The organism is Enterobacter sp. YSU, from assembly GCF_016082135.1.
Taxonomy (GTDB): domain Bacteria; phylum Pseudomonadota; class Gammaproteobacteria; order Enterobacterales; family Enterobacteriaceae; genus Enterobacter; species Enterobacter hormaechei_C.
On record NZ_CP059487.1, the window covers coordinates 57,672 to 172,674 of the forward strand.

At 55.7% G+C, this 115,003-nt stretch carries 112 protein-coding genes (2 of these 112 only partly in view); 38 read left to right on the plus strand and 74 right to left on the minus strand.

All coding sequences use genetic code 11. The features are described from left to right. The 6 genes from H2Z33_RS00240 to artJ all read left to right on the plus strand — a co-directional run. Nucleotides 1-503: the 3' portion of a lipoprotein gene (locus tag H2Z33_RS00240; RefSeq protein ID WP_015571007.1), read on the plus strand. It extends 16 nt beyond the left edge of the window; only the last 503 of its 519 coding nucleotides appear in the window; its start codon lies off the left edge, out of view; its stop codon occupies nt 501-503. 226 nt (nt 504-729) lie between these two features. After that, nucleotides 730-1,458, plus strand: coding sequence for an arginine ABC transporter ATP-binding protein ArtP (gene artP, locus H2Z33_RS00245; RefSeq protein WP_006809439.1), 729 nt, complete (start codon nt 730-732; stop codon nt 1,456-1,458). An 18-nt stretch (nt 1,459-1,476) separates the two neighbouring features. Further along, on the plus strand, nt 1,477-2,208 hold the full coding sequence (artI, locus tag H2Z33_RS00250; protein ID WP_006174322.1) for an arginine ABC transporter substrate-binding protein ArtI: 732 nt from the start codon (nt 1,477-1,479) through the stop codon (nt 2,206-2,208). 6 nt (nt 2,209-2,214) lie between these two features. Continuing rightward, complete coding sequence (artQ, locus tag H2Z33_RS00255) at nt 2,215-2,931, plus strand: arginine ABC transporter permease ArtQ (protein ID WP_063134819.1); 717 nt, start codon at nt 2,215-2,217, stop codon at nt 2,929-2,931. Further along, nucleotides 2,931-3,599, plus strand: a complete 669-nt coding sequence (artM, locus tag H2Z33_RS00260; protein WP_003858369.1) for an arginine ABC transporter permease ArtM — start codon at nt 2,931-2,933, stop codon at nt 3,597-3,599. Before artQ ends, artM begins: the two co-directional genes overlap by 1 nt. Before the next feature lie 179 nt (nt 3,600-3,778). After that, entirely contained in the window at nt 3,779-4,510 is a 732-nt protein-coding gene (artJ, locus tag H2Z33_RS00265; protein ID WP_015571008.1) for an arginine ABC transporter substrate-binding protein ArtJ, read from the plus strand. 76 nt (nt 4,511-4,586) lie between these two features. On the opposite strand, the gene H2Z33_RS00270 is transcribed toward artJ, so the two are convergent. The 11 genes from H2Z33_RS00270 to nfsA all read right to left on the minus strand — a co-directional run bounded on the left by H2Z33_RS00270 (nt 4,587) and on the right by nfsA (nt 15,351). Further along, nucleotides 4,587-6,056 (minus strand): sensor histidine kinase, encoded by a 1,470-nt coding sequence (locus tag H2Z33_RS00270; RefSeq protein WP_032671249.1) that lies wholly within the window; start codon nt 6,054-6,056, stop codon nt 4,587-4,589. Continuing rightward, nucleotides 6,040-6,747, minus strand: coding sequence for a response regulator transcription factor (locus H2Z33_RS00275; RefSeq protein WP_022650690.1), 708 nt, complete (start codon nt 6,745-6,747; stop codon nt 6,040-6,042). Before H2Z33_RS00275 ends, H2Z33_RS00270 begins: the two co-directional genes overlap by 17 nt. Nucleotides 6,748-6,859: 112 nt before the next feature. After that, entirely contained in the window at nt 6,860-7,996 is a 1,137-nt protein-coding gene (gene rlmC, locus H2Z33_RS00280; protein ID WP_063134818.1) for a 23S rRNA (uracil(747)-C(5))-methyltransferase RlmC, read from the minus strand. Nucleotides 7,997-8,036: 40 nt separating this feature from the next. Next, on the minus strand, nt 8,037-8,534 hold the full coding sequence (locus H2Z33_RS00285; RefSeq protein WP_085929694.1) for a YbjO family protein: 498 nt from the start codon (nt 8,532-8,534) through the stop codon (nt 8,037-8,039). A gap of 42 nt (nt 8,535-8,576) precedes the next feature. Continuing rightward, nucleotides 8,577-9,422: a putrescine ABC transporter permease PotI gene (potI, locus tag H2Z33_RS00290; protein WP_003858378.1), complete on the minus strand. Its 846-nt coding sequence runs from the start codon at nt 9,420-9,422 to the stop codon at nt 8,577-8,579. Continuing rightward, on the minus strand, nt 9,419-10,372 hold the full coding sequence (potH, locus tag H2Z33_RS00295) for a putrescine ABC transporter permease PotH (RefSeq protein WP_017693731.1): 954 nt from the start codon (nt 10,370-10,372) through the stop codon (nt 9,419-9,421). Before potH ends, potI begins: the two co-directional genes overlap by 4 nt. Nucleotides 10,373-10,381: 9 nt before the next feature. Further along, on the minus strand, nt 10,382-11,515 hold the full coding sequence (potG, locus tag H2Z33_RS00300; RefSeq protein ID WP_006809449.1) for a putrescine ABC transporter ATP-binding subunit PotG: 1,134 nt from the start codon (nt 11,513-11,515) through the stop codon (nt 10,382-10,384). Between the two features lie 143 nt (nt 11,516-11,658). After that, nucleotides 11,659-12,771 carry a spermidine/putrescine ABC transporter substrate-binding protein PotF gene (gene potF / locus H2Z33_RS00305; RefSeq protein ID WP_015571013.1) on the minus strand — a complete coding sequence of 371 codons (1,113 nt, stop codon included), beginning with the start codon at nt 12,769-12,771 and terminating at the stop codon, nt 11,659-11,661. Between the two features lie 350 nt (nt 12,772-13,121). Then, nucleotides 13,122-13,598 (minus strand): YbjN domain-containing protein, encoded by a 477-nt coding sequence (locus H2Z33_RS00310; protein ID WP_003858385.1) that lies wholly within the window; start codon nt 13,596-13,598, stop codon nt 13,122-13,124. Between the two features lie 63 nt (nt 13,599-13,661). After that, entirely contained in the window at nt 13,662-14,564 is a 903-nt protein-coding gene (gene rimK / locus H2Z33_RS00315; RefSeq protein WP_017693733.1) for a 30S ribosomal protein S6--L-glutamate ligase, read from the minus strand. A gap of 64 nt (nt 14,565-14,628) precedes the next feature. Further along, on the minus strand, nt 14,629-15,351 hold the full coding sequence (gene nfsA, locus H2Z33_RS00320) for a nitroreductase NfsA (RefSeq protein ID WP_063134817.1): 723 nt from the start codon (nt 15,349-15,351) through the stop codon (nt 14,629-14,631). Nucleotides 15,352-15,536: 185 nt separating this feature from the next. Here nfsA and H2Z33_RS00325 point away from each other — a divergent pair, with 185 nt between their 5' ends. Then, nucleotides 15,537-15,806 (plus strand): GrxA family glutaredoxin, encoded by a 270-nt coding sequence (locus tag H2Z33_RS00325; protein ID WP_006809455.1) that lies wholly within the window; start codon nt 15,537-15,539, stop codon nt 15,804-15,806. 30 nt (nt 15,807-15,836) lie between these two features. Here the strand turns inward: H2Z33_RS00325 and H2Z33_RS00330 are convergent, their stop codons facing one another. Next, nucleotides 15,837-16,211 (minus strand): inner membrane protein YbjM, encoded by a 375-nt coding sequence (locus H2Z33_RS00330; protein WP_017384878.1) that lies wholly within the window; start codon nt 16,209-16,211, stop codon nt 15,837-15,839. Nucleotides 16,212-16,485: 274 nt separating this feature from the next. Here H2Z33_RS00330 and H2Z33_RS00335 point away from each other — a divergent pair, with 274 nt between their 5' ends. Then, nucleotides 16,486-18,171: an aspartate:alanine antiporter gene (locus tag H2Z33_RS00335; protein WP_026080732.1), complete on the plus strand. Its 1,686-nt coding sequence runs from the start codon at nt 16,486-16,488 to the stop codon at nt 18,169-18,171. A 288-nt stretch (nt 18,172-18,459) separates the two neighbouring features. Here H2Z33_RS00335 and H2Z33_RS00340 read toward each other — a convergent pair whose 3' ends face one another. Next, on the minus strand, nt 18,460-19,017 hold the full coding sequence (locus H2Z33_RS00340) for a TetR/AcrR family transcriptional regulator (protein ID WP_032647831.1): 558 nt from the start codon (nt 19,015-19,017) through the stop codon (nt 18,460-18,462). Between the two features lie 82 nt (nt 19,018-19,099). Here H2Z33_RS00340 and H2Z33_RS00345 point away from each other — a divergent pair, with 82 nt between their 5' ends. Beyond that, nucleotides 19,100-20,314, plus strand: coding sequence for an MFS transporter (locus tag H2Z33_RS00345; RefSeq protein ID WP_017384883.1), 1,215 nt, complete (start codon nt 19,100-19,102; stop codon nt 20,312-20,314). Then, the gene (locus tag H2Z33_RS00350; RefSeq protein WP_063134816.1) at nt 20,304-21,116 is read left to right on the plus strand and encodes a Cof-type HAD-IIB family hydrolase; all 813 of its coding nucleotides are present in this window, start codon (nt 20,304-20,306) and stop codon (nt 21,114-21,116) included. The genes H2Z33_RS00345 and H2Z33_RS00350 overlap by 11 nt, the downstream gene beginning before the upstream one ends. 90 nt (nt 21,117-21,206) lie before the next feature. Here the strand turns inward: H2Z33_RS00350 and H2Z33_RS00355 are convergent, their stop codons facing one another. After that, nucleotides 21,207-22,439, minus strand: a complete 1,233-nt coding sequence (locus H2Z33_RS00355; protein WP_015571024.1) for an MFS transporter — start codon at nt 22,437-22,439, stop codon at nt 21,207-21,209. A gap of 167 nt (nt 22,440-22,606) precedes the next feature. Between H2Z33_RS00355 and H2Z33_RS00360 the strand changes: the two genes are divergently transcribed. The 3 genes from H2Z33_RS00360 (at nt 22,607) to deoR (ending at nt 24,777) form a co-directional block, all read left to right on the plus strand. Beyond that, on the plus strand, nt 22,607-23,335 hold the full coding sequence (locus tag H2Z33_RS00360; protein WP_017693740.1) for a phosphatase PAP2 family protein: 729 nt from the start codon (nt 22,607-22,609) through the stop codon (nt 23,333-23,335). Between the two features lie 7 nt (nt 23,336-23,342). Then, nucleotides 23,343-23,951 (plus strand): undecaprenyl-diphosphate phosphatase, encoded by a 609-nt coding sequence (ybjG, locus tag H2Z33_RS00365; RefSeq protein WP_062938122.1) that lies wholly within the window; start codon nt 23,343-23,345, stop codon nt 23,949-23,951. Between the two features lie 67 nt (nt 23,952-24,018). Continuing rightward, nucleotides 24,019-24,777, plus strand: a complete 759-nt coding sequence (deoR, locus tag H2Z33_RS00370) for a DNA-binding transcriptional repressor DeoR (RefSeq protein ID WP_017384886.1) — start codon at nt 24,019-24,021, stop codon at nt 24,775-24,777. A gap of 86 nt (nt 24,778-24,863) precedes the next feature. On the opposite strand, the gene dacC is transcribed toward deoR, so the two are convergent. Beyond that, nucleotides 24,864-26,069 (minus strand): serine-type D-Ala-D-Ala carboxypeptidase, encoded by a 1,206-nt coding sequence (gene dacC, locus H2Z33_RS00375; protein ID WP_023296184.1) that lies wholly within the window; start codon nt 26,067-26,069, stop codon nt 24,864-24,866. A 243-nt stretch (nt 26,070-26,312) separates the two neighbouring features. On the opposite strand from dacC, the gene H2Z33_RS00380 reads away from it, so the two are divergent. Continuing rightward, a complete protein-coding gene (locus H2Z33_RS00380; RefSeq protein ID WP_017384888.1) occupies nt 26,313-26,939 on the plus strand; it encodes a glutathione S-transferase family protein in 627 nt (208 codons plus the stop codon). Here H2Z33_RS00380 and H2Z33_RS00385 read toward each other — a convergent pair whose 3' ends face one another. Beyond that, nucleotides 26,940-28,058, minus strand: coding sequence for a PQQ-dependent sugar dehydrogenase (locus tag H2Z33_RS00385; protein ID WP_017384889.1), 1,119 nt, complete (start codon nt 28,056-28,058; stop codon nt 26,940-26,942). Nucleotides 28,059-28,164: 106 nt separating this feature from the next. Further along, complete coding sequence (bssR, locus tag H2Z33_RS00390; RefSeq protein WP_003858412.1) at nt 28,165-28,548, minus strand: biofilm formation regulator BssR; 384 nt, start codon at nt 28,546-28,548, stop codon at nt 28,165-28,167. Nucleotides 28,549-28,765: 217 nt separating this feature from the next. On the opposite strand from bssR, the gene rimO reads away from it, so the two are divergent. After that, entirely contained in the window at nt 28,766-30,091 is a 1,326-nt protein-coding gene (gene rimO, locus H2Z33_RS00395) for a 30S ribosomal protein S12 methylthiotransferase RimO (RefSeq protein ID WP_063134815.1), read from the plus strand. Between the two features lie 63 nt (nt 30,092-30,154). On the opposite strand, the gene gsiD is transcribed toward rimO, so the two are convergent. Genes gsiD through iaaA form a run of 5 tightly spaced genes read right to left on the minus strand, consistent with a single transcriptional unit; the run spans nt 30,155 to nt 36,377 of the window. Beyond that, on the minus strand, nt 30,155-31,066 hold the full coding sequence (gene gsiD, locus H2Z33_RS00400) for a glutathione ABC transporter permease GsiD (RefSeq protein ID WP_015571027.1): 912 nt from the start codon (nt 31,064-31,066) through the stop codon (nt 30,155-30,157). A 1-nt stretch (nt 31,067) separates the two neighbouring features. Continuing rightward, nucleotides 31,068-31,988: a glutathione ABC transporter permease GsiC gene (gsiC, locus tag H2Z33_RS00405; protein ID WP_198091814.1), complete on the minus strand. Its 921-nt coding sequence runs from the start codon at nt 31,986-31,988 to the stop codon at nt 31,068-31,070. Between the two features lie 5 nt (nt 31,989-31,993). Then, nucleotides 31,994-33,532, minus strand: coding sequence for a glutathione ABC transporter substrate-binding protein GsiB (gsiB, locus tag H2Z33_RS00410; protein WP_015571028.1), 1,539 nt, complete (start codon nt 33,530-33,532; stop codon nt 31,994-31,996). 23 nt (nt 33,533-33,555) lie between these two features. Further along, entirely contained in the window at nt 33,556-35,427 is a 1,872-nt protein-coding gene (gene gsiA / locus H2Z33_RS00415) for a glutathione ABC transporter ATP-binding protein GsiA (RefSeq protein WP_032668745.1), read from the minus strand. Between the two features lie 11 nt (nt 35,428-35,438). Beyond that, complete coding sequence (gene iaaA / locus H2Z33_RS00420; RefSeq protein ID WP_015571030.1) at nt 35,439-36,377, minus strand: beta-aspartyl-peptidase; 939 nt, start codon at nt 36,375-36,377, stop codon at nt 35,439-35,441. Nucleotides 36,378-36,566: 189 nt separating this feature from the next. Here iaaA and moeA point away from each other — a divergent pair, with 189 nt between their 5' ends. After that, nucleotides 36,567-37,799, plus strand: a complete 1,233-nt coding sequence (gene moeA, locus H2Z33_RS00425; RefSeq protein ID WP_045142271.1) for a molybdopterin molybdotransferase MoeA — start codon at nt 36,567-36,569, stop codon at nt 37,797-37,799. A 1-nt stretch (nt 37,800) separates the two neighbouring features. After that, nucleotides 37,801-38,553: a molybdopterin-synthase adenylyltransferase MoeB gene (gene moeB / locus H2Z33_RS00430; protein ID WP_063134814.1), complete on the plus strand. Its 753-nt coding sequence runs from the start codon at nt 37,801-37,803 to the stop codon at nt 38,551-38,553. Nucleotides 38,554-38,639: 86 nt separating this feature from the next. On the opposite strand, the gene fsa is transcribed toward moeB, so the two are convergent. After that, nucleotides 38,640-39,302, minus strand: coding sequence for a fructose-6-phosphate aldolase (gene fsa / locus H2Z33_RS00435; protein ID WP_017384896.1), 663 nt, complete (start codon nt 39,300-39,302; stop codon nt 38,640-38,642). Nucleotides 39,303-39,429: 127 nt separating this feature from the next. Between fsa and H2Z33_RS00440 the strand changes: the two genes are divergently transcribed. The 4 genes from H2Z33_RS00440 (at nt 39,430) to H2Z33_RS00455 (ending at nt 45,207) form a co-directional block, all read left to right on the plus strand. Further along, a complete protein-coding gene (locus tag H2Z33_RS00440) occupies nt 39,430-40,329 on the plus strand; it encodes a glycyl-radical enzyme activating protein (RefSeq protein ID WP_015571034.1) in 900 nt (299 codons plus the stop codon). Between the two features lie 4 nt (nt 40,330-40,333). Further along, on the plus strand, nt 40,334-42,766 hold the full coding sequence (locus H2Z33_RS00445) for a formate C-acetyltransferase/glycerol dehydratase family glycyl radical enzyme (RefSeq protein WP_063136072.1): 2,433 nt from the start codon (nt 40,334-40,336) through the stop codon (nt 42,764-42,766). Between the two features lie 218 nt (nt 42,767-42,984). Further along, complete coding sequence (locus H2Z33_RS00450; RefSeq protein ID WP_032620018.1) at nt 42,985-43,800, plus strand: Cof-type HAD-IIB family hydrolase; 816 nt, start codon at nt 42,985-42,987, stop codon at nt 43,798-43,800. Between the two features lie 150 nt (nt 43,801-43,950). Further along, the gene (locus tag H2Z33_RS00455) at nt 43,951-45,207 is read left to right on the plus strand and encodes a DUF1479 domain-containing protein (RefSeq protein ID WP_017384899.1); all 1,257 of its coding nucleotides are present in this window, start codon (nt 43,951-43,953) and stop codon (nt 45,205-45,207) included. Here H2Z33_RS00455 and H2Z33_RS00460 read toward each other — a convergent pair. After that, nucleotides 45,204-46,277, minus strand: coding sequence for a LacI family DNA-binding transcriptional regulator (locus tag H2Z33_RS00460; RefSeq protein ID WP_063134812.1), 1,074 nt, complete (start codon nt 46,275-46,277; stop codon nt 45,204-45,206). The genes H2Z33_RS00455 and H2Z33_RS00460 overlap by 4 nt on opposite strands. A gap of 286 nt (nt 46,278-46,563) precedes the next feature. Here H2Z33_RS00460 and H2Z33_RS00465 point away from each other — a divergent pair, with 286 nt between their 5' ends. Then, entirely contained in the window at nt 46,564-47,865 is a 1,302-nt protein-coding gene (locus H2Z33_RS00465; RefSeq protein ID WP_063134811.1) for an MFS transporter, read from the plus strand. Nucleotides 47,866-47,882: 17 nt separating this feature from the next. Beyond that, nucleotides 47,883-50,246, plus strand: a complete 2,364-nt coding sequence (locus tag H2Z33_RS00470; protein ID WP_063134810.1) for a TIM-barrel domain-containing protein — start codon at nt 47,883-47,885, stop codon at nt 50,244-50,246. Nucleotides 50,247-50,338: 92 nt separating this feature from the next. Here H2Z33_RS00470 and H2Z33_RS00475 read toward each other — a convergent pair whose 3' ends face one another. Next, a complete protein-coding gene (locus tag H2Z33_RS00475; protein ID WP_003858434.1) occupies nt 50,339-51,934 on the minus strand; it encodes an ABC-F family ATPase in 1,596 nt (531 codons plus the stop codon). Between the two features lie 222 nt (nt 51,935-52,156). Between H2Z33_RS00475 and ldtB the strand changes: the two genes are divergently transcribed. Then, the gene (gene ldtB, locus H2Z33_RS00480) at nt 52,157-53,077 is read left to right on the plus strand and encodes a L,D-transpeptidase (protein WP_015571042.1); all 921 of its coding nucleotides are present in this window, start codon (nt 52,157-52,159) and stop codon (nt 53,075-53,077) included. A 41-nt stretch (nt 53,078-53,118) separates the two neighbouring features. Here ldtB and H2Z33_RS00485 read toward each other — a convergent pair whose 3' ends face one another. The 6 genes from H2Z33_RS00485 to H2Z33_RS00510 form a co-directional block, all read right to left on the minus strand. After that, nucleotides 53,119-53,835, minus strand: a complete 717-nt coding sequence (locus H2Z33_RS00485) for a GntR family transcriptional regulator (protein ID WP_015571043.1) — start codon at nt 53,833-53,835, stop codon at nt 53,119-53,121. 14 nt (nt 53,836-53,849) lie between these two features. Then, nucleotides 53,850-55,172 (minus strand): PTS sugar transporter subunit IIC, encoded by a 1,323-nt coding sequence (locus H2Z33_RS00490; RefSeq protein ID WP_023296170.1) that lies wholly within the window; start codon nt 55,170-55,172, stop codon nt 53,850-53,852. 51 nt (nt 55,173-55,223) lie between these two features. Next, nucleotides 55,224-56,600, minus strand: coding sequence for a glycoside hydrolase family 1 protein (locus H2Z33_RS00495; RefSeq protein ID WP_063134809.1), 1,377 nt, complete (start codon nt 56,598-56,600; stop codon nt 55,224-55,226). A 184-nt stretch (nt 56,601-56,784) separates the two neighbouring features. After that, complete coding sequence (locus H2Z33_RS00500; protein ID WP_063134808.1) at nt 56,785-58,155, minus strand: TolC family protein; 1,371 nt, start codon at nt 58,153-58,155, stop codon at nt 56,785-56,787. Between the two features lie 3 nt (nt 58,156-58,158). Next, entirely contained in the window at nt 58,159-60,099 is a 1,941-nt protein-coding gene (locus H2Z33_RS00505) for a MacB family efflux pump subunit (protein ID WP_023296167.1), read from the minus strand. Continuing rightward, nucleotides 60,096-61,283, minus strand: coding sequence for an efflux RND transporter periplasmic adaptor subunit (locus tag H2Z33_RS00510; protein WP_023303343.1), 1,188 nt, complete (start codon nt 61,281-61,283; stop codon nt 60,096-60,098). The genes H2Z33_RS00505 and H2Z33_RS00510 overlap by 4 nt, the downstream gene beginning before the upstream one ends. Before the next feature lie 670 nt (nt 61,284-61,953). Here H2Z33_RS00510 and iroB point away from each other — a divergent pair. The 4 genes from iroB (at nt 61,954) to H2Z33_RS00530 (ending at nt 69,241) form a co-directional block, all read left to right on the plus strand. Next, nucleotides 61,954-63,069: a salmochelin biosynthesis C-glycosyltransferase IroB gene (gene iroB / locus H2Z33_RS00515; RefSeq protein WP_017384908.1), complete on the plus strand. Its 1,116-nt coding sequence runs from the start codon at nt 61,954-61,956 to the stop codon at nt 63,067-63,069. Nucleotides 63,070-63,210: 141 nt separating this feature from the next. Then, the gene (gene iroC / locus H2Z33_RS00520) at nt 63,211-66,870 is read left to right on the plus strand and encodes a salmochelin/enterobactin export ABC transporter IroC (protein ID WP_074133768.1); all 3,660 of its coding nucleotides are present in this window, start codon (nt 63,211-63,213) and stop codon (nt 66,868-66,870) included. A 101-nt stretch (nt 66,871-66,971) separates the two neighbouring features. Continuing rightward, nucleotides 66,972-68,201: an esterase family protein gene (locus H2Z33_RS00525; protein WP_040117410.1), complete on the plus strand. Its 1,230-nt coding sequence runs from the start codon at nt 66,972-66,974 to the stop codon at nt 68,199-68,201. Nucleotides 68,202-68,284: 83 nt separating this feature from the next. Beyond that, complete coding sequence (locus H2Z33_RS00530) at nt 68,285-69,241, plus strand: alpha/beta hydrolase (protein WP_040117409.1); 957 nt, start codon at nt 68,285-68,287, stop codon at nt 69,239-69,241. Nucleotides 69,242-69,285: 44 nt separating this feature from the next. On the opposite strand, the gene iroN is transcribed toward H2Z33_RS00530, so the two are convergent. From iroN to mntR, 7 genes are all read right to left on the minus strand, one after another. Then, nucleotides 69,286-71,460, minus strand: coding sequence for a siderophore salmochelin receptor IroN (gene iroN / locus H2Z33_RS00535; protein WP_023296162.1), 2,175 nt, complete (start codon nt 71,458-71,460; stop codon nt 69,286-69,288). A gap of 346 nt (nt 71,461-71,806) precedes the next feature. Further along, nucleotides 71,807-72,847: an aldo/keto reductase gene (locus H2Z33_RS00540; RefSeq protein ID WP_015571054.1), complete on the minus strand. Its 1,041-nt coding sequence runs from the start codon at nt 72,845-72,847 to the stop codon at nt 71,807-71,809. 102 nt (nt 72,848-72,949) lie between these two features. Next, nucleotides 72,950-74,473, minus strand: coding sequence for an efflux transporter outer membrane subunit (locus H2Z33_RS00545; protein ID WP_017693763.1), 1,524 nt, complete (start codon nt 74,471-74,473; stop codon nt 72,950-72,952). Further along, nucleotides 74,473-76,044, minus strand: a complete 1,572-nt coding sequence (locus H2Z33_RS00550; RefSeq protein ID WP_015571056.1) for a DHA2 family efflux MFS transporter permease subunit — start codon at nt 76,042-76,044, stop codon at nt 74,473-74,475. The genes H2Z33_RS00545 and H2Z33_RS00550 overlap by 1 nt, the downstream gene beginning before the upstream one ends. Beyond that, complete coding sequence (locus H2Z33_RS00555; RefSeq protein ID WP_032653048.1) at nt 76,041-77,135, minus strand: HlyD family secretion protein; 1,095 nt, start codon at nt 77,133-77,135, stop codon at nt 76,041-76,043. Before H2Z33_RS00555 ends, H2Z33_RS00550 begins: the two co-directional genes overlap by 4 nt. A gap of 101 nt (nt 77,136-77,236) precedes the next feature. Then, nucleotides 77,237-78,346, minus strand: coding sequence for an SLC13 family permease (locus tag H2Z33_RS00560; protein ID WP_047740613.1), 1,110 nt, complete (start codon nt 78,344-78,346; stop codon nt 77,237-77,239). Then, entirely contained in the window at nt 78,343-78,816 is a 474-nt protein-coding gene (mntR, locus tag H2Z33_RS00565; RefSeq protein WP_015571059.1) for a manganese-binding transcriptional regulator MntR, read from the minus strand. The genes H2Z33_RS00560 and mntR overlap by 4 nt, the downstream gene beginning before the upstream one ends. 362 nt (nt 78,817-79,178) lie before the next feature. Between mntR and H2Z33_RS00570 the strand changes: the two genes are divergently transcribed. Continuing rightward, nucleotides 79,179-80,753 carry an AAA family ATPase gene (locus H2Z33_RS00570; protein WP_096216794.1) on the plus strand — a complete coding sequence of 525 codons (1,575 nt, stop codon included), beginning with the start codon at nt 79,179-79,181 and terminating at the stop codon, nt 80,751-80,753. 65 nt (nt 80,754-80,818) lie between these two features. On the opposite strand, the gene H2Z33_RS00575 is transcribed toward H2Z33_RS00570, so the two are convergent. The 24 genes from H2Z33_RS00575 to H2Z33_RS00690 all read right to left on the minus strand — a co-directional run bounded on the left by H2Z33_RS00575 (nt 80,819) and on the right by H2Z33_RS00690 (nt 99,476). Then, the gene (locus H2Z33_RS00575; RefSeq protein WP_198091815.1) at nt 80,819-81,151 is read right to left on the minus strand and encodes a hypothetical protein; all 333 of its coding nucleotides are present in this window, start codon (nt 81,149-81,151) and stop codon (nt 80,819-80,821) included. A gap of 201 nt (nt 81,152-81,352) precedes the next feature. Continuing rightward, the gene (locus H2Z33_RS00580; protein WP_198091816.1) at nt 81,353-81,730 is read right to left on the minus strand and encodes a hypothetical protein; all 378 of its coding nucleotides are present in this window, start codon (nt 81,728-81,730) and stop codon (nt 81,353-81,355) included. A gap of 38 nt (nt 81,731-81,768) precedes the next feature. Continuing rightward, nucleotides 81,769-83,445 carry a hypothetical protein gene (locus tag H2Z33_RS00585; protein ID WP_198091817.1) on the minus strand — a complete coding sequence of 559 codons (1,677 nt, stop codon included), beginning with the start codon at nt 83,443-83,445 and terminating at the stop codon, nt 81,769-81,771. Between the two features lie 2 nt (nt 83,446-83,447). Continuing rightward, a complete protein-coding gene (locus H2Z33_RS00590) occupies nt 83,448-83,996 on the minus strand; it encodes a hypothetical protein (RefSeq protein ID WP_063412003.1) in 549 nt (182 codons plus the stop codon). Beyond that, nucleotides 83,968-84,693 (minus strand): hypothetical protein, encoded by a 726-nt coding sequence (locus H2Z33_RS00595; RefSeq protein ID WP_096216989.1) that lies wholly within the window; start codon nt 84,691-84,693, stop codon nt 83,968-83,970. Before H2Z33_RS00595 ends, H2Z33_RS00590 begins: the two co-directional genes overlap by 29 nt. Then, on the minus strand, nt 84,683-85,291 hold the full coding sequence (locus H2Z33_RS00600) for a tail fiber assembly protein (protein WP_096216988.1): 609 nt from the start codon (nt 85,289-85,291) through the stop codon (nt 84,683-84,685). Before H2Z33_RS00600 ends, H2Z33_RS00595 begins: the two co-directional genes overlap by 11 nt. After that, on the minus strand, nt 85,291-87,582 hold the full coding sequence (locus H2Z33_RS23340) for a tail fiber protein (protein WP_096216987.1): 2,292 nt from the start codon (nt 87,580-87,582) through the stop codon (nt 85,291-85,293). Before H2Z33_RS23340 ends, H2Z33_RS00600 begins: the two co-directional genes overlap by 1 nt. A 9-nt stretch (nt 87,583-87,591) precedes the next feature. Next, nucleotides 87,592-88,179: a hypothetical protein gene (locus H2Z33_RS00615; protein WP_096216986.1), complete on the minus strand. Its 588-nt coding sequence runs from the start codon at nt 88,177-88,179 to the stop codon at nt 87,592-87,594. Further along, nucleotides 88,172-89,356 carry a baseplate J/gp47 family protein gene (locus H2Z33_RS00620; protein ID WP_198091818.1) on the minus strand — a complete coding sequence of 395 codons (1,185 nt, stop codon included), beginning with the start codon at nt 89,354-89,356 and terminating at the stop codon, nt 88,172-88,174. Before H2Z33_RS00620 ends, H2Z33_RS00615 begins: the two co-directional genes overlap by 8 nt. Then, nucleotides 89,353-89,682: a DUF2590 family protein gene (locus H2Z33_RS00625; protein ID WP_039268773.1), complete on the minus strand. Its 330-nt coding sequence runs from the start codon at nt 89,680-89,682 to the stop codon at nt 89,353-89,355. The genes H2Z33_RS00620 and H2Z33_RS00625 overlap by 4 nt, the downstream gene beginning before the upstream one ends. Then, on the minus strand, nt 89,679-91,991 hold the full coding sequence (locus H2Z33_RS00630) for a phage tail tape measure protein (protein ID WP_198091819.1): 2,313 nt from the start codon (nt 91,989-91,991) through the stop codon (nt 89,679-89,681). The genes H2Z33_RS00625 and H2Z33_RS00630 overlap by 4 nt, the downstream gene beginning before the upstream one ends. Next, a complete protein-coding gene (locus H2Z33_RS23550) occupies nt 91,988-92,182 on the minus strand; it encodes a DUF6890 family protein (RefSeq protein ID WP_373371648.1) in 195 nt (64 codons plus the stop codon). The genes H2Z33_RS00630 and H2Z33_RS23550 overlap by 4 nt, the downstream gene beginning before the upstream one ends. After that, a complete protein-coding gene (locus tag H2Z33_RS00635) occupies nt 92,179-92,439 on the minus strand; it encodes a putative phage tail assembly chaperone (RefSeq protein ID WP_062939448.1) in 261 nt (86 codons plus the stop codon). The genes H2Z33_RS23550 and H2Z33_RS00635 overlap by 4 nt, the downstream gene beginning before the upstream one ends. A gap of 119 nt (nt 92,440-92,558) precedes the next feature. Further along, on the minus strand, nt 92,559-92,927 hold the full coding sequence (locus H2Z33_RS00640; RefSeq protein ID WP_096216982.1) for a hypothetical protein: 369 nt from the start codon (nt 92,925-92,927) through the stop codon (nt 92,559-92,561). Continuing rightward, nucleotides 92,927-93,268, minus strand: coding sequence for a M15 family metallopeptidase (locus H2Z33_RS00645; RefSeq protein ID WP_039268768.1), 342 nt, complete (start codon nt 93,266-93,268; stop codon nt 92,927-92,929). Before H2Z33_RS00645 ends, H2Z33_RS00640 begins: the two co-directional genes overlap by 1 nt. Further along, nucleotides 93,265-93,552: a phage holin family protein gene (locus H2Z33_RS00650; RefSeq protein ID WP_032657752.1), complete on the minus strand. Its 288-nt coding sequence runs from the start codon at nt 93,550-93,552 to the stop codon at nt 93,265-93,267. Before H2Z33_RS00650 ends, H2Z33_RS00645 begins: the two co-directional genes overlap by 4 nt. A 9-nt stretch (nt 93,553-93,561) precedes the next feature. Beyond that, nucleotides 93,562-94,017: a phage protein gene (locus H2Z33_RS00655; protein ID WP_032657750.1), complete on the minus strand. Its 456-nt coding sequence runs from the start codon at nt 94,015-94,017 to the stop codon at nt 93,562-93,564. Continuing rightward, nucleotides 94,014-95,141, minus strand: a complete 1,128-nt coding sequence (locus tag H2Z33_RS00660; RefSeq protein WP_096216981.1) for a DUF2586 domain-containing protein — start codon at nt 95,139-95,141, stop codon at nt 94,014-94,016. The genes H2Z33_RS00655 and H2Z33_RS00660 overlap by 4 nt, the downstream gene beginning before the upstream one ends. After that, a complete protein-coding gene (locus H2Z33_RS00665; protein ID WP_096216980.1) occupies nt 95,138-95,845 on the minus strand; it encodes a hypothetical protein in 708 nt (235 codons plus the stop codon). Before H2Z33_RS00665 ends, H2Z33_RS00660 begins: the two co-directional genes overlap by 4 nt. After that, nucleotides 95,842-96,348 (minus strand): phage tail protein, encoded by a 507-nt coding sequence (locus H2Z33_RS00670; protein WP_096216979.1) that lies wholly within the window; start codon nt 96,346-96,348, stop codon nt 95,842-95,844. The genes H2Z33_RS00665 and H2Z33_RS00670 overlap by 4 nt, the downstream gene beginning before the upstream one ends. Next, complete coding sequence (locus tag H2Z33_RS00675; RefSeq protein WP_070135118.1) at nt 96,345-96,797, minus strand: head completion/stabilization protein; 453 nt, start codon at nt 96,795-96,797, stop codon at nt 96,345-96,347. Before H2Z33_RS00675 ends, H2Z33_RS00670 begins: the two co-directional genes overlap by 4 nt. A 98-nt stretch (nt 96,798-96,895) precedes the next feature. Continuing rightward, a complete protein-coding gene (gene gpM, locus H2Z33_RS00680) occupies nt 96,896-97,597 on the minus strand; it encodes a phage terminase small subunit (protein WP_096216978.1) in 702 nt (233 codons plus the stop codon). Between the two features lie 3 nt (nt 97,598-97,600). Next, complete coding sequence (locus tag H2Z33_RS00685) at nt 97,601-98,623, minus strand: phage major capsid protein, P2 family (protein WP_039268761.1); 1,023 nt, start codon at nt 98,621-98,623, stop codon at nt 97,601-97,603. 58 nt (nt 98,624-98,681) lie between these two features. After that, complete coding sequence (locus tag H2Z33_RS00690) at nt 98,682-99,476, minus strand: GPO family capsid scaffolding protein (RefSeq protein ID WP_198091820.1); 795 nt, start codon at nt 99,474-99,476, stop codon at nt 98,682-98,684. A 172-nt stretch (nt 99,477-99,648) separates the two neighbouring features. On the opposite strand from H2Z33_RS00690, the gene H2Z33_RS00695 reads away from it, so the two are divergent. Genes H2Z33_RS00695 through H2Z33_RS00705 form a run of 3 tightly spaced genes read left to right on the plus strand, consistent with a single transcriptional unit; the run spans nt 99,649 to nt 102,793 of the window. Further along, on the plus strand, nt 99,649-101,424 hold the full coding sequence (locus tag H2Z33_RS00695; RefSeq protein WP_096216898.1) for a terminase large subunit domain-containing protein: 1,776 nt from the start codon (nt 99,649-99,651) through the stop codon (nt 101,422-101,424). Beyond that, complete coding sequence (locus H2Z33_RS00700; protein ID WP_096216899.1) at nt 101,421-102,473, plus strand: phage portal protein; 1,053 nt, start codon at nt 101,421-101,423, stop codon at nt 102,471-102,473. Before H2Z33_RS00695 ends, H2Z33_RS00700 begins: the two co-directional genes overlap by 4 nt. Then, a complete protein-coding gene (locus tag H2Z33_RS00705; protein ID WP_096216900.1) occupies nt 102,470-102,793 on the plus strand; it encodes an ogr/Delta-like zinc finger family protein in 324 nt (107 codons plus the stop codon). Before H2Z33_RS00700 ends, H2Z33_RS00705 begins: the two co-directional genes overlap by 4 nt. Here H2Z33_RS00705 and H2Z33_RS00710 read toward each other — a convergent pair. The 11 genes from H2Z33_RS00710 to H2Z33_RS00760 all read right to left on the minus strand — a co-directional run bounded on the left by H2Z33_RS00710 (nt 102,767) and on the right by H2Z33_RS00760 (nt 108,548). Further along, a complete protein-coding gene (locus H2Z33_RS00710) occupies nt 102,767-103,069 on the minus strand; it encodes a hypothetical protein (RefSeq protein WP_232350969.1) in 303 nt (100 codons plus the stop codon). The two genes, H2Z33_RS00705 and H2Z33_RS00710, sit on opposite strands and share 27 nt — an antisense overlap. Nucleotides 103,070-103,093: 24 nt before the next feature. Continuing rightward, complete coding sequence (locus H2Z33_RS00715; protein ID WP_198091821.1) at nt 103,094-105,142, minus strand: replication endonuclease; 2,049 nt, start codon at nt 105,140-105,142, stop codon at nt 103,094-103,096. Further along, the gene (locus tag H2Z33_RS00720; protein ID WP_063860661.1) at nt 105,111-105,323 is read right to left on the minus strand and encodes a hypothetical protein; all 213 of its coding nucleotides are present in this window, start codon (nt 105,321-105,323) and stop codon (nt 105,111-105,113) included. Before H2Z33_RS00720 ends, H2Z33_RS00715 begins: the two co-directional genes overlap by 32 nt. Next, nucleotides 105,320-106,186: a DNA adenine methylase gene (locus H2Z33_RS00725; RefSeq protein WP_058700457.1), complete on the minus strand. Its 867-nt coding sequence runs from the start codon at nt 106,184-106,186 to the stop codon at nt 105,320-105,322. Before H2Z33_RS00725 ends, H2Z33_RS00720 begins: the two co-directional genes overlap by 4 nt. Next, nucleotides 106,180-106,479: a DUF3850 domain-containing protein gene (locus H2Z33_RS00730; protein WP_096216622.1), complete on the minus strand. Its 300-nt coding sequence runs from the start codon at nt 106,477-106,479 to the stop codon at nt 106,180-106,182. Before H2Z33_RS00730 ends, H2Z33_RS00725 begins: the two co-directional genes overlap by 7 nt. Next, nucleotides 106,470-106,703, minus strand: a complete 234-nt coding sequence (locus H2Z33_RS00735; protein WP_096216623.1) for a DUF2732 family protein — start codon at nt 106,701-106,703, stop codon at nt 106,470-106,472. Before H2Z33_RS00735 ends, H2Z33_RS00730 begins: the two co-directional genes overlap by 10 nt. 66 nt (nt 106,704-106,769) lie before the next feature. Then, nucleotides 106,770-107,171: a hypothetical protein gene (locus H2Z33_RS00740; protein WP_096216624.1), complete on the minus strand. Its 402-nt coding sequence runs from the start codon at nt 107,169-107,171 to the stop codon at nt 106,770-106,772. Then, nucleotides 107,171-107,599 (minus strand): hypothetical protein, encoded by a 429-nt coding sequence (locus H2Z33_RS00745; protein ID WP_198091822.1) that lies wholly within the window; start codon nt 107,597-107,599, stop codon nt 107,171-107,173. Before H2Z33_RS00745 ends, H2Z33_RS00740 begins: the two co-directional genes overlap by 1 nt. Then, a complete protein-coding gene (locus H2Z33_RS00750; protein ID WP_198091823.1) occupies nt 107,589-107,783 on the minus strand; it encodes a phage filamentation protein Fil family protein in 195 nt (64 codons plus the stop codon). The genes H2Z33_RS00745 and H2Z33_RS00750 overlap by 11 nt, the downstream gene beginning before the upstream one ends. 9 nt (nt 107,784-107,792) lie before the next feature. After that, entirely contained in the window at nt 107,793-108,296 is a 504-nt protein-coding gene (locus H2Z33_RS00755; protein ID WP_198091824.1) for a phage regulatory CII family protein, read from the minus strand. 30 nt (nt 108,297-108,326) lie between these two features. Continuing rightward, nucleotides 108,327-108,548 carry a hypothetical protein gene (locus tag H2Z33_RS00760; RefSeq protein ID WP_001247709.1) on the minus strand — a complete coding sequence of 74 codons (222 nt, stop codon included), beginning with the start codon at nt 108,546-108,548 and terminating at the stop codon, nt 108,327-108,329. A 119-nt stretch (nt 108,549-108,667) separates the two neighbouring features. Between H2Z33_RS00760 and H2Z33_RS00765 the strand changes: the two genes are divergently transcribed. The 4 genes from H2Z33_RS00765 to H2Z33_RS00780 all read left to right on the plus strand — a co-directional run bounded on the left by H2Z33_RS00765 (nt 108,668) and on the right by H2Z33_RS00780 (nt 112,435). After that, entirely contained in the window at nt 108,668-109,246 is a 579-nt protein-coding gene (locus H2Z33_RS00765) for a phage repressor protein CI (protein ID WP_096216626.1), read from the plus strand. Continuing rightward, nucleotides 109,247-110,287 (plus strand): tyrosine-type recombinase/integrase, encoded by a 1,041-nt coding sequence (locus H2Z33_RS00770; protein ID WP_096216627.1) that lies wholly within the window; start codon nt 109,247-109,249, stop codon nt 110,285-110,287. 166 nt (nt 110,288-110,453) lie between these two features. Continuing rightward, nucleotides 110,454-110,582, plus strand: coding sequence for a manganase accumulation protein MntS (gene mntS / locus H2Z33_RS00775; RefSeq protein ID WP_017384915.1), 129 nt, complete (start codon nt 110,454-110,456; stop codon nt 110,580-110,582). Between the two features lie 269 nt (nt 110,583-110,851). Continuing rightward, nucleotides 110,852-112,435 (plus strand): phosphoethanolamine transferase, encoded by a 1,584-nt coding sequence (locus H2Z33_RS00780; RefSeq protein ID WP_017384916.1) that lies wholly within the window; start codon nt 110,852-110,854, stop codon nt 112,433-112,435. A gap of 114 nt (nt 112,436-112,549) precedes the next feature. On the opposite strand, the gene ompX is transcribed toward H2Z33_RS00780, so the two are convergent. Continuing rightward, on the minus strand, nt 112,550-113,068 hold the full coding sequence (gene ompX, locus H2Z33_RS00785; RefSeq protein WP_003858450.1) for an outer membrane protein OmpX: 519 nt from the start codon (nt 113,066-113,068) through the stop codon (nt 112,550-112,552). 354 nt (nt 113,069-113,422) lie between these two features. On the opposite strand from ompX, the gene rhtA reads away from it, so the two are divergent. Together rhtA and dps are read left to right on the plus strand one after the other, a co-directional pair. Beyond that, a complete protein-coding gene (gene rhtA / locus H2Z33_RS00790; protein WP_017384917.1) occupies nt 113,423-114,310 on the plus strand; it encodes a threonine/homoserine exporter RhtA in 888 nt (295 codons plus the stop codon). A gap of 298 nt (nt 114,311-114,608) precedes the next feature. Then, a protein-coding gene (gene dps / locus H2Z33_RS00795) for a DNA starvation/stationary phase protection protein Dps (RefSeq protein WP_000100801.1) crosses the window boundary here: on the plus strand, nt 114,609-115,003 show its 5' portion. It continues 109 nt past the right edge of the window; only the first 395 of its 504 coding nucleotides appear in the window; its start codon is at nt 114,609-114,611; its stop codon lies beyond the right edge, outside the window.

Sequence of the window (115,003 nt, forward strand, 5' to 3'; positions counted from 1 at the left end):
TAACGCTTTTAGTGCCATGCGCGCTGGTGCTCAGCGCCTGCACAACGCCGGTCACGCCAGCCTTTAAGGATATCGGAACCCGCAGCGGCCCTTGTATTGAGGGTGGCCCGGATGCCGTGGCGCAACAATTTTATGATTACCGTATTCAGCATCGCGGTAATGACCTGACCGCCCTGCGCCCGTACCTGAGCGATAATCTGGCGAAACTGCTCACCGACGCTTCGCGCGATCCGCAGCACAACGCCCTGCTGTCATCCGATCCGTTCTCCAGCCGCGCCACGCTGCCGGACAGCGCCGACGTCGCCAGCGCGTCCACCATACCGAATACTGACGCACGCAATATTCCCCTGCGCGTGAAGCTCACCCAGGGAACGCAAACCTGGCAGGATGAGGTGCTGATGATCCGTGAAGGCCAGTGCTGGGCAATAGACGATGTGCGCTACATTGGCGGCAGCGTTCATGCCCCGGCGGGCACCCTTCGCCAATCGATCGAGAACCGCTAACGCCTCCGTTCAATAAACGTTAACCCCGTAAAATGTCCGGCATTTCCTGCGGAATGCCGACATTTATACTCGCCCCCCTTTCCCGTCGCTATTTTGTGCTATGTTTAAGAGGAAACACGGGTTATATTTAACTTTTAACGCAGAAATATTGCATAACTATTCTGTCAACGGTACTATCTGCGGCCTCAATTGCTATAGATTGCCTGGATGAGTAAAGACTGCCCCGATGAGTATTAAACTAAACGGCATTAACTGCTTCTACGGCGCACACCAGGCGCTGTTCGACATTACGCTGAGTTGCCCGGAGGGCGAAACGCTGGTTTTGCTCGGCCCAAGCGGCGCGGGAAAAAGCTCCCTTCTGCGAGTTCTTAATCTGCTTGAAATGCCCCGTTCGGGGACGCTGGCCATCGCCGGTAACCATTTTGACTTCGCGAAAACCCCGTCTGATAAAGCGATTCGTGAACTGCGTCAAAACGTGGGCATGGTTTTCCAGCAATACAATCTCTGGCCGCATCTGACGGTGGTGCAAAACCTGATTGAAGCCCCGTGCCGCGTGCTTGGCTTAAGCAAAGACCAGGCGATGGCGCGTGCGGAAAAGCTGCTGGAACGTCTGCGTCTGAAACCGTACAGCGACCGGTATCCTTTACACCTCTCTGGTGGTCAGCAACAGCGTGTGGCGATCGCCCGTGCGCTGATGATGGAGCCGGCGGTGCTGCTGTTTGACGAGCCAACCGCGGCGCTGGACCCGGAAATTACCGCCCAGATCGTGAGCATTATTCGTGAGCTGGCGGAAACCAACATTACCCAGGTCATCGTGACCCACGAGGTGGAAGTGGCGCGCAAAACCGCCAGCCGCGTGGTCTATATGGAAAACGGGTATATCGTTGAGCAGGGTGACGCGAGCTGCTTCACTAACCCGCAAACCGATGCCTTCAAAAACTATTTATCTCACTGATGTGTTAGGGAAATTATAATGAAAAAAGTATTGATTGCCGCGCTGCTTGCTAGCGTCAGCCTTTCCGCTACCGCAGCCCAGACCATCCGTTTCGCCACTGAAGCGTCCTACCCTCCGTTTGAATCCATTGATGCGAACAACAAGATTGTTGGCTTCGACGTGGACCTGGCAAACGCCCTGTGTAAAGAGATCGACGCGACCTGTACCTTCAGCAACCAGGCGTTCGACAGCCTGATCCCAAGCCTGAAGTTCCGCCGTATCGACGCCGTAATGGCCGGAATGGACATCACTCCGGAGCGTGAAAAGCAGGTTCTGTTCACCACCCCTTACTATGACAACTCGGCCCTGTTCATCGGTCAGAAAGGTAAATACGCCTCCGTTGACCTGCTGAAAGGCAAGAAAGTCGGCGTGCAGAACGGCACCACGCACCAGAAATTCATCATGGATAAGCATCCGGAAATCACCACCGTGCCGTATGACAGCTACCAGAATGCGAAGCTGGACCTGCAAAACGGTCGTATCGATGCGGTGTTCGGGGACACGGCTGTCGTGACCGAATGGCTGAAAGCGAACGACAAGCTGGCCGCCGTGGGTGACAAGGTGACCGATAAAGACTACTTCGGTACAGGTCTGGGTATTGCCGTACGTCAGGGCAATACCGAGTTGCAGCAGAAATTCAACGCTGCGCTGGAAAAAGTGAAGAAAGACGGCACCTACGAAACCATCTACAAAAAATGGTTCCAGAAGTAATTCCTGATGAATGAAATTTTTCCTTTAGCAAGCGCCGCCGGGATGACCGTCGGCCTTGCCGTTTGTGCACTGATTATCGGCCTCGTACTGGCGATGTTCTTTGCGGTGTGGGAGTCCGTTAAGTGGCACCCTGTCGCATGGCTCGGTTCAGCGCTGGTGACTGTGCTGCGTGGACTGCCGGAAATTCTGGTGGTCCTGTTTATCTATTTCGGCTCCTCACAGCTGCTGTTAACGCTGTCGGACGGCTTCACGATTAATCTCGGCTTTGCGCAGATCCCGGTGCAGATGCAGATTGAGAACTTCGACGTCAGCCCGTTCCTGTGCGGCGTGATTGCGCTCTCCCTGCTCTATTCGGCCTATGCGTCACAAACGCTGCGCGGCGCGCTGAAAGCGGTACCGCAGGGTCAATGGGAATCCGGCCAGGCGCTGGGTCTGTCGAAAGCGGCGATCTTCTTCCGCCTGGTGATGCCGCAGATGTGGCGTCATGCCTTGCCAGGGCTGGGTAACCAGTGGCTGGTACTGCTGAAAGATACCGCGCTGGTGAGCCTGATCAGCGTGAACGATTTGATGTTGCAAACCAAAAGTATCGCCACCCGTACGCAGGAGCCGTTTACCTGGTACATCGTCGCGGCGGCTATCTACCTGGTGATCACGTTGCTGAGCCAGTACGTTCTGAAGCGTATTGATCTGCGCGCAACGCGTTTTGAACGGAGACCAGGCTGATGCTGGATTATTTACCCGAACTGATGAAAGGGCTGCACACCAGCCTGACGCTGACCGTCGCGTCTATCATCGTGGCGCTGATCCTGGCGCTGATCTTCACCATCGTCCTGACGCTGAAAACGCCGGTGCTGGTGTGGATTGTACGTGGCTACATTACGCTCTTCACCGGAACGCCGCTGCTGGTGCAGATCTTCCTGATTTACTACGGCCCGGGCCAGTTCCCGTCGTTACAGGAATATCCGGTTATCTGGCATCTGCTCTCTGAGCCATGGCTCTGCGCCCTGATTGCCCTCTCCCTGAACAGCGCGGCCTATACCACGCAGCTGTTCTACGGCGCCATTCGCGCGATCCCGGAAGGCCAGTGGCAGTCCTGCGGGGCGCTGGGCATGAGCAAGAAGGATACGCTGGCGATCCTGCTGCCCTATGCCTTTAAGCGCGCCCTCTCTTCCTATTCCAACGAAGTCGTGCTGGTGTTCAAAAGTACCTCTCTGGCCTACACCATCACCCTGATGGAAGTGATGGGCCACGGACAGCTGCTGTACGGACGCACCTACGACGTGATGGTGTTCGGTGCGGCGGGTCTTGTCTATCTGGTGGTCAACGGTCTGCTGACCCTGATGATGCGTCTTATCGAGCGTAAGGCGCTGGCGTTTGAGCGCAGAAATTAATCGACTTAATGCATAAAGCTGATTTCGTAGTGCGGGTAACCTGATGGGTTACCCGCATTTTTTTATGCATTAAATAATATTTAATCATATTTATTGCATATAAATTCATTGAGTGGCATTGTACATCCATGCCGCAGACACGGCGCATAATGACAAGATTGACAGACGGGAGCATTACAATGAAAAAGTTAGTTCTGGCCGCATTACTCGCAACCTTCGCCGCTGGCGCATCCGCCGCCGATAAAATCAATTTCGGCGTTTCTGCCACCTATCCGCCGTTTGAATCGCTGGATGCCAGCAACCAGATCGTCGGCTTCGACATCGACCTGGCGAAAGCGCTGTGCAAGCAGATGCAGGCCGACTGCACCTTTACTAACCACGCATTTGACAGCCTGATCCCGTCCCTGAAATTTAAAAAGTACGACGCGGTGATCTCCGGCATGGACATCACGCCAGAGCGCAGCAAGCAGGTCGCGTTCACCGACCCGTACTACGCGAACTCTGCGGTGGTGATTGCGAAGAAAGGGGCTTATAAATCTTTCGACGAGCTGAAAGGCAAGCGCATCGGCATGGAGAACGGCACCACGCACCAGAAATACCTCCAGGACAAGCATCCTGAAGTGAAAACCGTGGCCTACGACAGCTACCAGAACGCCATTATCGACCTGAAAAATGGCCGTATTGATGGCGTATTTGGGGACACCGCGGTCGTGAATGAGTGGCTGAAAACCAACCCGCAGCTGGGTACAGCGACGGAGAAAGTGACCGATCCGCAGTATTTCGGCACTGGCCTCGGTATTGCCGTGCGTCCGGATAACAAGGCTCTGCTTGAGAAACTGAACGGCGCGCTGAAAGCGATCAAAGCTGACGGCACATACCAGAAAATCAGCGAGCAGTGGTTCCCGCAATAACCTTTTTTGCCGGGTGACCTGGCCTACGGGGGTGGTCTGTAGGCCGGGTAAGGCGAAGCCGCCACCCGGCAATTTCTTAAAGCGGCACAAAGAACCTGAACCGTGCCCCGCTCACGGACTCCATCAGCCTGATCCCCCCGCCGTGCAGCTCCAGCATTCTTTTCACGATTAACAGCCCTAACCCGCCCCGGTGCTCCCGCGAGGCCTGTGGATTTAACGCTGACGGACGCTGGAACAGATCGTCCCGTAATGCGGCATCAACACCCGTTCCGCTGTCGGCCACTTCAACCTGTAACCGGTCGTTCTCCTGCCACACCGCCAGACGAATGTCTCCACCTGCTGGGGTATGGCGTATCGCATTATCCAGCAGATTCGTCACCACCCGTTCAATCATGGAAACATCGGCCAACACCAGCGGCAGCGGACCCGGGACGTCAATGTGCAGATTTAACTCACGCGTGCGGGCAGCGAGTTCAAACTTTTGCGCCACGTCGGAAATCAGTTCAGCCATGGCAAAACGCTCGCGCTGGGGCTTGATGCCGCCGTGCTCAAGACGCGCCAGCTCGAACAGCTGCTGCGACAGATGGCGTACCTTTTGCCCCTGACGCAGCGCGGTAGCGAGGTACTGCTGATGCTCCTGCGGCGACAGCGTTGCGGATTTCAGCGACAGCGTTTCCAGATAACCCAGCAGCGACGTCAGCGGGGTGCGTAAGTCGTGCGAAATGTTGGCGATAAACTCCCGGCGCTGGCGGTCGCTGTCGGCCAGCCGATCCCACTGAGAGGTGATTTTGCGCGCCAGCTCGATAAAGGTATTGCGCAGGATCGCCACTTCATCCTGGCCGGCAGGCTCAAGCGGCTGGGCCGCCAGCTGCTTAATCGCGCTGATGCTGTCCTGCTCCAGCCCGGCCACGTCCAGCGTGAGCTCTTTAACCGGGCGCGTCACCCAGTACCAGAGCAGCAACCCCGCCAGCAGACCAAACAGCGCCACCAGCAGCATCGACCACAGCGCCGTACTCCAGAGCGCTTTGTGCCAGGCCATCTCCGCCAGCGCGTTGGACTCCTCCCCCTGCAAAATAATGTACAGATACCCCTTCAGCTCACCGTCCTGCCGCAGCGGGGTGGCGCTGAAGACTTTCTTATTCTGGCTTCGGGGATCGTCGCCAAACACCGGCATCACCGTCCCGCTGAGGAAATTCTGTATCGGCGCAAGGTCAATTTTTTGCCGCTGAATGTGCCCCGGCGGGGCGGCATCGGCCAGGATATCGCCATCTGGCGAGACAACATACAGCTCGACGCTCGGATTAAAGGTCATCAGCCGGTCGAACAGCGGTTTTAAGGCGCTGCGATCCACCCTGCCCTGCGCATCCAGAATCGCTTCCCGCTGCACAATCTGCTGCGCCAGCCCACCGGAGAGCCGCTGCACCATCGCATTGCCGTACTGCATGCTACTGTAGAGCTGCACCGCACAGGCGACGGTGGCGCAGAGCAGCAGTAACGCCGTAAACAGCAGCGTCAGGCGCTGGCTCAGGCTAAAGCGACGCATCATGATTCTGCTCCGCAAATTTGTAGCCTTTGCCCCAGACGGTGCGAACGATCTCCGGCTCGGCGGCATCTTTCTCTATTTTAATGCGCAGGCGGTTAATGTGGGTATTGACGGTGTGTTCGTAGCCTTCGTGCTGATACCCCCATACCTGCTCCAGCAGTGCCAGCCGCGAAAAGACCTCTCCGGGATGGCGGGCAAAGAAATAGAGCAGTTCAAATTCGCGCGGGGTGAGATCGACGTGTTGACCGTTAAGGCGCACTGTGCGCGCCAGCGGATCGATAGTCAGTCCGTGCGCCTGAATAATGCCGTCCGTCTGCGCCTGGCCCATCGCCTGCTGACGGCGAAACAGCGCCTTAATGCGGGCAATCAGCTCCTGCACCGAGAAAGGTTTTGCCAGATAATCATCCGCCCCGGTTTCCAGGCCGGTAATACGGTCAGTTTCACTGCTGCGGGCGCTAATGATGATAATGGGCAGGTAGCGGGTCATCTGGCGGATACGGCGGCAAATCTCCAGACCATCGACATTCGGCAGCATCAGATCGAGGATCACCGCGTCCCACGGCTGTGTTTCAAGACGCTGTAAGGCGTTGCCCCCGTCGGGCTCGTGGGTAATGGCGTAGCCTTCATCTTCCAGATTAAGACGCAGGAGTGCCGCGATATCGTGGTCGTCTTCTACCAGCAGGATCTGCTTCATGGGTAAGCCTTCAATCATTTGTTATGACGTAAGCTTACCTGATTTCGAGCGGGGGAAGAGTTCACATTTTGTTGAACATTGTGCGGGGCTTATGCCGGGTGGCGGCTTCGCCTTACCTGGCCTTCGCTTTGGTTAACAACGTCAACACTTCATAATGGGCGGTATGGGGGAACATATCGAAAAGCTGAACGCGCGCAATGCGGTAGCCCGGCAGGCTGGCGATATCCTTCGCCATGGTCTGCGCGTTACAGCTGGAGTAGACAATGTACTCCGGCGCCATCTGGCTCAGGTAGTCGCAGAGCGCCTGGCCGATACCCCGGCGCGGCGGGTTCACCAGCACCAGCTCCGGCACGTTGCCCTGTCCGGTGGCGAACCGGGTCGAGTCTAGCGCCTGGAAGTGCAGATTCGTCAGCCCCAGCTCTGCGGCGGACTGCTTCGCGCAGGCAATCGCTTCGGCGGAGATCTCAATTCCGGTGAGCTGCATGTCTGGCGTGGCACAGTGCAGGCCAAAGCCGCCGACGCCGCAGAACAGATCCCACATGTGATGAACCTGTAACGCACGCACCCAGTCGCGCGCGGTGGCATACAGCGCGCTGGCGACGGTGGGGTTAGTCTGAAAGAAGCTTTGCGGACGGATCCACAGCGGCACGCCGTTAAAGCTCTCCGCCAGCGCATGCTGTTCGGTGAAGAAAATCTCTTTCTCCCCTTCCATGATCGCCATATGCACCGGCTGAATATTCGCGGTGATAACCTTGAGCTGCGGAAGCTGTTCCTGCAACCCCGGAAGCGCCGCGCGCAGCTGCTCCAGCTTGTTTTCCGAACGCAGCACAAAGCGCAGCATCATCCCGCCGTCGATCTGGCTTTCGGTCAGCAAAAGGTATTTCAGCTCGCCGCGCCTGCGGGCAACGTTATAGGGCGTTAACCCCGCCCGGGCGATAAACGGTTTCAGCGCGCTAAACACCGGCTCAAACGAGGCGGGATATAGCGGGCAGTCGGTTAAATCTTCCGGCGTGCCGTCGCGGTGCAGCATCCCCAGCAGCGGCTTTTCAACGCTGCCGCTGACCACCATTTTGGCTTTATTGCGAAAGCCCTGTTCCGGGCCACTGACGGGTGCGCACCACTCGCCCACCGCATGTGCTGTCAGCAGCTGTTGCAGGTCGGCCATTTTGGCGGTGAGTTGTTGAGAGACCGGCTGTTCTATCCACTGACAGGAGCGGCAGCGTCCGGCGTCATAGAGTGCGCACTGCATATGAAAACCTTAAGAAACACGAGGGCTGCGATTATACACATTATTGCAAGCGGAAAAACCGCCGACTGGAAGCCGGGAGATAAAGCAGGCAGAGCACCAGCATATCCGGCAGTTTTTGCATCACCAGTGAATGGAAAATCTCGCGTCGCGACTCACCGGGTATGCTGAACAGCTCCGGATAGCCATAGCCCAGCGAGGCGGCCCACAGGTAGCCTGCGGCGGTGATCTGCGTAAGCAGATACACCCAGCGCGCCCAGTTACGTCCTTTCACCAGCGAGAACGCACAGTAGATCTCAATAAACACCAGCATCAGGCTGCTGAGAAACACCAGCGTCAGATTCCACGTCTGCGCGCTGCGGTGAATAAATTCCCCCATTCCGCGCGGACCCAGCGTGTTCATTATCATCAGCACATCCAGGCAGCGGATCATAATAATGGCGAGCGCCGCCACCTGCACCAGTGCAGGGACGTTCGGACGAGCGTGCGAATGACGTGTTTTTTGTAAGAATCCCAATGTTTTTACTTCCCTGAAAAACAGTGCCGCGTCATACGCGGCACATCACTGGAAATAGTAATTCCTTCAGCCGCGTCTTGCACGCTGGATATCGCGCACACGCTGTTTTTCCGCGCGCGCCATCAAATACCAGGCGATAAATCCGACAATTCCGACCACGCCAAGGATGATGGACGCCAGGGCGTTGATCTCCGGATTCACCCCCATCCGCACGCTGGAGAAGACCAGCATCGGCAGCGTCGTCGCGCCCGGTCCCGACACAAAGCTGGCGATAACCAGATCGTCGAGCGAGAGCGTGAACGCCAGCAGCCAGCCGGAGATCACCGCCGGCATAATCATCGGCAGCGTGATGATGAAAAAGACCTTCAGCGGCGTTGCGCCGAGATCCATCGCCGCCTCTTCAATGGAGCGATCCAGCTCGCGCAGCCGCGAGGAGATCACCACCGCCACATACGCCGTACAGAAGGTGACATGTGCCAGCCAGATGGTGAGCATCCCGCGATCCGCTGGCCAGCCGATGGCGTGCGCCAGCGCGACAAACAGCAGCAGTAGCGACAGGCCGGTGATGACGTCCGGCATAACCAGCGGGGCGGTGATCATAAACGCGAAACCATTCGCCCCGCGGAAACGGCCAAAGCGCACCATCACCAGCGCGGCGATAGTGCCCAGCACGCAGGCCATCGTCGCCGCCAGCGCCGCAATGGTCAGGCTCAGCCCCACCGCGCTCATCATCGCATCATCGTGGAACAGCTCGCTGTACCAGCGCGTGGACCAGCCCGCCCAGACGGTGACCAGCTTAGAGCTGTTGAACGAGTAGATCACCAGCATCAGCATTGGCGCATACAGGAAGGTAAAGCCGATAATCAGGATCGCAATTCGCCACGGGGAGCGTACTACCGGTAAGTTGTTCATCCGTGGTCTCCCATCTGTTTCTGCTGATGTTTATGGAACCACATGATCGGCACGATCAGCAGCAGTAACATGACGATCGCCACCGCCGAGGCCACCGGCCAGTCGCGGTTATTGAAGAACTCCTGCCACAGTACGCGGCCAATCATGATGCTGTCCGGGCCGCCGAGCAGTTCCGGGATCACAAACTCCCCGACCGCCGGGATAAATACCAGCATCGATCCGGCGATGATCCCGCCTTTGGTGAGCGGCACAATGACGCTGAAGAAAGTCTTCAACGGGCGTGCGCCGAGGTCCAGCGAGGCTTCCACCAGCGAGTAATCGATTCGCGTCAGCGCCGTATAGATTGGCAGCACCATAAACGGCAGATAGGCATAGACAATCCCGATATACACCGCAAGGTTGGTGTGCAGGATCGTCAGCGGCTGGTCGATGACCCCAAGCCACAGCAGGAAGTTATTCAGTATGCCGTTATTCTTCAGGATCCCCATCCACGCGTACACGCGGATCAGGAACGACGTCCACGACGGTAAAATGACCAACAGCAGTAAAATATTTCGCGTCGACGGCTTGCTGTGCGCCACTGCCCACGCCAGCGGGTAGCCCATCAACAAGCAGCAAATCGTAGAAATAGCCGCAACCTGTAACGACTGCAAATAGGCTTCGAAATAGAGCGGATCGTCGGTCAGTTGCAGGAAATTACCGAGGTTTAAGGTCAGCGTCAGCTGCCCGTCGGCCCACTCCCACAGATCGGTATACGGTGGGATCGCCCGCGCCATCTCCGCCAGGCTGATCTTAAAGACGATCAGGAACGGCAGCAGAAACAGCAGGATCAGCCAGATATAGGGCATGGCGATGACCAGCTTGCGGCCATGCGCCATCTGCATGCGCGCCAGCCAGAGCGCGAAACCGCCCGGTTTTTTGACGCGGGCTGGAGGTTCAAGTGTGCTCATGACCGCTCCTTATACCGTCAGGACTACGCAACTGTCCGCATCCCAGCAGAGGCTCACTTCGTCGCCCCAGGTTGGCTGTCCCTTGCGATACCGGTGTTCGTTCTGTAACTGGGCGCTGAGCATCTGGCCGCTTTTCAGGCGCACATGGTAAATCGACAGATCGCCGAGATAGGCAATGTGCACCACTTCGCCCACGGCAAAGTTATAGCCATCGGCGGGCGGCTCATCGCAAAGCATGATTTTTTCCGGGCGCAGGGCAACGTAAACCGGCACGTTGTCCACCACGGAGTTATCAGAATCAACCTTCAGCGGGTGCACCAGCCCCGGCGATTCAATCACCAGACCGTCTTCCTGGCGTTCCTTCAGTAGCCCTTCGAAGACGTTTACCGAGCCGATGAACTCCGCGCTGTAGCGGGTTGTCGGGTGTTCATAGATCTCTTCCGGCTCGCCGATCTGCACGAACTTACCGCGATTCATGATCGCAATGCGCCCGGCCATGGTCATCGCCTCTTCCTGGTCATGAGTCACCATCACGCAGGTCACCCCCACGCGCTCGAGGATATCCACCACTTCCAGCTGCATCCGGTCGCGCAGCTTTTTATCCAGCGCGCCCATCGGCTCGTCGAGCAGTAATAATTTTGGACGCTTCGCCAGACTTCTTGCCAGCGCCACGCGCTGACGCTGGCCGCCGGAAAGCTGATGCGGCTTACGCTTCGCAAACTCCTGCATATGCACCAGGCTCAGCATCTCTGCCACGCGCGCGGTGATTTCGGCTTTCGGCAGTTTGTCCTGCTTCAGGCCGAAGGCGATGTTCTGCTCAACGGTCATGTGCGGGAACAGGGCATAGGACTGGAACATCATGTTTATGGGCCGCTGGTACGGCGGCACGCTGGAGAGGTCTACCCCATCCAGCACGATCTGCCCGGCGGTAGGCTGTTCAAAGCCTGCCAGCATACGCAGCAGTGTGGATTTGCCGCAGCCCGATGCGCCGAGCAAAGCAAAAATTTCACCTTTGTAGATCGTCAGGCTGACATCGTCCACGGCATGCTGGCCGTCGAAGGATTTGGTGAGGTTACGAATTTCAAGAAGCGGGGTCAGCGCTTTACGGACTTTCGCCTGCGGGCGGGGGATCGCGTCATTCACGGGGTGCTCTCCGGCATAGATCAACACTGGTGCAAACGCACCGTCAGGGTGCGCATCGCCGGGCGGCGCTAACGCTTGCCCGGCCTACGGGATCTGTCGGCCCGGTAAGCGACAGCGCCACCGGGCAACGATATCAAACGCCGTTACTTACCGCTTTTCACCTTGGTCCACGCGCGGGTACGCACACGGTCAATTTTCGGTTCCTGCACTTTCAGGGTGAAGAGCTTGGCAAACACATCGGCTGGCGGATAGATCGCCGGATTATTGCGGATTTCTTCGCTCACCAGCGGCACGGAGGCCTTGTTACCGTTGGCGTAGTAGACATGGTCGCTGATGTGGGCAATCACCTCCGGACGCATCAGGTAGTTGAGGAACTGATACGCTTCCTCTTTATTTTTCGCATCAGCCGGCATCGCGAAGACGTCGAAGAACGCCAGCGCCCCCTCCTTCGGAATGAAGTAGGAAACATTCACGCCGTTTTTGGCCTCTTTCGCGCGGTTCGCCGCCTGCCAGACATCGCCCGCCCAGCCGATGGCCACGCAGATATCCCCGTTAGCCAGGTCGTTGATGTACTGAGAGGAGTGGAAGTAGCGAATATTCGGACGCAGCTTCAGGAGCAGGTCGGTTGCCGGACCGGTGTAGTCGTCGGCCTTGCTGCTGTTAGGATCTTTGCCGAGATAGTTAAGCACGGTGGCGAAAATCTCTTCCGGCGCATCGAGGAAAGAGACGCCGCAGCTTTTCAGCTTCTCGAGGTTTTCCGGCTTCAGCACCACGTCCCAGCTGTCCAGCTTGACGTCCGGGCCCAGCGCCGCTTTGACTTTATCCACGTTATAGCCAATACCGGTGGTCGCCCACAGGTAAGGCATCGCGTATTTATTCTCCGGATCGTGCTTCGCCACCAGCTTCAGCACGTCCGGATCGAGGTTTTTCCAGTTCGGTAATTTGCTCTTGTCCAGCGGCTGGAAGACACCGGCGGTCAGCTGACGCTCCAGGAAGCTTGCCGACGGCACCACCAGATCGAAACCGGTGCTGCCCGCCATCAGTTTGCCTTCCAGCACTTCGTTGGAATCGAATACGTCGTAGACAACCTTAATGCCGGTCTCTTTTTCAAAATTCGCGACGGTGTCCGGCGCAATATAGTCAGACCAGTTATAGACGTGCAGCGTTTTTTGTTCCGCAGCGAGCGTGCCGGCAGAGACGGCCATCAGAGCACCCGCAACCAGACCCGATAACCATTTTTTATTCAAGGCGATCATATTGTTATTCCTTCTGAAAGTTCGTTAACAAACGAACCAAAACTGTGCAGCCTGAAGATATGCAATAATCATGCATAGTTTGTCGCTCTGCCCGAAATAAAATACCCCCCTCTTCTCGGCAGGTTCCGCTCGCTTTTTTAAGCACCGCAAGAATAACTGTAGCCCGTGTCTCCGGCTATAGCCCAGACGAAAAAACGCCTTTTATCAATTTTTTATGCAGATTATGTCTACGTGATAAGCCGAAACGGCCGGAGAGGAGGTGAAAAACTCTTTAAAGAAAGGTTAAAAGCAGCAGAAAAAATGGTGTTATGCAGCCGCTCTGGCAGCGACTGCGCAAAAGTCAGACAGGCTTAGTGGAGAAAATTGGGAGATGCATCATTATTCTCGGCATCATCTTCCGCGCTATACAGCAGGTGATGTGCGTTGGCTTCCATCATTACCATGGAAATTTGCTCTTCGCTCAGGCGCATAAACCAGGCGAACTGCTTGAAGGAGAGCCCCGCGCCGGAGAATAAAGACTGGCAAACCACCAGCTTTGGCAGATTATCATCCTGTATGTCGAGAAACGCTTTCACCGTCAAAGAACTGGCGTTGATCGCTGACAGATCAGACGCCAGCGCCAGCAGCGCAGAAGGCTTTACTTCAGCCAGCGCCGAGAACAGGATCACGTCGTTAATCAGATCGATTTTGGCATCGAAAATGCCATCGAAATTTTGCATGTGAGGCAGATGCAGCGCCTGGCAGGAGTCGCATTCGAAGAAAGTAATACCGGCATCATCGAGCCATTGACGTAACGTATCCAGTGTAGGTACGACCTGTAAATCCATCGCTGTGCAGCCTCTTAAATAAAAACGTTGTCCAGATTACGCAAAAAGTGCGCGCCGATCCATTTAACCGCCCGTTTTCAGGCAAAATCCCGGCGTCGCATGGCGTTCAATCCATGCGATCATTTTACCTGCAATATCGACGCCTGTGGTTTTTTCCACCCCTTCCAGCCCCGGCGAGGCGTTGACTTCCATCACCAGCGGCCCGCGCCCGGCACGCAGCAGATCGACCCCCGCCACGTCCAGGCCCAGCGTCTGCGCTGCTTTCACCGCAATCTCGCGCTCGCGCTCGCTAATAAGGGCCACCCGCGCGATACCGCCGCGGTGCAGGTTAGAGCGGAAGTCGCCCTCTTTTGCCTGCCGCTCTATGGCGGCCACCACCTCATCGCCCACCACAAAGCAGCGGATGTCGCACCCGTTGGCCTCTTTAATATACTCCTGCACCAGAATATGGGCATTCAGACCGCGAAACGCGTCGATTACGCTTTCCGCCGCCTGACGCGTCTCCGCCAGTACCACCCCAATACCCTGCGTACCTTCCACCAGCTTAATAACCAGCGGCGCACCGCCCACCATGTCGATTAAATCGCTGGTGTCGTCCGGGGAGTGGGCAATCCCGGTGACGGGCAGATCGATCCCCTGGCGCGCCAGCAGTTGCAGCGAGCGCAGCTTATCGCGGGCGCGGGAGATCGCCACGGACTCGTTGAGCGGATAGCTTCCCAGCATTTCAAACTGGCGCAGCGCAGCCGTGCCGTAATAGGTGATCTGGGAGCCAATGCGGGGGATCACCGCATCAAAATGCGGGAGTTTGCGGCCTTTGTAATGAATCGACGATGCCGCAGGGTCGATGTTCATATAGCAGGACATCGGATCGAGGATCTCAATCTGATGTCCGCGTTTCGCCGCCGCTTCTCGCAGGCGTTTACATGAATAGAGCGTTCCATCCCGGGACAATATGGCAATTTTCACCCTGCACCTCTCTAAAGACATGGTAAAAGCCTGCCTATCATACACGAGGCGCAGGAGGAATGGACTACCGCGTTGCCCAGCCCTGTTTGTGCAGGTAATCAAGAATGAACGGGCGGTTCTCCTTGATGATGGTGCGACGAATATGGTCGCTCCAGGTGTCGCGGCGGTTGTTGCTGTCGCGCGTCAGATAGTAGTTCGCCAGCTCTTCATCGTATTGATGCAGAACGTCCTGGTCGACCGGCTGGTAGTGGTTTTCATGCACCAGCATCGCAGCAGGAATGCGCGGCTTCAGATCCGGGTTATCCGCCGGCCAGCCGAGGCACAGACCAAACAGCGGCAGCACGTGTTTCGGCAGCTTCAGCAGTTCCGTCACGCTTTCGATGTTGTTACGCAGCCCGCCAATATAGACGCCGCCAAGCCCCAGCGATTCCGCCGCCGTGAACGCGTTTTGCGCCATCAGCGCCGTATCCACCACGCCCAGCAGCAGCTGTTCCGCCAGCCCCAGCTCGGCCTCGGGGCAGATTTGCAGATGACGGTTAAAATCGGCGCAGAACACCCAGAACTCAACCGCCTGGGCAACGTGCTTTTGTCCGCCCGTCAGCGTTACCAGCTGCTCACGCATCGCCGGATCGGTGATGCGGATAATGGAGCTGCACTGCAAAAAGCTGGAGCTGGAGGTGCCTCTTGCGCTGTCGATGATCGCTTCCCGCTGCGCCTGGGTAATCGGCTCATCGGTGAAATGGCGAATGGAACGGTGGGAACGAAGCAGGTCAATGGTTGGCGTCATTTTGTCTCTCTTTGTGTTGCGTAAAACGTATGGCAGCCAGTATAGGCAATGATCCACCTGATGTAATTGGCGAAACATAGCCTGACTGTATCAAAGTGACAGGTGAAACCTTCTTTCCATGACGGCAGGTTATCGTGCACTATAGGCGCCATTCGCCGTCAGGCTTGTTTTTTGAGGAGAGAGAAATGTTTGCAGTAATTTTTGGTCGTCCAGGATGCCCTTACTGTGTACGCGCGAAAGAGCTGGCAGAGAAACTGACTGAAGAACGTGATGATTTCAACTTCCGTTACGTGGATATCCACGCGGAAGGCATCACTAAAGCCGATCTGGAAAAAACCGTGGGTAAACCGGTTGAAACCGTGCCGCAGATCTTCCTCGATCAGAAACACATCGGCGGCTGCACCGATTTTGAGGCCTACGCCAAAGAACACCTGGGCCTGTTTGCGGCTCAGTAATGCGAAGACGCCCTCCCCCTGAGGGCGTTTTTATTTACGGTGCTTCCTCTGTTGCAGCAGGCTGCGCGTAAATAAGAAACAGAGCGCGCCCAGCGCACACCAGAAAACGCCACTCAGTAGCCACGCCACTTCCTGCCAGACGCTTCTCGACGAGAGAAACAGCACGCGCATCAGAAGCAGGCAGAGCGGGGCCGCAAGCATTGCCCCAATAAGCGGCATCACCACCTCGCCTTTACGCGAGAGAAAACCGGCGACTACCCCCGGCAGGATGAAGAACAACAGGCCCAGCTCGGGATGACCGGACGCTCTGAAGGCGCCTTTCACGTTAAAAGCGAGCGACATGCAAACGACCGTAAACAGCAAAAAACAGCTGATTACGCCAGCCCAGTTTCGTTTAAAGTTCAAACTATCCTCCTGACTTATCTCTATCAAATACAAAAATCGTCCGGTGGACGCCCAGTCAGATAAAGCAATGCGGCAATCCTTGCCAAAGCACGCACAGAAGTCGTGCGATAATAGGTAGCTGTCGGTAGCTATTACGATTAAACTAACCGACTGCTAGTGTTTAGGGTATTTATCAGGAAGCAGGGAGATGCAAAGTGATTCCCTGACTCTGAAAACAGTAGCCCAAATAGTCCTTTCATTCAACAACTTACTGGTAAACAAGAAGTTAGCCTCCGTGAATATAAACGTCGCAGACTTGTTAAATGGGAATTACATCCTGTTATTATTTGTGGTACTGGCGCTGGGCCTTTGTCTGGGTAAATTACGCCTGGGTTCAGTTCAACTTGGTAATTCCATTGGCGTTTTAGTCGTCTCCCTGTTATTAGGTCAACAACATTTCAGTATTAACACGGACGCGCTTAACTTAGGTTTCATGCTGTTTATTTTTTGCGTAGGCGTGGAAGCTGGTCCGAACTTTTTTTCCATTTTCTTCCGAGACGGCAAAAATTACCTAATGCTGGCGCTGGTGATGGTCGGCAGCGCCCTGCTGATTGCGTTAGGACTGGGCAAACTGTTTGGCTGGGACATCGGCTTAACGGCCGGTATGCTGGCAGGCTCGATGACCTCCACGCCGGTGCTTGTTGGCGCGGGGGATACGCTTCGTCATTCTGGCATGGCAGGCACGCAGCTTTCCTCCGCGCTGGACAACCTGAGTCTGGGCTATGCCCTGACCTATCTGATTGGTCTGGTGAGCCTGATTGTTGGCGCGCGCTATCTGCCAAAACTTCAGCATCAGGATCTCCAGACCAGCGCCCAGACCATCGCCCGCGAGCGCGGCCTGGACACGGACTCCAAACGTAAAGTTTACCTGCCGGTGATCCGCGCCTACCGCGTCGGGCCGGAGCTGGTTGCCTGGACCGACGGGAAAAACCTGCGCGAGCTGGGGATCTACCGTCAGACCGGCTGCTACATCGAACGTATCCGTCGTAACGGCATTCTGGCAAACCCGGACGGTGACGCGGTGCTCCAGATGGGCGATGACATCGCCCTTGTTGGCTACCCGGACGCCCACGCGCGTCTCGATCCGAGCTTCCGCAACGGGAAAGAGGTGTTTGACCGCGACCTGCTGGACATGCGTATCGTCACCGAAGAGATTGTGGTGAAAAACCACAACGCCGTGGGCCGCCGTCTGGCACAGCTGAAGCTGACCGACCACGGCTGTTTCCTCAACCGCGTGATCCGCAGCCAGATTGAAATGCCTATCGACGATAACGTGGTGCTCAATAAAGGCGATGTGTTGCAGGTCAGCGGCGATGCCCGACGGGTTAAAACCGTTGCCGACCGTATCGGCTTTATCTCGATCCACAGCCAGGTGACGGACCTGTTAGCCTTCTGCGCCTTCTTCATTGTCGGCCTGATGATCGGGATGATAACCTTCCAGTTCAGCAACTTTAGCTTCGGCATTGGTAACGCAGCCGGTCTGCTGTTCGCCGGGATCATGCTGGGCTTCCTGCGAGCGAACCATCCCACCTTCGGCTATATCCCTCAGGGGGCGCTGAACATGGTGAAAGAGTTCGGTCTGATGGTCTTTATGGCGGGTGTCGGATTAAGCGCCGGGAGCGGCATTGGCAACGGCCTGGGCGCGGTCGGCTGGCAAATGTTGGTTTCCGGACTTATCGTCAGCCTGGTACCGGTGGTGATCTGTTTCCTGTTCGGCGCCTACGTGCTGCGCATGAACCGCGCCCTGCTCTTCGGCGCGATGATGGGCGCGCGCACCTGCGCACCGGCGATGGAGATCATCAGCGACACCGCGCGCAGCAATATCCCGGCGCTGGGCTATGCAGGCACGTACGCAATCGCCAACGTGCTGCTGACGCTGGCAGGTACGCTGATCATCATTATCTGGCCTGGACTCGGATAAATCTCAAGTTTGCGTGTGGCTGAAAAAATTTTCGTTACGCGCAGAACTTTTTACGCAGGGTGCAGTCATAACTAGTGCCACTGCTTTTCTTTGATGTCCCCAATTTGTGGAGCCCATCAACCCCGCCGTTTTGGTTCAAGGTTGATGGGTTTTTTGTTGCCTGAAGAAATACAAATTTAAGATTCAGGATTGTAGGCCGTGTAAGGCGAAGTCGTCACCCGGCAAGTAAGGTAGTCGAATCGACTCCAGGCAAAAGTTCTGGGCCGGTAACATCATGGTGCCCTTCTGCTAATCGCGTGGCATCTGCTCACGGGCAATTCGCCCCACCATCACCCGGATCTCCTCCCGAGTTAACGGCGACCGATCGGTCACAAAATGCAGCGTCATCCCCTCGATAAACGCATCCAGCGCGCGGGCGGTGGCCGGATCAAACCACTGCTCCAGCGTAGCCTGGCTCATCTTCATCCAGTCCTGCATCACCGTTTTCAGCGCGGCGCTGCGGTGCATAAACGCGTACAGCTGATACATCAGCGCCATATTGTGTGGCGTGGTCACGGCTGAACTGTGGATCAGCGTGGTAATGGCCTCGCACGCCCTCTCGCGCCCCGTAACCCCCGCGAAGAAATCCCGGTACTGCTGAGACATCTGCTGCGTAAACCACGTGAATGCCTCCTCCAGAAGCGACTCCATCCCGTCGAAATAGTAGGTCATCGACCCCAGCGGCACGCCTGCGCAGGTGGCAATTTTGCGGTGCGTGACGGCATGAATACCGTGCTCAGCAATGGTGTCCAGCGTCGCCTGGAGTATCTTCTCGCGGCGGTTAGGGTCGTTCGGTGGTCTGCTCATAAAATCCTCATCCGGTTTATGTACAAATGTACACAAAGTTGCTAGTGTTGTCGCTATTGTTGTACTTCTGGTGCTGATCCCAATGACGCTAACTTCTCCTCGCAAAGCCCTGCATCTGCGCATGTGGGCGCTGTTTATGTTCTTCTTCATCCCCGGGCTGCTGATGGCTTCCTGGGCAACGCGCACCCCGGCAATCCGCGATACGCTATCCGTTTCGACGGCGGAGATGGGGATCGTGCTGTTTGGCCTGTCGATTGGCTCGATGAGCGGCATTCTCTGCTCGGCCTGGCTGGTGAAACGCTTTGGCACGCGCGCGGTGATCCGCACCACCATGTGCTGCGCCGTGGTGGGAATGCTCGGTCTGAGCGTGGCGCTGTGGTTCGCCTCGCCGCTGATGTTTGCCCTTGGCCTGATGGTATTTGGCGGCAGCTTTGGTGCGGCGGAAGTGGCCATTAACGTCGAGGGGGCCGCCGTTGAACAGGCGATGAACAAAACGGTGCTGCCGATGATGCATGGCTTTTACAGCCTCGGCACGCTGGCGGGCGCGGGCATAGGGATGGCGCTGACGGCGCTGGGCATTGCGGCCAATGTGCACATTTTACTCGCGGCGCTGGTCTGCATTATCCCGATCCTCACCGGCATCAGGGCTATTCCCGCAGGCACAGGACAAAATGCCTCGGACGAACAGAAGTCTGCGGCAAAAGGGTTGCCCTTCTATCGCGATTTCCAGCTGATGCTGATTGGCGTGGTGGTACTGGCGATGGCGTTTGCTGAAGGATCCGCCAACGACTGGCTACCGTTGCTGATGGTAGACGGGCACGGATTTAGCCCCACCTCCGGCTCGCTGATTTACGCCGGGTTTACGCTCGGCATGACCGTCGGACGCTTTACCGGGGGCTGGTTTATCGACCGTTACAGCCGCGTGGCTGTCGTCCGTGCCAGCGCCCTGCTGGGTGGGCTGGGCATCGCGATGATTATCTTTGTGGATGTGGACTGGATTGCCGGCGTGTCGGTGATCCTGTGGGGACTGGGCGCCTCCCTTGGCTTCCCGCTGACCATTTCCGCTGCCAGCGATACCGGCCCCGACGCGCCGACGCGCGTGAGCGTCGTGGCGACCACGGGCTACCTCGCTTTCCTGGTGGGCCCGCCGCTGCTTGGATTCCTCGGTGAGCACTACGGGTTACGCAGCGCGATGCTGGTGGTATTAGGGTTAGTCATTATTGCCGCCCTGGTGGCGCGAGCGGTGGCAAAACCGGAAGCAGAAACAACGTCAATGGAGAAGGGATATGAGCGTTAAACTGATTGCAGTCGACATGGATGGCTCCTTCCTGAGCGATGCGAAAACCTATAACCGCGCGCGTTTTCTGGCGCAGTACGCGCGCATGAAAGCGCAAGGCATCCGTTTTGTGGTCGCCAGCGGAAACCAGTACTACCAGCTGATCTCATTTTTCCCGGAGATCGCCCATGAAATTGCCTTCGTCGCCGAAAACGGCGGCTGGGTGGTGGATGCGGGCGAAGACGTGTTTAACGGCGAACTGTCGAAAGAGCATTTTCTGACCGTCGCCACCCTGTTAAACGACGTGCCCGGCATTGAGATAATTGCCTGCGGAAAAAACAGCGCCTACACGCTGAAAACGTATAACGACCTCTTCAAAGAGATTGCTGCGAAATACTATCACCGCCTTGAAAGCGTCAGCAGCTTTGACAACCTCAACGATATTTTCTTCAAATTCGGGCTAAACGTCTCTGACGACGAAATTCCGCGCATTCAGGCGCTGCTGCATGAGAAGCTTGGCGACATCATGGTGCCGGTGACCACGGGACACGGCAGTATCGACCTGATTATCCCCGGCGTACACAAAGCTAACGGCCTGCGGATCCTGCAAGCGCGCTGGGGCATTGAGGACAGTGAAGTGGTGGCCTTTGGCGACAGCGGTAACGACGTGGAGATGTTGCGCCAGGCTGGGTTTGGCTTCGCGATGGCCAATGCCAGACCGCATATTAAAGCGGTGGCCCGCTATGAAGCGCCGGACAATAATGACGAAGGGGTGCTGGACGTAATTGATAGGGTGCTGGATGGGAGGGCGCCGTTTAATTGATTCCGTGCGCTCTGGTGCCCTCACCCTAACCCTCTCCCACAGGGAGAGGGGACTGTCCCGAGCTCGCCCACGGGGGAGAGGGAATAAGAATTACGGTTGCAGGGCGTTTCCGACGCGTTTGTCTTTCAGGAACACCACCATCAGCCCTACCCACAGCACACCGTTTGCGAGATTGAACAGGCTGAACAGTCCGTTACCGCCGAAAGCATAGGCATGCTTGCTCACCTCAATACCGACGGTGAAAATCAGCATTTGCAGCATCCCCATCGCGGCAGACACCGTGCCTTTACTCATTTCACTGGCGAACAGCGTCAGGCGCACCAGGCCGGCATTCGCCACGCCAATACCAAACGCATAAACGCTCAGCCCCGCCGTCATCCACAGGTACGCATGGGACGAGACTACGGTCGCCACCGCCGCGATAATCAGCCCTGCCGCTATGGGCCAGCCACCCATAATAATCAGCGAACGCACGGTACGGCGCGACGTCAGACGCGCCAGCACCAGGTTACCGATAATCAGCGCGCCAAAAATCGGCACCTGTAACAGGCCATACTCATAGCTGCTAAGCTGTTCGCCGCTGATGATAATGACCGGCGACTGGGCAATCCACGCCAGCAGCGGTAGGCTGACAAAGCCCGTCGCCAGCGCGCCCGCGACAAAACGACCGTTTTTCAGCACCGCCTTATAGTCACGCCCCAGCTCTTTAAGCGAGAGCTTTTCGCCCAGGCGGGTGGCGGTCTCCGGCATCGCACGGTGCAGCCCAAAGAAAGAGATGGCCGCAAGCGCGGCAAAGAGGACGAACATCCCTTCCCACGGCGCAACGTGGACCCATGCGGCTCCCACCAGCGGCCCCAGAAGCGGCGCAATCAGCGCCACGTTCGCCATCAGCGCGGTTATTTTGATACATACCGCCTCCTCAAACGACTCCTGAATAGCGGCGTAGCCCACGGCGCCAATAAAGCACAGGCTCACGCCCTGAAGGAAACGCAGCAGCGTGAATTGCTCAATGTTCTGCGCCAGCAGCGTGGCGAGACAGGTGACGATAAACCACACCACGCCCGTCAGCATCACCGGGCGGCGGCCAATACGATCCGACAGCGGCCCTAAAAGCCACTGTAAAAACATGCCGCCCGCCAGATAGGCGGTCATGGATGTAGGTACCCACTCAATACCTGCGTTGTACTGCTCAACCACAGCCAGCATGCCTGGCTGGATCATGTCGTTGCCGATGTAGGTAGAGAATTCGTAAAGCACCAGACACAGAGGAAAAAGTAACGCCTGACGACCCAGACGATTACCGGAAGAAGAACGGTTTATCATGCAATCTCTTTAATATGAAAAAATCGCGATGAGTGTAATGAATTGCCGCTGTCTGAGATAGCATAATCACGTGAAAACACAGAAATAAGGCACTTATCGTTGTTGTTTAAGGTTTCCTTAAGTTGCCCTCCCTATGATAGTGCTATTTCACGTTATTGACCGAAACTATGACACACGCCGTCAGCCCTTCAGAATTATCTAAGTTACCGACAAATAAGACAAAACGCCTTTACCGTTTGCCTGCCCGCTTTTATGGTTATCAGCTTTTCGGGCTGATCGTCCTTGCGCTGCTTTTTACCTGGCTTTCGCGCGATGAATCGCTTGACCGATGGATAACCGGCTTCTGGTATGACGCGGCGACGCACCATTTCCCGCTACAGCAAAACCCGCTGCTGGATCTGCTGAACCATCGGCTGGCGAAATATGTGACCATTGCGCTGGCTGCCGCATCGCTGATTTACGGCGCTTACAAACGCAATGCCCGGCTGGTGACGGCCGCGCTTCTGATGGGGCTGGGGGCGCTGGTAGTTGGGGTGCTGAAAAGCATAAGCCACCACAGCTGTCCGTGGGATCTGGTGGAGTATGGCGGCAAAGCCGTCTCGTATCCCCTGTTCAGCGCCGTTCCGGCAGACAGCGGACCGGGACGCTGCTTTCCCGGCGGCCACGCCTCAAGCGGGTTTATGGTGATGGGGTTGTTTTTTGCCTTCTGGCGTGAACGTCCGCGCCTGGCATGGTCCTTTGTCGCGTTAGGCGTTGTTATGGGGCTGCTGATGGGATTCGGCCAGGTCATGCGCGGCGCGCATTTTTTCTCTCACAACCTGTGGGCCGGGTGGTGGGTCTGGTTTTCCCAGGTGCTGGTTTACGGGCTGGTTTCCACCTGGTTTGCTAAAGAGTAACGAGATTATGTTAGAAAATCTGAACTACGAACTGTTTTACCTGCTCAACGCCACGCCAGCATCACCGAAATGGATGATCGATCTCGCCACCTTCATTGCGAAAGATGTGATCAGCATTGTACCGGCGCTGGCGGTGATCCTCTGGTTATGGGGACCTCGTACACAGGTCACCGCCCAGCGCCATCTGGTGATCAAAATGGCGATGGCGATCGGCGTGAGCGTGCTGGCAAGCTACGTGCTGGGCCACGCCTTTCCGCACGATCGTCCGTTTGTCGATCGCGTCGGCTACAACTTCCTGCACCATGCGCCGGATGACTCGTTCCCGAGCGATCACGGCACGGTGATCTTCACCTTTGCGCTGGCCTTCCTGTTCTGGCATCGCCTGTGGTCTGGCATGGTGCTGATGGGGGTGGCGGTCGCCATCGCCTGGTCCCGCGTCTACCTGGGCGTGCACTGGCCGCTGGATATGGTCGGCGGTTTCCTGGTGGGGCTGATGGGCTGCGTCAGCGCAGCCATCCTGTGGAGCCTCTTTGGTCCGGCGCTTTATCGTGGATTATCACAGGCCTATCGCGTTCTGTTTGCCCTTCCGATCCGCAAAGGCTGGATACGTGACTAACCCCGGTCCGTCAGGTTACACTTGAGCCCCCGCCCTGCGGGGGCTCACTTTTTTAGCCCGAGGATCTATGGAAACACGTCGCGATGACCGCATTGCTCAGCTACTTCAGGCGCTGAAGCGCAGCGATAAGCTGCATCTTAAGGAAGCCGCTACCCTGCTTGGCGTGTCTGAAATGACCATTCGTCGCGATCTGAACAGCGACAGCGCCCCCGTTGTGCTGCTTGGCGGGTATATTGTTCTGGAGCCGCGTAGCGCCAGCCATTATCTGTTAAGCGATCAAAAAACACGCCTGGTGGAAGAGAAGCGCAAAGCCGCGCGGCTCGCCGCCTCGCTGGTGCAGCCGCATCAAACGCTGTTTTTTGACTGCGGTACGACAACCCCGTGGATCATCGAGGCCATCGACAGCACCGTTCCCTTTACCGCCGTCTGTTATTCGCTAAACACCTTCCTGGCCTTGCAGGAGAAACCGGCGTGCCGGGTGATTTTGTGCGGCGGCGAGTTTCATGCCAGCAACGCCATCTTCAAACCGCTGAATATTCAGGACACGCTGAGCAATGTATGTCCGGATATCGCCTTTTACTCTGCGGCGGGTGTGAATGTGAAACAGGGGGCAACCTGTTTTAATCTTGAAGAGTTACCGGTGAAACAGTGGGCGCTCAACGCCGCACAGCAGCATGTGCTGGTGGTTGATCACAGTAAATTTGGCAAGGTTCGTCCGGCAAGGATGGGGGAACTGTCGCGCTTTGACGCCATCGTCAGTGATTGCCGCCCGGATGACGAGCTGGTGTCGTATGCAAAGGCGCAGCAGGTGAAGTTGATGTATTGAGGTTGTGCCGGGTGGCGGCTTCGCCTTACCCGGCCTACAACGGCTCAAACGAAGGCCGGGTAAGCGCAGCGCCACCCGGCAAAAACCTAGCTAAACCAGCTGCCAAACCAGCCGTGGAACTTCATTAATACAAAGTCCCACATCCGGCTGAAGAAGCCGCCCTCTTCCACCGCTTCCATCACCACCAGCGGACGCTGCTCAATGGATTTGCCGTTAAGCTGGAAATCTATCGTCCCGACCACCTGGCCTTTTTTCAACGGCGCGGTCAGCTGTGGCTCGGTCAGGGTATAGCTGGCTTTCAGGTTTTTCAGCTGACCGCGTGGAATGGTGACGGAACCCGCTTCACCTGCCCCCAGGTTCACTTCACTTTTATCCCCAAACCAGACGCGCTGGCTGACGAAGGTGGCGTCCGGCTTAATCGGCGTGACGGTTTCAAAGAAGCGGAAACCCCAGGTCAGCAGTTTTTCGGATTCATTAAAACGAATGCGGTCGGTTTTCGTCCCCAGCACCACCGAGATCAGGCGCATGTCGCCCTGCGTCGCAGAAGCCACCAGGTTGTATCCGGCCCCGGCGGTCGTCCCCGTTTTCATGCCGTCCACGTTAACGTTACTGCTCCAGAGCAGACGATTACGGTTAGGCTGGCGGATATTGTTGAAGGTAAACTCTTTCTCTTTATGGATGGCGTACTCATCCGGCACGTCATGGATCAGCGCTTTGCCCAGCAGCGCCATATCGCGCGCGGTACTGAACTGACCGGGCGCATCCAGGCCGTGAACGGTTTTAAAGGTGGTGTTGGTCAGACCCAGTTTTTGCGCGTAGCCATTCATCAACCCAATGAATGAGTCCTGACTGCCTGCGACGTAATCGGCCAGCGCAATACAGGCATCATTTCCCGACTGAATAATGACCCCTTTATTCAGATCGGAAACGGAGACCTGATCGCCGGGCTTCAGGAACATGACGGACGAGCCGCGCAGCGCCGGGTTACCCGTCGCCCAGGCATCTTTGCCGACGGTGACCATGTCATCCAGCTTGATCTTGCCCGCTTTCAACGCCTGGCCCACAACATAGCTGGTCATAATTTTCGTCAGGCTCGCCGGGTCGAGTTTTTCGTCGGCGTTACCTTCCGCCAGCACTTTCCCGCTGGCGTAATCCATCAGGATCCAGGCGCGCGCATCGACAGGCGGCGCTTCGGGCGCCGTCTGTTCCGCCGCATGGAGCGTTGGGGCAAAAAGGAAAAGCAGCGCCGAGCCTGCCGCCAGGCTGCGCAGAGAAGAAGTTTTTTGCGTCATAAATGCCACCCGAGTGTCCATTCTAAAAATCACGTCACAATCACCGTGTCGCAAGAAGCGATGAGTAATAGCGCACTACAGCGTTCAAAGAAACCTGTTCCAGGTAAAGTTTTTAAAGTTTATGCAATAACATTCAGATACGCTTTGATTGCGGCGTTTTTTTTAGCATCTGTTGCGTAATTGTTAGGTTTATCTCACCATGGCGAAAAGCTGACTCGGATTCACATCTCATCGGGAGTAAATATGATTACGCTGTGGGGCAGGAACAATTCGACTAACGTGAAGAAAGTGCTCTGGACGCTGGAGGAGCTGGATTTACCGTTCAACCAAATCATGGCTGGCATGGCGTTCGGGGTGAATAAAGACGCCGACTATCTGGCGATGAACCCAAACGGACTGGTGCCGTTGCTGCGCGATGACGAGACAGACGCCACGCTGTGGGAGTCCAACACCATCGTGCGTTATCTCGCCGCGCAGTACGGCCAGGGTCGGCTGTGGGTTGAAAATCCAGCCCGCCGCGCGCAGGGCGAAAAATGGATGGACTGGGCAAACCAGACGCTTTCCCCCACGCACCGGGTGATCCTGATGGGGCTTGTCCGCACGCCGGAAGCCGAACGTGATTATCCCGCCATTCATGCCGCCCAGGACGCCTGCGAATCCCTGTTCGCGATGATGGACGACGAACTGGCGAAGCACGCCTGGTTCTCCGGCGACACCTTCGGCGTGGGCGATATCGCCGTCGCCCCCTTCGTCTGGAACCTCACTAACATGGGTCTTAGCTGGAGCCCGCGCCCTCACCTGGAGCGCTGGATCCAGCAGCTTAGCGAGCGCCCGGCGTATCGCAACGTGGTGATGATCCCGGTGACCTGATTACGACCTGGACGGGCTGACTTTCAGCAGTTGCCCGTCCGTCTCGTCAGTCAGCACGTACAGATAGCCATCCGGCCCGACGCGCACATCGCGAATACGCTGATCTTTATCGCCCAGAATGCGTCCGTCCTCCGTCACGCTATTGCCCTTCACGCTCAGCACGATGACGTCTTTCTCCTTCAGCGCGCCGATAAACAGCTTGTTTTTCCACTGCGGGAAGACGTCGCTGTTGTAGAACGCCATGCCGCTGACGGCGGGCGATACTTTCCAGACAAACAGCGGCTTTTCGGTGCCCTCAACGTGCTCGCCTTTCGCTTCCGGGATTTTCAGGCCGCTGTAATTGATCCCGTGCGTCGCCAGGGGCCAGCCGTAGTTTTTGCCCTTCTCAGGAATGTTAATCTCATCCCCACCGCGTGGTCCGTGTTCGTTGAGCCACAGCGTGTCGCTCCACGGATTCATCGCCATCCCCTGCGGGTTGCGAATGCCATAGGACCAGATTTCAGGGCGCGCACCGGCGGTGTTCACAAACGGATTATCCGGCGGCACTTTTCCGTCCTCCGTCAGGCGCACCACCTTGCCCTGAAGCTTGTCCAGCTCCTGCGCCGTCGGGCGCTGGTTGTTTTCACCCAGGCCAATAAAGAGATAGCCTTTGCCGTCGAACACCAGCCGTCCGCCAAAGTGGTTGCCGGTAGAGAGCTTCGGCATCTGTCGGAACACCACCTGGAAGCCCTCAATGCGCGAAAGGTCATCGCTCAACCGCCCGTAGCCCACCGCGGTACCCGCTTTGCCATCATTACCTGCCTCGGCGAAGCTGAGCCAGACCCGCCGTGACTGTGCAAAATCCGGGGCCAGCGCGACGTCCAGCAGTCCGCCCTGGCCGCTCGCCCACACTTTCGGCACGCCGACAATCGGATCGGAGAGCCCTTTTCCAGCCTGCCAGTGCTTAAGCTGCCCGTCTTTGAGCGTGATGAGCAGCCCCTTGTTATCTGGCAGAAACGCCAGCGACCAGGGGTGATCCAGTTTTGTCTGTAGCACGTCGACCTTAACCGTCTCAGGCGCTGCAAGCAGTGAAAGCGGGAATAACAAGACTGGAAGGAAAATCAACGAGGATCGAGGCATAACGCACTCCTTTATCGACATATGGCTTAAAGATTAGCCACTGTTCCCGGGTGCGTTACCACTTTTACAAAAGCTTAATCAGAAGGGGGAGTTGCCTCCCCCGGGTTCAGTGCCGGGCAAGCGTTTCCGGCTTGTTCAGACACATGATGCAAAGCGCGAGCGTGGTCAGGCAGTTTTCAAGCTTCTCCGCGTTAACGGCAATAAAATTCGGGCAGTCGTGACGTCCGTTCATCAAACAGACTCCGGCGATGGAGAGCACCTCGGCGGCGCGGCGCAGCGCCACTAATTCGCTTTCAGCGTAGTGCGCTTTCAGGATGGGTGCTTTTTCACGCATGAAATTGCAAAGTTCAAAGAAGTTATCACGCAGATTTTCGCTTTCGCTGACTGACATATACCCTTTCGCCTTGCGGAGTTGCAGATATGCGGCCAGGTCGATTCGGGCGTTGATCAGCTTGTTAAGCAGATCGCGTTTCAGTCTGTCAACGGACATGCTATTTCCTCCCCTGTCAGCCATGTTACCTTATTAAGGATAAGGTCATTTTTTGTACAATGTAATGCCTGAGATCAATAAACGATAACTGATTAACATTCTTTACAATGTTACAACGATTGCCCGCCTCAACTGCGCCATCAAGAGTGTATAAATCCCCCGCGATACGCTGTAAAATCCCGCCCTGATAACTCCATAATTGATGAATTTTTAACCTATGAGCAATGTTACGCACCCGCCGAAAATCGGCTTTGTCTCCCTCGGCTGCCCGAAGAACCTGGTGGACTCCGAACGCATCCTGACTGAACTTCGCACTGAAGGCTATGACGTGGTGCCAAGCTACGACAACGCCGACATGGTGATCGTCAACACCTGCGGGTTCATTGACAGCGCGGTCCAGGAGTCACTGGAAGCCATTGGTGAAGCCCTGACGGAAAACGGCAAAGTGATTGTCACCGGCTGCCTGGGCGCGAAGGTGGATCAGATCCGCGAAGTGCACCCGAAAGTGCTGGAGATCACCGGCCCGCACAGCTACGAGCAGGTGCTGGAACATGTTCATCACTACGTCCCCAAACCAAAGCACAACCCGTTCCTGAGCCTGGTGCCGGAACAGGGCGTGAAGCTGACGCCGCGCCACTACGCCTACCTGAAAATTTCCGAAGGCTGCAACCATCGCTGTACCTTCTGCATCATACCGTCGATGCGTGGCGATCTGGTGAGCCGTCCGATTGGCGAGGTGCTGGCAGAAGCCAAACGCCTGGCCGACGCGGGCGTGAAGGAGCTGCTGGTCATCTCCCAGGACACCTCCGCCTACGGTGTGGACGTCAAACACCGCTCCGGTTTCCACAACGGCGAGCCGGTGAAAACCAGCATGGTCGGCCTGTGCGAGCAGCTGGCTAAGCTCGGGATCTGGACGCGCCTGCACTACGTCTACCCTTATCCGCACGTTGACGATGTGATCCCGCTGATGGCGGAAGGCAAAATCCTGCCGTATCTGGATATCCCGCTACAGCACGCCAGCCCGCGCATTCTGAAGCTGATGAAACGTCCTGGCTCCGTGGATCGCCAACTGGCGCGCATCAAGCAGTGGCGTGAGATTTGCCCGGATCTGACCCTGCGCTCCACCTTTATTGTCGGCTTCCCGGGTGAAACCGAAGAAGATTTCCAGATGCTGCTCGACTTCCTGAAAGAGTCGCGTCTGGATCGCGTCGGCTGCTTCAAGTACAGCCCGGTTGAAGGCGCAACGGCCAACGAGCTGGCGGACCAGGTACCGGAAGAGGTAAAAGAGGAGCGCTGGAACCGCTTTATGCAGCTGCAACAGCAGATCTCTGCTGAACGCTTGCAGGAGAAAGTGGGCCGCGAAATTCTGGTGATTATCGACGAAGTGGACGAAGAAGGCGCGATTGGCCGCAGCATGGCGGATGCACCGGAAATCGATGGCGCGGTGTACCTGAACGGCGAAACACAGGTTAAGCCGGGTGATATTATTCGCGTGAAGGTTGAAAACGCGGATGAGTATGACCTGTGGGGTAGCCGGGTTTAAACACCCAGCTTCCCTTTTGTAGGCCGGGTAAGGCGTAGCCGCCACCCGGCACATTCCACAGCACTACCCTTTTATCCGCGGATCCAGCGCGTCGCGCAGCCCATCCCCCAGCAGGTTAAACGCCAGCACGGTCAGGAAAATCGCCAGGCTCGGGAAGATCGCCACGTGTGGCGCAATCACCATATCCGCCCGCGCCTCGTTCAGCATCGCGCCCCACTCCGGCGTCGGCGGCTGTGCCCCTAACCCCAGAAACGACAGGCTGGCCGCCGAGATAATCGACACGCCTATGCGCATGGTGAAATAGACCACGATAGACGAGACCGTTCCCGGCAGAATATGGCTGAACAGGATGGTGGCATCGCTGGCTCCCATGCTGCGCGCCGACTCGATAAAGGTCTGCTGCTTCAGCACCAGCGTGTTGCCACGTACCAGACGCGCGAAAGCGGGAATCGAGAATACCGCCACGGCGATAATGACGTTCGCCATGCCGCTGCCCATCACCGCCACCACGGCAATCGCCAGCAGAATACCGGGAAAGGCAAACAGCACGTCGCAGATACGCATGATGATGCGGTCCCACCAGCCTTCGTAGTACCCGGCCACCAGCCCCAGCACGGTGCCAATTGCTGCGCCCATCAGCACCGCGAAGACCCCGGCCGCCAGTGAGATCTGCGCCCCTACCAGCACGCGGCTGAATATATCGCGCCCGAGCGAGTCCACGCCAAACCAGTGCATCATCGACGGACCATCGTTCAGCCGGTCGTAGTCGAAGTAGTTTTCCGCATCAAACGGGGCTATCCAGGGGGCGATAATCGCCACCAGGATCAGCAGTAACACAAACAACCCGGCGACCATAGCGACGGGCTGACGACGGAATCGACGCCAGAACTCAACCCACGGGGTGCGAATATGGTCCGGCCTGATCCCCGGCATAGCGTTTAAAATGGCCTGGCGACGCCAGTTCAGTAATCGCATCTTACTTATACCTGATGGCCGGGTTAATGGCGGCGTAAAGCACATCCACCACTAAGTTAATAAGAATAAACTCCAGCGAGAAAAGCAGGACTTCAGCCTGAATAACCGGATAGTCACGCATATCGACCGAGTCGACCAGCAGGCGCCCCAGCCCCGGCCAGTTAAAGACCTTCTCAACCACGATAGAGCCCCCCAGCAGGAAGCCGAACTGTAGCCCCATCATCGTGACCACCGGGATCATCGCATTACGAAAACCATGCTTCAGAATGACCCATTTCTCACTCACCCCTTTTGCCCGCGCGGTGCGAATGTAATCTTCGCTCAGCACGTCGACAAACGAGGCGCGGGTAAACCGGGCCATAACCGCCGCAACGGCCGCGCCTAGCGTCATAGAGGGCAGAATGTAGTGCTTCCAGGTGTCGGCCCCGACGGTCGGCAACCAGCCCAGCTCGACGGAGAAAATCTGCATCAGCAGCATGCCCAGCGCAAACGCCGGGAAAGAGATGCCGGTGACCGCCAGCGCCATACCGAGCTTATCCGGCCAGCGGTTGCGCCAGACGGCGCCGACAATCCCCGCCCCCAGGCCAAAGACAACCGCCCAGCTCATACTGGCAATCGTTAACCAGAAGGTAGGCATAAAGCGGCTGGCAATCTCCTCCGACACCGGACGACGCGACACCATTGAGATGCCGAAATCGCCCTGAAGGACATTGCCAATGTAACGCAGAAATTGCCTGTACAGCGGTTGGTCAAGACCGAGCTGTTTACGCACCAGTTCAATAACCGTCGCATCCGCTTCCGGTCCGGCAATCAAACGCGCCGGATCGCCGGGCAGCATATGGACAAACAAAAACACCAGCACGGCCACAATCAGCAGCGTCGGGATAAGCCCCAGCAGGCGTTTACACACATAATTCAGCATGAGTTTTATTTCAAATCCGCGTCATCAAAGCTAAAGCCCGTATCCGGCATGATGTAAAAACCGGTCAGCGCTTTGTTGTGGGCTGAGACCAGTTTTTCCACCACCAGCGGCACCCACGGCGACTCTTTCCAGATAATATCCTGCGCCTCCTTGTACAGGCGTGCTTTCTCTTCCGGTTTGGTGGTTTTTAGGGCATCGGCCAGATCTTTATCCACCTGCGGATTACTGTAGAACGCGGTATTGAACAGCGTTGGCGGCCAGTTCTGGGAAGCAAACAGCGGCGACAGGGACCAGTCCGCTTCTCCGGTTGAAGCCGTCCAGCCGGTGTAGAACATCCGCACTCCGCTCTCTTTCTGTCCTTTGCCTTCCACTTCCGCCGCTCGCTGTCCGGCATCCATCGCCGTAACCCTGGCTTTAATGCCCACCTGCGCCAGCTGCTGCTGGGTAAATTGCAGCACCTTCTGCGCGGTACTGTGGTTATGCGACGACCACAGCGTAGTGCTAAAGCCGTTCGGATAGCCCGCCTCTTTCAGCAGTTCCCGCGCTTTCGCCGGATCGTAAGGCCACGGCTGATAGCTTTGCGCGTACTCAATGGTTGGCGGCATCACGCCCGTCGCCGGGGTGGCGTAGCCGGCAAAGGCCACCTTCACCAGCGCCTGGCGGTTAATGGCGTAGTTGATGGCTTCACGCACCTTCGGGTTATCAAACGGTTTCTGCGTGACGTTCATGCTGATGTAGCGCTGCATAATCGACGGGCTGGCCACCAGTTCCAGCTTGCTGTTTTTCGCCAGCAGCGCCGCCTGTTCGTACGGGATCGGGAAGGCAAACTGCGCTTCGCCGGTTTGCAGCATTGCGGCGCGGGTGTTGTTGTCCACTACCGGCCGCCAGGTGATGGTATCCAGTTTCGGCAGCCCCTGCTGCCAGTATCCGGCGAATTTTTTCACCTTCACAAAATCGGTCTGGTTCCAGGTGAGCAGTTCGTACGGTCCGGTCCCCACCGGGTGGAAGCCAATCTCTTTGCCGTATTTTTTCAGGGCGGCGGGCGAAATCATCGCCGTCGCGGGATGCGCCAGGATATTGATAAACGCCGAGAACGGCTCTTTGAGGGTGATCTTCACCGTTGCCGGATCAACCACCTCGGTTTGGGCGATATTTTTATACAGGTTGTAGCGTTTAAGACCGTTTTCCGGATTGCTGGCACGATCCAGGTTGACCTTAACCGCCTCGGCGTTGAAGTCGGTGCCATCCTGGAACTTCACGCCGGTACGGAGCTTAACGGTATAGACCAGCCCGTCGTCCGACACGGTATAGCCTTCCGCCAGCACGTTTTTCAGCTTCATTTCGCGGTCCAGGCCGAACAGCCCCTGGTAGAAGGATTTTGCCACCGCCTGAGAAAGAGTGTCGTTGGCATCATAGGGATCCAGGGTCGTGAAGTTAGACCCCACAGCCACCACCACATCTTTCGCCGCGAACGCGGGGGCGGCGGCCAGCGCAGCCGTCACGCTCGCGGCCAGCAGCCATTTACGAGCAACAAAAGGAACCATTGTGTTCTCCTGCCTGTTGTAAGTTATAACCGCGAGAATGCATTGCCCTGACGCGGTGGTGCGACAAAATGACCGGGTCCCACCTCACGCAGCGCCACGCGCTCCAGGGTTTCGCCCCGTTTACGAATATTGCTCGGCATTTCGTCCTGCAACAGCACGCGCTGGGCGTGACGATGCTCAGGATCGGCAACCGGTACGGCAGCCATCAGCTTGCGGGTGTACGGGTGCTGCGGGTTTTCAAACACCGCCCGACGGGGGCCGATTTCAACAATTTGCCCCATGTACATCACCGCCACGCGATGGCTGATCCGCTCCACCACCGCCATATCGTGGGAGATAAACAGAAACGCAATGCCCAAATCCCGCTGTAAATCGAGCAGGAGATTGATGATTTGCGCGCGGATAGAGACATCCAGCGCTGACACGGACTCATCCGCAATCACCACTTTCGGATTGAGGGCCAATGCCCGCGCAATGCAGATACGCTGACGCTGACCGCCAGAAAATTCGTGCGGATAACGCCAGGCATGCTCCGGCTTCAGGCCCACGCGCTCCAGCAGCCATGCGACGCGGCGCTGCGCGGCTTCACCGTCGAGCAGGTTATGCACCCGCAGCGGCTCCATAATCGAGTACCCCACCGTATGGCGCGGATCGAGCGACGCATAAGGATCCTGGAATATAAACTGAATATCCCGGCGCACCGCCTGCAATTTACTGTTAGGAAGCGTGTCGATGCGCTCACCGTTGAAGGTGATGCTCCCCTCCTGCGACGCCACCAGCCTGAGCAGCGCCCGTCCGGTGGTGGATTTACCGCAGCCGGACTCCCCCACCAGCGCCAGCGTTTCGCCCGGCCAGAGATCAAAACTGACGTTTTCAACCGCATGCACTTCGCGCTTCACGCGATTGAGGATCCCGCTACGCAGCGGGAAACGGGTCACCAGGTCACGCACTTCGAGGATTGGCCTGCCGGGAACCACCGTATCCTGCTCGGTTTCGTCTTCCTGCTGGCCCTGTTCGGTCTGTGAGAACAGCGGAAAACGGCGCGGAAAATCACTGCCATTCATGGCCCCCAGACGCGGGACCGCCGCCAGCAGCGCTTTGGTATAAGAATGCACCGGCGCATGAAAGACCTGCTCCACCGTGCCGGTTTCCACGGCATTGCCCTGATGCATAACCAGCACCCGATCGGCAATATCCGCCACCACCCCCATATCGTGGGTGATGAAAATCACCCCCATCTCCATCTCCTGCTGCAATACCTTAATCAGTTGCAGGATCTGGGCCTGAATGGTGACATCCAGCGCCGTGGTGGGTTCGTCCGCAATGAGCACCGCCGGACGGCACGACAGCGCCATCGCAATCATCACCCGCTGGCGCATGCCGCCGGAAAGCTGATGCGGATAGCGGGACAAAATCGCGTGCGCCTCAGGGATACGCACCAGCTCCAGCATCCGTTTTGCTTCGTTGAGCGCCTCATCACCGCTCAGTCCCTGATGCAGGCGGATAGATTCGGCAATCTGCTCGCCCACCGGAAAAACCGGGTTCAGGGAGGTCATCGGCTCCTGAAAAATCATCGCAATATCTGCCCCGCGCACCCCCTGCATCTGGGACGCACTCAGCTCGTTGAGATCGATAACCTGACGGTTGCGACGGCGCAACAGCATCCGCTCGCTGGTGACCTGCCCGCCCGTCTGCTCAAGCAGACGCATCAGCGCCAGCGCGGTAACGGATTTACCGGAACCTGATTCGCCAACAATCGCCAGCGTCTCGCCGCGCCTGAGCGAAAACGATAAATTCTGTACTGCGGGGATGAACTGCCGCTCTTCCTGAAACGCAATATTCAGTTGGTGGACAGCCAGCACTTCGCAGTTGTCCAGCTCTTCACGGTGCGGCACGCAATGCCCCCTTATTCACGATAAATGCCTGTGCTGGGCGCATCGCCGGCATACCCCCACGCCCGGTACATCCCTTCACTGTTGAACGGCAGAGCCACGTTGCCCTCCCGATCCACCGCAATTAAGCCGCCAATCCCGCCCAGCGCCGGCAGTTTCTCCATCACTACCCGCTCGCAGGCCTCACTCAGGCTTAATCCGCCGTAATCCATTAGCGCGGTAATGTCGTAGGCCGCCAGCGCGCGGATAAACACTTCGCCGGTGCCGGTGCATGACACCGCCGCGGTGGCGTTATTGGCGTAACACCCGGCCCCCGGCAGCGGGCTGTCGCCGACGCGACCGGGAAGTTTGTTGGTCATACCGCCTGTCGACGTCGCGGCGGCGAGGTTACCGGCTTTATCCAGCGCCACCGCGCCTACCGTGCCCATTTTGCTGCGTTCATCGAGCGGCGCGGCATGGTCCAGCTGCGTCATCCCCGCTGTACGGGCCTCCAGCAGTTGCCGGTAACGCTCCTCGGTGGAAAAAAGATCGGGCGAGACCGTGTCCATCCCGTGCTCGACGGCAAATTTTTCCGCCCCCGCCCCGGCCAGCAGCACATGCGGGCTTTGTTCCATCACCAGACGCGCGGCCAGCACCGGATTACGCAGACGGCTGACGCCCGCTACCGCGCCCGCCTTCAGGGTGACGCCGTCCATCACGCAGGCATCCAGCTCGTGCGTTTCATCGCGCGTAAAGACCGAGCCAATACCGGCATTAAACAGCGGGCACTCCTCCAGCAGACGTACTGCTTCGGTCACCACGTCCAGCGCGCTGTCGCCCGCTTCCAGCATCCGCTGGCCTGTTTCCACAATGGCGTTCAGCGCATCAATATAACGCTTCTCCTGCTCGGGACTGAGCTGTGCACGGGTGATTGCCCCGGCACCGCCATGAATTGCGATAACCGCTTTACTCATTTCGCATCACCCATTAGCCTGGCTGGCTGCTTTTTCTATAAATATCATTATCGTCGACGAATCTTCAGATGATTTTTGAATATAGAAAGACGCAACTGTGATGTAAAGCGTACACCCATCGGGTCATACAGTTAGCCGCACTTTTCTGCCATAATGAGCGCTTTCGTTGTTACTCCGCAGGAGCCCACCATGGATTTTACCGCCGGACTGATGCCGCTTGAGACGGCACTCTCGCAGATGCTTGACCGCATTACTCCACTGCACGACGTTGAGACACTGCCGCTTGTGCGCTGTTTTGGCCGTATTGCCGCGCGCGATATCGTCTCGCCGCTGAACGTGCCGGGGTTCGATAACGCGGCGATGGACGGCTATGCCGTACGTCTGGCGGATCTGCAAACGGGTCAGCCGCTGCCGGTGGCAGGTAAAGCGTTTGCCGGGCAGCCGTTTAACGGTGAGTGGCCAGCGGGCACCTGCGTGCGCATTATGACCGGGGCACCGGTGCCAAAGGGCTGTGAAGCCGTGGTGATGCAGGAAGAGACCGAACAAACGGACGACGGCGTGCGCTTTACCGCCAGCGTCAAAGCGGGACAGAATATCCGCCACATCGGGGAAGACATTACCCTGGGCGCAACGGTCTTTGCCGCCGGGCAAAAGCTGACGGTCGCCGAACTGCCGGTGCTGGCATCGCTTGGCATCGCGGAGATTGACGTGGTCCGCAAAGTGCGCGTGGCGGTGTTCTCCACGGGAGATGAGCTACAGCTTCCGGGTCAGCCGCTGAACGAGGGGCAGATTTACGACACCAACCGTCTGGCGGTGCACCTGATGCTTGAGCAGTTGGGCTGCGAGGTGATTAACCTCGGTATCATTCCTGACGATCCGCAAAAACTGCGCGCGGCGTTTATCGACGCTGACGCCTCTGCCGACGTGGTGATCAGCTCCGGCGGCGTATCGGTTGGCGAAGCGGATTACACCAAAACCCTGCTTGAAGAGCTGGGCGAAATCGCCTTCTGGAAGCTGGCGATTAAACCGGGCAAACCGTTCGCGTTTGGCAAACTTCCGCACAGCTGGTTCTGTGGCCTGCCGGGTAACCCGGTCTCTGCCGCGCTGACCTTCTACCAGCTGGTGATCCCGCTGCTGGCGAAGCTTTCAGGCAACAATGCCAGCCCGCTGCCGGAGCGTGTGCGCGTGCGGGCGGCAACGCGCCTCAAAAAATCACCGGGCCGTCTCGATTTCCAGCGCGGCATTCTGGCGCGCAACGCCGACGGCGAGCTGGAGGTGAGCACCACCGGGCATCAGGGTTCGCACATCTTTAGCTCCTTCAGTCAGGGTAACTGCTTTATCGTGCTGGAGCGCGATCGCGGCCACGTTGCGGCGGGCGAATGGGTTGAAGTTGAACGCTTTAACCACCTGTTCGGAGGCTGACATGACGGTGGAACTGAGCGACCCGGAGATGATGCGCTATAACCGCCAGATCGTGCTACGCGGGTTTGATTTCGAGGGCCAGGAAGCGCTCAAGGCGGCCAGCGTGCTGGTTGTGGGTCTTGGCGGGCTGGGCTGCGCAGCGGCGCAATACCTGGCTGCGGCGGGTGTCGGCCGCATGACGCTGCTGGATTTCGACACCGTGTCGGTGTCCAACCTGCAACGCCAGACGCTGCACAGCGACGCGACGGTCGGTCAGCCTAAAGTGGAATCAGCACGCACGGCGCTGGCGCGCATTAACCCCAACGTTCAGTTCACCCTGATTGACGCGATGCTGGATGACGACGCGCTGTTTGCCCAGATTGCACGGCATGACCTGGTGCTGGACTGCACCGATAACGTCGCCATTCGCAACCAGCTCAATGCGGGCTGCTTTGCCCGTAAAACGCCGCTGGTTTCCGGCGCGGCCATCCGCATGGAGGGGCAAATCACCGTCTTCACCTACGCTGAAGGAGAGCCCTGCTACCGCTGCCTGAGCCGTCTGTTTGGCGAGAATGCGCTGACCTGCGTCGAGGCGGGCGTGATGGCGCCACTGGTTGGCGTTATCGGTTCCTTGCAGGCGATGGAGGCGATCAAAGTGCTGGCGCACTACGGCACGCCCGCAGCGGGTAAAATCGTGATGTATGACGCGATGACCTGCCAGTTTCGCGAGATGAAGCTGATGCGTAACCCCGGATGTGAGGTGTGCAGCAAATAAAAAAGTCGGGTGGCGGCTTCGCCTTACCCGACCTACAACGGCCCGAGCGTAGGCCGGGTAAGCGTCAGCGCCACCCGGCAACAGCGTCAAATAGACGTCCGCCCAAACGCCCCCTGCCAGTCCTGCTCAAACTTCACAATTGCCGCATCCACGGCCGGAGAGGTAATAAACTGCTGCGCCACGTCCAGCGGCAGCGTGATGGACTCGCACCCTGCCAGCAGGCAGTCCAGCGCCTGGCGCGGGGTTTTAAAGCTCGCCGCCAGCACTTTTGACTGCGGGGCATGCAGGGTCAGCAGCTGTTGCAGTTCAACCACCGTCTGGATCCCGTCCCCGCCCTGTGCGTCCACGCGATTTACATAAGGAGCCACATACTCAGCCCCCGCCAGTGCGGAGAGCATCCCCTGTGCTGCGCCATACACCGCCGTACCCAGCGTCGGGATCCCTTCTGCTTTCAGCATTTTGATCGCCGCCAGTCCTTCAGCGGTCACGGGCACTTTCACCACCAGGTCATTGATTATCGCGCGCAGCTTACGTGCGTCTTCCACCATTCCCTCGGCGGTCTTCGCCATCACCTGAGCGAACAGCCGGCCCTTGCCGCCCAGCGCGTCGTGCAGCGCGGGCAGCAGCTCTTCCAGAGGCGTTTTACCCGCCGCCACAATGCTTGGGTTAGTGGTCACGCCCGCCAGCGGGAAGATACGCGCCAGCTTTTTGACTGCCGCAACGTCAGATGTGTCGAGATAAAGTTCCATGATGTCACCCTCAAAATTAGCCTGCACTTACCCTATCACAGCAAAACCTGCTCAGGAATTGACCCATATCAAGATAACTTTCATTCGAAAGTAATTTAATCTTCATATGTAATTAGAGGGCAAGACAATGATCTTCAATATACAGCGTTACTCCACCCACGACGGCCCCGGTATTCGAACCGTGGTATTCCTGAAAGGCTGCTCGCTGGGCTGTCGCTGGTGTCAGAACCCGGAAAGCCGCTCCCGCACGCGGGACGTCCTGTTTGATGCCCGTCTGTGCCTGGACGGCTGTGACCTGTGTCAGCAGGCCGCGCCGGGGTGTGTTGAACGCGCGCTGAACGGGCTGGTCATTCATCGTGAGAAGCTTAACGACGAGACGCTTACTGCCCTTACCGACTGCTGCCCGACCCAGGCGCTTACCGTCTGCGGTGAAGAGAAGCAGGTGGAGGAGATTATGGCCACCGTGCTGCGCGACAAGCCCTTCTACGACCGCAGCGGCGGCGGGATCACCCTCTCCGGCGGCGAGCCGTTCATGAACCCGGCGCTGGCACACGCCCTGTTTAAAGCCAGCCATGAACAAGGCATTCATACCGCCGTTGAAACCTGCCTTCACGTGCCCTGGCATTATATCGAGCCGTCACTGCCGTATGTCGATCTGTTCCTGGCGGACCTGAAGCATGTGGACAGTGACGTATTCAAACAGTGGACCGATGGCTCAGCCAGACGGATCCTGGACAACCTGAAGCGCCTGGCTGCCGCCGGGAAAAAAATCACCATTCGCGTGCCGCTGATCCAGGGCTTTAACGCCGATGAAGCGTCGGTTACCGCCATTACCAATTTCGCCGCCGACGAACTCGGCGTTCACGATATTCATTTTCTGCCGTATCACACGCTGGGCATGAACAAATACACCCTGCTCGGCCAACCCTACTCTGCCCCTGACAAACCGCTGGATAACCCTGCCCTGCTGGACTTCGCGCAGCAGTATGCCTGCCAGAAAGGGTTAACCGCGACCTTACGAGGATAAACCTATGACAACCCTGGATCTCAACACCCTCAGCGAGCGCATTAAGGCGCACAAAACGGCGCTGGTGCATATCGTTAAGCCGCCGGTCTGTACCGAGCGCGCACAGCATTATACCGAAATGTATCAGCAGCATCTGGACAAGCCGATCCCGGTACGTCGCGCACTGGCCCTCGCCCACCACCTGGCAAAACGTACCATCTGGATCAAACACGACGAGCTGATTATCGGTAACCAGGCAAGCGAAGTGCGCGCCGCGCCGATTTTCCCGGAATACACCGTCTCCTGGATTGAGAAAGAGATCGACGATCTGGCGGACCGCCCGGGCGCAGGCTTTGCGGTGAGCGAAGAGAACAAGCGCGTGCTGCATGAGATCTGCCCGTGGTGGCGCGGCCAGACGGTGCAGGACCGCTGCTACGGCATGTTCACCGACGAGCAGAAAGGCCTGCTGGAAACCGGCATCATCAAAGCGGAAGGCAACATGACCTCCGGTGACGCACACCTGGCGGTGAATTTCCCGCTGGTGCTGGAGAAAGGGCTTGACGGCCTGCGCGCGAAAGTGGCCGAGCGCCGGTCGCGCATCAACCTGACGGTGCTGGACGATCTGCACGGCGACCAGTTCCTGAAAGCCATTGATATCGTGCTGGAAGCCGTAAGCCTGCACATCAAACGCTTTGCCGACCTGGCGCGTGAAATGGCCGCAACAGAAACCCGCGACAGCCGCCGCGACGAGCTGCTGGCCATGGCGGAAAACTGCGACATCATCGCCCACCAACCGCCAAAAACCTTCTGGCAGGCGCTACAGCTGTGCTACTTCATTCAGCTAATCCTGCAAATTGAGTCCAACGGTCACTCCGTCTCCTTTGCCCGTATGGACCAGTACCTTTACCCGTACTATCGCCGCGACGTGGAGCTGGACCAGAGTCTGGATCGCGAGCACGCCATTGAGCTGCTGCACAGCTGCTGGCTGAAGCTGCTGGAAGTGAACAAAATCCGCTCCGGCTCGCACTCCAAAGCCTCTGCGGGCAGTCCGCTGTATCAGAACGTCACCATCGGCGGCCAGAAGCTGGTCAACGGTGAACCGATGGACGCGGTCAACCCGCTCTCTTACGCCATTCTCGAATCCTGCGGCCGTCTGCGCTCCACCCAGCCGAACCTGAGCGTGCGCTACCACGCGGGCATGAGCAACGACTTCCTCGACGCCTGCGTGCAGGTGATCCGCTGCGGCTTCGGGATGCCCGCGTTTAACAACGATGAAATCGTCATCCCGGAATTTATCAAGCTCGGCGTGGAACGAGAGGACGCGTATGACTATGCGGCGATTGGCTGTATCGAAACCGCCGTCGGCGGCAAGTGGGGCTATCGCTGCACCGGCATGAGCTTTATCAACTTCGCCCGCGTGATGCTCGCCGCGCTGGAAGGTGGCCGCGACGCCACCAGCGGCCAGGTGTTCCTGCCGCAGGAAAAAGCGCTTTCTGCCGGTAACTTCGGGAATTTTGATGAGGTCATGGCGGCGTGGGATAACCAGATCCGCTACTACACCCGCAAATCCATTGAGATCGAGTACGTGGTGGACACCATGCTGGAAGAGAACGTCCACGATATTCTCTGCTCGGCGCTGGTGGACGACTGTATCGAACGCGCGAAAAGCATTAAGCAGGGCGGCGCGAAGTATGACTGGGTTTCCGGCCTACAGGTGGGGATCGCCAACCTCGGCAACAGCCTGGCAGCGGTGAAGAAGCTGGTGTTTGACCAGGGCGTTATCGGTCAGCAACAGCTGGCGGCGGCGCTGGCGGATGACTTCGAGGGGCTGACCCACGAGCAGCTGCGCCAGCGCCTGATCAACGGCGCGCCGAAGTACGGCAACGACGACGACAGCGTGGACCTGCTGCTGACCCGTGCCTACGAAACCTACATTGAAGAGCTGAAGCAGTACCATAACCCACGCTACGGCCGCGGCCCGATTGGGGGTAACTACTATGCGGGCACGTCGTCTATCTCCGCAAACGTGCCGTTTGGCGCAGCAACCATGGCAACGCCGGACGGCCGTAAAGCCCACACCCCGCTGGCGGAAGGGGCAAGCCCGGCCTCCGGTACCGACCACCTCGGCCCGACGGCGGTGATTGGCTCCGTGGGTAAACTGCCGACGGAAGCGATTCTCGGCGGCGTGCTGCTAAACCAGAAGCTGAACCCGTCGACGCTGGAAAACGACAGCGATCGCCAGAAGCTGATGGTGCTGCTGCGCACCTTCTTCGAGGTGCATAAAGGCTGGCACATTCAGTACAACATCGTCTCCCGCGAAACGCTGCTGGAAGCGAAGAAACACCCGGATCAGTATCGTGACCTGGTGGTGCGCGTCGCGGGTTACTCGGCGTTCTTCACCGCCCTGTCGCCGGATGCGCAGGACGATATTATCGCTCGTACTGAGCATACGCTGTAACGGTTTATCCCCTCTCCCTTTAGGGAGAGGGTTAGGGTGAGGGGGAAATGCGCACGCTGATGCCCTCACCCCGGCCCTCTCCCACGGGGAGAGGGAGAAAACACTAAAAACGGCAACTTCGGTTGCCGTTTTGCTTTGACTTTCGAATGAAATTAAATTTGTGCTCCCCGTCACCTTGTTATTAGAATGTTTCAAACGCAGTGACCCAGGAGCACAGTATGACCGTAAAAGTTATCGTCACCGATATGGACGGAACTTTCCTTGATGATGCCAAGCAGTACGATCGTGACCGCTTCCAGGCACAGTTTGAGCAGCTTAAAGCCCGCGACATTGAATTTGTTGTCGCCAGCGGCAACCAGTATTACCAGCTCATCTCCTTCTTCCCGGAGCTGAAAGATCAGATCTCCTTCGTCGCGGAAAACGGCGCGCTGGTCTTCGATCACGGCGAACAGATTTTCCACGGCGAACTGACGCGTCATGAGTCGCAGATCGTCATTGGCGAGTTGCTGAAAGACAAAGGGCTGAACTTTGTGGCCTGCGGGCTGGAGAGCGCGTACGTCAGCGATAAAGCACCAGAAGCGTTCGTGAAGCTGATGTCGAAACACTACCATCGCTTAAAACCCATCAGCGATTACCGCGAAATTGACGACGTGCTGTTTAAATTCTCCCTGAACCTGCCGGACAGCGATATCCCGAATCTGGTTGATAAACTGCATGTCTCCCTGGACGGCATCATGAAGCCGGTCACCAGCGGCTTCGGTTTTGTCGATTTGATTATCCCCGGCCTGCACAAGGCCAACGGCATCAGCCGCCTGCTTAAACGCTGGAAAGTCTCACCTCAGGCGTGCGTCGGCATTGGCGACAGCGGCAACGATGCGGAAATGCTGAAGCTGGTGAAATACTCCTTTGCGATGGGCAACGCGGCGGACAGCATTAAAGAGGTCAGCCGTTACACTACCGACGATAACAACCATCAGGGCGCGCTGAATGTGATTCAGTCCGTGCTCGACGCGCACTCCCCGTTCGACGCCTGATCCCCCTACCTGCCGGAGCCTCGCTCCGGCCTCTCACTCTTTTCCCATCCTGTGGCACCCGTCAAGGTTTTAAACTTGCATTAACTTTTTTTTAACTTAAAGTATCACTTGCAGATACTTTTACTTTCGAATGAAAGATGCGAGGCAGTTATGACCTTTACCAGCGAAACGTTGCCAGCGGACCATAAAGCGGCAATCCGTCAGATGAAACGTGAATTACGCGCGCAGATCGGCGACGTGCAGGCGGTGTTCGACCGGCTCAGCGATAAAATCGCCACCCGCGTGGCGGAAATCAACGCTCTCAAAAACAAAGGCGAAACCGTCTGGCCAGTGATCCCTTTTGCCGACGTGAAAAACGGCACGATCACCGCCGAACAGCGCGAAGCCGTTAAACGTCGCGGCTGCGCGGTGATCAAAGGCCACTTCCCGCGCGAGCAGGCGCTGGCGTGGGATCAGTCGATGCTCGACTACCTCGATCTGAACAAATTTGACGAGGTGTACAAAGGACCCGGCGATAACTTCTTCGGCACCTTAACGGCCTCTCGTCCGGAGATTTATCCGATCTACTGGTCTCAGGCGCAAATGCAGGCGCGCCAGAGTGAAGAGATGGCGCAGGTACAGTCATTCCTGAACCGTTTATGGACATTTGAGAGCAACGGTAAACAGTGGTTCGACCCGGACGTGAGCGTGATTTACCCTGACCGCATCCGCCGCCGCCCGCCGGGAACCACCTCGAAAGGACTTGGCGCACACACCGATTCTGGCGCGCTGGAGCGCTGGCTGCTGCCCGCTTATCAGCAGGTCTTTGCCCGCGTGTTTGACGGCAACGTTGAGAAATACGATCCGTGGAATGCCGCGCATCGTACCGAAGTGGAAGAGTACACCGTCGATAACACCACCAAATGCTCGGTGTTCCGCACCTTCCAGGGCTGGACGGCGCTGTCGGACATGATCCCCGGACAGGGCTTGCTGCACGTGGTGCCGATCCCGGAGGCAATGGCCTATATTCTGCTGCGTCCGCTGCTGGACGACGTGCCGGAAGACGAGCTGTGCGGCGTGGCGCCGGGGCGCGTGCTGCCGATTTCTGAGAAGTGGCATCCGCTGCTGATCGAAGCGTTAACCAGCATTCCGGCGCTGGAAGCCGGTGATTCCGTGTGGTGGCACTGCGATGTGATCCACTCCGTCGCGCCGGTGGAAAATCAGCAGGGCTGGGGCAACGTGATGTATATTCCTGCCGCGCCAATGTGCGAGAAGAATCTCGCCTATGCGAAAAAGGTCAAGGAAGCGCTGGAAACCGGCGCGTCACCGGGCGATTTCCCGCGCGAGGATTATGAGAAAAGCTGGCAGGGCCGCTTTACCGTGGCCGATCTCAACATCCACGGCAGGCGCGCGCTGGGCATGGCTTAACCGTCGTACAGCCCTTCCCGCTCTACGGCGGTACGTCGTTTCCCCTGACGTATCCGCCGGACCGACTCCCGCACGGTCAGCGTGCCGTTTAGCAGCAATGTTCCCACCGGCGCGTCCGGGCGCATCAGCCGCTGCTGGAGCATATGCACCGCTTCCGTTCCCAGCTCATCACGCGGAACATGTACCGCGGTTAAGGGCACATCCTGAATCGCCGCGAGATTAAAGCCGTCGATGCTCATCACCGAGACATCCTGCGGCACGCGCAGACCGTGTTTTTGGAGCGCGCTGATGGTCCCCGCCGCCATAAAATCACCACCAACCAGGAACGCCGTTGGCAGGTCCTTCCCTTTCTGCTGGTGAAGCCACTCGCTTACCAGCTGCTCCGTCTCTCTGGCGCTGAAGCTGGACACCATCAGCAGGTCGCGCCTGTCGCTGAACCTGAGGTTATGACCGTGCCACGCGTCGCGGATCCCGGACAGGCGCAGCTCCATGGTGTAGCGACGCAGGCACAGCACGTTCATCACCTCCCGGTGCCGCATCTCGAACAGGTACTCTGCCGCCCGCTCGCCAATCGCGCGATGATCCGGCGCGACGGCGGGCAGGCGCATGTGGCGGTCCCGGCAGTTAATCAGCATACAGGGTTTGCCCACGTCTACCGCCAGATCGTGGATATGCGGATCGTCGATACCAAGGAGGATCGCCGCCTGGGTGTCCACTTCGTTCATGCGGGCCAGAAACAGCTGGGCATCGCTGTCGTTCTCCTCCAGCGCACAGTAACGCAGACGCACCTCGTGCGAGGCCAGCCCTTTGCTCACGCTCTGGATGACGCGGTAGTAAAAGATGTCGGACCGCTCGTCAAACGCCCGCTGCGGGGCAAACACCACCAGGCTGTTAAGCAGCAGACGCCCCGCCGCCATGCCGTCCATTACCCCCAGCTCCCGCGCGCACGCCAGCACCTTTGCCCGTGCTTTTTCGCTGGTGTTTGCCTTCCCCGCCAGCACGCGAGAAACGGTGCTGATGGAGAGCTGCGTCCGGGCGGCGATTTCGGTGATTTTAAGCCTTTTGTCCATTTTGTGATCTGGCTCCGGATGTGAAATGAAAAAATTTTCACAACTTGTTTATCAGGTAATAACTTGCGAGAAGGTCATAATGCCGAAAATTAAACCTCGGTTATGAGAAAGTTTGCACAAAATCTACTATTCCCTGCCCAATTTCTTTCTTAAGGTGAACCTGTCACACAACTTCCATACTAGTTGTATAGCAGCTTAGCGCTCTAAAACAGATAACTTTCAAACGCCTGACGCTGTGTGACACCTGAACCTTTGTCCCCTTACCGTCCGTCTTGTGGAGAAGAAAATGAGTCAGGACATCAATAACACCGTAGCGACAAGCAAAACACGTCGCGTCATCAGGAACCTGCGCTGGTACGTACTGGTGCTGTTTCTTCTCGGCGTGACCGTTAACTACATCACCCGTAACTCGTTAGGTATTCTCGCCCCTGAACTGAAAGAGAGCCTCGGGATCACCACCGAGCAGTACTCCTGGATCGTCGGCGCGTTCCAGATCGCCTACACCATTTTCCAGCCCCTGTGCGGCTGGCTGATTGACGTTATCGGCCTGAAAATCGGCTTTATGGTCTGCGCCGGGATCTGGGCGCTGATGTGTATCTTCCACGCGGGTGCCGGAAGCTGGCTGCACCTGGCGATTCTGCGCTTCTTTATGGGTGCGTCCGAAGCCGCCGCCACGCCAGCGAACGCCAAAACCATCGGTGAATGGTTCCCGAAATCAGAGCGCCCTGTTGCCGCAGGCTGGGCGGGGGTAGGCTTCTCCATTGGGGCCATGCTGGCCCCGCCTATCATCTACTTTGCTCACGCGTCGTTCGGCTGGCAGGGTGCGTTTATGTTTACCGGCGTGCTGGCGCTGCTGTGGGTGATCCTGTGGTGGGCGTTTTATCACAACCCGGATCAGCACCCAAACCTGAGCCGCGATGAGCTGGCGTTTATCAAGCAGGATAACGAACCTGCGCCGGTCAAACTGCCCTTCCTGACCGCGCTGAAGACCGTCTCGAAGAACAAACGGTTCTACGGTATCGCCATCCCGGCCTTTATGGCGGAACCGGCCTGGGCCGTGCTGAGCTTCTGGGTGCCGCTGTACCTCGCCAAAGAGCACGGTATGGATTTGAAGCAGATCGCGATGTTCGCCTGGCTGCCGTTCCTGGCCGCCGACCTCGGCAGCGTGGCGAGCGGCTACCTGACCCGGCTCTACACCCGCTGGTTTGGCTGCACCCGCGTCAACTCGGTGGTAGCCAGCTCCGTCACCGGCGCGTTTCTGATGATTTCTCTGGCCGTCGTGGCCGTGACCCGCGACCCGTATATCACCATCGTGCTGATCTCCATCGGCGGCTTCGGGCACCAGATCATCTCCTGCATGCTGAGCGCGCTGGTCGTGGAGTCGTTCGACAAAGGCCAGATGGCGACGGTCAACGGCATGCGCGGCTCGGCGGCGTGGATCGCCAGCTTCCTGTTCTCCCTTTTGATTGGGGTGACCGCCGACAAAATCGGCTTTAACCCGCTCTTTATCGCCATGGGCTTCTTTGACCTGCTTGGCGCTGTCTTCCTGGTGGCATTTATTGCTGAACGTCGCGCCAAGCGCGCCTGATAGTGGATGTATTGCATATGAAAACCCTGAAAAACTGGACCGTCGATACGCAGTCGGCAAACCATCTGGAACTGCTAATCGATAAGCAGCACCGCCTGTGTCTGTATGTGCTGGAAGAGAATCTGTTCCGTGTGCTGATCAAACGTAAAGGCGAGCTGGCGCTGAACCGCACCTGGAGCATCGCGCCGGAACAAGATGTGCCGTGGGAAGGCCGCCGTCGTGACGATGTCAGCGGCTTCACCTGCCCTGCCTGGACGCTGACGCAGCAGGACGACACGTTAACCGTAGCGACTGAACAGCTGCGCGTCACCGTCCACCAGCCGCTGTGGCTGGAGTGGCACTACCGCAATGAGACGGGCGAGTGGCAGCCGCTGGTCAATGACCGCCCGACCAGCGCCTACCTGCTGAACGCCCACGGTGACGGCGTGGCGCACTATCTTAGCCGTCGTAAGGATGAACGTTTTTACGGTCTGGGTGAGAAAGCGGGTGATTTACAGCGCAACGGCAAACGCTATGAGATGCGTAACCTGGACGCGATGGGCTATAACGCGGCCAGCACCGATCCGCTTTACAAGCACATCCCGTTCACCCTCACCCGTCGCGATGACGTGAGCTACGGTCTGTTCTACGATAACCTGAGCAGCTGCTGGCTGGATCTGGGTAACGAGATCGACAACTATCACACCGCCTACCGCCGCTGGCAGGCGGAAGCGGGCGATATTGACTACTACCTCTTCACCGGCAAGCGCGTGCTGGACGTGACCAAAGCCTTCGTGCGCCTGACGGGGAAAACGCTGTTCGGACCGAAGTGGAGCCTGGGCTACAGCGGCTCGACCATGCACTACACCGACGCGCCGGACGCGCAAAACCAGCTGATGAACTTCATCCGCCTGTGCGATGAGCATGCCATTCCGTGCGACTCGTTCCAGCTCTCCTCCGGCTATACCTCGATTAACGGCAAGCGCTACGTCTTTAACTGGAACTACGACAAAGTGCCGCAGCCGAAGGTGATGAGCCAGGCGTTCCACGACGCGGGGCTGCGGCTTGCGGCCAACATCAAGCCGTGTCTGTTGCAGGATCATCCCCGCTACAGCGAAGTGGCGGAACGCGGCCTGTTCATTCGTGATTCAGAAACCGATGCGCCTGAACGTTCCAGCTTCTGGGATGACGAAGGATCGCATCTCGACTTCACCAACCCGCAGACGGTGCAGTGGTGGCAGAACGGCGTGACCACGCAGCTGCTGGAGATGGGCATCGACTCCACCTGGAACGACAACAACGAGTATGAAGTGTGGGACGGGGAAGCGCGCTGCTATGGCTTCGGTCAGGAGATCGCCATCAAGCACATTCGCCCGGTGATGCCGCTGCTGATGATGCGCGCCTCGCTGGAAGCGCAGCAGCGCTTTGCGCCGGAGAAACGTCCGTATCTGATCTCCCGCTCCGGCTGCGCCGGGATGCAGCGCTACGTTCAGACCTGGAGCGGCGACAACCGCACCAACTGGGACACCCTGCGTTATAACATCCGCATGGGGCTGGGCATGAGCCTGTCCGGACTGTTCAACGTCGGTCACGACGTCGGCGGTTTCTCCGGCGACAAGCCGGATGCCGAGCTGTTCGTGCGCTGGGTACAGAACGGCGTGATGCACCCGCGCTTTACCATTCATTCGTGGAACGATGATCACACGGTGAACGAGCCGTGGATGTACCCGGGCGTCACGCCTGCGATTCGCAGCGCCATTGAACTGCGCTACCGCCTGCTGCCGTATCTCTACACCCTGCTCTGGCAGGCGCACGCCGACGACGAGCCGATGCTGCGCCCGACCTTCCTCGATCATGAGCACGATGCGCAGACGTTTGAAGAGTGCGACGACTTCCTGCTGGGCCGTGACCTGCTGGTGGCCAGCGTCGTCGAAGCCGGGCAGCGCGAGCGCCGCGTCTGGCTGCCGGATAACGAAACCGGCTGGTACGATTTTTACACTCACGCGTGGTATGCGGGCGGGCAATCGATCGTCCTTGATGCGCCGCTGGAAAAGCTGCCGCTGCTGGTACGCGCCGGGGCCGGTTTGCCGCTCAGCGAGCGCATCCGTCACGTGAGCGCAGATAAAGACGATACCCGTGAGCTGAAACTGTTCCCGGTGAAAGGCGTCGGCACCACCGCCGGGCTGCTGTTTGAGGATGACGGCGAAAGCTGGGGCTACCAGAACGGCAATGCGCTGTGGGTGGAATGGGAGATGGTGTGCGACGGCGCAAGTATCAACCTGAAGGTGAATGCGCGCGGCGACTATCGTCCGGCATGGAAGGCGCTGAAGGTGTCATTACCGGCGGGGGAAAAACGTACGTTGCGGGTGAACGGAGTTGAAGGGGGCGAGTGGGTGGTATAGTGCGGCCTGTTGCCCTCACCCTAACCCTCTCCCACAGGGAGAGGGGATAGAACGTAGGCCGGGTAAGGCGAAGCCGCCACCCGGCTATTTTTTTAACTCTCGATACCTTTACTGCGCAGGTAATCTTCGTAGTTACCGGTGAAGTCCACCACGCGCTCTGGCGTAATTTCGATCACGCGGGTCGCCAGTGAGCTGACGAACTCCCGGTCGTGAGAGACGAAGATCAGGGTGCCCTGATACATCTCCAGCGCCATGTTCAGCGACTCAATAGATTCCATATCCAGGTGGTTAGTCGGTTCGTCCATCACCAGAATATTCGGTTTTTCCATCATCAGCTTGCCGAACAGCATACGGCCCTTTTCACCACCGGAGAGCACTTTGGCGGGCTTTTTGATGTCGTCCTGGCTGAACAGCAGACGCCCCAGAATGCTGCGTACCGCTTGTTCGTCGTCGCCTTCCTGCTTCCACTGGCTCATCCAGTCGAAGACGGTCAGATCGTTTTCAAACTCATATTCATGGTCCTGCGCGTAGTAACCAATCTGCGCGTTTTCAGACCATTTCACGGTACCGTTATCCGGTTGCAGTTCACCGACCAGGGTTTTCAGCATAGTGGATTTACCCACGCCGTTGGCGCCGAGGATGGCAATCTTCTCGCCCACTTCCAGCAGCAGGTTGAAGTTTTTGAACAGCGGGCCTTCATCGAAGCCTTTGGTGAGGGCTTCCACTTCCAGCGCGTTACGGAACAGCTTCTTGTCCTGCTCGAAGCGGATGAACGGGTTCTGACGGCTGGAGGCTTTAACCTCTTCCAGCTTGATTTTGTCGATCTGACGGGCACGCGACGTTGCCTGGCGCGATTTAGAGGCGTTGGCGCTGAAGCGGCTGACGAAGGATTGCAGGTCAGCAATCTGCGCTTTCTTCTTGGCGTTGTCGGCCAGCAGACGCTCGCGCGCCTGGGTTGCCGCCGTCATGTACTCATCGTAGTTGCCCGGATAAACGCGCAGCTCGCCGTAGTCCAGATCCGCCATGTGAGTACACACCATGTTCAGGAAGTGACGGTCGTGCGAGATGATGATCATGGTGCTGTCGCGATCGTTCAGGGTCTGCTCCAGCCAGCGGATGGTGTCGATGTCCAGGTTGTTCGTCGGTTCGTCGAGCAGCAGGATGTCCGGGTTAGAGAACAGCGCCTGCGCCAGCAGCACACGCAGCTTCCAGCCTGGCGCGACTTCGCTCATCGGGCCGTAGTGCTGTTCAACCGGAATACCGACGCCCAGCAGCAGTTCGCCCGCACGCGCTTCCGCAGAGTAGCCGTCCATTTCGCCGTATTGCGTTTCCAGGTCGGCCACTTTGTAACCATCTTCTTCGCTCATCTCAGCAAGACCGTAGATACGATCGCGCTCCTGCTTCACTTCCCACAGCTCCGCGTGCCCCATGATCACGGTGTCGAGCACGGTGAACTCTTCGAAGGCGAACTGATCCTGACGCAGCTTACCGATGCGCTCGTTAGGGTCGAGCGACACGTTACCGAGCGTTGGCTCCAGGTCACCGCCGAGGATCTTCATAAAGGTGGATTTTCCGCTACCGTTGGCACCAATCAGGCCGTAACGGTTGCCGCCGCCAAATTTGACGGAAATGTTTTCGAACAGCGGCTTACTGCCAAACTGCATAGTGACGTTGCTGGTAACTAACACGGAGAGATTCCTGCGAAAAGTGTGATAAACGCGGCATTATGCCACAATTCCGAATTGAGATCCCGTGTTGCGGTAATCCACTAAACTTTAACAAAATCGAAAAAAATGTGATTTCGTACACATCTGAATTCCCAGTTAACGGGAATGCACATATAATGCGCTCCCATTACCGATTCAGACTTATCAACTCATCGCCAGAATGGCTTAGATACCTCGCATAACATGAACATGAAATTAACAACGCTTTTTGCGGCGGCGTTAGCCGTAGTAGGTTTTTGTAAGACCGCGTCTGCGGTGACGTATCCCCTGCCGACAGACGGAAGCCGTCTGGTGGGTGAAAACCAGGTGGTGACGGTGCCGGAAGGGAACTCTCAGCCGCTGGAATACTTCGCGGCGCAGTATCAGCTCGGTCTTTCGAACATGCTGGAGGCGAACCCGGGCGTTGACCCGTATCTGCCGAAAGCGGGTACCGTACTCAACATTCCACAGCAGCTGATCCTGCCGGATACCGTGCACGAAGGTATCGTGATTAACAGCGCCGAAATGCGTCTGTATTACTACCCGAAAGGCACCAACACCGTGATCGTGCTGCCTATCGGTATCGGTCAGCTGGGTAAAGACACTCCGCTGAACTGGACCACTAAAGTGGAGCGTAAGAAAGCGGGCCCAACCTGGACGCCGACCGCCAAAATGCACGCTGAGTACATTGCTGCCGGCGAACCGCTGCCAGCCGTTGTGCCTGCCGGCCCGGATAACCCGATGGGTCTGTACGCGCTGTACATTGGACGTCTGTATGCCATCCACGGTACTAACGCCAACTTCGGTATCGGCCTGCGCGTAAGCCACGGCTGCGTGCGTCTGCGTAATGAAGACATCAAATTCCTGTTCGATAACGTGCCGGTCGGTACGCGCGTGCAGTTCATTAACGAACCGGTGAAAGCGACGTCAGAGCCGGACGGCAGCCGTTACATTGAAGTGCATAACCCGCTGTCCACCAGCGAAGATCAGATCAACAACAACGAAATCGTACCGATTAAGCTGACCAGCGCGGTGCAGTCCGTCACCTCTCAGGCGGATGTTGACACGACCATCGTTGACCAGGCGATTCAGAACCGTTCCGGTATGCCGGTGCGTCTGAACTAATCGTGAGAATTAAAAAAGCGGGCCGCGGGGCCCGCTTTTTTTTATCCGTTATTCACGATAACGATGCCGCCATGGTCATAGCGATAGTGACAATGGGCGTACTCCAGCGGCGTACCATCTTCAAGATAGATCACCTGCTCTACCTCCAGCACCGGGTCGGTTGGCTCGCAGACAAGGTGTTGCATATCCAGCGCACTGGGCTTCAGCGCCCGCACCACCCGATACGATCCCATGATCTTCAGCCCCAGCGTCTCCTGTACATACCGGAATACCGAACTTTCAAGATGGGTTTTGTTCAGACCGGGCACCAGATTGAGCGGCATTACCGTAGCGTCCAGAGACATCGGCTCACCGTTCAGTAAACGCAGACGGATAAAGTCATAGATCGGCGTATCCGGATTTATCATCAGCGATGCCTGCTCTTTCTCGTTCGGGAAGCGCAGTTCGAAGTGCACCACCTGGCTCGTCACCGTGCCCAAATGTTCCCAGGTTTTGGTCGCCCCGAAGTAGTCGCTGCCGGAGAGATCCCACTGGGAAAGCTGGAGGAAATTTTTGCGGATGAACGTGCCCTGCCCCTGTCGGGTATAGACCAGCCCTTCTACGATCAGCTGACGCATCGCCTGCTGAATGGTCATCCGGCTGGTGCTGAACTCCGCCGCCAGCGCGAACTGGTCCGGCAGAGGTTCATTGGCGGCGTACTGCTGGGTGATAATGCGTTTCTTAATTTCCCGCGCTATGGTGATGTACTTCGCCGCCATCGTCCTTCCTTAAATTAGTGTTCTGTCCCGCTGTTTTTCAACGCCACTCGCTCGGCAACTTTGAGGAAAGGCAGGTAGAAGAATACACCAAATACGATGATTGCCAACTGCACCACCACCGCCCGCCAGTCCCCCGCCGTCGCCAGCCAGGCGCTGAGGATCGGCGGGGTCGTCCACGGGATCATCACCACGCAGCGCGACATGAGCCCCAGCGTGGTACAAAGCCACGCAAAGTAAATCCCGATAGCGGGCAGCAGCACAAACGGGATCATCAGCGGCAGGTTAAAGACTATCGGCAGGCCGAAAATCACCGGCTCGTTGATGTTAAACAGACCCGGCGCCAGCGACAGACGCGCCACCTGCTTCGCTGATTTCTGTCTTGAGAAGATGAAGATAGCAATCAGCAATGAGATTGTGCTGCCCGTCCCGCCCACCATGCCAAAGGTCGGCACAAAGATGTTGTTGATGATGTGCGGGATCGGCTGGCCGTTGGCAAAGGCCAGCATATTCTCATTGGTATTGATCAGCAGGAATGGCTCCAGCACCACGCTGTTGACCACCGACTGATGAATACCGAGCGTGAACAGGAAGTTACCGAAGCTGTAAATGAAGATCGTCCCGGGCAGACTGGTGTTGATCAGCCGCAGCGGCTGCTGAATAAATGTCGTAATGAGATGGATCAGATCCGTGTGCAGCACGTTCGCCAGTATAGCCGCCAGCACCGCAAACAGGGAGAGCGTGAGGATCGTCGGGATCAGCGCGGTAAAGGATTTGCTCACCGCTGGCGGTACGTTCTCCCCCAGAGAAATGTGCAGCGCCTTCAGCCGTGAAATGGCGATAAACAGCTCGGTTGAGAGCAGCCCAATCAGCACCCCGGCGAAAATCCCGGTGGAGCCGATATTGGCGAACGTCAGCACCTGGGTAACGTTTACCGTGGCGTCGCTGCCGACGGGAGTAATCTGTAAGCGCATCGGCATCATGATGATGAAACTGCTGACGGCGATAACCACTGCCGAGACCGGATTGTCGAAATCTTTGTTGCGCGCCAGCGACCAGGCGATCATCGGCGCCAGCAGCAGCGCGGCGATGTTCAGCGTGCCGTTGATGATCGCCTCGCCCCACACCTTAAACTGCGTGAGCGTGTCGCCCTCTAAGATCCAGGGAAACACCACGTTGTTCACCAGCACCGCCAGACCGGCAAGGATGAAAATCGGCATTACCGTGGCGAAGGCATCGCGCAGAGAGCGAAGATGCACCTGGTTTGCCAGGCGCGCCGAGAACTCAACAAATTTATCGACAAAAGACTGCATGTGCGGTGTTATTTTTGTTTCAGACATAGCGGATAGTTCCCATCAATCAGTCACAAAAACGGCCCGGCAGCGTACGGCTTACATCTCGCGTCCGTTGGTATGGATTACCTGTTTTAACCACGCATAGCTCTTCTTCGGCACGCGCTTCAGGTCTTTCAGGTCGTGATTTTCACGGTTGACGTAGACCACGCCGTAGCGCTTGCGCATGTCACCCTGCGAGCTGAGAATGTCAATCAACCCCCAGCCGAGATAGCCCAATACCTCTGCCCCGTCCTCGAACATCGCCTCTTTCATGGCCTTGATATGCGCCCGGTGGTAGTCGATGCGGTAGGTATCCTCTATGGGGTTTACGCCATCCCAGGACTCAATCACCCCAATGCCGTTCTCAATCGGGAATACTGGCATCCGCCAGTCGTTGGCATAGCGGGTGATGATGGTGCGAAAGCCCAGCGGATCGATCTGCCAGTTCCACTCGGTGGCCTTCAGGTACGGATTGTTTTTCTCGCCGTGCAGCAGGTAATAGTTCACCGGCGTGCCTTCCGGGATGGCATCGCTGTCCAGCGTTTTGCTGGCGTAGTAGCTGAAGGCCATAAAGTCGTTCTTCGTGCGCGCAAACAGCGCGAGATCGTCTGCGCGGTAGATATCGCCGAAGCCTTCCTGCTCCACCACCGCCATCACCGCCGGGCTGTAGCCCTGGCCCGCGAAGACGCGCAGCAGGTTCTGGTTGAGGAATTCGTCGTACTGCTGGGCGCAGAAGATGTCACGCGGTTTGCAGGTGGCCGGATAAATCAGCTGGTGCGCCAGCATGCCGCCCATCAGCTTGCCCGGCTTAGTCTGGTGCAGGTACTCGGTCAGCGCCATGTGCGCCACCATGGTGTGATGCTGCACTTCGTACAGCTCGCGCAGGGTTTCCTCCCCCTTCATATAGCCGGAGATGCGAAAGGCTATCGGCATGTGGAAAATATTCTGCTCGTTAAAGGTCAGCCAGTACTTCACCCGGTCACCGTAGCAGTCGATCATCTTTTTGCCGTAGCGGATAAACGCCTCCACGACGCGACGATCGTTAAATCCGTTGTACTCCTGTGCCAGCGCCAGCGGCATATCGAAGTGGTAGAGGCAGACCATCGGCTCGATACCGCGGGCGATCAGATCGTCGATAAAACGGTCATAAAACGCGATGCCTTCGGCGTTGAACTCGCCGTCACCCTGCGGGCAGACGCGGCTCCAGGAGATCTGGAAGCGGTAGCAGTTCATGCCCAGATCCTGCATCAGGTCGAAATCTTCCCGGTAGCGGTGGTAGGAGTCGGTGGCCACTTTCCAGTCAGAGATATTTTCACCGGCTTCGCGAATGTCATACACCGACATCCCCTTTCCGCCCTCATTCCAGGCCCCTTCCGTCTGCATGCTCGACACCGAGTTGCCCCATAAGAAGTTGGCTGGCAGTGATTGATTCATGGTTGCCTCCTATATGACTAGTCATTTAAATGATATGACTAGTCATATAGCCGGAGATGAAATTTCGATCAAAGGGGAGGAACGATTTTTGTGAGATGGGTTTGAATAATGACGAGGGATGTCTTGCGAACTGCGCCCTGGCAGCAAGTCATATTGCTGCCAGACGTAAATGAGTCTGCGCAATTCAGGGGAAAGATACCGAACCGCCGAACTCCATATAGATTTTTGCCAGATTATTTAACTGGTTAAAGCGATTTTCATACAGTGCCAGTTCGGCCTGACGGCGTTTCTCCTGAGCATCAAGCCAGAAAGAAATTCGCACCGCGCCCTGGCGATAGCGAACTTCGTTTAGCCTCTCTGATTTTTTCGCCAGTTCCAGGCCTTCACGTAGAAGCGTCTCCTGCTCCAGGAGTTGATGACGCAAAGCAAGCGCATCTTCTATGCTACTCATCGCCTTGTAAAGTTCCTGTTTAAACTCCAGAACCCGTTGCTCGTAGTCGTTGCGGGCAATCTTCACGTCCATGCCCCTTTCTCTCCATTCCAGGAACGGCAGGGTCAGGTTTGCTCCAACAGAGCCTACAGGATTTTCCATGAAGGCCAAAAGGCTGCTGCTGCTGGTGCCAAGCGAGCCGGTCAGACTAAACGCTGGATAAAATGCAGTACGCTGGACATCAACGGTGGCCAATGCTTCCCGTACCCGCCACTCTTTAGCGCTGATATCGGGTCGATGCCGCAGCACGTTGACCGGGATCTTTCCACTGACCTGCGGCAGTGGTCCCATTGGTAACGTTTTCGGCTCGACTATCGCGCTGCCCGGCGCGGTTCCAAGCAAAACGGCTTGCTGATTGAGCGCCTGTAAACGTTCATTCTTCAACGCCGCCAGCCTGTTTTCCTGCGAAAGCACGCCCTGCTGAGCATCCACAACATCCAGAGAGGAGGCACCGCCCGCGGCATAGCGCGCGTTAGCCAGGCGCAGCGTCTCTTTTGCATAGTCGATGCTTTGTTGCAGGACAGACAGCTGCTGGTTAATAAAGCCTAAGCGCCAGTAATTATTACTGGCATTTGAAAGCAGCGTCAGGCGTGCAGAACGCAGATCCTCTTCCGAGGCAAAACGTGCCCACGCCTTCGCATCGCGCTGCCGCGCTATTTTGCCCCACAGATCCAGCTCATAGCTGGTATTAATACTGGCAACGCTGCCCCTGCTCCAGTGGGCTGAGCTGTTCAGCTGTTTTTTACCGTCAAGCGCGAGCGAACCTTTTAGTCCCGGATCGTTTGTGATGCCAATCCACTCTTCTTCCAGGCGGGCGCGATAAACACGCAATACTGCTCCAGCGACATCGTTATTGCGCACCATCACCTGCCGCAGCCAGCCGTCGAGGTCTGGATCGTTAAAGGCCTGCCAGTCGAACGGCATCCTTTCCTCCGCAGCATCCGCCTGATACCAGTTGGCAGGGTATTGCACCTCAGGAGGCTGATAGTCGCTTTTCAGAGAGTCGGCGCAGCCAGCACTAAGCAGGACAGCAAGGCATACCGTTAAAGGGGATAATATTTTCATGGGTTACTCGCTGGCCAGTGAAACGACCGGATCCATCCTTGCTGCCTTGCGGGCAGGGAGATAACCAAAGATCATGCCGATTAAAGTTGAGCAGAAGAATGCGGCAGCAGCGGCCTGCCACGAATAAATGGCGGTGAAAATGCCCCCTGCCAGCGCGGTGAACAGCGCTCCGGCGGCATACGACAGTGCAATACCTAACACTCCGCCTATTAGACATACCAGCACAGCCTCAATCATAAACTGCTGCATGATATCGCCCTGACGCGCACCGACCGCCATTCGTACGCCAATCTCATGGGTCCGTTCCGTGACCGACACCAGCATGATATTCATCACCCCAATGCTGCCGATCATCAGCGAGATGCAGGCCACCATCAGAATCAGGATGCTAAAGGTCATTGAGGTCCGTTCGATTGATTGTCGAATCTGCTCGAAATTATAAAGCTGGAAGTCTTTCACGCCGTGGCGTTGAGTGAGAAGCTGAGAAATAGCGCTGACCGCTGCCTCGTTGGCAACATCATCCTTAAGCCTTACGCTGATGCTGGTCAACACCGGTTTTCCTGTCATTCGATACATCACCGTGCTGTAAGGCATCCAGACGTTAATGCGATTAGGCGCATAGCTTCGGCTGTTCCCTTTGGCGATGCCGACAACCCGTGCAGGCACGGAACCCAGAAAAACGATTTGCCCAAGTGCCTTGAGTCCCGCATCGTCAAATAACGCCTTGCGGGCGTTTTCATCAATGATGACTTCCTGCGAGGCATTTCGATCGTCCTGGAAAGTTGATCCCTGCAACAGTTCAATACCGTTTACGCGAAAATGATCGCGCCCAACGCCATTGATCGTGGCGGTAGCGGATTTGCCCAGAAAGCGAATGTTGTCGGAAGCGTTAACTTCGGGGCTGACGCTGTCAACAAACCCCTGCTTTGCTAATGCTTCGGCGTCTGCCGGGACCAGTGTACGAATGGCTTCAGTGCTGTCGTCAAAGAAATCCCTTCCCGGGTAGATGCTCACCACGTTGGTTCCAAGCTCCTTGATATTATCAAGGGTTCGCTGTTTCGCGCCTTCACCCAGTGCCACCACCGTAACAACCGCGGCGATACCAAAAATAATGCCCGTCATGGTTAACGTCGTGCGCAGGCGATGCGCATTCATCGCTTTTAACGCCATGTGCAGGGATTCACGGGTACGGTCAACAATACTTTGCCACCAGCTTTGCTGAACGCTGTCAGGTCGTTTAAGGGCAACCCCGGAGGTAACACGACTGCCGGTATCAGAAATAATTTCACCGTCACGCAGCTCAATAATACGGTTAGCATGCTGCGCTACCTTCATATCATGTGTCACCATAACCACGGTATGGCCACGCTGATTCAGTTCACTGAGTATTGACAGTACCTCCTGACCGGACTGCGTATCCAGCGCGCCGGTGGGTTCATCCGCCAGAATGATTTCACCGCCGTTAATCAGCGAGCGGGCAATACTCACACGCTGCTGCTGGCCGCCTGAAAGCTCTCCCGGCTTATGATGTTCACGACCTTCCAGCCCGAGTCTTCCAAGCAATGTCGCCGCGCGCAGACGGCGCTTTTCGCGCTCACTGTTGGCATAAATCGCCGGAATTTCAACGTTACTTAACGCGCTCAGGTCGGGCATTAAATGATAACGCTGGAAGATAAAACCGATGTGCTCACGGCGGATCCTTGCCAGATCGTCAGGTGAAAGCTGGGCGGCATTTTGACCGCTGATAAAGTAATCGCCACAATCAGGAACATCGAGACAGCCCATAATATTCATCAGGGTTGACTTACCGGAACCGGAGGCGCCGATGATCGCGACCATCTCCCCAGCAGCGATAGTCAAATCAATCCCTTTAAGCACGGTGAGATCCTGTCCACCGTTCCTGTAGGTGCGGCTGATGCCCTTGAGTTCTATGATATTACTCAAGATACAAACCCTTCCCCGGGCGCTTTTTCACCCGGCTGCGATAACACAACATGTTCCCCGACTTTTACACCGTCCAGGATCTGGATATCCACACTGTTAGTAATGCCGGTTTTGACCTCACGGGTTTCCAGCCGGTTATCACTGGTCAATATCTGCACCTGCTGTTTGTTGCCACTCACCTTGTGCACAGCCTGAATCGGCACCAGTAACGTATTTTTAGCTTCTCCAGCCAGCAAGGTCACCTGTGCTGTCATGGCAATTCGCAGCCGATTTTCTGGATTGGGGACATCCAGCAGCGCGTTGTAGTACACCGAAGCATTTGACGTGCCTGACCCTGAGGCTGAGCTACTGCTGGCAAGGCTATCATCTTTCATAACCGACTCAGGTGCCAGTTCAACGGTACGTAACGTGGCGTCATAATGCTTATCCGGCTCAGAGAAAATGGTGAATCTGGCTTTCTGTCCCGGTGAAATTCGCGTGATATCCGCCTCAGAGATCTGGGCTTTAATTGTCATCACGTCCAGACGTGCGAGTTTGATAATGGTCGGCGCACTTTGGCTGGAGTTAACCGTTTGGCCCTGTTGGGTGACAACGGCAATAACAATGCCGTCCATGGGAGCAACAACTTTTGTATAACCCAAATCGACCTTTTTCTTGTCGACATCAATTTGCGCCTGGACGAGTTTGGCATTCAGTGCCGATAGCTCAGCGCGGGTACTGGCCAGCGTGGTTTCAGCCGTTTCGAAATCTTCTCTCGAGCTGGCATCCTCATTTAACATCTGGCGCTGGCGCTTAAAACGCAATGAGGCTTGCTTCAACTGCGCCTGCTTAGCCTGAAGGTCCGCTTTTACCACGTTGAGAGCAGCTTCTGCGTTGCGTAAATCATTCCGCTGCGGCACGTCATCAATTTCAGCGATGAGCTGCCCTTTAGTGACACGATCGCCTAACTTCACCTTCAGCGACTTAACCTGGCCAGAAACCTGTGCCCCAACGTTGACCCGCTCAATCGCATCAATTCGACCGGTAGCAAGTACGGCGTTTTCAATATCGCCGATGCGTACTGGAGCGGTAACATACTCAGGAACCTCGGGGCTTCTCAGGAAGAAGAACAAGGCGATGCTAAAAATAATTAGCAGAGCCGCAGCACAGGTCATTACGCGTCGGGGAGGGAATTTTGTTAACATTACGCAGGTTTTCCATAACGATAAACAGCAGTGAATCAGGCATCATAGTAACATCGCCAGTATTTACGGGAGGTAAACCTGCGCTATTTGGTGAAGTAGCGTCATCGTAGACCCCCGCCATCAATTACACAGAATCACCAGGTCCGCCTGTAAACCGCCGCAAGCGTGGGATTTTGTGCCTAAATCCACAGAGTCCCCTTTTGCTGAGCCCCACCTGCGATTTTTCCCATAATCGATTCATTGTGCATTAAGTGCTTAATTATAGTTGCAACTCACATATGATAATAGTAATTATTATCATTAGCATTTGCACTGATGGTTTATCTGGCAAGGTATACAGAGGTATCAGGAAACAAGCCTCTCCAGGTTTGTTGAACGGTCTCACACTCAACAAATGCATCTGAACACCGCGGCGTGGCAGCACGACGCCGCCTGGGCTGTTCAAAAGGACAACGGCGCGTAAGCGTTAATGGAAGCCGGGACAAGGAATTCCCGATTCACCAGCCTACATCACGGAATAGTCAGCGACAGGACCGTTCGTAAGGCTGGTGAAACTCAAAAAGGACGCAGCGTCTGTCAAAGCAGGCTTAACGAAAATTAACGTCCTGCTGCTGGCATATGACTGCGTCGACTTCCTGATTTAGTTCGTCAAGCGGAGAGGGATTTTCTCATGCGTATTTTGTTTGTAGGCCCGCCTCTCTATGGGCTGCTGTATCCTGTGCTGTCTCTGGCACAGGCGTTTCGCGTTAACGGCCATGAAGTGCTGATCGCCAGCGGAGGAAAATTCGCCCAAAAAGCGGCAGAAGCAGGGCTGGTGGTATTTGACGCCGCACCCGGTTTTGATTCTGAAGCTGACTATCGCCGCCGCGAGGCACAGCGAAAAGAAAGCAACATCGGCACAAAAATGGGCAACTTCTCATTCTTCAGCGAAGAGATGGCCGACCACCTGGTGGAGTTTGCCGGACACTGGCGGCCCGATCTCATCATCTACCCGCCGCTCGGCGTCATCGGGCCTCTGATTGCCGCCAAATACGATATACCGGTCGTAATGCAAACCGTCGGCTTCGGCCATACGCCCTGGCATATCAAAGGCGTAACGCGTTCGCTCGCGGACGCCTATCATCGCCACGGCGTTGGGGCCGCACCGCGCGATATGGCCTGGATCGACGTAACACCACCGAGCATGAGCATTCTTGAAAACGACGGAGAACCCATTATTCCCATGCAGTACGTCCCGTACAACGGCGGCGCGGTGTGGGAACCGTGGTGGGAGAGGACGCCCGACCGTAAACGTCTGCTGGTGAGTCTCGGTACCGTCAAACCGATGGTCGACGGCCTTGACCTGATCGCCTGGGTGATGGATTCCGCCAGTGAAGTCGATGCCGAGATCATCCTGCATCTTTCGGCCAATGCGCGGTCGGATCTGCGCTCACTGCCCTCAAATGTTCGCCTGGTCGACTGGATACCCATGGGAGCCTTCCTGAACGGCGCAGATGGCTTCATTCATCATGGTGGCGCGGGCAATACCCTGACGGCGCTGCACGCCGGTATTCCACAGATCGTCTTCGGCCAGGGTGCCGATCGCCCGGTAAATGCCCGCGCTGTTGTCGAACGCGGCTGCGGGATCATCCCCGGCGACGACGGCCTGTCGAGCAGCATGATCAATGCTTTCCTCGACAATCGCGCGCTTCGCGACGCCTCTGAAGAGGTAGCGGCGGAAATGGCAGCGCAACCCTGTCCGAGCGAGGTGGCGAAAAGCCTGATCGCGAGGGTACAGAAAGGGTAGCCACTACGCCGTCATGACGATCATACGCCAGCACGCATCCAGGAGATACGCCCGTAACAATGCGGGACCGGATCGGGCTGGCGCTTTTTTTTGCACAGCGATCCGACTTGGATCCTATTTTTTACAGACGGAGGAGGCTTAATGCCTGCGACTCACTCTCCCACTCCTGCGCGGTCCTGGATAGTTCGCCTGGCACGCGTGTGCTGGGAACGTAAGAAACTTAGCATCATCGTAGTGGTAGCGTCGGTCTCGACCATTCTGCTGGCCGCGCTGACGCCGTTGCTGACAAGGCAAGCGGTGAACGACGCGCTGGCGGGCAATCCGACTCGTCTGCCGTGGCTGGCCTGCGGGCTATTGCTGATTGCCTTTTTTGATTTCATCGGTAACTACGTGCGCCGCGGTTATGCCGGGGAGCTCTCGCTCTGGGTGCAGCACACCCTGCGAGGACGGGCATTCGACAGTATTCAAAAACTTGACGGCGCAGGCCAGGACGCACTGCGCACCGGGCAGGTGATTTCACGGACCAACAGCGATCTGCAGCAGGTGCATACCCTGCTACAGATGTGCCCGGTGCCGCTGGCGGTGTTCACTTATTACATTGCCGGCATTGCCGTGATGCTGTGGATGTCACCCGCCATGACGCTCATCGTCGTGTGCGTACTGGCATGCCTGGCTATCACTGCGCTGCGCGCGCGTCGCCGGGTCTTTGCGCAAACCGGGCTGGCCTCGGACCGACTGGCAAATCTCACCGAACATATGCGCGAGGTGCTGGCGCAGATCTCAGTGGTAAAATCCTGCGTGGCGGAGCTGCGTGAAACGCGCTGGCTGGATCGCCAGTCGCGGCAGATGGTGCGGGTACGCATCGGCGCGGCCATCTCGCAGGCGATGCCAGGTGCCACCATGCTGGCGCTACCGGTGCTCGGGCAAATCGTCCTGCTGTGCTACGGCGGCTGGTCGGTTATGCACGGTCGCATCGATCTCGGCACCTTCGTGGCGTTTGCCAGCTTCCTCGCGATGCTGACCGGGCCAACCCGTGTACTGGCATCGTTTCTGGTTATCGCCCAGCGCACCCAGGCGTCCGTGGAGCGCGTGTTTGCTCTGATCGACACCCGTTCGCAGATGGAAGACGGGACGGAGGCGGTTAACGGTCAGGTTATCGGGCTGCAACTGGAGAATATGAGCTTCGAGTACCGTGGCGGCAGACGCATCCTCAGCGATGTCTCCTTTTCCCTGCACGCCGGTGAAACGGTGGCGGTAGTGGGCGCATCGGGTTCCGGGAAATCCACGCTGCTGATGCTGCTGGCGCGTTTTTACGATCCCAGCGCCGGAGAGATATGGCTCAACACCAGCGCAGGCCGACAGAACCTCCGCGATCTCAGGCTGGAGGCGCTTCGTCGTCGGGTAGGCGTTGTGTTTGAGGATGCTTTTCTGTTTGCCGGTACGGTGGCGGAAAATATCGCCTACGGGCACCCTCAGGCAACGGCGGACGACATTCGCCTCGCGGCGAGGGCAGCAGGAGCCAGCGATTTTATCAACGCCCTGCCGAAAGGCTTCGATACCCAATTAACCGAACGCGGTACGAATCTTTCCGGCGGACAGAGGCAGCGAATCGCGCTGGCACGGGCGCTCATTACCGCGCCGGAAGTGTTGATCCTCGATGACACCACCTCGGCGGTCGATGCCGGTACTGAAGCGGAGATCAACACCGCGCTGAGTCGCTATGCTGACGAAAAGCATATGCTGCTGGTGATTGCCCGACGCCGTTCGACGCTTCAGTTAGCCAGCCGGATTGTGGTGCTGGATAAGGGCCGGGTGGTGGACACCGGAACCCAGGCAGAACTTGAAGCGCGCTGTCCGGCGTTCCGCGCGCTGATGACCGGCGACGGCGATTTCCTCGCGCCTTCCCACAGTGGGCCTAACGGATTGTGGCCGACCGTACCAGCGGCACAAGACGATGCGGCGCAGACGGGGGATAAAGGCTTTGTCGCCCGTATGACGCGCGTGCCGGAAAATGCAGTACAGCAGGCGCTGGCCGGTAAAGGCCGCAAAGTCACGTCGCTGCTGAAGCCCGTGGCGTGGATGTTCGTCATCGCCGCCCTGCTGATCGCCCTCGATTCGGCGGCAGGCGTCGGGGTACTTATACTGCTGCAGCGCGGCATTGACTCCGGCGTTGCCACAGGCGATATGTCGACTATCGGCCTCTGTGCCCTATTCGCCCTGTGCCTGGTGGCCGTGAGCTGGTGCTGTTATTCACTACAGACAGTCTTCGCCGCCAGAGCGGCAGAGTCAGTCCAGCATACGGTGCGCTTGCGCAGCTTCGGCCATATGCTGCGTCTTGGTCTCCCCTGGCATGAAAAGCATGTCGATTCACGTCTGACCCGCATGACCGTAGATGTGGACTCTCTCGCCCGCTTTCTGCAAAACGGCCTTGCCGGTGCAGCCACCAGCCTGGTGACAATGTTCGCCATCGCCGCCGCCATGTTCTGGCTCGACCCGCTCCTGGCGCTGACGGCATTAAGCGCGGTGCCAGTGGTCGCACTGGCAACCTGGATTTATCGCCGCCTCAGCTCCCCTGCTTATGCGCAGGCGCGGCTGGAAATAGGCAAAGTCAACAGCACCCTGCAGGAGAAAGTCTCCGGCTTGCGGGTTGTGCAATCGCATGGCCAGCAGGAACAGGAAGCCGCCCGGCTGCGCGCGTTATCGGATCGGTTCCGTGCGACCCGCGTACGTGCGCAAAAATACCTTGCCGTCTATTTCCCGTTCCTGACCTTCTGCACCGAGGCCTCCTATGCCGCCGTTCTTCTGGTGGGTGCATCGCGAGTCGCCGAAGGCGAAATGACCGCCGGGGTGCTGGCGGCTTTCTTCCTGCTGCTGGGGCAATTCTATGGGCCAGTGCAGCAGTTATCAGGAATTGTCGACGCCTGGCAGCAGGCGACGGCCAGCGGCAAACATATTAATGAACTGCTGGCGACCGAAGGCACAGAGAACATCGAGCCCTCTTCCGCACCGCCCGCCACCGGCGCGCTGCATCTTGATGAGGTCACGTTCAGTTATCCCGACAGCCCTGAACCCGCGCTGAACAAACTTACCCTGACAATCCCTGAGGGAAGGGTCGTCGCGGTCGTTGGTCGCAGCGGTGCGGGTAAGTCAACGCTGATTAAGCTGATCGCCGGATTGTATTCCCCCACCCACGGCAGGATCAGCATTGGCGATCGGATAATTGATGATGCCTCGCTTGCCGATTACCGTCGCCAGATTGGGCTGGTCGATCAGGATGTGGCGTTGTTTAGTGGTGATATCGCGGAAAACATTCGTTATTCACGGCCATCCAGTACCAATGACGACATTGAGATTGCCTCTCAACAGGCAGGGCTGTATGAGACGGTGCGCAATCTGCCGCAGGGATTCCGCACACCGGTGAATAACGGCGGTGCCGATCTGTCCGCAGGTCAGCGCCAGCTGATTGCGCTGGCCCGCGCACAACTGGCGAATGCTCACATCCTGCTGCTCGATGAAGCCACGTCACGCCTGGATCGCACATCCGAAGAGCGATTGATGTCATCGTTAACAGGCGTCGCGCACGCCGGGAAGCCCCTGGCGCTGATTGTGGCGCACCGTCTGACCACCGCGCAGCGCTGCGATCTGATTGCCGTTATCGATAAGGGGCAGCTTGCGGAATACGGCACCCACGAACAGCTGTTAGCGGCCGGCGGCCTCTACACCCGCTTGTGGCATGACAGCGTCGGCAGCTCTGTTCCCCATCGCCAGCACGACATCACGGGGGAAATCGTGGAAGAGTAATTGCGCACGTAAGACATTACAAAACACGCGCTAAAGCGGCTGTTCCCGGAATAGCCGCTTTAGCTATTTATACTGACACCCTTCATATTCAAAGAGAGTGAATGCTGAACATGCAACAACATCCCTCTGCTATCGCCAGGCTGCGCAGCCAGCTGGCAGCAGGCCACATTGCTAACCTTTCTGACTTCTGGCGAGACGCTGAGTCGCTAAATGTACCGCTGGTGACGCCAGTCGACGGAGCGAAAGACGAGCGTGATGTGACATTTCTGTGGCGCGCCAGGCACCCTCTACAGGGCGTTTATCTGCGTCTGAATCGGGTGACGGATAAAGAGCACGTGGCGAAAGGGATGATGACCGCCCTTCCCGCGACGGATATCTGGACTCTGACACTGCGTTTACCCGCAAGCTACTGCGGCTCCTATTCGCTGGTGGAAATCCCCCCCGGCACCCCGGCCGAGACGATTGCACTGTCCGGAGGCCGCTTTGCTACCCTCGTCGGGCACGCCGATCCGCTAAACAAAACGCCGGGGATCAACGTTCGGGGAAGCACACAGGAGTCGGTGCTGGCGCTTGATAAAGCCCCCGCCCAGTCCGAATGGCGCGGCGGGTCACCCAGCGGGCAATTGCTTACCTCGGCGCGCACTCTCGCCGGGGAATCGCGCCGGGTTCGGCTCTATCTGCCGGACGTTGATGTTTCGCAGCCCCTCGGCCTGGTGGTACTGCCCGATGGTGAAACCTGGTTCGATCACCTTGGCGTATGCGCGGCAATTGACGCCGCCATAAACAACGGACGCATCGTGCCTGTGGCTGTACTTGGCATCGACAATATCGATGAACACGAGCGAACTGCGATACTCGGCGGGCGCAGCGAGCTGATAAAGGATATCGCCGACCAGTTGTTGCCGACGATCCGCGCCGAACACCCGCAGCGGCGGTGGGCAGACCGTTCGCGCACCGTGCTGGCCGGACAGAGCCTCGGCGGGGTCAGCGCGCTCATGGCCGCTCGTTACGCACCGGAAACGTTCGGGCTGGCGCTCAGCCACTCCCCTTCGATGTGGTGGACGCCAGAGGGTGCCAGCCGGCCAAACGTGTTCAGCGAAACCGATACGTCATGGGTGAGCGAACATCTGCTTTCTGCCCCGCCGCAGGGCGTGCGCATCCGCCTGTGCGTGGGATCGCTGGAAGGTTCGACGGTACCCCACGTTCAGCGGCTGCATCAGCAGTTGCTTACCGCTGGCGTCGACAGCCATTGCGCAATGTATACCGGGGGTCACGATTACGCATGGTGGCGCGGCGCACTGATTGACGGGCTTGGTTTACTCCAGGGTTGACTTGACCCGCGAACACTTTCAGGCAACTGTACAGGCTTCCTGAATAAAGAAAATGTCACCTGCGGAAAAGGAATAAACATCAGATGTATGCCCGCGAGTATCGCCCAACACGCTCACGCAAGGCGCTTGTCACTCTTCTTTCTGGTCTCACCCTTATCTGGAATGCGCACGCTTTCGCAAAGCCGGATATGCAGCCACTGGGGCCGAATATCGCCGATAAAGGCTCTGCGTTTTACCATTTCAGCGTCAACTCGTTCGACTCCGCCGATGGCAGCCGCCATTATCGGGTATGGACGGCCGTGCCAAATAAAGCCGCACCGGCGTCGGGCTACCCGATTTTATATATGCTCGACGGCAACGCAGTTATGGACCGCCTGAACGACGACCTGCTCAAACAGCTGGCAGAAAAATCACCGCCGGTGATTGTGGCTGTCGGGTATCAGACCAACCTCCCCTTCGATCTCAACGGCAGGGCCTACGACTATACGCCAGTAGCAGAAAGCGGCAAAACGGATACCCGCAACGGGCGTTTTAGCCGTAAGAGTGGGGGTAGCAACGACTTTCGCCAGTTACTGGAAACGCGTATAGCGCCAAAGGTGGAACAAGGATTGAATATCGATCGGCAGCGTCGCGGCCTGTGGGGGCACTCCTACGGCGGCCTGTTCGTGCTGGATGCATGGCTGTCTTCCCCTTATTTCCGGACGTATTACAGCGCCAGCCCGTCGTTGGGCAGAGGCCATGATGCGCTACTGAGCCGCATCACGGCGGTTGAGCCGTCGCAATACTGCGCCAGGCGCCTGATGATAATGGAAGGTTCGGCGACGCCGGGCGATAACCGGGAAACGCATGCTGCCGGAGTGCTGACGAAAATTCATGCCACCCTCGCCACGCTGGAAGATAAAGGCGTCAATGCCGCCTTTTGGGATTTCCCAAACCTGGGACACGGGCCGATGTTCAACGCCTCCTTCCGCGGAGCGCTGTTAGATATCAGTGGTGAAAACGCAGGTAACACAGCAGGCTGTCATTCATTAAGCCGCTAAACACTGCCCGCCTTGACGCGGGCAGTACGCCTCTGGCACTACGATCAGAATGACGCGGTTACACCGGCATAATAAGCCCGGCCAGGCTCGTTATAGGTATTCGCCCCTTCGGAAGATCGGTAGATCTGTTTATCTAAGATATTGCTGACACCAACGTTAAGACGCAGATTTTTATTAATATCGTAATTGAAGTTCGTCCCCACCAGCGAATAAGCGCCCAGCTCTTTACCCGACAGACCGCCAGTATCTTCACTACGAGTTTCCGAATGAGTACGCGGTTTTTGTCTGCCGTATAACGTCCAGTTGACGCTGGCAGAGAACGCCTGGGTGATGGTCCAGTCAAGCGAGTTATTAATGGTGTATTTCGGGATGATCGACAGCGGGTTACCGGTGTCTTTTTGCTCCGAGGTGATCATCCAGGTGGCATTGGTATTCCAGTTCAGACGATCTTTCACCAGCGGGAACGCCATGCTGGCTTCGATACCGTCCACCAGCGCTTTCCCGCCGTTCTGCCACTGGAGAATATATGCGCCGGAAGCGGTTTGCCCGATAACATTATCGCCGGCCACGATCTTATTCTGGTAGTCATTGCGGAAGTAGGTCACGCTGGCATGGTAATCTTCCCAGGCGAACTCCAGCCCAATTTCTTTATTGATGCTGATTTCCGGATCGAGATCTTTATTACCGATCAGGTAGCAGCCGCCCGATGTAATATCTTTTGGACAACCGTTGCCTTTCGAGTAGAGCAGATAACCTTCGCTGGATTGATACAGGTTTGGTGCTTTAAAGGTTCGGGCAATCCCCGCTTTGACTTTGAAGTAATCCCCCAATTCCTGCGAGAGGTTCAGGCTGGGGCTGAAGTTACCGCCGGAATCGTTGAGATAATCAAAGCGCAGGCCGGGAATGATATTCGTGCCGGGAACCGGCTCAATATTATCTTCAATATACAGCGCACTGATTTGGGAATGGTTTTTACTGCTGCGATCCGCAGCCGAGCCAGAAATGCCGCCGATATCACTGTCATCCACGGTCAGGCTGGTAGAGGAAGGATCGTCGAGCTCATCGCGGCTCCACTCCGCACCCACGGTCAGCGTTTGATCGACCAGCGCATTCAGCGGAATATTAAGCTCGCCGCTGGTTCGCCAGGAGCTCAGGCGATTGGTCGTGAACTTTTCATCCGCCGAAATACGCCCTTCACCGCCTCCGGATAATCCTTCATTCATGCGGGTGTTATTGGTTTTCTCGTAATAGACACCAAAACGGCTTTGACCCCAGTCCCAGATACCATTATGTGTAATGCCATAATTCTGCCGGTACAGGCGGTTCGTCTCTTCGCCGGATTTCGCCAGGCTTTCAGTGACGGCACTGGAAGAACTGTTTTGCGTATCGCCCGCATAGATATTCCCCTGGCGGCTATATCCGGCTTCGAAATCGATAATTTGCTGCGGATTTAATTTCCACGAGACAACGCCGTTAATATCTTTGTTGCGCACCCCTTCATGCCCGGCCGCGTTTTTCGTACCGGCCGAGGAGTTAATATCCCAGCTGTCGGCATCGGTTTTATTCAGGTTTCCGTACAGGCGCATGGTCAGCGCATCGCCAGCCAGCGGCCCGCTAAGGCTGAAGTTGGCGCGACGCGTAGCGCCTTCGTCGCTGCTTTCCGGCTGGTTGGTGTATAACGACAGCGAACCGTGCCAGTCGTTGGTAGGGCGTTTGGTAATGATGTTCACCACCCCGCCCGCTGCGCCCGAACCGTAGCGTGCCGCCGCAGGGCCGCGGATCACTTCAATACGCTCAACCTGTTCCGGTGGCACCCAGTTGGTGTCGCCGCGGGTATCACGCTCTCCACGCCAGCTATAACGCACGGCGTTGCGCGACGTCACCGGCACACCATCAATTAAAATTAAGGTGTTCTCCGGCCCCATGCCGCGAATGTCGATCTGGCGGTTATTACCACGTGTACCCGAGGCGCTGTTGCCGGTCAGATTGACACCGGGCATTTTGCGAATAATATCGGAGAGATCGTTGACCGGAGGGTTCTTTTTAATATCTTCGCTGGTAATAATCGACACGCCCGGCTGCTGTTTGAGTACCTGCTCAGCGGTGGCTTCCACCACCAGGGTCTCGTCGTTATCATCGGAGGATTTTGCCAGTGATACCTGACTGTTCAACCCTGCCAGGAGCGCAGTGAGCGGCCAGAAGATCTTGATAATTCTCATACCCATTCCCTAATACATGCCTAACGTAAAAGTGATCGATCGTTAAGCTCACATCCTTGCCAGATATTTTAAACTGCCATTATTTTTATAATAAGAATGATAATTAGTATCATTTGGAGAGGATTAAGGCAATCCTTAATACACGGATGCGCGCATTAATGAAACGCACGCATTGGCCCGGAGTGATTCTTCCCGGGTACCGCCCTGTGCGTTCGTAAAGCTGGCATACTGAAACAGCGGAAGAAGAGAACAGCCCATTGGTAGTTCGTGTAGTGACATAACGTTAATATGTCATTACAAGGGAACGCAGCCCCGGTAAGCGCAAGCGCCACCGGGGAAAGAAAGGTTATTGTTGCGCTAACTGATTGCGACGGTACTCGCCCTGGCGCTCCAGCATCCAGCCAGGATACTCGCGCGGCAGCGCGCTGACCGCATCCAGCTGTTTCAGCTCATCATCGCTCAGCTGAATGCCGGTTGCGGCAATGTTGTCATCCAACTGATCGACCCGTTTCGCCCCGATGATGACGCTGGTCACCGCCTTCTGGTGCAGCAGCCACGCCAGCGCGATTTGCGCCACGGAAACGCCTTTACTTTCAGCGATGGTACGCATCACGTCCACGCAGTCGAAGGCGCGATCTTTATTCACTGGCGGGAAGTCGAACGCCAGGCGACGACTACCGGCCGCGCTCTGCCCGTCGCGATCGTATTTTCCGCTCAGCAGACCACCCGCCAGCGGGCTCCATACCATCAACCCGACGCCTTCGCTCTGCATCATCGGCACCAGTTCGCGCTCAAGGTCGCGCCCGGCGATGGTGTAGTACGCCTGCAATGAGGCAAAACGCGCCAGCCCCAGACGCTCAGAGATGCCGAGCGCTTTGGCAATCTGCCATGCCGCCCAGTTCGAGACGCCGATATAGCGTACGTGACCGTGCTGCACAAGATTATCCAGCGCGTAAAGCGTCTCCTCGATGGGGGTCGCGGGGTCGAAACCGTGTAGCTGATAGAGATCGATATGATCCAGCTGCAAGCGACGCAGGCTCTCCTTCACGCCGCTGATGATGTGATAGCGCGAGCTACCGCGCGAGTTCACCCCCGCTGTGCCGGTTTCACCGAACACCTTGGTGGCAACGACCACGTTTTCGCGCGGAATTTTCAGGTTCTTCAGCGCCTGCCCGGTGATCTCCTCTGAACGCCCTTCCGAGTAGACATCTGCCGTGTCGATAAAATTGATCCCGGCGTCCAGCGCGCGGCCCACCAGCTGCTCGGCGTCGCTTTGCTGAAGCTGACCAATTTTGCCCCACATGCCGCCTTCACCGCCGAAGGTCATGGTGCCGAGGCAGAGTTCAGAAACGAACAGTCCGGTATTGCCCAGTTTTTGATAACGCATAACGCTTTCCTCGCATGTCGATTGGGTGTCTGTTAGTTATACCCGCCCCCCAGCCATCGCGAATGTGGCGTTCCTGTCCGTTTCTTGCCCAATCCTCTGAATCTATCCGCGTGGGGCGTCGCCAAAGACGCTGTAGTCTGGCAGCCGCACCTGCTGATACGGCTCCCAGCCGCCGCCGAGGGCTTTGTAGAGCGCCACCAGATCAAGCGCGCTCTGCACCTGCGCCTGCGCCCGCTGCTGTTCGGCCTGAGCGAGCTGACGCTGGGCGTCCAGCACGTCAATAAAGCTGGCGATCCCCTGCCGGTAGCTGTCGCTGGCGAGATCAAAGGCGTTTTGCAGCGCGTCGATGGTTTTCGCCAGGCCCGCTTCACGCTGCTGGTCGGTGCGATAGCTCACCAGCGCGTTTTCAACGTCGCCGAGCGCCGTCAGTACCGTCTGGCGATAGTCCAGCACTGCCGCCCCCTGCTGCGCGCGCGCCACCTTGACGCTGGAGACCAGCCGACCGCCCTGGAAAATCGGTATGGAAACCTGCGGGCCAAAGCTGTAGAAGTGGCTGCTCCAGTCGGTCAGCCAGTTAGATTCACTGTTGCGCAGGCCAAACTGTCCGGAGAGGGTAAAGCTCGGGAACAATTCTGCCACCGAGACGCCAATCTGCGCCGTGGCGGCATGGAGATTCGCCTCGGCTTCGCGCACGTCCGGGCGACGGCGGGCCAGCGTCGACGGAATACCGGTCTGCACAATATCTGGCAGGGCAGGCATCGGCTGCACGGATTGCAGTTCGGCATCCAGCGCGCCCGGCGGTTTGCCGAGCAGGATCGCCAGCCCGTTCATCGCCTGGCGTTCCTGCGCCTGATACTGCGGCAGCTGCGCTTCAAGATTGCCCAGCTGCGCCCGGGCATTTTCCACGTCCATCTGCGGCGACAGCCCGCCCCGCTGGCGGCTTTCGGTCAGATCCAGCGTCTGCTGTGCGCTTTCAATTTGCGTATTAAGCGTGGCAATGATGCTCTGCGCCCCACGCAGCTGTAGCCACGCCCGCGCCACTTCCGCTTCCAGCGAGACCAGCGCATCGTTACGCTGCTCGATCGCCGCCCGCTGCTGCGCCTCGGCCGCTTCTACCTGACGGCGCACCTTGCCCCACAGGTCGATTTCCCACTGGGCGTCGAAGCTGCCCTGATAGAGGTTTATCGGCTGCGTCAGCGGGCCTAACGCGCCCCGCAGTTCAGGATCGACATTATTCAACTGGTCATACACGCCGTGGGATTTCAGCTCCCCTTCCAGCCCAAGCTGCTGGCGCGTCGCCTGCACATTGCCATTCACCGACGGGAAAAACGCCCCGCCGGCCTGGTTAATCTGTTCGCGCGCGCCGGCAATGCGTAATACCGTTTGCTGTAGCGTCAGATTCCCGGCGATGGCGCGTTCAATCAGGCTGTCGAGCTGCGGCGAGCCGAAGGTTGTCCACCAGCGCGGGTTAGTGGCCGCGGAGGAAGTTTGCGATTTCACCGCGCTGTCGCCCTTATCGTTCCAGTGCGTGGTGGCGGGCGGTGCAGGCTGTTGGTAGTCCGGCCCGACGGCGCAGCCCACCAGCAGCATCATTATCATCAGGGGGTGTAAACGTCTGTGTATCATCAGTGTGCTCCTGCACTCCCCTCGCTCTTAACCGGCGAGAGCAACAAACAAAACGGAATCAGTAATAGGGCCACCGCGCTCAGAATGGTGAATACGTCGATGTAGGCCAGAAAGCGCGACTGCTCGATCATCGTCTGGTACATCCGCCCGGTGGCAATGCCGGTCGGATCGCCCACCTGAGTGGTGAAGTTCTGGATCGCCTGGGCGCTTTCGCGAATCGCCAGCTGGAACTGCTCGTTAAACGGCGAAGCGTGGTAAGCCAGATGCGCGCTGTGCGCCTGCGAGCGCTCGGTGATCGCCGCCGTCGAGAGCGAAATCCCAATCGAGCCGGCCACGTTGCGGAACATGGTAAACAGCGCCGCCGCGTCGGCATTGAGCCGCCTCGGGATCGAGATAAAGGCGATGGTGGTCAGCGGCACAAACAGGAACCCCAGCCCTATCGACTGCGCGCTGCGGAACAGCACCAGCGTTTCGAAGTCGATATCCGGCGTCAGCGTGCGGGACCAGAAGAACGACACCGCCAGGCAGGTAAAGCCGAAGGCGATGATCCAGCGCGTCTGCACCACCGGCATCAGCTTCAGCACCAGCGGGATGGTCAGCACAATCAGCACCGCGCCGGGCGAGAGCACCAGCCCGGACCAGGTGGCGGTATAGCCCAAATCCTGCTGCGCCAGCTGCGGAATAACCACCGAACTGCCGTACAGGATCATCGCCATCCCCGCCATCAGCAGGCTGGAGATCGCAAAGTTGCGGTCCTTCATACAGTGCAGATCCACCACCGGCTTTCTGGCATACATCAGCCAGTAGATCGCGCCGATAATGCCGACCAGCGTCAGTACTGCGAAGGTGCGGATAAAGTTCGAATAGAACCAGTCATCATCTTCGCCCCGGTCGAGCATCACCTGCAAACAGCCAAGACCGAGGGCGATCAGGCCGATCCCCGTCCAGTCGACGGTGAGCTTCTCTTCCGACTTTTTCTCCCACGGCGGATCTTCCAGCAGCTGATAGATAGCCAGCACCGTCACAATCCCTACCGGGATATTGATAAAGAACACCCAGCGCCAGGAGTAGTTATCGGTGATCCATCCCCCCAGCGTGGGACCGAGTACCGGCGCGACGATAATGGCAATGGATGAAAGGCCAAAGGCTTTGCCCCTGTCCTCCGGCTTGAAGTAGTCGAGTAGCACCGACTGCTGGGTAGGCTGCAATCCGCCGCCAAAGAACCCCTGCATCACGCGGAACAGGATGATTTGCCATAGCTCGGTGGCGATGCCACACAGGAACGAGCAGATGGTGAACATCACAATGCAGATCAGGAAGAACTGCTTGCGACCAAACAGGCGGCTCAGAAAGGCCGAAATCGGCAGCACGATGCCGTTCGCCACCAGGTAGCTGGTGAGCACCCAGGTGGATTCGTCATAGCTGGCCGAGAGCGACCCCGCGACGTGGGGCAACGCCACGTTGACGATGGTGGTGTCCAGAATTTCCATAAACACCGCCAGGGTGACCACAATCGCCACCGCCCACGGGTTACTGGCGGGCTTCCAGTTATCGTGGCTGTGATCCGTCATTCCACGGTGACCTTCGGTTCAACCGACAGCCCCAGCGGCAGCGGCTTGTTCGGATCCAGCCCTTTATCAATGACGATTTTCACCGGCACGCGCTGAACGATCTTCACAAAGTTACCGGTGGCGTTTTCCGACGGGAAGGCGGAGAAGCGCGAGCCGCTGCCCTGCTGGATGCTGTCGATATGGCCTTCCAGCTCCATATCCGGCCAGGCATCGACGGACACGGTCACTTTGTCGCCCGGCTTCATGCGCTCAAGCTGCGACTCCTTGAAGTTCGCCACCACCCACACGTTCGGGGAAACCAGCGAGAACAGCGCCGTACCTGCCTGCACCAGCGTACCGGGCTGGACGTTGCGTTTGGTGACAAAACCGTCGAACGGGGCGCGGACTTCGGTATAAGAGAGGTTCAGGTTGGCGGTTTCCAGCTGCGCTCTGGCCTGATCGACCTGCCGTTCGCGGGCTTCGACGTTGGTCTCCTGCTGGCGGATTTGCAGCTGAACCTGCTCCGCCACTTCCAGCTGCGCCTGCGCGCTGGCCAGACCCGCCTGGGCACTCCGCAGTTGAGCGTTCGCGGCATCGATACTTTGTTGCGTGGTCGCGCGCGGGTCAACGCCGCGCTGACGGCGGTACTCCGCCTGCGCGTTGGCCATATCCGCCTGGGCTTTCAGTACCTGGGCTTTGGCTTCATCGCGCTGGGCGGGATATTGCACCTTCGAGAGCGCCAGCTGCGCCTGCGCCTGATGCAACTGCGCAATCGCCAGCCCAAGCTGGGCCTGGGCCTGATCGCGCTGGGCGGTGGTATCACGCGGATCGATCACCACCAGCACATCCCCTTTCTTCACGCGCTGGTTATCCCGCACGCGAAGTTCGGTGACGTAGCCTGCCGTTTTTGGGGCAATGGTCACTACGTCGCCGTCGGTGAAGGCGTCGTCGGTGGTCTCTTCGTTACGGGTTAAAAACCACCAGACCAGCGCCACAATCACCATCACGATGACCACGATGCCAAGGATAATTAACGGTTTTTTCCCCGGGCGCTTGCGCTCGTTATTGTTTTGATCCTGCTCGTCAGCAGGTGGGTTTTGATCTTCTGCCATAGTTCAGCAACGGTCCTGTCAGTGAGCGGCATCACACTATGCCGTTCACTAAAGCTAGGACGTTGCTATACATTTGCCAGGAAAAACTGACAAATTGCGCACTATATGAGAAGGAATAGTCCGAAACCGACCGCCGCTGACCAGAGCAGCATCGGGATTGACCATAAATGGAAGCGCCACCAGATGCGGCGATCGTTGGCCATCCGCAGGGCGATGAGGTTAGCCAGCGAGCCGGGCAGCAGCCCAAAGCCGCCGACGTTGACCGCCCACGCCAGCAGTACCGTTGGGGGAACATAGTTAAGCAGCAAAATGGTGGACGGCACGTTACTGATCACCTGCGAGAGACCAATCGCCGTCAGCCATAATCCCGGCTGCGACAGACCGCTGACGCTATGGAGAACGTTCTGCAATACCGGAAGCTGGATCAGGAGATGGACGTCAATAAACATCGCCATAAACACCAGCAGCAGCGTCCAGTCAACGCTCACCAGCACCCGCCGGGCGAGGAACAGGAAGCCGCACGCCACCAGCAGCGCGCCCGCCAGCGCCAGGTTTAACTCCAGAGCGATAAGGAAAACGATATACAGCCCCAGGCAGCTCCAGACGAGACGCGGCTGCCACTGGGGGCCGGTTGTACCGCTGTGGTACTGCAACGATTTATTCGGGAAAGCAAACCAGCCCACCGCCAGCAGCGACGCCACGATCGCCAGCGCCAGCGGCGCCATCTGCCCGGTAAACGCGGTAAACGACAGGCCGGAGCGTCCCCACAGCAGAATGTTCTGCGGGTTACCGATCGGCGTGAGCAGCGAGCCCGCATTGACGGCCAGCGCTTCAAAGATAATCAGACGGGTAACCGGTATTTCGCACAGCTTACGCAGCGTGAGCGTAAGCGGCACCACGATAAAAAGCGCCACGTCATTAGTGAGAAACGTCGACAACAGCGCCGCCGAAAAGACCATGAACAGGGCCAGTTTGCGCTCGGTGGCGAAGCGGCGCACCATTTTGCGCCCCAGCACGTCAAAATAGCCGCTCAGCTCCACGCCTTTGGTGAGCATCATCAAACCGCTCAGAGTAATAATGGTGCGCCAGTCTATGGCCGCCGGCCAGGTGTGCGGCGTGAAGGGCACAAAGACGCTGAGCCCAACGCCAGTGATCAGTAAAAGATGGAAAAAGCGATCGCGTTTCAGGGCCTGCAAGCCGGGGATGTTCATTCAGCGGAGGGACCGTATTTGAGCGTAAACTCGCGGAACTTCAACAGCGTCTCTTCACTGACGTGGTGTTCCATACCTTCGGCATCCCGACGGGCAATTTCCGGGCTGACGCCCAGCACCAGTAAAAAATTCTCGACGATCTGGTGTCGCTCGCGGCTCTCCTGCGCCAGCTTCTCGCCCTCAGCGGTGAGAAACACCCCGCGCCAGGGGATCATTTCGATCAGCCCGACCGACGCCAGACGTTTTAACATTTTGGCAACGGTTGGCTGCGACACCCCCAGGCGTGCGGCCATATCCACCTGGCGCGCTTCTCCAACCTCACGGATCAGATCAGAGATCAGTTCGACATAATCATCAATCAGCTCCCGGCGGTGCGCCTCACGCACCTGGCGGAAGCCTTCCACATGCTCTTCAACGTTCACCAGTTGCGTCGTTTTTTTTGTTGTTGGCTTACCTGCGCGACGGTTCATTGTGCTTCCTCAATGGGGTTGACGCTTCCAGCGCCCTGTAACGGAGCGCACATTGTAAACCATAGCTCTACAAGCACAAAAAATTAACGAATTAGCCATAGCTATACAATATAGTCTGTTTAATAATTAAATATACCTATAAGTCAACAACTTACAAACAGTAGAAATCATTTATGTCTCAAAAGTGTCGCTAAATTGAAAGTGTTTTTCAGCTTTGAGAAAAGTTTGAACACATAGAAGAAGCATGTTGAGGACTCCTGTTCGCTCTCCCCTTACTCATAAAGGAAGTTTACTGTTATGCTAATGGCTGCTTTTTGGTTTTGAGAACATACTATACACAAGCAATTAGAATGGATCCTAACATGGCTAAAAAAGTAAAAACCGATAAACCCCAAAATTTATCATATAGAATAAAAAGTATTAATATAGAAAAATTGAAAGGTATTAATAACTGCCCAATTTCTTTCCCAGAAGATAAATCTGTAACCGCTATCATGGGGATTAACGGATCTGGTAAGTCAACTATCCTTCATGCACTCTCTTGCGTTTTCAAACCACTTGAAAAATCTTCGAAAGAAAATAATAGGTTTTCGGACTTTTTTACCCCCCACAATGAAAACAACTGGCAGGATAGTAAATTCTCGGTTGTTTTCCGCGCTGGAGAAATAAAATATAACGGAGGAACAGTTTCTTTTGAAGGAATCGCAATGGATGATAAAAAAGATATTGTTTATGGAAAGGATAAACGCTGGACACCAGTTTACGCACGAAGACTCGAAAGAGAATCCATATATATCGGTTTACAAAATCTAGCCACCTTAGCCGACAACACTGGAGCTTCAAGATATGCAGAATATAAAAGGGTGGACATTTACGAAAAGACAATCAAGGAAAAGATGATTTTAGCTTTGAACAAAATCCTTGACGCTGATTATAATGATCTATTTGAATGCCATACACTTAAAGGCAATAAAAAATTCATAGGGATGGTTAAAGCTGATATTGAATACACAGAACATACAATGGGCGCAGGAGAAAAAAGAGTTTTCGAGATTGTTAAACACGTCTATAGTGGAAAACTAAATCGGAACGGTTACTTAATAATTGATGAAATAGATGTTTTACTGCATGAACGAGCATTTCAGGAACTTATTAGTTTCTTAATCAAAGAAAGTAAGGCTATGTGCTTTGAGGTTGTCTTTACTACGCATAGAGAGTCAGTAATCAACTTTAAAAACCAGATTAATATTATCAGCATTTGGAACATAGGGAATGGGATAGAAGCATATCCAGGTGTATCAGCTGATGCTTTAAGACAGATAACTGATGTTGAACCCTATATGGTCAATGTCTTTGTGGAAGACAACTTAGCAAAGACAGCAATAAACATATTAATTGAAAGTGAAGGCTTAAACGATAAAGTTGACATCTCTCTTTTTGGTTCAGCAGAAAACTCCGCTGTGATTTTATCAGGTCTGAAACTTACAAAAAAAAGAATCGATACCAGTTTAGCCATTTTAGATGGAGATTACTATATCACTTCTCCGGAAAAAACTAAGATGGTCAATAAAGTTCTTTCAGGAACTGATAAAAGAGTCGAAAAAGAAGAAGTTTTATCAAGAATTTTTCAGTTTAATTTAGATGTAACAGACGTAAAAGGCTCACCTGAAAAAAATCATCGCTTATGGTTTGAAGCAATCGATGTAAATGGTGTGAGTGATAATGATAAAACGATGTTTGTAAATCTCAAAAAACATTCTCAAAGTATCGGTGCGCTTACAGATTATCATGATTATTATCCTGAATTAGCTAGAAGAGCTAGACTTGATAATATTGAGTATAAGGTTTTAAACTTTATTAGCAAATATAGCGAAAAGTGGGATTTCTATATAAGAGACATTCGCGTAGAGATACACAAAGCAATTGCTGCGATTTAATTCATCACTAAGGCGTGATTATCACGCCTTTTTATTTCTTGAAGTTCAACTTCTTGATTATAAATTTATATATCTATTGATTGACTTAAAAGATATTGCCAGTTATCAGCACCTGAAGTAGTCAACATATTCTCCCAATGCCTACAATTTTCCATCCAATGTCCATATGCCGCTTGCCATGCCTCCGGCTCATCGGCGAAAAGTTGTTCTGCAATCGGCAACCACTCAATCCCTTTCGCACCGTAAACCAGATAACGCACGTCCCACCCTTCGCCGCGTGGCCACAACACATATTTTTGGTCAGGTAGTGAGTTACTGGAAAGAACGTCAGAATCTTTAAGTTTTTCGCCTCTGGCCATAAAGATAAAAACCGCGCCGTTAATTGAAATTTTGCCCATAGCTGCGTCTCTTCACAAAACAAATACTGTATATATAAACAGTATTATAGTGCGCAAGTTTTTCAGTTTGCCAGTAACTTTCTGTCTGCCCCTGAGCCTCGCCAGTTCTGGCTTTAGCTGTGACAGTCTGGCCATAGCCATAAAATAAAAACGATCCTTCAAACACACATAAAATTAATTTACCCGTTATATATCTTATACTTACAATTTTCTTTCGATCCTCCGCAGATCCATAAAAGTGAAAAATACTGAAATTCTTTTCAATCTTTTCAGTTCTGGTTTTCCGCAAGGCCGCCAGCACTGGCGCGGCCTGGCGAGGCGGTTTGAAGAAAAATAAAACTGAAAAATTTTTATGATCCAAAAACCGCAGGCGGGTGCGGTGTAGTGCGATTTTGGTCTGCGAAAGATTTTTTTGGCCATGCTGTGACGCGCCAGCGCCCCGCAGTGGGCACGATCTGTTTTAAGGGTGGCTCTGAGTGTACGAAAAGGCTGAACGCGCCAGAGCGCCGCTGACAGCGCGTAGCGATAGCCGCTTACGAGGTAAGAAAGGAGATATCCCCGCCAGGGGATGAAGGGCATAAAAAAACCCGCTTTCGCGGGTTATGTACTGGACAGGTTTACTTGCCAATCACCGGGGAGTATTTGCCGTTCAGCGTGTCCGCTTTCGCTCCGGTGTTCCGGATGGCTCCCGCGTTGGTCGGTGTCCCCGTATTGCTGTGCGTGTGGCTTGCCGTTTGCTCTGCCAGCTCCTTAACCACGTCGAGCGTGTCCAGCATCAGCTGTGCCACGTTGATAGTGCCAGAGCCAATCCACACCACCGGGGCAATAATTTGCTGTTGCACAGCCGCCACGCTTTTACGTATCTGGCCAATTTTCTCAATCAGGTCTTTACCCGTTGTGACTGTCTGGCTCCCGGCTATATCCGTTTCATCATTGCCGCCGATACTCGCCACGCGGTTATTTACAGCCTGGCTGTAATCCCCCGTGCATACCTGCTGAATGGCTCCGGCCATCAGCGTGGACGTACCCAGCACGGTAATTTTATCCGTGGCTTTAATCGTGGTTTCCCGGCTGACCAGCTCCCGCTGTTCTGTATCGGCCTTAACCACCCGCGCCATTGAGTTTTCACTGATCGTCTGGTCTGTCTGCCTCACCCAGTCCCCCGCCTGGGTGACGCGCTGCGACACTTCCGCGCGCTGCTGTTGCAGCTGTTCGCCAGGCTGGATATCCGGGAGACTGGTTCCGTCCGGCACGGTCTGCCGCACAAACGGCTTATCCGGCCGCCCGCCAGTAAAAGCGATTTCGACCAGTGTCCCTTCAGGCGGAAACTGGAACATCCCCGAATCATTACCCGCCATAGGAACCGGCAGCGGCACAGCTGAGTAAACAGGCGTGTCCTTATCCGGGTTGCCGTCCGCGTCTAACAGCTGCACGTCAACTGCATAGCGGGGACGGAACGGATCGGAGAAATTGCCGCTTTTCACTGCCTCAACGGGATTCATCACACGGCCAAACTTTGGCAAATGCAGCCCGGATGCCAGCTCCGGATAATGGCTTTCAATCTGGCGCTGAACGGGCGTTTTTTGCAGTGGCTTACCCGTCGCACGGTTGCGGGGTGTCCAGGTGACAGCCATCGTGTCATTTTGCAGGTGGACTTTTGTCACCCGTTCCCCGTTCAGCTCCACGCCGGGGCGCAGACTCTGCACCAGGGGAAGCGTCATGGAGTTCCCCCCGGCTGCCCCCTGATTAAATTCATGCGGGATCTCAATCGGGCGACCAGCAAACAGGGCTTTTTCCGCACCGCCAACATATACCGCGCCGTCCGGCAGCTGATACCAGACGTAATCCGTAATGCCAAAAGCCTTTCCGAGATTATCCAGCAACTGATAACCCGTACCGCTGTGGGTGAAATGTGGGATCGGACGGTCTGAGTAATCAGCATCCGGCACGCTGAAGGTTAACCCGCTGTGCTCTGTCAGCCAGCTGGCCACATCGCGCAGCGTGGGATGCTGAAACGAACATGGCCAGAGGCGTTCAAATACGCCGACCAGCTCCCGGACAAAGAGGCGCTGAAAGCCGTTTTCAGCAGGTTGCGAGCGTTCCACGTACCCGGTAAACCAGCGCAACACCAGATCGGTGTAACCCACATCGAGACGCACCAGCTTCCCCGTATAGTCCTGCGTTGTTCCGGCCGTAATAAAGCCCCGGCCGCAGCTGTTCAGCTCCAGCACCAGGCTGGCATCAGCCAGGTGAATTTCATCCGTTGAAAGGTACAGGCGTTTAATCGGCTTCATTTTTATCCCAGTGCATCATTCACGGGCTTGAGCACCTTACGTTCAAACCACGTCAGTTTTTCCTCATCCTCGCCAGCGGCCTGGCCACCGTTCTGGCCGCCGCCACTTCCCGCCGTTTGCTTCACGGCTTTGGTTTTGCCGCTTGCCCTGGCCTCACGTTTTTCCTGCACGCTGATATGTTCGGTCAGTGTGAACGTAACCAGCCAGGACATGCGCCCGTCCTGCGGCGGCGCGTCCAGGGTTCCGGTAAAAATCGCCTCACGGAAATTCACCGCCCGCGCCGCCTCATGCGCAACACGGTATTTCTGGCGCTGGCCGCTGGTATCTGTCGCGCTGGCCAGCTCAAAGATACGGCGCAGGATCTCCGGATTTTTATACGGAATTTCGCCGGACACGCGCAGCTCCTTGCCTTTGATGCCCTGCTCGGATTTCGTGGTTGCACTCGTCTGGCCGGACTGGTCTTTGTCCTGGAATTGCTGCGATACGGTAACGCGCATGTTCTTCAGCAGAATTGCTTCACCGTTAAGCGCCAGTGTCGGGTTCGAGGTCATGTATCATTCCTTTTATGCCGTCGAGATTGTCGCCGACCAGCATCATGGCGGCGGTGTACACGGAGGACTGAAGCGGAATCCCTTTTACCAGCTCCAGAAGCGTGGACGGCAGATCGCCGCTGGCGGTAAACACCCATGCCCTGGCGCTTTTTCCCTGCAAATCCGCTAATCCGCTGGCAATGCCAGAAATCAGGCTTTCGCGCTGCTGTTTAAAATCCCCCATCAGCTTTTTTACGCCAGTCAAATCCGCGACGGCTGCGGCCTCCTGCTGGGCTTTTTTCACCGCTGCGGCCGCCAGAGCAGTGCGGCTTGTAGGCACAGAAAGCGGGATCGCCGCGGGCAAACTCTGACTGTATTTCGCCGGAATTTGCATCTTTTCCGCAGCCAGCTGCGCGGCGGACTGCGCCAGCCTCCGCACCTGAGTAAATGCCGGGCTGGGGAATACATCCACAAGCTTGTTCAGGCTGGCCATAAAGCTGTCATGCGTCTGGCCGGAAACCATCATGATCACGATATCCGCCGCTCCACCCGTTCCTGCCAGTTTCTCAGCCAGGTAATTGATCGCGTTTACCGGGCTGAGATAGGCACCGTTTTCTGTTTGTTGCCCTACCCCGTACACCCAGGGGTGTACGGGGATAACGGAACAATTCAGCGCGGCTACTGAATCACTGAATGCAATCCGCGCCTCACGCCACATTTCCCGGCACCTCCGGCCAGACAGGTGCAGTAGCATCAACCCGACTCAATAACACACGGTATTTTCTCCACTGTGTAAGTCCTTCGGCCTCTTCATCAGTAGCCATATCAAGGTCAATCGCATCCTGAAGCGTGGCAATCACGTTATTCGCCTGGTTTAATAACTCCAGTTTTTTACGTTGTGCTTCTGCCTCATAATCAACTGGTGCGGCAGTAATTTCACCATCAACAAAAAGAAACGCGCCGCCTAATGCTTTTTCTCCCGCAGCGGTAAATTCCTCCGGTACATTCTCCGGCGCGACTTCAACAACAATCTGATTAATCGGGAAAATCGCGCTTGCATCATAAGAGAAATGGATAATTTCTTTCGTTTCCGGATTAAAAGAGACTTTCAACGTTTCTTGTGAAAGCGTCTTAAGCCACTGATACCAGTCATTGCCATTATCATCTTTCAGAAAAACAATATTCATCCCCGGTGATTTGGCAATGTAATATAATTCGAGTTCTTCGGGTGGGAGCTTAGCCACTTTCGCAGCAGTATATTTACCCCATTTTTCTAACGGGTCATATTTCTTAAATACACCTGATAGCATTGTCATTAAATCACCTGCGCTGTATACCAGTTGCCGTTGATGTTGTACTGAACATAACGATATTGGACGGCTGTATAGTTTGTCTTCTGCATTACCGCAGTTACGAAAGCTCCATTCGGGGCATAGGCATAATTACTATCATTGTTTCCGTTATCGGCCGTTCCTGCTGAAGCCAGCCGGATCCCTCCTTGCAAGAAATTGGCTGCAACCCATGCCGACTGAGCATAAGGGCTTAAATCAATACTTACCGCCCCTTGCATACCATTTACACTGGTGACCGGATAAGGAGGCTCATTGTTTGGAGAGTAAGTCCGCACGCCGGGAGTGTCGTATAAACCCCGTCCTGCCTGGATTAACCCAACACTACTGATATTCCTCCCTGAGTGAATATCATCCTTAGCCTCAAGATAATTTGGGGCAACAACATTACCGTTCGACTGAATATTAACTGACGGCCCCTCACCAGCCCGCAAGTGGAGTACTTTATCGTCAGAAGCGTAAACAAGTCCCATTTCATCGCCTGAAGCATTGAAAAACCAAAGATGTTTATTGCCAGAACCCCGAATGATTATTGCGCTTTGACTTAATTCAATTGCACCGTTACGCGCCCTTACATCACCAGGAAAGGTAACATTCTGGTTGTCTGCATCAAATTGCACTGCACGGAAATAACGCCAGCCTATGGTAGAACCATCATCTTCCCGAATGGCAAAAATCATTGTTGAATTTGTATAACTTACAAATTGGATTAACGGCCTGTTAACTCTCCCTCCCTGAGCTGGGCTAGTGGCACACACAACATTTATATAATAAAAATCTTGCGTCAAAAAAGAGGGGGTATTCGTACAGCCACGTGAATCAACGAATAATGATTCCCCAACTACAAACGGATAAGTCGCAAAATCAATCGCCCCGTGATTACATTCGGATTTAAAATTGCCTTTATATCCTACTGGGATTAATTCACCGGAAGCATCATCCGCTACATCTCTAAAAGCGGCATCGCCCAGACTGCCTTTCAGAGTTTTAACATCATCGCTAACCGCCTTAATGGCCTTTGGCGTGGCTGCGAGCGTCTCAGATGCGCTGTCGGTGGCGCTACTGAGCTGGACGATACCCTTCTGCGCCGTGGTCGCGTCCTGTGCAGTATATTTCCCTTTAGCAAGGTCATACGCCGCCTTAACCGCTTTTGGCGTCGCTGCGACGCTCTCAGACGTGCTGTCGGTCGCGCTACTGAGCTGAACGATACCCTTTTGCGCCGTGGTGGCGTCCTGAGCCGTGTATTTACCGTCTGCAAGGTCATACGCCGCCTTGACCGCTTTCGGCGTTGCTGCGAGCGCTTCTGAATCGCTGTTCGTGGCACTGCTTAATTGGGTAAACCCTTTGGCCGCCGTAGTTGCGTCAGGATGGTTACGGGACTGCTCGTGTTTTTTCAGTGCATCACTGGCGGCCTGATCATCAAGCGTTCCTTTCGGACGCAGATCGGTAACGTTGCCGTTTGCATCAATGCTGGCCACCGCAAACACATAATGCTGTACTCCGCCCTGCACATAGTCTGCCAGAGCGTCCGCAACCGTGATTTTGCTTTCCACCGCCCAGGCACTTGTTAGCGTTCCCGTCCAGGCCACGTCCAGCCAGACCTTAACCGGCTTAGTTGTCACTGTAATGTTTTGAACGGCCGCCAGCTGTGAACGCAGACCGCGCACATACCCCACCCCTGGCGTTATGAAATACTGCGCCCCATTTTTACCAACCAGATAGCCATCACCAAAGAATGCCGCAGCGCCGTACAGGTCAATATTTTCCAGGCGCTGGCGCTCGTCCATCCCGGCCATACGGGCAGTGAAGTCAATCTGCCAGGTTTCTGCTGGCGTGTTGATTCCGGTTTCAGTCTGTGCGCCGTTAAACTCCATCAAAAAAGAACGGGTAAGCACATTTCCCTGCTGGCCATCCTTTGTTTTCAGCTTTTGCTGAACAGGCGCATGCACAATCATGGCCAGCGTGTTGCTTGCTTTATTAATCAGCCCAATCCAGTTAAATGAAAAATCACCCACATCTGCACCCAGCACAGCAGAATGCACCACGGCATTTTCGTTTACTACGCCCTTACGGTTTACAGCCTGACGGTGGACAATTTGCGCATCTGGCGGCAACGTTTCATTGCGATCAATCGGCTTACTGGTATCCAGCCCCGGCACGTTGGCAAAAACAAATTCATCCAGCAGAACGGGCTCACCCGTTACCGCCTGGCTTGCTTTCCACTGCTCAAAGGCCAGTGTGATAGCTGTCTGTGACATAAATTCTCCCTATAAACTCGCGCTAAACGTTGCGCCGCTGGCTTCCGTGCTGTTCAGAAGTGCCGGATAAACCACATATTCCCCCTGATCCCATCCCGCCCGGATAGCCAGGCTTTCAGACGTGATCACTTCAAACTGATAACGGCGGCAGGTTCGCCCGTACTGCCGAATTATCTGAATCATCAGCTGCGTGTTGTCTGCAATCTGGCTGTCCGTGACACGTACCATGATCACGTCCCAGTCAATGTCCGGCTGGCGTTCAACCAGCTCCACGTAACCAATCCCCAGCCGCTCGAAAATGTTAATAAATCCCTCAACCGAACCTGCATCACGCGCATTGATGAAGGCATAGGCCACACGCTTGCGAAAGAGGCTTAACGGTTCACCGCTAAAGCGGGTAATGTCCCTGTCATAAGCAATTAAATTCAGAACCGGCTCAATACAGGTCAGCGGATCAAACTGCCGCAGCGGCCATGTTATCCAGTCGTACACTTCCGCCCAGAATATTCGCGCGGTCTTTAGCAATTTCAGCGGCTCGCCCTTATTCATCCAGGACGGCAGCGCCATGCTGGCCAGCTTTTTCAGAAAATCAGTCATCTTGCAAAACCACCGTTAAAGAGTTGAGGCGCGGTACATCCAGATCGCTCGTAATATCTTTCAGTGAAAACTCAACCGAATCCGCATCAGAGAAGGTTTTATGAATCTCCCGCCCCAGCTGGGAGAATGAAAACCGGGAATAAGGCCACGTCTTTTTCACGTCATAATCCGTGTTTTCCCTGAAAGCACAGCGGATCAGGTTTTCAATCCCTTTTTTCAGCGTGTCCTGCTGTTCCGGTTCAAGGTTGCCCAGGCTCCTGACGTAAACCGTCACGCTCAGATCGTGGCGGGTTTCCGGCATGGCAAAACACTGCATATCGTCCCCGTGGCCGTGGTGCCCTTGCGTATTGATGTAGTCATTAACTGCTTCAATAAACGGCTCAGACGCTACCCCGCTATCCAGCAACAGATACGCGTTCGCTGTACCCGGACCACGGGGCGCATCATGCAGAAAGAAAATCCGGTCAATACTCAGTCCGGCCACGCTCGCAATCATCGAACGGTAAACCGCGTCCGTGTGGTAGTTCCCCACCAGGTTGAACTGGTTCCGGCAGCGCTCGCGCAGCTCGTCATCACTTTCTTCATCCGCGCCCGGCACGGTCAGCCAGTCCTCTTCGCTGGCTACATGGCTGATACCGTCCACGGCCACGGGCAAAATGCGGTAATAGCCCGGCGCAAGGTTATACGCCCCGCCCGTTCCGGTGGCTTTGACGGCCAGCAAAGCACTTGCCATGCCGGACGGGATCACCACGTCAGCGACCGTGGCCATGGCGTAAACCTTGCCGTTAATCCTTTCGGTCTGGACTACCGTTCCCGCCGCCACGGTGACGGCTTGTTTTGAATCTTCCTTGTAAAAGCGGATCACACCTTCCGCAGCGCTGGCAGGTTTAGCCGTGACATTCACCGCCCAGGCCAGCAGACGCAGCATCTGCCCACCCGCTGTGGCCACAAACATATTGGTCATGACCACCGAAACCAGCGCATCCTTCAGCCACATCACTGGCGCGGTCACAATGGCGGTAATGAGCCGCCAGAACGGAGACATGCGCGACGTGTTGGTAATAAGCCCTTCCTCTGCGGCGATAGCGTTGAAACGGGTGCGTACCGCCTCTTCCGTAACGGGCATCCCGCTGGACTTCACCACCTCTTCAAAATCAACCTGCGGCTTTTCCGTCATAGCTCCACCTGTGCTGATATTCCGCCAAAGTCATACGTGCTCGCCGTCACCCATAACCGCTTCTGGCTTTCCTCACTCACATCCACCGTACCTGGCACAATGCGTTCATCCTCTTCAATCAGCAGCTCCAGCTGCGTGAAGATATCCGCGCGTAAAGTCGGGCTGCGTTCGCCAACCAGCTGCGTGGCCAGACCGCTTTCCAGAATGCTGTGAATAATGTCCTGCCCGATACTTTTGCGGTTATTACACAGCTCAGGCTCTTTCCCGGTATTCAGAACAAAGTTACCGTTTTCAATCAGCAGATCGATGTAAAGCAAATCACTCATGGGTTTAGCTCCTGCCACTCCTGCAACTGTCCCGGTGAAAGTGTTTCTTTCGGATAGATATTCACCGTGTCAATTTTGCGGCTGTTGTCCGTAACAGATTTAGAATTGCTGTTTATGGTTTTACTGATCCCGCCGCGCTCAACGCCTTTAAGCTCGCCGCCTGTTAAAAGCACATTGGGGGCGGTTACTGGCGGCGGCTCCGGTAATAACGTGTTTTGCGTTAACTGCTGCGTGATATTCCCGCCATACTTAACCTGTTTTATTTCAGGTGAAGCAATCGCAGACTGTTCAACCTGTTTAGGGTTGAAAGGGATTCCCTTATTTGCTCCCGAACCTGAATCAGCAGCCAGGGAAATATCCACGCCCGGAATTTTATTCAGCTTTTCAATAATCCAGTTGTACGTTCCGGTAAATGAACCTTTCAGGGTGTCCCACAATTTCCCGAACACACCACCGATCACGCTGGCCATTTTTTCAAATGATGCGACAGGGGAATTAATATCAAAGGCGTTAACCACATCACCCCATCCCTCAATAACGATCCCGAACATCTCGATGACCGTCTGGATGGAACGATAAACCAGCTCAAATGGAGTCAGAACCAGACCAACCGCCCCCGCCACCACACGGCCAAAGGTTTCCCCCGCGCTGGTCACACCAGCCAGTTTTTCCCCGGTCATTTGTACCGGGGAAAGCAGGCTGCCAAACCAGCCAAACAGCGTTTTCACACCATTCCAGACCCAGCCCACCGCCGTGGCGATGCCACTGAACAGCCCTTTAAACGGAGTCAGTGCGCCACTGGCCTGGCTGAAACCACTGATAAAACCGCTGACGAACGCCTTGATCGGTTGCCAGAACTTAATGACCGCCAGCACCACGCCAGCAATGGCCAGGGCAACGGCCGCAATCGGGGCAATCATCAGTAAAAACGAGGCAGAACCCATACGGGCGGCAATGCTGGCGGCCAGCAGTGCGGCACGCAAACCCCGTAATCCGGCAGTAAACAGCTGTGTCGCGGCGTTACTGGCGAGCATTGCCAGGCGATTGAGTCCCAGCAGTCTGGCCACGGGTGCCAGCACCTTCGTCATGCCCATCATCACAAACGTACTGACACCCATCACGATATTGGCGATGGCTCCCACGGCGGCAAAACTCAGCAGCGCCAGCGCGGCATAACCCACCACCCGCGCGATGTTGGGAAACAGCTGCATCCACCGGGAAAAGGTCTGCCCCATATCTGCCAGGCGATTCAGCAGCGGATACAGCACCGGGATCAGCGTCAGGCCAATGACGGTTTTAATGGCCGTCAGGATGGCAATGAAGCGATCCCACGGTTTCACCATTCTGGCCGCCATTTCCTGGGTACGCTTCAGCCCGTCAGCGCCCCCCAGTTCGGTAATATTCCGCTGAAGTAGCGCCACGTTGCCATACAGCTGCTTAACCACCGCCGAACTGTCCCCAAAGGCTTCATCCAGCTCCGCCTGTGCCTTCAGGTTCCCTTCCAGGCTCTTGCCATATTTGCCCTGTAGCTTCGCCAGCATTTCAGGCATGGAGAGCATTTTTCCGGTAGCGTCAGTGAAGGACAGCCCCAGCTTTTTAGCGCCATCGATCGCGCCCGTCATAAATCCTTCGTAGGCGCTGCTCGCTTCCGTTCCCAGCGTACGGCTCAGTTGCCCCAGCACGGCCAGCTGTTCATCCAGCCCGACACCGTAGTTTGTCCCCACGCCACGCGCGCCTTCCATCAGGTCTTTGATCGTGGCCATTTCCGCGCCGAACGTCTTGCGCATATAAACCATCTTTCCGGCCAGCTGTTCAGCGAACTGCACTTTGCCCAGGCGTGCGGCATCAGACGCAAAGTTACCGAACATCTGCCCCATAAACTCTGACGTATCAGCGGCGGTGGATTTCAGAGCAAACGCCAGGACGTTGGCGACTTTGGTCACTTTCGGCAGTTCATTCCCGGTCAGTCCGGCGATGGCCGCATTGATTGATTCAGTGGACTGAACAAACTCCACCGCGCTGGCGCCGTATGTCGTGCTGAACGTCAGCGCGTCACGCTGGACAGTTTTCAGCGCTGAATCGTCGATACCTTTTGCTGCCGCCTCATTCAGCGCGTCATACATTTCAATGGCCGGAGACAATGCGCCTTTGATGGCCATCCCCGTTCCGGCCAGCGCCAGTGCGCCGCCGCCAATCTGCATAAACGCTGCTTTTGATTTATCCGCAAAGCCGGTCACATTGTTCTGCACCTGTTTTAACGGGCGCGACAATTTATCGATCAGGCTTAATGTAAAATCTAACTGTTTCATTCAGCGCCTTTAAAAGCAGTGCTTATTCCGTTTGCAACAGCAATACGCATATTTTCCCACTGACGATTATCCAGCCAGACAGCGGCGGCGATATCGTCAATGGAATCTTCCCCGTGGGGTAAATAGTGGCGGCGTAAAATTAAATACTGATCGAGTCCGTTTCTTTCAATAGCCCGGACTCGCTTTGTCAGTTTTTTACTTCAATTTCCAGCTCAGGCGCGTAAATTTCATTTACCTTGCCAGCCAGCTGCAACGCTGCCCCCGGACGTTTTAAAAGCTCGGCCAGTGCGTCTTTACTCTCCGGCTCCACGATGCGGGTCAGGTAGTTATGCGCCGGGGCAACTTTATTATCCATCGCCATTTCATTAATGAATTTGTTGTAGGCGGTCTGGTTCGGTGCGAAAACAATTTCTTTACCACATACAACCAGTGCAATTTTCTGTTCCATTTAATAAGCTCTCTCGTTTATTTATTTCGTCAATCAGCGCGTTATGACGCGCCGCACACACAGAATATAAATCCTGATATTCAACAGCAGGGGCAGCAATATCCGCCCCGGTATTACCTTTAATGCGCGGAAGATTTTCCGTTGGGCATTTTCGCTTCAGGTTTTCCTGATAAGGTACGTTCGGTATTTTCGACGGTTGCGTTATACATCCTGATAAATTCATCAGACACGCAAACATTAGTGAATACCGGCTTAAGGATTTCCGTCCTGATTTCCTTCGGTCTGCCACTCTCCAGCGCCTCCAGCTTATCTTCCAGCCCCCTGGCGGATTCGCTGGCAATCTCCAGCATCGCCTTTTGGGACTTGTTACCCGCAACCTGCGCGGCGGAGTTGATCGCCAGCTCCAGGCTGTCACGCCGCCAGTCAGCGGTCAGCCAGCCCCAGACAAACGCCAGCGCAACCACTACCAGCCACTGGCCGTTTGTCATCACCGCACCCCGTTGTGTTCCAGACTGAAGTGATTACCGTCCGGACGGGATTTAAAGCGGCCACCCCACGTACCGCCCAGCGATTCCCAGTATTCACCCAGCGGGAGATAATCGGCGGTGTCTGTTTTGTACTGGCCATTCACGAACAGATTAAAGTCCACGGCCAGGCGCTGGGTATGCAGACTGTTGGTGATACCGCTGCCCTTTTTAGCGTTCAGTGCCGCCTGTTCCGGCGTGCGGTACGCCTCGCCAAAGGTCAGGCGATAGCCGTGCTCTTCAGCCCAGTGGATCAGACTGGCCACCATCACGGTAAACAGCTGCTGCTTTTCACTTAACGTCATAATTTACCCGCCCCTGCGTTAATCCCTTTACGTTTGAGCCAAAGCTCAACCCCCTGAAGCCCGGCCAGCCCCAGCGCTGAACCAATCCCCAGCAGCGCCAGCGGGTGTAATTCCGGAACCAGATACAGCGCCGAACCCGCCGCCACAGAAAGCGCACTCCCGACAATTACGCGCCCGATGGCCAGCCGTGCCGTAACAGGCTCATTGCTGGACAGTAACTTACCCAGCGCGATAAGCGCCCCCATAACCGCCAGCGTCAGTGCGCCTTTTTCATACTCCTGCATCCCTGCCCCTTACCCGATCAGGTTTTCCGTGGCTTCCGCTTCCAGATACGGAACGCCGTTGATGTTTACGAACTTTGGACTGGTCACAAAATATTTGATTTTGTGCGTGGCCACGCTGCCACCCTTCGGATCGATATCCAGGAGGTTACTCAGCTGAAGTTTGCAGCCGAACGTCTCCACCTTGACTTCCTCATTACCGGCTTTGGCATAGAAGAGGAAATCCACGGGTTCAATACCGCGCCAGGAACCCGCTGATCGTGCTTTGGCTGTCAGCACACTCAGCACTTTGGAACTGACTTCAATTTCACCCTCAGCGGCCACATCACCATCTACGTGTCCATCCGGCACGCCACGGGTCTGCGCGGCGGCGCTGTTGTCCGTGATATCGAGAGAAATTTTCTCGATGTGGATCAGATCGCCGTCAACGTATGAATCAAACGACATTCCCGAAATACGCTTACTCATGCGGCGGCCTCCAGGCTGGCATCCAGTAACAGACTAATGGTGATTTGCAGCGGCACTTCCCAGGTGCGCACCACAATGTAAATCTCCACCGCCTTTTTGTTTTTCCAGACAATGGTCACATCACCATCCTGCGGCGGCTTCACTTCGCCGGGGAATGAAACCCCGTTGATGTTTGCTGCCGTGGACATTTCGCGCAGTGGCTTCGCAAACAGCGTCTGGTGTGCGGCAATGCTGCCCGGCGTGCTGTTAAGCGAACGGTCTGCAATTTTGCCGATGGCCAGCAGACGCACCCGGCGTGCGGCTTTATCGGCCACGCGCAGCGTTTCGATGGACTGATAATCGCCCCCTTCCACGTCCAGCGTGCGGCCGTCTGACCAGTAGAACCCGTCATAGTCCGGATACCACATCGGCACGCTGAAGCGCTGCGCCTCCAGCGCCTGAAGCGTTGCCAGTTCCAGCACTGCCCCTGTGCCATCCAGCGGCAATTCATCGCTGCCCAGGCTGACCAGCGCCCCCGTTTTCACGCGTGCCGGGCTGTCCGCCACGGTGACGGCACGGCTGCACAGGCGGCCAGCCAGCACGCCCGGCTCGTTCCCCCAGAGGCGGGGAACCAGCTGCACCGCTTTTTCCGCAATGCCATCCTGAAGGGTGGACATACGCGCAAGGTAATCCGCCTGTCCCTCTTCGTCCTGCATTCCCTGCGTGGCCAGAATGAACCATACCCAGCGGCCATACTTAGCAATCAGATCCGCACGCAGCTTAATGGCCTGATTAATTTCCGCTTTCGTTGAAATGTCATTACTCAGCACCACGCCTTCAACCGAGCACGACACCTGCGCGGCCAGCACCGCTTTAACCCATGCGTCCGGCTCGCTGTCAGCAGCCAGCACATGGACGAACCCCCACCAGTTCTGGCCAGCATTCGACACTGCCGCCAGCACGTCACTTTTTAACTGGCTGTCAGCCTCACCCAGAAGCGCATCAAAATCGCTCTGTGTGTTTACAGCCAGGGTCTTGCCTGTATTTTTGGTTCCCGTACCGATAAACAGCACCGTGCGTTCCACCTCATTGGTTTCACCCAGTAGCTGGTTTACCTGGTTAACGGTCACATTTGGCCAGGTCATGTTCTCCCCCTGATATCCTGCGCATTTACATCCCAGCCAAAGCCAATGGCCTGAAGCTGGCGTGCCAGCGCCTTGTTAAAGTCTTCATCACCCATTCCCAGAAATACGCGGGAAGGGAGATCGATAGTCCAGCTCGTTTTTACGGCCTTGCCGCTTAACTTCCGGATAAGCAACCCCGCTTGTGCGTATGGCATTTCACTGGTTATTTCCCGGATAGTGGGCTTTTTCCAGCGCTTCCCCCGGCGCACCCGGTAGCCCAGCGCACGCAGTTTTTTTCCCTGTGCAGCGGTGGCCATCTTGCCTGGCTGTGCCTTCCCTGGCTGGCTTGCACGACTCACCCGGACGCGCATGCCGTTTTGCTGCGAATAGCCCACCGTGCCAGCGGGTACAGGCGCTTCCCCGTTCCGGTAGCCGCCACCCTGCAAGTAAATCCGCACAGCCTGAATCTCAGGCATTTCCCGGATATGCAGCAGTTTCGGCATGTTGCGCAGCATCTTCCCTTTGCGCTTTGTTTTGCGCCCTTCCCAGCTTTCCCCGTCCGGTGTTTCCTGATTCCGCACGTTGCGTTTGGCGGCGGCAATAACGCCATATTTCGCCATTCGCCACAGCAGCCGCTGCCGTTTTTTTGGCGGCAGCTCCATGCTGGCCAGCGCCTTTTTCAGCTCCGCCAGCTGGCGCTTGTTAAGCTCCCCTCCGGCAATCACGACGCATCGCCCACAGGCGCACCGGATTCATCCACGCCGTAAACCGTTGCCGTCAGCGCCGTCCAGATCTCCGGCTCAACCAGCGACCAGCGCTTTCCCTGCCAGGGGATTAATCCCTTTTCGTCCTCACGGATCACCAGCTCTTCCGCCATGGGAACCGTCAGGACAATATCGGCGGTTTCTTCATCGGCCACCGACACATCCCACTGCGGATCGGCCTCAGTTACCCCGATTTCGTCCAGTAATTCCCGGTCTGCCTCATCGAGCCAGGCAGCCATCAGCGACATAAGCAGCTGCGGCGGACACAGGCGATACGGGAAACGCTCCCAGCTCAGTACCGCGTCATAGCGGATCACCGCCTGGCGGTACTGCCCCAGCCCCATATCCTTTGCAGCCGGTACGAACTCCATTTCATCCACTACGCTGTCAAATGACTGCATCGCACGGGCTGGCACGTTGCTGGTAAAAAATGCCGTCAGGTTTTCAAGCTGTGTCTGGCTCATACTTTCTTCACCGTTGCCCTTTTCAGTCCCTTCATGCGACGGATCACAACAGATGCCTCTGCCAGTAACCCGGCGCGGGTTTCCGTGCTTTCCTGGCCAGGGTGAGAATCACGCCGCCCAACGGTGGCAAACTCCCCCAACAGGTCAGCTTTTGCCCTGGCAAAAACCGCCTTCATGTACTGCGCACAGAGGGCGTTTAACTCCCCCATCCGTGCCCCCGGCGCGTCCCCTGCGCTCAGAACCCCTTTTGCCTTCCAGCTGGCTTCCACTTTTTCCAGCTCCGCATTCACCTCCGCCACGGCCGCAAGCAGCGCCTGGGCAGCGGTGTCCGCCTCAACATCAGCCGGGATCGCTCGCTGTGCCTGAAAGTCCTTCAGGTTCAGGTCTGGCCAGAATCCTTCGTTTTTTAGCGGCTCGTCCTGATAATCAAGCGGCTTTCCACTAAACATGGCTCCCCCGAAAAAATAGGCGGGCTGTCCGGTTTCCACGGCGCAGCTTCACATCGTGTTTCTGCCCTCCACCGCGCCCGCCTGGCTTGCGGTAGTCTTTAACCCTGCGTCAGTTTTCGGATGCGCGCGGCAATGGTCTGCCGCTGCGTTCTAACGCCGATTTTTGAGTAATACTGTTCGGCGGAGGCCAGCAGCTGATCGGCTTTCTGAAGTGTTTCCACATCGTCCACACCCGCCGCTGTTTTCTGGCCATCCTCACCGCGCAGCAGCTGCAACCCGGCGAACTTGTACCATTTCGCTGTCACCTGCTCATGCAGCCGCCACCTGGTGGCCACATTCTCAAACGTGCGTGAAAAATACGGTTCAATGCTTTCCCCGCGTCCCGCAGACTCCTCCGCCCAGGCCAGCATCGTATCGGCCACGAACGTAGGAAAATTGCTGCGCAGCCGTTCCGGCGTGGCCTGTTGCTGGGCAATGGCGATATCAGCCCACTCCAGCGCCTTATCCAGATCGCCCACGTCAAACAGCCAGATCACGCACCACGCCAGAACCGGATTGGCATACACCTGGCCGCTGGCCAGATACGCTTCCACAGTCGGAACCCATTTCGGCAGCAGCACGTTGCGCTTATGCTCAACGCGATCAGCAATCAGCGGCAGGCTTCGCACCTGTTCCACGTCTGTTTCCAGCGCCTTAATCAGCAGGTGCATGCTTTCCGTGGTGCCAACGGCCAGGCTTTGCTTGAGCTTTTGTTCCATCGCAATGCGCTGGTTATGACGCTGCGCGGGTGAAAGAGACATTGATTAACCCTCCACTGGCTCAGACGGCTTGCCGATGGTCACGGCATTTTCATCAATCGCCGCGTACAGCTCCGGCTCTTCAATCGCGTAGCCTTCATTACGCAGATAGCTGTTTTCGAACTGTTTGCGATCATCTTCAAAGCGAGCTTTACGCTGGCGCGTGTTGCGCTGGGTATAGATGTGCAGGTTAGAAAGCGGCGTAACCACCATGCGTTTGCCCGGCATGAACGGCGGGATAATCGCCTGACGGCCAGCAATGGTGTTGCCCAGCAGCTGCGCCGCGATTTTTTCCGTTGGGCGGTCAGCAGCCTGGAACAGTCGGTACTGTTCAGCGGCCACCAGGTCAGCACCTACCAGCACCACCAGGCGCGGGTCATTACGGAACTGTGCCGGGATTTTGGCGTTAATCAGATCGGAGGCCATCGCATCCAGCGATTTGTAATCACCCGCCTGATCGAGCACCACCGGATCGGTCATGATTTGCTTGCCGTCCAGCATCGTTTTCATGATTTCATGCCAGCCAATGTTGACATCTTCACCATTTGGGTTGGCTTTAGGGTCTGTGGTTTTGGCGCGGTGTGTACCGTTAAAGCCGATACGCAGCATATCCATCGCAAACGCCTGGGTGCTGAAGGTCTGCACCAGGTTGTAAAACTCGTTTTCTTCCTTCCCGGCGTTCGCCCAGACGGAGAGCAGATCCCAGCGCAGCGCCGCGCAGCTGTCTGTCTCAACCAGTGAGTAGGTATTGCCGTCAACCCCCACCTGGCGGACAAAACGGCCAGTTTCGCTGCGCCCGGTATGGAGAACAGACGCGCCCACGTTGACGACCTGGCCACTCAGCTGGTCAACGTCCAGCGTGGTGATCCAGTTCAGGAACTCCACGGACTCCAGCATGGCCAGACGCAGCGCTGTTTCCTGCGGGTCATTTAGCGAAAAATAACGGCCAGGGTTTTGCGTGCCAAAATGCTGCGCCATACCCGCCGTATAATTGTCCAGTAAATCCCGCGCACGGTTATTCAGTAACATAAGACTCCCTCGCAATTAAGCGATAATAAAAAGTTTTGCTTATTCGCGTTGCGGTTAATTACAGGTAACTAAATTTTCCGGATTTAGACGGAACCTGACGCTGTTTACGCTGACCACCTTTATTACCCAGCTCGTTAAATCGGGTAACAATTTCTTTGGCGTTATCACGGATAACGGAAAACTCTTCCGTGTCCACGACTTCGGTAATAGTGTCAACATCGTCCTGCACGGAATTAAGCTGGGTTTCAATTTTACCCACACGCGCTTCCAGATCGTTCAGAGCGCTCGCCAGCGCCTGCAATTTATCATCAGCAGGTGGATCGTCCTGCGAATTTTCATCTTCAAACTTCGGCTTAATACCAAACAATTTCTGCCAGTTTTTCATCTTCCCTTCCTGCGTAATTTTACCGTTACGGGAAATCACACAACTGTAATATCCCTGTTTGTTTAATTTGCGCCGACTAAAACGCAATCGTGTTGTACCTACACTGGCCGGATGGTCTGTTACTGCCAGCCCCATCAAATATGTACGCTCCCCTCCACGCCAGTTCAGCTCCGGCTCTACGGAGAAATACAGCAGCTGGCCTTCGTCGTTTGCGTAAATCAGGCGCTTATTCGGGCACAGGCTGACATACAGCCGCGCCAGCCCGTCATCCCCGTCCTGCCACATCGCCTCCAGCACTTCGCCGAAATTGCCACATGAATCGTCATGCTCTGGCCATATCAATGCGGCGTAATGGTTAGGATCATAGGTTTCCGCCATGTCGATAATCCATTGCCGTTCCAGCACGCGTCCATCAACCGTATCGCCTTCAGTAGCAACACACAGCCAGCCAGTTTTTAAATGCGACACATATTTCCCCCTCTGTCGATTAACTGTTTCCCTTGCTGTGGATTTGATTATTGCTAATTAAACACATCCCCGCATTACGCTTTATTCTGAACAGTTCGGTTATAAGTCATTACCGAACAGCCCCGAATTAACCCCGCCGTTTTTTCATCAGCACCACGGCATAATTAAATCTATGGCTAAATACTCAGAAGAATTAAAAGGCGTTGTCCGCGCTCTTTACCTGCGCCGCTACACGCCGAAAGAAATTGCATCAGAATTAAATCTGCCGAATGCGCGGATCGTTTACTACTGGGCGGAAAAATATAAATGGGCTGACCTGCTCAGTTTCGAAAGCACAGAGGAGGCAATTGAACGCCGTTACCAGCTGTTAGCCGGGCGTGACAATAAAACGGATCTGGATTTAAAAGAAATGGATTTGCTTATTGCTCACGCCACAAAGCTGCGCGCCCAGAGCAATAAGCATAAAGAAAAGCTGGCCTACAGCCAGGGGGAACGGCAAGCAGCTGCGCGAGGAGATAGCGAGGACGAGCCACGCAGCAAACGCAAGTACAAGAAAAACGATATTTCATCACTCACTCAGGAGGATTTTGACACCTGGGCGGACGAACATCTTTTCGAATATCAGAAACACCTGCGCCGCAACATCGGCCAGCTGGTCAGGAACATCCTGAAAAGCCGCCAGATCGGTGCAACCTGGTACTTTGCGTTTGAGGCGTTCGAAAACGCAGTAATGACGGGCGATCCGCAAATCTTCCTGTCCGCGTCCAAAGCCCAGGCGGAGGTGTTCCGGTCTTACATCGTCAACATAGCCGAACAGTATTTCGGTATCACGCTGACCGGGAACCCGATCCGCTTAAGCAACGGCGCAGAGCTGCGTTTTCTGTCGACCAACAAAAACACCGCCCAGTCATACAGTGGCCATCTTTACTGTGATGAATATTTTTGGGTACCCAACTTCGCAAAACTCAATGAAGTGGCCAGTGCGATGGCCACCCATGACAAATGGCGCACCACCTACTTTTCCACACCATCGGCCAAAACGCACCAGGCGTATCCGTTCTGGACGGGTGAAGAGTGGAAACAGGGAAGCAAGAAACGTGCGGCCATTACGTTTCCGCTGTTCGATGAAATGCGGAACGGTGGACGGCTCTGCCCGGATGGCCAGTGGCGCTATGTCATCACTATGGAAGATGCCATTGCGGGTGGCTTCAATCTGGCCAACATCGAGAAGCTGCGCAACCGCTACAACACCGCCACATTCGACATGCTTTATATGTGCGTGTTTGTGGACAGCAAGGATTCCGTTTTCAGCTTTTCCGATCTGGAAGCGTGCGGCGTGGAGGTGGACACCTGGCAGGATCACGACCCGGACGCAAAACGGCCGTTTGGTGACAGGCCAGTCTGGGGCGGCTTTGACCCGGCACGCAGCGGCGATTTGTCGTGTTTCGTCATCGTCGCCCCGCCGATGTTTGCAGTGGAAAAATTCCGTGTGCTGAAGGTGATTTACTGGAAGGGAATGAACTTCCGCTACCAGGCAAAGCAGATCGAAAAGCTGTTTGACCAGTACAACTTCACGTATCTGGGCGTGGACGTAACCGGGATCGGCCAGGGGGTGTTTGACAATATCCAGCACTTTGCCATGAAGGTTGTTGTTCCGATTCGCTACGACATGAACACCAAAAACCAGCTGGTTCTGAAGGCCGCCGATGTGGTGGAAAGCCAGCGTATCGAATGGGACAAAAACCTGAAGGAAATCCCGGCCAGCTTTATGTCTGTGCGGCGTACCACCACACAGAGTGGTAACGCCATGACCTTTGTCGCAGACCGCAGCCAGGACACTGGCCACGCAGAGGCATTCTGGGCAATTACCCACGCCCTGCATAACGAACCACTTAACTACGAAAACAAACCAAAATCCCGCTGGGGTGTAAGGAAACAAGCAGCATGAACAAAAAGAAACGCTTTGTGAAACGCGATCAGCGCGGCGACAAATCAAAAAAAATGAGCATTATCAGCTTCGGCAAACCGGAACCGGTACTGACAACCGGAACCGATTACCGGGAAATCTGGTACGACAACGCCGCCGATCACTACACCCAGCCGATTGACCGCCTGGCGCTGGCGCAGCTTATCAACCTGAACGGCCAGCACGGTGGAATTATTCACGCCCGTAAAAACATGGTGACGGCGGACTATCAGGGCGGCGGCCTGACGTTCGACGAGCTGGAGGCCGCTGTTTTTGACTACCTGACGTTTGGTGATATCGCTGTGGCCAAAATCCGTAATGGCTGGGGAGATGTGATCGGGCTTCAGCCGTTGCCGGGGCTTTACCTCCGCCGACGAAAGGAGAGAGAAAACGCGGAGACTGTGCCCGGGGATTATGTGGTTTTACAGGAAGGCGAGCCGCTGGCGTTCCCGCCTGAAGATATCATTTTCATCAAGATGTACGACCCGCAGCAGCACATCTATGGTCTGCCGGACTACATCGGCGGCGTTCACTCTGCCCTGCTGAACAGTGAGGCGGTTATCTTCCGCCGTCGCTACTACCACAACGGCGCCCACACGGGTGGCATTTTATATACCCGTGACCCCAGCATGACGGACGAAATGGAGGAAGAGATTGAACAGCAGCTGCGGGACAGCAAGGGGATCGGCAACTTCTCCACCATCCTGGTAAACATCCCTGGCGGCGACGGCGACGCGATCAAGTTTATTGAGATGGGGGATATTTCGGCCAAAGATGAATTTGCGAGTGTGAAAAACATCAGTGCACAGGACATTCTGAACGCGCACCGCTTCCCGGCCGGGCTTGCAGGTATCGTTCCGCAGAACACTGCCGGACTGGGCGACCCGGAAAAGGTTGAACGCACCTACAAAAAGAATGAAGTGCTGCCCATTCAGCGCCGCCTGGCGATGGCCATCAACAGCGATCCGGAAATTCCGCGCCACCTGCATTTAAATTTTGCTGAAGAAACAACGGTGAAGGGTGCAGCATGATGCAAAAAAGGCTAAAATCCAGGCATTATTTGACAGCCGGAGAATGGAATATGAGAGTCCTGAAAATTGAATGTCCGGAGTGCGGCTCTAAGGCTGTGATTCGCAAAACTAACCGAAAGCACCGCCAGATTGCAGATATTTACTGTGCCTGTGCTGATGTGGAGTGTGGGCACACTTTTGTTATGAATTTGACGTTTTCCCACACTCTCAGCCCCAGTGCTAAAACGGGTGATACTTTGGTGCAAACCTTGCTGAAAAACCTGTCACCCGATCAAAAGCAAATGGCGCTTGATTTATTGAAGGCTGCGCCCGCCGCCTGAAAAACCCCCGCTCTGGGGGTTTTTTATTTCCCCCCTGACAACGCTACGCATTTCTTCGGCAATCTCGCCGATCCAGGTTAAGGCAATAGTCTTTTCCTTCGTGCTTATCTCACTTACATGGGCAATTTTCGCCAGTAATTCGATGCGCTCCAGCTTTGCTGATGCCTCTAAGATATCCATGCAGCCCTCCCACAAATAAAACACTGTATAAGCATACAGTATACCTAAACGCACAATATGTGAAATGATAATTAGCGCAAATGAAAATTTACGCATTACTTATCACGTACTTACATACCATTACTGCCAGCCTGGCCATTGTTCGTTTTCCGGACTGTTCCGCTTCTCTTGCAACCGCCCTTCACGGTAAATCAGGGCTGAACGGCCAAATTTGAGGCCGCCTCCCCGTTTCAGAATGTCGATTTCTTCATCCGTTCCGGCAAACCCGCGCTGGTTCAGTTCCAGTTTTAACCGTCTCCGGGTTCCTCCCTCCGTACAGTTATTGACAGAACTCCAAGGGGCGGCGCTGCCGCCAGAAAAACCCGCCTCCGCTGGCGCTTCGGCCAACTTCGCAACCTTCTGCCACTTAACCAGACGGGTGCAAACTTCGGAATCAGGGATCAAAGGCGAATAGATACCCTGCACACGCTGAACATCTTCTGCGTACTCGTTACCCTGTTCAGTGATTTCATAGGCCAGACGAACGACCAGATCGCGACGCGCAACCAGTGCGCCACCCTGCAACTGGGTATAAGCCGCCCAGTCCCCTACATCAGCAGCCGCCAGCACTGCATCCATGCGGCTATCAGTCAGGCGCTGATCGCCCAGACGGCGCAACTCACGCCATACAGTCACAGGCGCACCACCAATTTGCTGAAACTGACGAATACGCCAGCGGGATGCCCAGGCCGATACGGATTTGGCCATATCTCGCAGGTTTTCCCCGGTTTCTTCATCCTGCTCGCCATCGAGCGCAAAGCCGTCGATATTTTTTGAGATATATTTAGCGATATAGCCTGTTGCCGACCCTTTAGCGGGATCGATAGGCTCAACGTGAAAACGCGCTTTAAGCGCGTTGGGTGTCTGAAGCTCTTCTGAATCGGCAATCCTGGCGTGATAGCAAAGGATATCGCGTACCGCCTCAACGTCATGTGGTTGCATAAACAGCAGCATATGCCAGTGCGGTGTCCCGTCGTGGTGTGGTTCCACCACACGAAAACCAAAAACATGAATACCGGCACGGGAGATCGCCGCGCGTGCTTTTGCCCAGACGTTGCATAAATAACGCTGCGTATCCCGTGGGCTTAATCCGTTCCACTGAGACACAAAGCCGCCCTTACTGTGTACAGCGTGATAACGTGAAGGCGCAGTGATTGTGTAAAACTCGCCAGCCAGCCCCTGTTCATTGGCGATATCTTCAAACCCACGCATACGCACCATCAGTTCACAGCGACGTATTGCCGGGTTAGCAACGCTGCGGTGTACCATGCTGTCCAGCGCAATGCGGTTGCCCTCTTCGTCTATCAGATCAAACTTTTTGAAGAACTCCAGATTACGTTTCTTCTGTTCAATCCATTCGCCCAGGGTTTTACGTGATACGTAGGCGCTGGCAGATTTCTGCACCTGGCCAACGGCGATGGCCAGATGTTCACGTTGCAGATCACGGGCACGCTTCAGGCGCTGGTACCACCATTCCGGTGCCATGAGACGCAAAATACCGGACTCCGCTTTTCGGTTTTCCAGGTGGCCATCATTGGCTTCATGTTCTGCCCAGTAAGGCGGCTGATTGTTCAGCATGAGGGAAAGCGAACAAAGGTTGCGGTAAGCCTCCAGCGTGCGCTGGCGCATATCATGTTCGTCTTTTGGTTTGCCCTTCAGCGTGTCGGTGAAGTCATAAAACATCTGAGCCATCCAGCCAGAGACCTGGCCAGACAGCTTTTTGAGATCGGTACGGTCAAGCGACGGCAACCGCTGCAATGATTTTCCAAATGGGAGATCGATTACATCAGCGGCCAGCTGGTAACGCGCAGCCACTTTCCGCAGACGTGGCAATACATTCTCACCGATTGTTTTGCGCAGGAATGTATTGGCACGGCGGCGGCCGTCACGACCAGCAAACAGCTTTTCGTAACGGTTGCCAAAATACCCGGCTAGCCAGTCGGGTATTTCATGAAGGAACTGTGAGCGCCATTCGTAGTCCTGTGGGTTAACTGCCCACAAACGGCGCTCTGTGATTGTTGCATCCGCTGGCGTTCCTGGCGCAAAAGTATCACGCCGCCAGATATCGACGGCATGATGTTGGCCAGCAAGAGACAGATCAGCCACGATTAACCCACTTCTTCCAGGCATTAATCATGTAAGCAGCGACACATACCGCCACCAGTACAGGCCAGACGAGGGAAGAGATAGCGACCAAAATAAAGTCCACATCATCTGACGTCTCCGCGTCCCGGCGCTCTTCCCAGGAAAAGAAGATAAAAGCCGCAAATACCGTCAGCGCATACAGCCCGGTCATGGGTTCAGTCATCATTTCGCCACCACCCCAGCGCTGGAGGCTGTGGAAACTGGTGATTTCAGGATCAGCTCTGCGGCAGATTTCTGGCTTGCAGCTGCGGCACCAACACTGCGCGGCGCTTTGACTTTCATCGCCTCAAACCCGGCGTAAAGGTAATGCACCATTTCCAGATCGCTGTTTGACGCAACAACACTCACGCCCTTTTCAGCGAGACGGCGCAGTTTTCTGGCCAGCCGCCCCTGATCAAGATGCGAAAAACCGCTTTCGGTGTATGAGGTGAAATTTCCTGATTCCGTCAGGTATGGCGGATCGCAATAGACCACATCCCCGGCACGAACCAGCGCAAGCGTTTCGGAGTAATGGGCGGTGATGAAAGTTGCGCGCTTCGCCTTTTCAGCAAATGCGCGGACTTCTTTAAGCGGGAAATAGTTTTTCTTGTACTTTCCGAAAGGGACATTGAACTGGCCACGGCGGTTGTAACGGCAAAGCCCGTTAAAACCGTGACGGTTCAGGTACATGAAACGGGCAGCGGCTTCAACGCTTTCAGCCCCACGCCCCTTTCCGGACAAATTGAACGCGTCCCGGACGGCATAGTAAAAAATAGCGCGACTCTCCTGTTCACCTAACGCCCCGGCAGAAAACAGGGTTTCAAGCTCCACAAGAAACGCGTCGGTATGATAGGCCATCGCCTTATACAGATTGACTAAATCCGGGTTCAGATCAGCGATCAGGTATTCGTCATAGTCCGTATTCATCATGACGGCGCACGAACCAGCGAACGGTTCAACCAGGCGCTTACCTTCCGGCAAGTGGTTACGCAGCTGTGGCATAAGACGGACTTTGCTGCCAACCCACTTAAGAGGTGTTTTAACTACCATTGAACACCCCCAGAGATCACATATGCGAGAGCGTCCAAAGGCGACAGGGTACGAATGGAAAGCATCACCCAACCGCATGAATCTGGCATAACTTCGTTAACGGGTAGGATGTGGGTAATTACAGCCGCCCACTCTCTCCCTGTGTATGAGCCATGCTTCCATTCCTGTAATAACAGGACATCGCCCACACTGTAGGCGCGGTCATTTTTGCGCAGCTCCGCCTTTTTCTGGCCAGAAAACACAGCATCCAGATACTTTGAAGCGATTTTCATACTATGAATTTTTACTGCCATGCTGCACCGCCTTTGCTGCAAATGGCCGCAGCTTCTTCACGAATCAGCTCTACGATTTCGGCAGCGCTTAGCCCTTCATTGGCGGCAAAGGTGGCCAGCTTATCCAAACGGGTTGAACACAAATCAGCCGCTGCAATCTTCCCCTCCTGCGTGGCCTTTATGAGCATTGCCATCAGGTCAATACCTGATTCTGTTGCTGGTAAATTCTGACGATTCATGTGCATTTTGGTTTCCTTAAGGCAAAAGAATCCCCGGCCACCGCAGGGATGGCCAAAAATTCCGGCAGTTAATTAGTGGAAAGAGACGGTAACGGGCGCGGCTGAGTAGCTCGGCGCGGGTATCTGGTGCAGCTCGTAGGTGTTGCGCCACCATTCCTGGATCAGCGCCTTAACTTCCCCAGCGCCTAATGACCCGGCGATGTAATACATGGAACGAATGCTGGCAATTGCTTCAACCTGCTGGAACTCGCTTTCCGCTTCACGATAGACACAGCACCAGTACGCAACATTCACGGCCAGCCAGTGGCGTTTGTTTGTCATATGCTCGGTTTCGTTAAAGAAAAACGGATGTAAGGCGACACGGCCATTTTTAACGGTGCTTTTCTCCAGAAAGAGAATGGCGTAATTGTGTGGAACACCCCACGCAGCCAGCTCCTGTCCCAGTTCTTTGGCGTTTACAGAGATAATGGACATTAATGATTCTCCTGCTGTTGCATCTTATGAACGATATGAGGCGCGATAATCATTTGCACGCCATTACTGCTGTGGATCGGATGTGCCTTTTTCACCTGGCGGTTAGCGCTGCGCTTTGAAAAATCGCTGTCGCTCAGACTCCCGAACCCTTCAAACGTCAGACGCGCCCTGGATATGCCCTGGCGCAGCTGAATCATTGCCCGGTAGTCCAGGCGTTCGAATAACTCTGACCAGTAGCATTTGCTCAGATGGGCTTTGAAAACGTCCATTCCGGAAGTAACCGCCGCCGCATGTAAAACAACCCCGCGCCATTCTGGTGTTAATTTGTCCCACCAGTCCGCAGCTTCGCTTTTGTCGCTCCAGTGCTTACGGCGAATATTCCCCAGCCACTTCAGGCCAATTTCCTGCTGCTTTTCGCTAATGGCCATAACGCCCCCTGATAATCCCGAACAAACGAAACCACCATGGACGACGAGACGAACGGGTATTGAATTTGTACTGGTGGCCAGGGTTCCAGCGTTGGCCGTTTGGCAGTTCAAGCCAGCCAGTTGTCCCGCTGGCCAGCTGCATGGCCGGAGATTCTTTTTTCAGATAGGTAACGAACGCTTTCATGGTTATCCCTCACATCATGCTGCTGGCACTGGAAGTCACGATATCGACGGCAGCAGCAAGAACCGGCGCAGACTGGAGGCGGCTTTCAACGGTGTAAGCCAGAACGGAAAGGGAACGGATGGCATCACGGGCACGATCAAGAATTTGTGTGCGGCGTGCGGCGGTCATGTGCTCAGTTGATACAGCTTCCCCAGCGATCGCACCTACATTTGCAGTGGCGATCAACGCGCAAAATTGCATGTTGGCTTCAGTGGCGTTATTGACCGGAACGGACGGAAGGCAGTTAATCTGCCCCAGCATCCCATCGAGCAAACGGGCATCTTCCGTGTAATCGGTGATAGCCAGCAGCTCGTCACAGGTCAGGCGGTGTGGTTGAATCGGGTTCAACTTATTGCGCAGGATCTGCGGACGCATACCAACGGCAGCGGCCACATCTTCCAGATTGTGCGACAGCGCAAACGCTCGGCAAGCTGCATCAAAGTGAGCATGTTTAGAAGTCTGATAATCAAACATTGTTAGCTCCGCTCTAATCTGTAGGATGAATTACGCGTTAAGCGAAATGTCACATTCACTTAAAGCCTGGATAGTGAGCGCGGCCATGTTGACTTCGACCAAGCCTTTCTTCTGCTTACCCTTCGGCTTAATTGGTAATTTTCCGTATTCAATCAGGTTTCTAGCGGTTTCCTTGTTGGTACCAGTACGGCGGCAATACTCGTCTAAAGGCAGGTATGGTTCCGGGATGATGATTGTAATGTTCGGACGCATAAGGCAAACTCCATTAGTTAACCTGTACGGCAATACAGGTCGGTAACTGTCAATATTCACTTAAACCTACAAAGCGAAGTTTAAACTCACTTTGTGATAATTTTCAAGGTAAAATTTTCGTGAACCTACAGATTGAGTTTTCCCAAGGCGGAGCAGAGGTGTTGGATAGAGTTATCCAGGCGTATGGTTTCAACACTAAATTAGCTCTAGCCGAGCATCTTGATATTGCAAGCAGTAGCCTAGCTAACCGCTATAAGAGGGATTTCTTCCCAGCTGACATCGTTGTTAAATGTATGGCTGAGACAGGGGCAACGTTAGAATGGCTAGCGACTGGGCAAGGTAGAAAGTTCAACGATGAAGATTTAGATATCATGAAACTGCCGCGCAAGAAGATCGTGGACGGCAAACTCTATGAGTCTGGTTTTCTTATGCTCGATAAGGTTACTTTTTTACCAGGTAAGCCTTTACCGCAGAATCCAGTCTGTGTGATTGATAACTCACTGCAATACATTATTGATCAGCACTTTACCGAAGTTTATGACGATGTTTGGCTTGTTGAAGTTGAAGGTAAAACCAGCGTTAGAACACTGACAAGAATCCCTGTGGGAAAGGTTAGAGTAAGCGGCGTAGGTATGGCTTTTGACTGCGGGATTGACGATATAAAAATCATTGGCCGCGTTGTTCTGACGATTGAATAAATGAGCGTTCGTAAACTTCCGACAGGCGAATGGATCGCCGACTTCTACACCGTCAACCGCAGTAATGGTAAGAACGGTAAGCGAATTCGTAAAAAATTTGCCACAAAAGGTGAAGCCCTGGCATTTGAGAATCATACGCTTCAGAAGGTAGACAGTGCGCCATGGCTGGGTGAAGGGAAAGACAAACGAAGCCTAATCGATCTTATTACGATGTGGTATGAACGCCATGGGGTTGCTTTGCGCAACGGTCAAAAGCGTAAAGATGCTATGACCTGGGCGGCAGAATGCATGGGATTCCCGCTGGCTACAGAGTTCAATGCCCAGCTGTTCACTGCCTACCGCGCTAAAAGGCTTGAAGGGCATTATGCCCGCACCAACAGAGTCTCCAAGATTTCCCCGAAAACAATGAATCTTGAGCATGCTTACTTTCTGGCCATGTTCAATGAACTGAAGCGGATCGGGGAATGGTCAGCTCCCAACCCTTTGGAAAATGTTAGACAATATCGCACTGATGAATCCGAAATGGCCTTTCTCTCTGTTGATGAAATTGATCGGCTTTTGATGGAATGCAAACGGAGCAAGGTAAAGTTCTTAGTGCTAGTCGTGAAAATCTGTCTTTCTACAGGGGCAAGATGGAATGAAGCTGCAACGCTTAAAGGTTCTCAGATTGCTGGCGGTAAAGTCACGTTTGTCAAAACCAAAGGAAAGCGCAACAGAACCATTCCCCTTGATGACGAACTTTTGGCTGAACTACCTGATACGAAAGGCGCTCTGTTTCCGCAGCCCTGCTACAACGCTTTCCGCTCTGCTTTGGAGCGTGCCAAGATAGAACTCCCCTCCGGCCAGCTTACCCATGTGCTGCGCCATACGTTTGCCAGCCACTTTATGATGAACGGCGGCAACATTCTTGTTCTGCAAAAAATTCTTGGTCATGCTGATATCACCATGACGATGCGTTATGCGCATTTTGCCCCTAGCCACCTTGAAGATGCCGTGCGTCTTAATCCCTTAAAATGTCGCAAAAATGTCGCGACAGCTTAGAAATACTGCCTAATACTCACCTTTATTGACTAGCCTAACTTATTGATAACTATCTAACTTATTGTTTTTTGTAGATAGTTGATGCTTTACAATATAGCCTGTGCTATATCTGTATGTAATGCAGTCACCCTTCACGGATCGAAGGGATCATGAATCAGGAGGTCTTATGAATGAATTCAAGAGGTGTATGAACGTGTTTACCCACTCTCCTTTTAAAGTGCGCCTGATGCTGTTGAACATGCTGTGCGATATGTTTAACGCCAAACCGCAGCAGGACGACAATTCTTCCCACTAAGCGGCGTCGCGGTACGCCGCTTCATTTTCCCGTCACACTTACGTTGTAAACTGGCCTGTTCCCGATTATTTTTGCGGATTTGCAGCCCCCTTCGCAAAACATCTGTTTAGCAACTGTTGACCTTAATTCACGCTCGCACTATCTTCTTGCAGCCCTGCACAATTTGCGGCTCGCTGAAGCGGACCTCTCATTCCCTTTCCACGCACTGTCCGGCAGGCTTTGACCCTTGACGCCAGGGTGAGCACATGGCGTTTTCGTGATAGTGATCTATGAACGTAACCCTGATTGATACACTTGTTACCCGCAGCCGGGCCTTAAGCCCGTGGACGGGATTCTATTTTTTGCAATCGCTGTTGATTAACTTTGCTCTTGGCTACCCCTTTAGCCTGCTTTATGCCGTCGGATTCACCTGTATTCTTCACCTGCTCTGGCGAAGCGCACCGCGCGTGCAGAAAGTGCTTATCGGGATCTGTTCTCTGATTGCTGCCGCCTATTTCCCGTTTGGCCAGGCCTATGGCGCGCCGAACTTTAATACTCTGCTGGCGCTCCACTCCACCAATATGGAAGAGTCCACAGAGATCCTGACGATCTTTCCGTGGTACAACTACGTGGTTGGCCTTTTCATTTTTGCCCTCGGTGTGATTGCGGTTCGTCGTAAGCCCGTCGGGAAAAAGGCATGGGGTAAAATTGAAAGCCTGTGCCTGGCCTTTAGCGTGGTGACGTTTTTTGTTGCACCGGTACAAAATCTGGCCTGGGGCGGCGTGTTTAAGCTTAAAGATACCGGGTATCCGGTGTTTCGCTTCGTCAAAGACGTGGTGGTGAATAACGAGGAAGTGCTCGACGAGCAGGCGCGTATGGCCGAGCTTTCCACCATGAAAGATACCTGGAACGTGCTGGCGGTGAAACCGAAGTATCACACTTACGTGGTGGTGATCGGGGAAAGCGCGCGTCGCGATGCGCTCGGCGCGTTTGGCGGTCACTGGGATAACACGCCGTTTGCCAGCGCCGTTAACGGTACGCTGTTTACCGACTACGTGGCGGCCAGCGGCTCGACGCAGAAATCACTCGGTCTGACGCTCAACCGCGTGGTGGATGGAAAACCGCAGTTTCAGGATAATTTTGTCACCCTGGCCAACCGGGCAGGTTTTCAGACATGGTGGTTCTCTAACCAGGGACAGATCGGCGAGTATGATACCGCCATCGCCAGCATCGCGAAGCGTGCCGACGAGGTACAGTTCCTGAAAAGCGGTGATTTCGAAGCCGATAAAAACACAAAAGATGAAGCGTTGCTAAAAATGACGGCGCAGGTCTTTGCTACTCAGCGCACCCAGCCGCAGCTGATTGTCCTGCACCTGATGGGGTCACACCCGCAGGCATGCGATCGTACCGGGGGAAAATATGCGGAGTTTGTGCAATCCAAAGAGACCTCGTGTTATCTCTACACCATGACGCAAACCGACGATCTGCTCAGCAAGCTGTACGCACAGCTGCGCAACAGCGGCGACAGCTTCTCGATGGTCTATTTCTCTGACCACGGTCTGGCATTTAAGGAGCGCGGTAAACAGGTGCAGTATCTGGCACACGATGACAAGTTCCAGCAAAACTTCCAGGTACCGTTTATGGTGCTGTCGAGTGATGACAAAACGCATCGCATCATCAAAGCGCGCCGTTCCGCGAACGATTTCCTGAAATTCTTCTCACAATGGACGGGGATTAAGGCGAAAGAGATAAAAAATGATTATCCGTTTATCTCCGGGAAGAAGGGCCCGCCAGTTTACATTACCAACTTTAAGTTACAGAAAGTCGACTATAACCATCTTGGGACCGATATTTTCGATATTAAGAGTAAGTAATTTCTGCCGTTTCGTGCGGGCTGATGCCCTCACCGGCCCTCTCCCACGAGGAGAGGGTACAAACAAAAAAAATCCGCCACATTGGGCGGATTTTTTACTGGCTCACCGAAGTGATTAGAAGCGGTAACCTACGCCCGCGATCCAGGTGCCAACGTCAACGTTGCGGATACGGCTCTGCTCATAGGAGAAGTCCAGAGCAACGTTTTCGATTGGGTTGAACTGCATACCTGCGCCATAGGAGAAACCATAGTCGCTGTTGCTTGCAGTACGGTTCAGACCCTGGTTTTCGGTCTGCTGGAATTTACCGTAGCCAACACCTACAACACCGTAGATGCTTGCCCAGTCATTCAGGCGGTAAGCAGGACCCGCGGTGATGCCGTAGTACTGACCTTTATTGTAAGAGCCATTTTCAGTACGATCTTTCTCGGTGTAAGTGAAAGAACCGATCACACCCAGCGGGTTGTTGTCTTGCTCGTAACGGTACTTCAGGTTGAAACCGTTGGTTTTGTTCATCACGCCCTGCATATCGCTCTGAGCGTAACCACCGGTTACAGTAGAAGTTGCCGCTACAGCGGTACCTGCGGAAACAGCCAGAACAGCTGCCAGTGCTGAAAGACATGCAATTTTTTTCATAACCACCTCAAATGTGCTTCAAGTAAGTCCGTAAGTTTTAAATATATCAAAAAATTCTGTGAAACTCTTTGTCATTCACGATGTCTAATGCGACCTTTCCTGTAACAGAACATTTCCAGCACCAGCTATCTCGTTCAAATAACTCCAGATTTTCACCTGTAAATGCTAATAGTGCGCGTCATCGCCATTTAGTTCATCCAGATTATTCCTAATCTTTCAGGCGATAAAATCATCAACGTTTTCTCATTTTACGGATTTTCCCTGGATTTTTTTCAACAGTAGCTCAACCGTTGCAGCTTATTTCCATTACACTGCGACTTTTACCTCATTTGACATAAATTGACAGGAGAAAGGATGCCAGGTTTACCTCGTAAATCGTCGGTCTGGATGCCGGTGGCAGTCATACTTATCGCGATGATGTCCATACAAAGCGGCGCGTCGCTGGCAAAATCGCTGTTTCCGCTGGTTGGTGCGCCCGGCGTCACGGCGCTGCGTATCGCATTAGGCACCCTGATCCTCGTGGTTGTTTTTAAACCCTGGCGGCTACGGTTTAAAAAGGAGCAGCGACTGCCACTGCTTTTTTATGGGCTGGCGCTGGGAGGGATGAACTACATGTTCTATCTCTCTATTCAGACGATCCCGCTGGGGATCGCGGTCGCGCTTGAATTTACCGGCCCGCTGGCGGTTGCCCTCTTCTCTTCTCGTCGTCCGGTAGACTTTATCTGGGTCGTACTGGCCGTGCTGGGGCTATGGTTCCTGCTGCCGCTCGGGCAAAGCGTTTCACAAATCGATCTGACAGGGGCAGCTCTGGCGCTGGGCGCGGGGGCATGCTGGGCGGTGTATATTCTTACTGGCCAGCGTGCGGGGGAAGAGCACGGCCCCGCGACGGTCGCCTTAGGCTCGCTGATTGCCGCCGTTATCTTTGTCCCGATTGGAATGGCACAAGCGACAGACTCAATATGGCAATGGTCAATCCTGCCGGTTGGGCTGGCGGTTGCCATTCTCTCCACGGCGCTGCCCTACTCTCTGGAGATGATCGCCCTGACGCGCCTGCCCACACGCATTTTTGGTACGCTCATGAGCATGGAGCCCGCGCTGGCCGCCATCTCAGGAATGATTTTCCTCGGTGAAACCCTGACCCTGGTACAAACGCTGGCGCTCTGTTCCATTATCGCGGCGTCAATGGGCTCCACCCTGACCATGCGTCCGGAACCTAAAGTGGAAAAAATAGACCTCAACTAAGCCTTAAATTCTGCATGGCTAACCCGCCATGCAGAATATACGCCACGTCAGTAGCTCAAATAATTTCTTACAAACTCTCTCATATTGCCAAAATATTTCACCTGCTCGCCTTCCTGGAAAGTGAATTAAGATTGATCTGCATCAATTTAAATAAAACACTTATTTTTCAAAGTATTGAGAATACAACCATCCTTTCACTATTAAACCAATAGGCAGAGCCAAATCGCAGAGAAAAAATCCGGTGCTATACTTAGTCCCGTAATTACCTGGGACACAAACATCAAGAGGATATGAGATTATGAGTACCGCTAAACTGGTGAAAACGAAAGCGTCTAATCTGCTTTATACCCGTAACGATGTATCGGATAGCGATAAAAAAGCGACCATCGAGTTGCTGAATCGCCAGGTGGTCCAGTTCATCGATCTTTCGCTGATCACCAAACAGGCCCACTGGAATATGCGCGGTGCAAACTTTATTGCCGTTCATGAAATGCTGGATGGCTTCCGCACAGCACTGGTGACTCACCTGGATACCATGGCCGAACGTGCCGTACAGCTGGGTGGCGTGGCACTGGGTACCACACAGGTGATCAACAGCAAAACGCCATTGAAAAGCTATCCGCTGGATATCCATACCGTTCAGGATCACCTGAAAGAGCTGGCGGATCGTTATGCGATTGTGGCGAATGATGT

Bases quoted from the DNA above. Each gene is read 5' to 3' on its own strand.
- artP (WP_006809439.1), top strand. From the start codon at position 730: ATGAGTATTAAACTAAACGGCATTAACTGCTTCTACGGCGCACACCAG.
- artI (WP_006174322.1), top strand. From the start codon at position 1,477: ATGAAAAAAGTATTGATTGCCGCGCTGCTTGCTAGCGTCAGCCTTTCC.
- artQ (WP_063134819.1), top strand. From the start codon at position 2,215: ATGAATGAAATTTTTCCTTTAGCAAGCGCCGCCGGGATGACCGTCGGC.
- artM (WP_003858369.1), top strand. From the start codon at position 2,931: ATGCTGGATTATTTACCCGAACTGATGAAAGGGCTGCACACCAGCCTG.
- artJ (WP_015571008.1), top strand. From the start codon at position 3,779: ATGAAAAAGTTAGTTCTGGCCGCATTACTCGCAACCTTCGCCGCTGGC.
- H2Z33_RS00270 (WP_032671249.1), bottom strand. From the start codon at position 6,056: ATGATGCGTCGCTTTAGCCTGAGCCAGCGCCTGACGCTGCTGTTTACG.
- H2Z33_RS00275 (WP_022650690.1), bottom strand. From the start codon at position 6,747: ATGAAGCAGATCCTGCTGGTAGAAGACGACCACGATATCGCGGCACTC.
- rlmC (WP_063134818.1), bottom strand. From the start codon at position 7,996: ATGCAGTGCGCACTCTATGACGCCGGACGCTGCCGCTCCTGTCAGTGG.
- potI (WP_003858378.1), bottom strand. From the start codon at position 9,422: ATGAACAACTTACCGGTAGTACGCTCCCCGTGGCGAATTGCGATCCTG.
- potH (WP_017693731.1), bottom strand. From the start codon at position 10,372: ATGAGCACACTTGAACCTCCAGCCCGCGTCAAAAAACCGGGCGGTTTC.
- potF (WP_015571013.1), bottom strand. From the start codon at position 12,771: ATGATCGCCTTGAATAAAAAATGGTTATCGGGTCTGGTTGCGGGTGCT.
- H2Z33_RS00310 (WP_003858385.1), bottom strand. From the start codon at position 13,598: ATGGATTTACAGGTCGTACCTACACTGGATACGTTACGTCAATGGCTC.
- nfsA (WP_063134817.1), bottom strand. From the start codon at position 15,351: ATGACGCCAACCATTGACCTGCTTCGTTCCCACCGTTCCATTCGCCAT.
- H2Z33_RS00325 (WP_006809455.1), top strand. From the start codon at position 15,537: ATGTTTGCAGTAATTTTTGGTCGTCCAGGATGCCCTTACTGTGTACGC.
- H2Z33_RS00340 (WP_032647831.1), bottom strand. From the start codon at position 19,017: ATGAGCAGACCACCGAACGACCCTAACCGCCGCGAGAAGATACTCCAG.
- H2Z33_RS00345 (WP_017384883.1), top strand. From the start codon at position 19,100: ATGACGCTAACTTCTCCTCGCAAAGCCCTGCATCTGCGCATGTGGGCG.
- H2Z33_RS00350 (WP_063134816.1), top strand. From the start codon at position 20,304: ATGAGCGTTAAACTGATTGCAGTCGACATGGATGGCTCCTTCCTGAGC.
- H2Z33_RS00355 (WP_015571024.1), bottom strand. From the start codon at position 22,439: ATGATAAACCGTTCTTCTTCCGGTAATCGTCTGGGTCGTCAGGCGTTA.
- H2Z33_RS00360 (WP_017693740.1), top strand. From the start codon at position 22,607: ATGACACACGCCGTCAGCCCTTCAGAATTATCTAAGTTACCGACAAAT.
- ybjG (WP_062938122.1), top strand. From the start codon at position 23,343: ATGTTAGAAAATCTGAACTACGAACTGTTTTACCTGCTCAACGCCACG.
- deoR (WP_017384886.1), top strand. From the start codon at position 24,019: ATGGAAACACGTCGCGATGACCGCATTGCTCAGCTACTTCAGGCGCTG.
- dacC (WP_023296184.1), bottom strand. From the start codon at position 26,069: ATGACGCAAAAAACTTCTTCTCTGCGCAGCCTGGCGGCAGGCTCGGCG.
- H2Z33_RS00380 (WP_017384888.1), top strand. From the start codon at position 26,313: ATGATTACGCTGTGGGGCAGGAACAATTCGACTAACGTGAAGAAAGTG.
- H2Z33_RS00385 (WP_017384889.1), bottom strand. From the start codon at position 28,058: ATGCCTCGATCCTCGTTGATTTTCCTTCCAGTCTTGTTATTCCCGCTT.
- bssR (WP_003858412.1), bottom strand. From the start codon at position 28,548: ATGTCCGTTGACAGACTGAAACGCGATCTGCTTAACAAGCTGATCAAC.
- rimO (WP_063134815.1), top strand. From the start codon at position 28,766: ATGAGCAATGTTACGCACCCGCCGAAAATCGGCTTTGTCTCCCTCGGC.
- gsiD (WP_015571027.1), bottom strand. From the start codon at position 31,066: ATGCGATTACTGAACTGGCGTCGCCAGGCCATTTTAAACGCTATGCCG.
- gsiC (WP_198091814.1), bottom strand. From the start codon at position 31,988: ATGCTGAATTATGTGTGTAAACGCCTGCTGGGGCTTATCCCGACGCTG.
- gsiB (WP_015571028.1), bottom strand. From the start codon at position 33,532: ATGGTTCCTTTTGTTGCTCGTAAATGGCTGCTGGCCGCGAGCGTGACG.
- iaaA (WP_015571030.1), bottom strand. From the start codon at position 36,377: ATGAGTAAAGCGGTTATCGCAATTCATGGCGGTGCCGGGGCAATCACC.
- moeA (WP_045142271.1), top strand. From the start codon at position 36,567: ATGGATTTTACCGCCGGACTGATGCCGCTTGAGACGGCACTCTCGCAG.
- moeB (WP_063134814.1), top strand. From the start codon at position 37,801: ATGACGGTGGAACTGAGCGACCCGGAGATGATGCGCTATAACCGCCAG.
- fsa (WP_017384896.1), bottom strand. From the start codon at position 39,302: ATGGAACTTTATCTCGACACATCTGACGTTGCGGCAGTCAAAAAGCTG.
- H2Z33_RS00440 (WP_015571034.1), top strand. From the start codon at position 39,430: ATGATCTTCAATATACAGCGTTACTCCACCCACGACGGCCCCGGTATT.
- H2Z33_RS00445 (WP_063136072.1), top strand. From the start codon at position 40,334: ATGACAACCCTGGATCTCAACACCCTCAGCGAGCGCATTAAGGCGCAC.
- H2Z33_RS00450 (WP_032620018.1), top strand. From the start codon at position 42,985: ATGACCGTAAAAGTTATCGTCACCGATATGGACGGAACTTTCCTTGAT.
- H2Z33_RS00455 (WP_017384899.1), top strand. From the start codon at position 43,951: ATGACCTTTACCAGCGAAACGTTGCCAGCGGACCATAAAGCGGCAATC.
- H2Z33_RS00460 (WP_063134812.1), bottom strand. From the start codon at position 46,277: ATGGACAAAAGGCTTAAAATCACCGAAATCGCCGCCCGGACGCAGCTC.
- H2Z33_RS00465 (WP_063134811.1), top strand. From the start codon at position 46,564: ATGAGTCAGGACATCAATAACACCGTAGCGACAAGCAAAACACGTCGC.
- H2Z33_RS00470 (WP_063134810.1), top strand. From the start codon at position 47,883: ATGAAAACCCTGAAAAACTGGACCGTCGATACGCAGTCGGCAAACCAT.
- ldtB (WP_015571042.1), top strand. From the start codon at position 52,157: ATGAACATGAAATTAACAACGCTTTTTGCGGCGGCGTTAGCCGTAGTA.
- H2Z33_RS00485 (WP_015571043.1), bottom strand. From the start codon at position 53,835: ATGGCGGCGAAGTACATCACCATAGCGCGGGAAATTAAGAAACGCATT.
- H2Z33_RS00490 (WP_023296170.1), bottom strand. From the start codon at position 55,172: ATGTCTGAAACAAAAATAACACCGCACATGCAGTCTTTTGTCGATAAA.
- H2Z33_RS00495 (WP_063134809.1), bottom strand. From the start codon at position 56,600: ATGAATCAATCACTGCCAGCCAACTTCTTATGGGGCAACTCGGTGTCG.
- H2Z33_RS00500 (WP_063134808.1), bottom strand. From the start codon at position 58,155: ATGAAAATATTATCCCCTTTAACGGTATGCCTTGCTGTCCTGCTTAGT.
- H2Z33_RS00510 (WP_023303343.1), bottom strand. From the start codon at position 61,283: ATGTTAACAAAATTCCCTCCCCGACGCGTAATGACCTGTGCTGCGGCT.
- iroB (WP_017384908.1), top strand. From the start codon at position 61,954: ATGCGTATTTTGTTTGTAGGCCCGCCTCTCTATGGGCTGCTGTATCCT.
- iroC (WP_074133768.1), top strand. From the start codon at position 63,211: ATGCCTGCGACTCACTCTCCCACTCCTGCGCGGTCCTGGATAGTTCGC.
- H2Z33_RS00525 (WP_040117410.1), top strand. From the start codon at position 66,972: ATGCTGAACATGCAACAACATCCCTCTGCTATCGCCAGGCTGCGCAGC.
- H2Z33_RS00530 (WP_040117409.1), top strand. From the start codon at position 68,285: ATGTATGCCCGCGAGTATCGCCCAACACGCTCACGCAAGGCGCTTGTC.
- iroN (WP_023296162.1), bottom strand. From the start codon at position 71,460: ATGAGAATTATCAAGATCTTCTGGCCGCTCACTGCGCTCCTGGCAGGG.
- H2Z33_RS00540 (WP_015571054.1), bottom strand. From the start codon at position 72,847: ATGCGTTATCAAAAACTGGGCAATACCGGACTGTTCGTTTCTGAACTC.
- H2Z33_RS00545 (WP_017693763.1), bottom strand. From the start codon at position 74,473: ATGATACACAGACGTTTACACCCCCTGATGATAATGATGCTGCTGGTG.
- H2Z33_RS00550 (WP_015571056.1), bottom strand. From the start codon at position 76,044: ATGACGGATCACAGCCACGATAACTGGAAGCCCGCCAGTAACCCGTGG.
- H2Z33_RS00555 (WP_032653048.1), bottom strand. From the start codon at position 77,135: ATGGCAGAAGATCAAAACCCACCTGCTGACGAGCAGGATCAAAACAAT.
- H2Z33_RS00560 (WP_047740613.1), bottom strand. From the start codon at position 78,346: ATGAACATCCCCGGCTTGCAGGCCCTGAAACGCGATCGCTTTTTCCAT.
- mntR (WP_015571059.1), bottom strand. From the start codon at position 78,816: ATGAACCGTCGCGCAGGTAAGCCAACAACAAAAAAAACGACGCAACTG.
- H2Z33_RS00570 (WP_096216794.1), top strand. From the start codon at position 79,179: ATGGCTAAAAAAGTAAAAACCGATAAACCCCAAAATTTATCATATAGA.
- H2Z33_RS00575 (WP_198091815.1), bottom strand. From the start codon at position 81,151: ATGGGCAAAATTTCAATTAACGGCGCGGTTTTTATCTTTATGGCCAGA.
- H2Z33_RS00580 (WP_198091816.1), bottom strand. From the start codon at position 81,730: ATGCCCTTCATCCCCTGGCGGGGATATCTCCTTTCTTACCTCGTAAGC.
- H2Z33_RS00585 (WP_198091817.1), bottom strand. From the start codon at position 83,445: ATGAAGCCGATTAAACGCCTGTACCTTTCAACGGATGAAATTCACCTG.
- H2Z33_RS00590 (WP_063412003.1), bottom strand. From the start codon at position 83,996: ATGACCTCGAACCCGACACTGGCGCTTAACGGTGAAGCAATTCTGCTG.
- H2Z33_RS00595 (WP_096216989.1), bottom strand. From the start codon at position 84,693: ATGTGGCGTGAGGCGCGGATTGCATTCAGTGATTCAGTAGCCGCGCTG.
- H2Z33_RS00600 (WP_096216988.1), bottom strand. From the start codon at position 85,291: ATGACAATGCTATCAGGTGTATTTAAGAAATATGACCCGTTAGAAAAA.
- H2Z33_RS23340 (WP_096216987.1), bottom strand. From the start codon at position 87,582: ATGTCACAGACAGCTATCACACTGGCCTTTGAGCAGTGGAAAGCAAGC.
- H2Z33_RS00615 (WP_096216986.1), bottom strand. From the start codon at position 88,179: ATGACTGATTTTCTGAAAAAGCTGGCCAGCATGGCGCTGCCGTCCTGG.
- H2Z33_RS00620 (WP_198091818.1), bottom strand. From the start codon at position 89,356: ATGACGGAAAAGCCGCAGGTTGATTTTGAAGAGGTGGTGAAGTCCAGC.
- H2Z33_RS00625 (WP_039268773.1), bottom strand. From the start codon at position 89,682: ATGAGTGATTTGCTTTACATCGATCTGCTGATTGAAAACGGTAACTTT.
- H2Z33_RS00630 (WP_198091819.1), bottom strand. From the start codon at position 91,991: ATGAAACAGTTAGATTTTACATTAAGCCTGATCGATAAATTGTCGCGC.
- H2Z33_RS00635 (WP_062939448.1), bottom strand. From the start codon at position 92,439: ATGGAACAGAAAATTGCACTGGTTGTATGTGGTAAAGAAATTGTTTTC.
- H2Z33_RS00640 (WP_096216982.1), bottom strand. From the start codon at position 92,927: ATGACAAACGGCCAGTGGCTGGTAGTGGTTGCGCTGGCGTTTGTCTGG.
- H2Z33_RS00645 (WP_039268768.1), bottom strand. From the start codon at position 93,268: ATGACGTTAAGTGAAAAGCAGCAGCTGTTTACCGTGATGGTGGCCAGT.
- H2Z33_RS00650 (WP_032657752.1), bottom strand. From the start codon at position 93,552: ATGCAGGAGTATGAAAAAGGCGCACTGACGCTGGCGGTTATGGGGGCG.
- H2Z33_RS00655 (WP_032657750.1), bottom strand. From the start codon at position 94,017: ATGAGTAAGCGTATTTCGGGAATGTCGTTTGATTCATACGTTGACGGC.
- H2Z33_RS00660 (WP_096216981.1), bottom strand. From the start codon at position 95,141: ATGACCTGGCCAAATGTGACCGTTAACCAGGTAAACCAGCTACTGGGT.
- H2Z33_RS00670 (WP_096216979.1), bottom strand. From the start codon at position 96,348: ATGAGCCAGACACAGCTTGAAAACCTGACGGCATTTTTTACCAGCAAC.
- H2Z33_RS00675 (WP_070135118.1), bottom strand. From the start codon at position 96,797: ATGTTTAGTGGAAAGCCGCTTGATTATCAGGACGAGCCGCTAAAAAAC.
- gpM (WP_096216978.1), bottom strand. From the start codon at position 97,597: ATGTCTCTTTCACCCGCGCAGCGTCATAACCAGCGCATTGCGATGGAA.
- H2Z33_RS00685 (WP_039268761.1), bottom strand. From the start codon at position 98,623: ATGTTACTGAATAACCGTGCGCGGGATTTACTGGACAATTATACGGCG.
- H2Z33_RS00695 (WP_096216898.1), top strand. From the start codon at position 99,649: ATGGCTAAATACTCAGAAGAATTAAAAGGCGTTGTCCGCGCTCTTTAC.
- H2Z33_RS00700 (WP_096216899.1), top strand. From the start codon at position 101,421: ATGAACAAAAAGAAACGCTTTGTGAAACGCGATCAGCGCGGCGACAAA.
- H2Z33_RS00705 (WP_096216900.1), top strand. From the start codon at position 102,470: ATGATGCAAAAAAGGCTAAAATCCAGGCATTATTTGACAGCCGGAGAA.
- H2Z33_RS00710 (WP_232350969.1), bottom strand. From the start codon at position 103,069: ATGCGTAAATTTTCATTTGCGCTAATTATCATTTCACATATTGTGCGT.
- H2Z33_RS00715 (WP_198091821.1), bottom strand. From the start codon at position 105,142: ATGCCTGGAAGAAGTGGGTTAATCGTGGCTGATCTGTCTCTTGCTGGC.
- H2Z33_RS00720 (WP_063860661.1), bottom strand. From the start codon at position 105,323: ATGATGACTGAACCCATGACCGGGCTGTATGCGCTGACGGTATTTGCG.
- H2Z33_RS00725 (WP_058700457.1), bottom strand. From the start codon at position 106,186: ATGGTAGTTAAAACACCTCTTAAGTGGGTTGGCAGCAAAGTCCGTCTT.
- H2Z33_RS00730 (WP_096216622.1), bottom strand. From the start codon at position 106,479: ATGGCAGTAAAAATTCATAGTATGAAAATCGCTTCAAAGTATCTGGAT.
- H2Z33_RS00735 (WP_096216623.1), bottom strand. From the start codon at position 106,703: ATGCACATGAATCGTCAGAATTTACCAGCAACAGAATCAGGTATTGAC.
- H2Z33_RS00740 (WP_096216624.1), bottom strand. From the start codon at position 107,171: ATGTCCATTATCTCTGTAAACGCCAAAGAACTGGGACAGGAGCTGGCT.
- H2Z33_RS00745 (WP_198091822.1), bottom strand. From the start codon at position 107,599: ATGGCCATTAGCGAAAAGCAGCAGGAAATTGGCCTGAAGTGGCTGGGG.
- H2Z33_RS00750 (WP_198091823.1), bottom strand. From the start codon at position 107,783: ATGAAAGCGTTCGTTACCTATCTGAAAAAAGAATCTCCGGCCATGCAG.
- H2Z33_RS00755 (WP_198091824.1), bottom strand. From the start codon at position 108,296: ATGTTTGATTATCAGACTTCTAAACATGCTCACTTTGATGCAGCTTGC.
- H2Z33_RS00760 (WP_001247709.1), bottom strand. From the start codon at position 108,548: ATGCGTCCGAACATTACAATCATCATCCCGGAACCATACCTGCCTTTA.
- H2Z33_RS00770 (WP_096216627.1), top strand. From the start codon at position 109,247: ATGAGCGTTCGTAAACTTCCGACAGGCGAATGGATCGCCGACTTCTAC.
- mntS (WP_017384915.1), top strand. From the start codon at position 110,454: ATGAATGAATTCAAGAGGTGTATGAACGTGTTTACCCACTCTCCTTTT.
- H2Z33_RS00780 (WP_017384916.1), top strand. From the start codon at position 110,852: ATGAACGTAACCCTGATTGATACACTTGTTACCCGCAGCCGGGCCTTA.
- ompX (WP_003858450.1), bottom strand. From the start codon at position 113,068: ATGAAAAAAATTGCATGTCTTTCAGCACTGGCAGCTGTTCTGGCTGTT.
- rhtA (WP_017384917.1), top strand. From the start codon at position 113,423: ATGCCAGGTTTACCTCGTAAATCGTCGGTCTGGATGCCGGTGGCAGTC.